The organism is Rhodopseudomonas palustris (genome assembly GCF_007005445.1).
GTDB lineage: Bacteria > Pseudomonadota > Alphaproteobacteria > Rhizobiales > Xanthobacteraceae > Rhodopseudomonas > Rhodopseudomonas palustris_G.
This window is the reverse complement of sequence record NZ_CP041387.1, coordinates 2,815,001-2,929,417: the sequence shown is the minus strand read 5'-3', so window position 1 is coordinate 2,929,417 and position 114,417 is coordinate 2,815,001. Positions and strand designations below refer to the sequence as shown.

Below are 114,417 nucleotides of genomic sequence, written 5' to 3'. Positions count from 1 at the left end.
AGAAGCGGCGGCTTCGAGGTCGGGTTCGTGCGGCTCGATCGCGTTCGCCTTCTCGACGACGGCGCGGCAGTCCTTGGTGTCGTAGATCGTGTAGGTGCCGTAGACGATCCGTTCCTTGCCGGTCGGTCCGGTCTTGGCGGCCCAGGAAAAATAGCGTGAGCGGGAATCGAACGCGCGCGCCGACAGCCGATTGAGGCAGCCGATATAGGCATTGAGCTTTTCGGTGAGAAGGTCGGACGAGTTCGGAGTTTCGGCCGCGAGCGAGGGTGCCACGACGACAAGACACATCAGACCGCCGACGAGCAGTCTGACGCCGGATCGGCGGGTGGCAGCCATTCGATTCTCCCTTTGGTCGTATTCGTGCAGCGTCGCGGTTCGTTGTCGCCGCGAGTGATGCGCCGGTTCAGTACAAGATGCAGGTCCGATGTCGCGGTCGTGGTGGTTTCACCGTCTTGGCGCCCGAATCGCGATGGCAGTGCTAGACGGGAAAGATGAAGCCCGTAAGGGGCGGGATGAAGGAGAGCGGGATGCGTGGATTGCTGGGGACGGTGGTTGCCGTGCTGATCGGCCTCTTTGCACTGGGCGCGTCGGCCCATGCCGACGAGGGACGGATCACGCTGACGATCTACAAGGGCGGCTGGGTGATCGGCGGTTCCGGCGGCTCGGGCACGCTGAGCTTCCGCGGTAAGCGCTATCCGCTGTCGATCGGCGGGCTGTCCTACGGTCTGGTGTTCGGCGGCTCGAAGGCGCAGCTCGCCGGCCGGGTCAGCAACATCCGCTCGCCGCGCGACGTCGCAGGTGTGTACGGCGCGGTCGGGGCCGGCGCGGCGGTCGGGATCGGCGCCCGCGCCATCGTGCTGCGCAACGAGAAGGGCGCAGTGCTCGAACTGAGCGGCTCGCAGGTCGGGCTGATCGCCGACCTCGATCTGTCCGGCCTCGCGATCGGGCTCAAATAGTCCGGCCACGGCGCGCTCCCGAACGACTGCGCCGCGACGGCAGCTTGCGGCGCTCGGTGCGCGGGCCGCAATGCCCGCACGGAGCCGGCGCGCCGAACAGCTCGGCCAGCCGCGCATCCTGCTGCGCGATCGCGTCGTACAACGCGAACACCTCCGCGGCGCGCGGTGTGCCGATGATGTCGTCGCGCGCATTGCGCTCGCCGCCAGCCGGTCGAGGCCGTCCGCGAGGCTGGCATCCTGCACCATCACCCACGGCCCTCGCGGCGATGAAGTGATGCAGCCGCACGACGACGCGGTCGGACACACTGGTGCCGTCGCCCCAGCGCTCGCAGATCAGGTAGATCTCCGCGCCGTGTTCGGCAATATGGCCGACCGTCCACCACACCATGTAAGCCGCGACCGCGGCGTCCGCCGTTGAAATCGTGCCCCAGACACGGCGGCTGATTTGGCCGCAGCAATCGCAGCGGCCCGTGACCTGATCGCCGTCCGGAATGACCAGCAGCGCGTCTGGTTTGGTGGTTATGCCTTCCTCCGGACTCATCACGACAGCTCATCCTGTCGGGGGCGGGGAGGGCGGCGCCCTGCTGCGCCGACGCTGCGCGAGAGCCTAGAACGACACCGCATCGACACCTCCCCTGCGCAGCCCGGCCCATCGTTACGCAATTCCTGGTTGCAGAATGTTCCTGATATGTTCGTGTTCGTCAAGCGCCTTCGTCGCGGCGAAAGCCGAATACCGGTGGCGCCGCGCCCGCACCCTGTGAGCCTGCCTTGCTTGCCTCGCCCGGCGTTGCTGGCTACAGCAAGTCGCAATCACAAGCGGGTAGGACGTCCTTCTCATGAGCGACAGAGTCATCATCGCCGGCGGCGGCATTGGCGGGCTTGCGGCGGCGTTGACGCTGCATCAGATCGGCGTGCCTTGCGTCGTCTATGAGGCGGCGCGCGAGATGCGGCCGCTCGGCGTCGGCATCAATCTGCAGCCGAACGCGGTGCGCGAACTGCTCGACCTCGGCATCACGGAAGCCGACCTCGATCGCGTCGGCCTGCCGGCGAAGGAATGGGCGCTGGTCGGGCTCAACGGCAACGACATCTATGCGGAGCCGCGCGGCGAGGCCGCCGGCTATCGCTGGCCGCAATATGCGGTGCATCGCGGCCGCTTCCACATGCTGCTGCACGCCCGCGTGGTCGAGCGGCTCGGCGCCGACGCCGTCCAGCTCGGCCGCCGCGTCACCTCCTATCGCAAGACCGCGGATGGCGTCGTGGCGACGCTGGAGCATGCCGATGGCGGCAGCTCGGAAGTGACCGGCGCGCTGCTGATCGGCGCCGACGGCATTCACTCCGCGGTGCGGGCGCAGATGCATCCGAACCAGCCGCCGATCCATTGGGGCGGCGCGGTGATGTGGCGCGGCACCACCTGGGGCAAGCCGACCCGCAGCGGCGCTTCGTTCATCGGCCTCGGCACCCATCGCCACCGTGTGGTGATCTATCCGATCTCGCACCCGGATCCCGCGACCGGGCTGTCGATGCTGAACTGGATCGCCGAAGTCACGCTCGACAATGCCGACGGCTGGAAGCAGCAGGGCTGGTTCCGGCAGGTGCCGACCTCCGAGTTCGCGCATCATTTCGACGGCTGGGTGTGGGATTGGCTCGACGTGCCGGCGATGATCCGCGAGGCCGACTCCGCCTACGAGAATCCGATGATCGACCGCGATCCGGTTAGCACCTGGCGCGACGGCCCGGTGCTGCTGATCGGCGATGCGGCGCACGCGATGTATCCGACCGGCTCCAACGGCGGCACCCAGGCGATCGTCGATGCGCGCGAACTCGGCGCTGCGATGGTCGCGCATGGAGCCACCGAAGCGGCGTTGGCGGCGTTCGACGCCAAGCTGTGCGGCCCGATCTCGCAGCTGATCCTGCGCAATCGCGGCGCCGGCCCGTTCGGCCTGCTCAACCTGGTCGACGAGCGCTGCGGCGGCACCTTCGACAACATCGACGACGTGATCCCGCCAGCCGAGCGCGCCGCCTTCATGGCCGGCTACAAGGCCGCCGCGGGCTTCGCGATCGATCACCTCAACGCCGCGCCGCCGACGATTGCGCCCGGTGCGCGGGTGAAGGTGCCGGCGGTGGCGTAAGCTGCCGCGCGAACGGACTCAGCCTTCGCGGGCGCGATCGTCCGGCGTGCGATCATCGTTTGCGGCCGGCGGCGCGGACGTCACTGCCGTCGGCTGCGCCATCTTGCGCCGGACGCGGCTGTTGATCCGAAACAGCGTGTGCACCTTGCCATCGGCGGTGGCGCAGCCGCCGCGCATGTTCGGAAGTATCAACGTCGCTTCGCTCATCGCATCTCTCCATTCGCTGTGATGCGATACTAATCGCGACGACAATTGTCTGGTTCGCGTCAGCGTCTGGTTATCGTTAACCGAACGTTATTGCCGCGAGTGGCCATCCAGACCGGCATTGGCCGGTGTGCCCGAGCCCAAGCGGCGCGCGTTCGCGAGCGAATCCGCAAGTGTTGCCGTGGCTCAGTCGCCCCAATTGATCACGCAGCCGTCGGTTTCCGGCGAGCAGCGCGTGATCGAGGCGACATGGAAATACTCCGGCCCCTGCGTGCCGGTCACCGTCACTTTGGTGGCGAGATAGGGTCGCAGCGTCGGTTCATCGTGAAACAACTTGCCGTCGACTGCGACGCGGTGGTCGCTGTCGTCGAATTGCTGCAGGTAGTAGATCGGCGTCTCGCTTCTCGAGCCGATCGCGGCGAGCTTGGCGAACAGAAAACCATGCAGGGTTTCGACCTCGGATGCGGTCATGACAAACGTCCTCCGCTGTGAGTTCGCGCGCGAGCTTAGTCCGCCGTCTTCGCGCAGCATTGATTGAGCACAATCATCAGGTGGCGGGTGCGCCTGTTGCACCTCCGCAATGTGATTGGAATCATGAATAGTGAAGTGTCTGTGATCCAGATCGGTGCGCGCTAATCCGCGGCTTCGGGCGCAGCCCATTTCAGGTCGTCCAGCTCGGCCGGAGGGCGATCGATCTTCAGGAGTCTGCCGCCGCAGATGGTCTCGGCCGCGGTGTCGCGCGCGAGGCGGGCCAGCGGCTGTTCCGCGACCTGATCGGTGACGACGAATGTCGTGCGGCCGCTGGCGTGCAGGGAGCGCCATCGTGCGTTGCTGATCCAGTCCCGGGGATGCAGCGCTCCGTCCACCTGAACGAGATTGTGGCGGCGGCCGGTGCCCTCGAACACGATCTTGGCCGGCCAATATTCGGCGACGATGGTCGAGCCAGGGCGATCGGCCGCGTCGATGCAGGCGATCTCGTCGCGGTAGGTCGATAGCGTCGCGGTCGGCTTCAGGCTGACTACCAGCACGGCAGCGCCGACACTCGCGGTCGCGGCCGCCAGCAGCGCCGCCTCGCGCCGCGGCGGCACCGCGCGCACGACCTCGAGAAACAGCACCAGCGAGACCGGTACCAGGATCGTCAGGTAGCGGAACCCGTATCGGTCCTTGATCAGGCCGCCGGCCGCCAGGGCCGCACTCGTCGCGACCAGCGCCACGTAGAGGATCAGGCTGCGCCGCGACAGCGTGCCGCGAAGTCGCAGGATCAGCACCAGGACGGTCGGCACCACCATCAGGCCGATCATCCGCGACACGACCTGCCCGGTGCCGAGCTCGGCCTTGATCGCGGCGTTCGCCTCGATATGCACGCCGAGCGAGGGGTTCAGCAGATACGAGGCGACGAACACCGCGCCGGACAGCGATCCGACCGCGGCGACCAGCGGCAGCAGCGCCAGCGATCGCGACAGCAGCAGGGACGCGCCCAGCATCGCACCGAAATAGAACGCGAAGTAGAAATCCGAGGCGGTCAGCAGCGCGACTGCCAGCAGCGTCGCCGTCAGGTGATTCCTGAGCATCCTGAAATCGTCGTCGCAGGCCACGACGGCCAGCACCGTGGCGCAGATCGCCGCGAGACCGTGATAGTTCAGGATGAACAGCGGCTGGACGGCGAAATATCCGAACGGATGGAGCGCAGCGCCACACAGCAGGACGATGAACGCGGCACCGATCGCGAACTGCAGCATCGTCCGGTCGAACCGCCGGCCTTGCGTCCGCGAAAGCCAGACCGACAGCGCGGCACCGAGCAGGACGATCTGGACCGGCGCGGCGACCAGATAATAGACGCGCGGGTTCTGCACCAACGCCGCGAACGGCAGCGCGATCAAAAGGTCGGGCACGGTGAACGGGATCGCCGAGAACGTCCAGCCGCGCAGCGAGCCGAGCTGGATCAGGTCCTTCGCCTGCGAATAGACGTACAACGCATCCGCATTGTAGCCGGTCGCAAGCGTCACCGCGAACGACAGACCCACGAGCACCAGCAGCGCAGCGACAAGGCGGGTGCCGGGCGTGAGCGCCGGTCTCTCGACGAGGGACGGTCTCGGAGCGAGGGCAGGCACGCGGCGTCTCCCGGCAGTGTCGATCGGCGGTGGACCGGTGTGCCACGATGCGCGGCGGCGCGCCAGCGGGCGCAGACACGGCACGCCGGACGCCGCGCGCGCCGGCCTCACCGGGCGACCGGCCGCGATTTGACCGCGCTCCGCGGTCCACTATAGTCCGCCCGCTTCAAATCTGCGGAGATCTGGCAGCCTCCGCGCGACCCCCGGGACCAGTTCGATGACCTTTGCACCGCCGCGCGACGTGACGCTGAACGACTGCTACTTCTACCACACCGTCGAGCTGCCGGAGCTCGGGCTGATTCCGGGCGAATGGGACATCCGCGGCCGCGAGGCGGACTATGTCGGCGGCATCGATCTCAGCGGCAAGCGCGTGCTGGAGATCGGCTCGGCGAGCGGCCATCTGTGCTTCTGGATGGAGAAACAGGGCGCCGAGGTGGTGGCCTACGATCTCGACGACAAGCACGAATGGGACATCGTGCCCTACAAGAAGGCGGAGGTCGCCGCTGTGATCGAGCAGCGCAAGCAGCATCTGCGGCGCATCAACAATTCCTGGTGGCTGTCGCACCAGAAGTACCAGTCGCGTGCCAAGATGGCCTACGGCTCGGTCTACAATGTCGACGACAGCCTCGGCGATTTCGACATCGTGACGGTCAAGAACATGCTGCTGCACCTGCGCGATCCGTTCCTGGCGCTGCACCGCGCCGCCGAGCGCTGCCGCGACCGCATCGTCGTCACCGAACTGACCAAGCCGTTCTTTTTCTGGAACCAGGAGCCGATCGAGCCGCCGTCCGGCCAGCTCTATCTGCAATTCCTGCCGCGGGCCGACCGGCTCGAGCCGATCGAGTCCTGGTGGTTCCTGCCGACTGCGACGATCATCGAGATTCTGAAGATCCTCGGCTTCGAGACCATCACCACCAACCTGCACCATCAAACCTTCCGCGACGGCCAGTCGGTGGAGTTCTGCACCATCGTCGGCCAGCGCTGAGCCGGCCGCGCGGAACGCAGGCCAAGCTGCCGCGGCGCCTCCGCCGGGCACGGCGAACGCCGTGGTCCGGCATGGCGTCGTGTCGACGGGCGCGCGTCCGATCCGGCGCGCCCGGGTCAGCACGGCGACGGCCTGCGACCTTCGGCGATCGTGCGCTCAGATCAATGCTGGGGCCTGCGGCCTTGCTAGGCTGCCGCCGCTGTCTTGAACTGGAGGTTGTCATGATCGCGCGTCGTCGTCTTGCTGGTTTGGCTGTCGCAATGCCCGCGCTTGCCGCGGCGGTGCTGGCGCCGCCGTCCGCGGCGCGCGCCGGCGACGGCCTCGATCCGTATGCGCCGCTCTTGGTCGAACTGCCGGGCTGGAAAGCCGGCAAGCTCGGCGGCATGGCGATGCAGGACGGCGGCAGCCGGATCGTGGTGGTGCAGCGCGGCTACGCGCGCGGCGAGATCCATGTCAGCGTCCAGCTCCTCGCCGGCGCGCCGGCACAAAGCCGGCTGGCGGCCGGCGGCACCGGGATGAAGACCGAAGCCAGCCACGGCCCGGCCAGCACCACCACCATCGACGGCTTCAAGGTGACGCGGACGTTCCAGGCCAGCGACAAGTCCGGCACCATCCTGATCGCGCTCGGCCCCGCCGCTGCGCTATCGCTGTCGTTCAAGGGGCTCGGCGAAGACGAAGCGCTGGCGACCGCGAAAGGCTTCGACTGGAAAGCGATGCGGGCGGCGGTGAAGTAGCGGAGAGGCGATCGTAGGGCGGAATAGCGAAGCGCAATCCGCCATCTGCGCCCGAGGTGGCCGATGCCGAACTATCGTCGTGCCTTCGTTCCGGGCGGATGCTGGTTCTTCACCGTCACTCTGCTCGAACGCCGCAACACGCTGCTGGTCGATCACATCGCGATTCTGCGCGACGCGGTCGCACGCACGCGGGAGCGCTTTCCGTTCGAGATCGACGCCGTCGTGGTGCTTCCGGATCATCTTCACGCGGTGTGGACTCTGCCGCACGGCGATGCCGATTTTTCGACCCGCTGGCGACTGATCAAGACGCGTTTCGCAAAGGAATTGCCCAAAGCGGAGCGGCTGAGCGCGGTCCGCGCCAGGCGGGGCGAACGCGGCATCTGGCAGCGCCGGTTCTGGGAGCACTTGATCCGCGACGAGGCGGACTACGTCCGGCACGTCGAGTACTGCATGATCAGCCCGGTGAAGCATGGGCTGGTTAGCCGTGTGCAGGATTGGCCGTATTCGTCGTTCCATCGCGACGTCCGACGCGGGGTGTTTCCGCTCGACTGGGCGGGTGATGCCAGTGTCGAAGGTGAGTTCGGCGAAGCCTAGCGTCGCTTGACCGTAGCGCGGGTCAGCCAAAGGCGTAACCCGCCGGTGGCAACGGTGTTCTCATTGAGGGAGTGACAGATTACGCTTCGCTCATCCGCCAACCGGCCGGGAGATCGAGGATGGAATTCGACACCGACAAGATCGACGACGCGACTCTGGCGCTGCTGTATCTGACGCTGCATGACCGAACCCGCGCCTGGAAAGGCCACGACTGGGACACCCTCGACCGGCTGCACGACAAGGGTCTGATCGGAAACCCGGCCGGTAAGGTGAAGTCGGTCGTCTTCACCGACCAAGGCCTCACGCGCGCCAAACAGCTATTCGAGACGATGTTTGCGAAGAAGAAAACGTAACGCCGACGTGTGACCGTAGGGCGGGGTAGCCGAAGGCGTAGCCCGCCGAGCGGCGGCTGGGCTTGCGTCCAAGTGGCGGCGGATTACGCTTCGCTAATCCGCCCTACGGGCTGAACTGCTGGTCGCCCGATCACGTCGGGCGATGCCGAGCAGCGCGGCGCGAGCGCACCGCCTCATCCCATTCTCCGATCCACACTGTCAAACAGCCACGGCCAATCGCTCTCGCGGCTCGATGAGCCCGAGTTTTGCGCCCGTCGCTATCGCGGCGAGGGGCGGGGGCGCGCCGTGCGGCGCTAAGGGTGGATCTTGTCGCGAGGGCTTGCGATCCCTCGCGCAACGCCTCACGGCGCGCCCACCGCGGCGATCTTTGGGCCGAAGGACCGTTCTTCCGGGACACAGCGAGCTTGCGGGCTTTCCCCGGCCTCCACTGTACCCGTCCAGCCTCTGAAGCGGCGGCCGCTCGTAGTAGCGGCGGACGGTGACCCTCGGCCTCCCGGGCCACGTGGCTGCGAACCACGCGACGCAGGACGCCGCCCCTCTCCCCGCCTCAAGACGCCTCCGGAGGCGCCCCTCGATGGGAGAGGTGATGTGTATTTATTCCTATTAAGCCTGCTTGTCAACGTTGATTTTTGCCGCTTGGCGGCGGGCGCATTTCCACTGCGCGTTTCGAGCCCGGTCGCCGCCCACGCCCTGCGTGAGTTGGTATCAATCCTGCGGCAAACGCTAGAAGTCCCCATGGACGTGGCAATCATACCATCACGGGAGCAGATCGATAGGATCGAACAAGCAAAGGCGCAGTTGCAGGCGCTTGGGTTCAAGGACCACCAGATGCAGCGAGTAGCCCGCGTGAGCGCAGCGATACGCGGGGTTGAACGAACGCAGGAGTCCCGGGTATCGCTTCGCTCACCCGGGCGACGCTTGCTGCATGATCAACCCGGTGAAGCATGGGCTGGTTAGCCGTGTGCAGGATTGGCCGCATTCCTCGTTTCATCGTGTGGTACGACGCGGGGTGTTTCCGCTCGACTGGTCGGGTGATGCCAGTGTCGAAGGTGAGTTCGGCGAAGCCTAGCGTCGCTTGACCTTAGGGCGAGGTTGGCCGAATGCGCAACCCGCCGAGCGGTGCGGGAGTTTGCATCGACGGAATTGCGGATTGCGCGACGCAAGTCCGCCATAGGGGCTAAAGGGTTTACAGAGCAGAGGGGCGGGGTATGCCTGATCAAGATCTGAAGTATTTGTTTTCGGTTGAGCTAAGCGAACGAGAATGTGGGCTAATCGGTCTTGTCGTGACCCAATGGGGAGCGATGGAATACGAGATCTTTCATCAGACACTGCGCTCCTTTGATGAAGAGGACAATTCTGAACTTCCTAAAGCGATGAACAATGTGAAATTCTCTCAAGTGCTAGACCTGTGGAAGGAGAAAGTCGTTGAAGTCTCAGCTCCCGAACGGCGGGATGTCCTTCGAAAGCAGTTATCTCAAATCAAACACCTATTGGATTATCGAAATGCGCTGGTCCACGGGATGCTGAAGTGGAATGCCGACGATTTGGATCGAATCACTGCAATTAGAGTGCGAAAGAAGGAAATTCTCAGCGTTCATTTTACCGCAGAAGATCTGTTCGACTTCCAGCAGCAGCTCGCGTCAATCAATTATTTCATTCGCTATCCTTTGGGATTGATTGATCGAGCTGCTGAACTTGAAAAAGTCGGCGGCTATGTTAGCCGGGCGGGGGCCGCTATGTTGGCCGGGCACGCTTTACTAGATCAGCTTCAACCGGGACTTCGGGCCGCGAGGAAAGGGGGGCGAGGACTAATCCCGGGACTGCTGGGCAGGGCTCGAAACTGGATGTCGAGAATCTCGCCACGTCGAAAGGGTCTCTGACCAGCGGTGGCTCGGCTTGCGTTCGTGTGCGGCGGATTGCGCTCCACTAACCCGCCTACGGGCTAAATTATTGACTTGCAAACAAATGATGCAATTCACCGACGACTAGAAAATGGGCTACTGGGTAGGCGATGAGGTATCCAATTACATATGGAGCAAGTATCGATCGATCAAGGGGATATCCAAGGCTCTTTGCATGAATCAGGTTGTAGGCAAGCTACGCGTTAATCTGCGTTACGGGTGGGGGGCGAGAGGTCGGCAACCAGTACTTCGAGAATTTCCAATGTTCCCTTGTCCGATGGACCTTTGAAGTTCTTGACCTTAGCAAGTGCACGCTGTGCCGTCTCGCGTAGCCGCTCCTTCTTCTCGGGAGTGTCGCAGACGCTGGCAGCGTTCTCTAACGCCAGAGCTGCATGGTAGAAGACAAACGGTTGTTCTGAGAAGAAGCGCTCGCGCAACCAGTCAATGTCCGCGACCCTGGGCGTCATTTGCATCATTGTAACGGCTGCCAGCCGACTTCCGGCGGAAGCGGAGCCCTTGTAGGCATCCATATATTCCACAAGGCTGGGGGCTAGAGCTCGCATTTTCACAACGACGCGGGTCATTGCTCTTGTGCGCTCTGAGCCGGATGGCAAAGTCCGTCTGATAGAATCGTATTCCAAGCAAAGCCGATCCAATTCAGCTAAGAGCGTCTGCGGGTCGATTTCTTGGGTTTGAATCGCGATCCTTTCAGCCGCTTCAATCTGTCGAGCTGTTACCTTGCCCATTTGGTCGGCGCCGATTTCAATTTCAGCTTTTGCGACGCGGTCGAGTTCAATAGCTACGCCCGCCGCCGATGCTTTCTTCACTCGGTCGATGAAGGTAGGAACTCTGCCAAAGGTCTGCTTGAGTTCCTTCCGGAAAATGAGTGCCACGATGAGAAAAGCCATCGGCCATGCCATTGCGGCAACCAATGAAGCAACTGCTGTAATGAGCTTCGCGAGACTATCCATGGCGTGCCCGTGGAGATAGTTTGACAGGGGATGGTTCAGGCAAGACGTTGGATTGTATATAATACCTAGGATGAACTAGTGTGGCCGGGCTAATCGAGACTATGTTGCGCGGGCGAGCTGCAGCCTGTACCCGGGCGGATTAGCGCAGCGTAATCCGCCGGCTGCTTGTGCATAGGAGGCGGGTTACGCCTTCGGTTAACCCGCCCTACAGGTATTATGAACAAGCCGGGCTTTCGCCCGGCCGTTTCGTTTCGATGGTTGCCCGGGTCGAGCCCGGGCATGACGTTATCCTTGAGGAACGCCCGCTGCCTTACGACAGCGCCTTGTTGCTCTCTTTCACCTTGTCGGCGTCGAGATACACGCTGCTTCCCATTTCTTTGAACTTGGCGCTCATCTGGGCCATGCCGTCTTCGATGGTGCCGGAGATGGTCATGCCGGCGTGGCCGACCGGGTAGAGGGCGGCTTTCTCGTTGTCCCCGAGGCCGGCGGCGTAGTCGCGGACGTCCTGGGTGATCTTCATCGAGCAGAACTTCGGGCCGCACATCGAGCAGAAATGCGCGACCTTGTGGGCGTCCTTGGGCAGGGTCTCGTCGTGGAAGGCCTGCGCCGTGTCCGGATCGAGGCCGAGGTTGAACTGATCCTGCCAGCGGAATTCGAAACGGGCGCGGGACAGCGCGTCGTCGCGCAGTTGCGCGGCGGGGTGGCCCTTGGCGAGGTCGGCGGCGTGGGCGGCGATCTTGTAGGTGATCACGCCGGTCTTGACGTCGTTGCGGTCGGGCAGGCCGAGATGTTCCTTCGGCGTGACGTAGCACAGCATCGCGCAGCCGAACCAGCCGATCATCGCGGCGCCGATGCCGCTGGTGATGTGGTCGTAGCCCGGCGCGATGTCGGTGGTCAGCGGGCCGAGGGTATAGAACGGTGCCTCGCCGCACTCCTTGAGTTGCTTGTCCATGTTGATCTTGATCTTGTGCATCGGCACGTGGCCGGGGCCTTCGATCATCACCTGGCAGCCCTTGTCCCAGGCGATCTTGGTGAGCTCGCCGAGCGTCTCCAGTTCGGCGAACTGGGCGCGGTCGTTGGCGTCGGCGATCGAGCCCGGCCGCAGGCCGTCGCCGAGTGAGAACGACACGTCGTATTTGCGCATCAGGTCGCAGATCTCGTCGAAATGCGTGTAGAGGAAGCTCTCCTTGTGATGCGCCAGGCACCACTTCGCCATGATCGAGCCGCCGCGCGACACGATGCCGGTGACTCGGCTGGCGGTGAGGTGGATGTATTGCAGCCGCACGCCGGCGTGGATGGTGAAGTAATCGACGCCCTGTTCGGCCTGCTCGATCAGCGTGTCCTTGTACAGCTCCCAGGTGAGCTTGACCGGATCGCCTTCGCACTTCTCCAGCGCCTGATAGATCGGCACGGTGCCGATCGGCACCGGCGAGTTGCGCAAAATCCATTCCCGGGTGGTGTGGATGTTGCGCCCCGTGGAGAGGTCCATCACGGTGTCGGCGCCCCAGCGGATCGCCCACACCATCTTGTCGACTTCCTCCTCGACCGACGAGGTCACCGCCGAGTTGCCGATATTGGCATTGATCTTGGTGAGGAAGTTGCGGCCGATGATCATCGGCTCGAGTTCGCCGTGGTTGATGTTGGCCGGGATGATCGCGCGTCCACGCGCAATTTCATCGCGGACGAATTCCGGGGTGATGAACGCCGGCACCGCGGCGCCGAACGATTCACCGTCGGCGAGCGCCGCCTCGGCGCGTTCGAGCTGCTGCTTGCGCCCCAAATTCTCGCGCTCGGCGACGTAGATCATCTCCTTGGTGATGATCCCAGCGCGGGCGAATTCGTACTGGGTGATCGGCGCATCGCCGACGCCACGCAGCGGCTGGTGATGCGCGGTGAAGGCTTTCGCCGCATGGGCGGCGCCGACATTGCCGTTGTCTTCCGGCTTGATGTCGCGGCCTTCGTATTGCTCGACGCCGCCGCGCTCCTTGACCCATTCGGTGCGCGGGCGCGGCAGGCCCTTGTTGACGTCGATGATCACGTTCGGATCGGTATAGGGGCCGGAGGTGTCGTACACCGGCAGGTTTGGCTCGCCAGCGCCTTCGCTCAGGATGATCTCGCGCAGCGGCACGCGCAGATCCGGCGCGCTTACCGGCGTGGCGTAGATCTTCTTGGAGGAGGGCAGGGCGCCGGTGGTGACGGCCGCGCGGGTGGTCTCGGGATTGGAGCGGATATTCATGCCATCCTCCTGTTATCGGTTGTTATTCGGGCCGCTTGATTGGTCCGTCATTGCGAGGAGCGTAGCGACGAAGCAATCCAGGAGCTCAGTGCGCCGGACTCTGGATTGCTTCGCTTCGCTCGCAATGACGGAGAGAGTCCGTCATCAAAGTCACGCCTTCTCGGCGACGAAATCGAGCCAGGCGCGGACGCGGGCGTCTGGATCGGGGTTTTGCGTCACGTCGCTGACCACCGCGATCGAGTCGGCGCCGGCGGCGAAGATTTCTTCGGCCTGCTCCAGCTTGATGCCGCCGATCGCGACCAGCGGGATGTTGCCGACGCGCTTCTTCCATTCGGTGATCTTCGGAATGCCCTGCGGGGCAAACCGCATCGATTTCAGCGTGGTCGGGAAGATCGGGCCGAGCGCGATGTAGTCCGGCTCGGCGGCGAGCGCGGTTTCGAGTTCGGCGTCGTCGTGGGTGGAGAGGCCGAGCGTCAGCCCGGCGCTGCGGATCTCGGCGAGGTCCGCTTCGGCGAGGTCTTCCTGGCCGAGATGCAGATGCTGGGCGCCGGCGACGATCGCGGCGCGCCAGTAGTCGTTGATGATCAGCTTGACGCTGGTGTCCTTCACCGCCGCGAGCGCGTCGGTGACGAGCTGCAGCGCAGCGCCGTCGTCGAGGTCCTTGGCGCGGAGCTGCACGGTGCCGACGCCGAGCGCGGCGAGGCGTTTGACCCACGCGATGCTGTCGACGACGGGATAGAAACGGTCAGGATACGGCATGCCAGAACGGTGTCCCGATCACAGGGGTGGAGGGCGAAGCGAAATCGCGGGCGCCCATCAGCCCCGCTTCGTAACCAGTGCGGCCGGCTTCGACCGCGAGCTTGAAGCCGCGCGCCATCGCCACCGGGTCTTCGGCCTTGGCGATCGCGGTATTGAGCAGCACGGCGTCGTAGCCGAGTTCCATCGCCTCGGCGGCGTGGCTCGGCGCGCCGAGGCCGGCGTCGACCACCAGCGTGATATCCGGCAGGCGGTCGCGCAGCAGCTTCAACGCGTCGCGACTGACGATGCCGCGCGCGCTGCCGATCGGCGCCGCCCACGGCATGATCACCCGGCAGCCGGCATCGACCAGCCGCATCGCCACCGACAGATCCTCGGTGCAATAGGGAAACACCTCGAAGCCGTCCTTGATCAGGATTTGCGCGGCTTCGACCAGGCCGACCACGTCCGGCTGCAGCGTGTCGTTGTCGGCGATCACTTCGAGCTTGATCCAGCTCGTGCCGAACAATTCGCGCGCCAGCTTGGCGGTGGTCACCGCATCGCGCACGCCGCGGCAGCCGGCGGTGTTCGGCAGCACGGTGACGCCGAGTTCGCGGATTAGCGACCAGAACTGATCGCCGGCCTTGCCGCCCGCCGTCTCGCGCCGCAGCGACACCGTGACGATCTCGGCGCCCGACTCGCGGATCGAGTCCTGCATGATCGCCGGCGACGGATACAGCGCGCTGCCGATCAGCAGCCGGGAGCCGAATTCGCGGTCGTAGAATTTCACCATGACGCATCTCCAGTGCCGCGGCGCGCTCCCTCTCCCCGCGTGCGGGGAGAGGGCTGGGGTGAGGGGGCGGTTCGGCGAGTTCGAGCCTCTCGGCCGCGCGGAGGCGCCCCCTCACCCGAACGCTTCGCTGCGCTCAGCATTCGACCTCTCCCCGCGCGCGGGGAGAGGTGAGTAGCAGCGCTGCGACTCGCCGACCCCCACCCCCACCCCCGACCCCTCCCCGCAAGGGGGAGGGGAGTGGAGGCGCTGCGGCGCGTAGCGTGTATCACCGCCATCCTCATCCCCACCACAGTCGTCATCCCCGCGAAGGCGGGGATCCAGTATCGCAGAGTGTTCGCGGCTGAACGCCGGCGCTCTGGGATACTGGGTCGCCCGGTCGAGCCGGGCGATGACGTCGATATCCGGGGCGAGGCCATCCTCATCCCCCCTGCCGCGGCGTCAGGATCTCGATTTCGTCGCCGGCGGTGACGGGGGTTTCGTCCCATTTGCCGCGGGGGACGACGTCGTAATTGAGCGCGACGGCGAAGTGGCCGCCGGTGCAGTCGAGCTCGGCCATCAGCGCGGCGACGCTGGCGGACTGGATCTCGCGCTGTTCGCCGTTGATGGTCACAAGCATCGCATCACCTGATTGTCGATCTCGCCGCGCTCGACATAGGCCACCACCTTCTCGGCCAGCGACGGCGCCATCAGGAAACCGTGGCGATACAGGCCGTTGGTGGCGACGCGGCGGTTGCCGATGGCGATCCGCGGCAGGTTGTCGGGGAAGGCGGGACGCAGCCCGGCACCGAGTTCGACGATATGGGCTTCGCCGAACGCCGGATGCACCGCGTAAGCCGCGCTGAGCAGTTCCAGCGCCGAGCGCACCATCACCAGCTCGTCTTCGCTTTCGACGGTGGTGGCGCCGAGCATGAAGTGATTGTTCTGGCGCGGGATGACGTAGAGCGGCCAGCGCGGGTGCATCAGCCGCACCGGGCGCGACAACTGTACCTCGGCGGTCTTGATCACCACCATCTCGCCCTTGACGCCGCGCAGCTCCGGCGCCTTGTCGCGGGCCGCGAGGCCGCGGCAGTCGATCACCAGACCGTCGAGATCTTCCGGCGTCATTTCAGACTCGAAATGGATGGCGCCGCCGGCCTCGATCAGCCGCTCGTGCAGCCGCGCCAGCACCAGCCGCGGCTCGACATGGCCTTCGTCGGGGAAGAACAGGCCTTCGCGGAACCGGCCGGCCAGCGCCGGCTCCAGCTCGGCGATGCCGTCGGCGTCGACGCGCTGATGGCCGGTGGTCATCTTGGCGAAACGCTCGAAATCGGCGCGGTCGCGCGGATGCGCCACCACCAGCGAACCGTTGAACACCGCGTCCGGGAATTCCTTGCGCCACATCTCGAGCGAGCGCATGCCGATCTGGCTGACCATCGGCTCGGCGCCCTCGGCCTCGCAATACGGCGCCAGCATGCCGCCCGCCCAATGGCTGGTGGCCTGTGTCATCTCGTTGTCGCCGCGCTCGTACAGACTGACCTTGCGGCCGGCGCGCGCCAGCAGCAGCGCCTGCCAGGCCCCGGCAATGCCGGCCCCGATCACCGACACCGGCGCGTCCTTGCGCAGGTCCGGCTTCTCGCTGCGCAGCGCTGCGGCGGTCAACGCCGAAGATACTGAAGCCGAAGCTACCGAAGCCAAAGCGGAAAGATTGGCGGATTCGGCCCCGCCACGGCCTTCGACTGTCTGATGCATCCCTGTCCCTTCGCCGGCATGACCCGGATCAGGTTCAAAGGGTCACCGCGGTCTCTGTGCCTCGCGAATCGAAGCGGCGAGCGTGCGGTATCTCAGCTCCTCGTCGGAGCCCCCCTCGGAACGGGCTCAATGTAGGCGGATGAATCCCGCTGTCAACGTGCCTTTGGTGCAGGGCTGCGCGCCGCCCGTCCGCCCGCGGAATTGGAACGATTCGCCGTGCAGCCGCCGTCACGCGGCGCTGCGGTCCGGCTTCTGGCGAGGCAGGGTGATACGGGCGGTCAGGCCGTTCGGCGTGCGGTTGTGCAGCGACAGCTCGCCGCGATGACCGCGGGCGATCGCACGGGCGATCGACAGGCCGAGCCCGAACGAGGAATTGTCGTCCATGTTGCGGGCGTCGTCGCCGCGCACGAACGGCTGCAGCGCGCTGTCCTTGTCGGCGTCGGCGATACCCGGCCCGTCGTCCTCGACTTCGATGGTGATCGTATCCTGCGTCAGCGCCAGCCGGATCGTCACCTCGGTGCCGAACCGCACCGCGTTCTCGACCAGGTTCGTCACCGCGCGATGCAGATCGCCGGGCCGCGCCATCGCCATCGCGTGCTCGGGGCCCTGATACGCGACCTTGGCGCCGATGTCGGTAAACTGGTCGGCGATCAGTTGCATCGCGCTGGCGAGATCGATCAGGGTCGGCGCGTCGCGGGTGGCGCCGTCGCGCAGGAAGGTCAGCACGGCCGTCAGCATCGTGCCCATCTGGTCGAGGTCGTGCAGCGTCTGGGTGCGCTGGTGTTCGTCCTCGATGAATTCGGCGCGCAGCCGCATCCGGGTGATCGGGGTGCGCAGATCGTGGCTGATCGCCGCCAGCATCCGGGTGCGATCCTCGATCAACGTGGTGATGCGCCCGCGCATCCGGTTCAGCGCCCGCGCCAGCGAGCGGATCTCGGCGGGGCCGCGCTCCGGCAGCGGCGCGTCCGAACTGTCCAGGCTGAAATTCTCCGCCGCCGCGGCGAAGCTCGACAGCGGCGCCGCCAGGGTGCGGGCCGCCCACAGCCCGAGCAGCGCCAGGCTGACCACGCCGATCAGCAGCGAGGCCATCCACGGGTTGCCCCATGGCGGCCGGCGCCGCTCCGGCGGCATCCGGGCGCCGATTGCGGCGCCGTCGGGCAGGGTGATCACCACCTTGCCGTCCCCGAGCGAGGCGACCCGGTAGTTCGGGCCGAGCCGCCAGCCCAGTTCGGCGATGTCGTGCGGCGGCCATTGCCGCTCGTCGGCATCGGCGGGCGGCGACGCTGCGGCGGTGAGCTCGAGCCGGGGAAAGGCGGCGGCGATGGTGGCGATCAGATGCGGCCGGTCCGCCGCGGCGCTGCGCCCGATCAGTTGCGCCAGCGCGTGCAGTTGCTGCGGCTCGGCCGGTGAGGGCATCGGCCGGTCCGGCCGGTTGACGAAGAACACCACCGCGATGATCAGGTGGCTGGCGATGATCGACGCCAGCACCAGAATGGCGATCTGGCCGCGAACGCCCTCGAGCCCGAGACCGAATTTGAGTGCCGCCAGCCGCCTGGGCGCGCTCATGTCGATTCGACCATCGGAGTGAACACGTAGCCGCCGGCCCGCACCGTTTTGATCAGCGTCGCCTCGCGCGGATCGGGCTCGATTTTGCGCCGGATCCGGCTGATCAGCACGTCGATCGAGCGCTCGAAGGCGCCGACGTTGCGGCCGTGGGTGAGATCGAGCAGGGCCTCGCGCGACAGCACCCGGCCGGCGCGTTCGCACAGCGCCTGCAGCAGATCGAATTCGGCGCTGGTCATCGCCACCAGCGCGCCGTCGGGATTGCGCAACTCGCGACGCCGGCAGTCCATCCGCCAACCGAGAAAGCCGAGCGTGGTGGCGCCGGGCGCCGCGCTGGCGGTGACCGCGCTGGCCTGACGGCGCAGCACCGAGCGGATCCGCGCCAGCAGTTCGCGCGGATTGAACGGCTTCGGCAGGTAGTCGTCGGCGCCCATCTCCAGGCCGAGGATGCGGTCGACATCGTCGCCGCGCGCCGTCAGCATGATGATCGGCAATTGCGAATTCGCGCGGATCTTGCGGCACAGGCTGAGGCCGTCTTCGCCCGGCAGCATCACGTCGAGCACGACGAGATCGACCCGATGGTCGGCGATCCAGCGCTCCATCTCGCGGCCGTCGGCGGCGGTGGCGACGTTGCAGTTGTTGCTGCGCAGATACTTCGCGATCAGCGCGCGGGTCTCGCGATCGTCCTCGACCACGAGAATGGATGGCGGTGTGCTGCTCATGCCGGGGTTTTGCGATGTTTCGGGGCGGCTTGCCGAAGAATCTTGTTTCAGTTTGTTTCTGAACGCCAGTCCGCAAAATCCCGCAACCAACCGGGCGGAGCGCCGGAATATCTCGTTAATTGATTAACCATAGCGTCGGTCGTGATCAAAGCCTGGAGTTTCTCATGACCTCCATCTCCTCCGCTGCCTCCGGCAGCTATCTGTCCCCGCTTCAGATGCTCCAGAAGGAGCTCGCCTCCGAAGTCTCCGCCGGCACCGTCAATTCGACCGATGCGGACGCATTGTCGACGGCGCTGCAGGACATCGATACGGCGTTACAGAGCAACCGCGCCAGCGGCAGTGCCGGCTCTCCGCCGAGCGACATGAAGTCCAAGATCGACGACCTGATCGCGGCCGAAGTCTCCAACGGCACGCTGACCTCCGATCAGGCCGCCGAATTGCAGAGCCTGTTCCAGAACACCTTCGCCGGCGGTGCGACCGGCGGCGCTGGCGGACCGCCGCCGCCGCCGCCGCCCGACGATTCCTCCGGTTCGGTGTCCTCGGTCTCGTCGAGCGGCTCGTCGTCATCGAGCTCCGACGTCAGCGAGGTGCTGAAGGAGTTCCTCAAGCTGCTGCAGGAGCAGCAATCGTCGTCGACCGCCAGCAGCTACGGCGCCAGCGGCAATGCGACCAGTTCCTCCTCGTTCTCGGCGCTGCTGATCAACTACCAGGTCTGACCTGCGACCAATTGGATCTACCCGACTGTGTGACGCCGTCGGTTCAAGCGCATCTCTTCCGTCCGCGGAGGAGGTGCGCTTTCTCTTTGAGGCGGACGCTTGGCGACGCGCGTCGTTGCGACGCATCGGTCTACGCAGGATTGTCCGGGAACCCGGCCATGAGGGAACCCGGCGCCCGCCGCGAACTAATCGATTGGTACGCAGCGGTGCGCGAAAAAACAGTTCGATTGCGGGAACGCAGTGTGGTGTCCGCGGTTCTGTAGGCACCATTCACAACCAAGAGGGCACAATCCGATGAAAGCCAAGACGATGATCGCCGGCCTGCTGGGCACCACCCTGCTCGCGACCGCCGCTTACGCGCAGAATCCGGCGCCGGCTGACAACACCAACACCATGGCCAAGCCGTCGGCCGCGGCCACCGGCGCCTCGCAGCAGCACATGGGGCAGTGGCGCGCGTCGAAGCTGATGGGCGTCAACGTGTACAACCAGGGCAACGAGAAGCTCGGCGACATCAGCGAACTGCTGATCGATAACCAGGGGCGCATCCAGGGCGTGGTGATCGGCGTCGGCGGCTTCCTCGGCGTCGGCCAGCGCGACGTCGCCGTGGCGTTCGACAAGTTGCAGTGGGTGAACACCCCGGTCTCGTCCAACACTGCGGCCAATACCCAGACCGCGCCGGCCGGTTCGGCCACCTCGACCGCGTCTCCGGCCGGCACCACCACCGGTGCGGCGGGCTCGACGTCGGCCACGGCGAGCAACGCGGATCGCTGGTATCCGGACCACGCCGTGCTGAACGCCACCAAGGATCAGCTCACCGCGATGCCCGAGTTCAAGTATTCGAGGTAAGCGACGCAGGCTGAAAGCCTCGTCACGCGAACGCCGCCGGTTTTCCCGGCGGCGTTCGTGCGCGTGGGTGAGTGCGCGTCATCGTCCGATTGCAGCGAACTGAACCGCTTCACGACACAAGCTTCACGACACTGGATCAGCGCGGTGCCGGCTGCGGCAGCTCCGGTGGTTTGAGCCGGGTCACCTTGACTTCGAGGATGCCGTTAGCCTCGGCGGTGATCCGCAGCATGTTTGAATCGAACACCAGGTCCGACAGCCGCAGGCTGGAGATCTCCGAGGAAATTCTCATGCCGTCCTCGTTGCGCTGATAGCTGGCGATCATGTTGCCGATCCGGCGCTGCACGTTGGACGATTCCGGCTTCAGGTCGATCACCGCCTTGTCGGCGATCGCTCTTTCCAGATACGGTACCGCGGCGCGGGCGGTGTCGCCGAGCAGCCCGAACGCGGCTTCGGATTCGACGGCGAGCTGGATGTCCGACAGCCGCAAGGTCTGCTCTTCCTGGTCGAGTGTCGGACGGCCCCAGATGTGCAGCGTCGCCTCGGTGCCGAAGCCGAAGAAGCTGCGGTTCTCCTTCGCGTCGACCAGCAGGGAGATCAGCAGCCGGTCGCCGCTGGCGGCGAGCTTGGCACGCTTCACCGTGATTGCGGCGCGGCTGTCGCCTTCCGGGAAGGTCTTGCCGACGAATTGCGCTTCGAGAATGCGGTCGAGCTCCTGGAACGGGATGTCGATCGGCACCGCGACTTTGACGCCCGCGGTGTCCGGCGCGACCATCTGCAGCGCTGGCGGGAACGGGCATTGCGGCTTGGTGGGGCCGGCGGTGATGCGGGTATCGGCGACGATGCCCAGCGTCAGCGTCGCCGCCGAGGCGTCGACCTGCGGTTGCGCCGCCAGCGCCCGGGTCGGGCGGATCTCCAGGAAGAAGCCGTTCGGCACGCCGGCGCCTTGCAGCGCCACCGAGCGGCACAGCCGGTCCCATTCGCGGCGCGCGCTGCGCTCCAGCGCGCTGTCGTCGCGGATCTGCCGCTCCAGCCGGCCGAGCTGGTCGGCGATCGCCTTGTCGATCACCGGCTTGACCTGCTGCGGCACGTCGATGCGGACGCCGCCGACCGACACGCCGGAATCCGACAGCACCACTTCGGCGTCGAGATGCGGATCGACGTGCCAGTTCGGCAGCACCTCCGGCCTGGCGCTGATCGCGATCGTACCCTTGATGTCGCCATTGGCATTGAACGACTTGATGTTGACCCCGATCTGCTTGGCGACCTTCGTGCCGAGCAGCCGGCCGAGCGTGTCGTCGACTTTGGATTGGGTGCTGGCGGACAGCGAGCCCTTGGCATTCACTGTGCCGTTGAGTGGCGAGGTGATCGTGAGCTGATCCCTGGCGCCGCGCACCGTCACCGCGCCGCGCGTCGCGGTCCAGTGGATATCTGCGTTCTGCACATACTGGGACAGCGGGTTGTCGGCTTTGCCGGAGAAGCTGCGCGGTGCGACCGCATCGACCAGATCGCGGATGGTGCCGAGCGGCACCGATACCGGCACCACCACGGTCGACTGCCGGATCGGCGGCAGTGGCGGCAGCGCCTGCAGGCTCGGCGGCGAGATGGCGCGCGGCGCCAGCCAGTCGAACGCCTTCAGCGTGACAGTGAAAGAGATCGCGACGATCGCGAGTGCTACCAATCCAAACTTGACGAAACGCATCGATACCCCGGGTCGGAACGGCCGGGACAATACAGGCCGGGGGCGGGGGGCGCCAGCGGCGCCAGATGCGTTGGCCGCCAGGCCGTGGAAAGGCCTGCGAACCGCCGCGATATCGCCGGTAACGGCGCCCCGGATGCGGCGGAGTGTTGCCGAACATTACAGCCGAATGGGCCCGTCGGGCTCGCAGCCCAGTGCACCGCCGCGTTGTGCCCAAAGACTGCACACCGACTCCGCGCTGACCGGCCCTTCGACCACCAGGCACTGGTCCGGCGCCCGATAGAACCGGCAGGAGCCGCAGCGCCGTCCGGAGGTCGCGGTCGCGACGAAGCGAGCGTCCTGCTGCGATGATTTTCGCGGGATCATCTCCGAACACCCGGCTGACGGCTGCGCCCGGCCGGTCGTGGTGGCAGTGCAGGTCGCTGCCAGCGTCAGGCCGGCGATTGCGAGCAGGCGCCGGCGCGTCAATAGGGCCGCGGAGTCGATCGGCTTGTCCATCACAGTCCTCCTTCGTCGCGGCGCACAGAGAGGATGAGCCGCGGTCAGGCAAACTGATAGTTCCGCCGTGCTGACGGTTAGCTGACAACCTCCGCGGTAAGCGGCGATAGACGCCTGACGCAGATACGCGCGGCCTCCGACGAGACCGCGCGTCTTGAATGAACGAATCGCTTACCGCAGTGACGACTCAGCCGCGGCGTCCGGTGCCGGCATCGGCGGCGCGGCGGTTGTCGGGCAGCACGATCACCTTGGCACCGACGCCGACCCGCGCATACAGATCCTTGACGTCCTCATTGGTCAGCCGGATGCAGCCGGACGAGACGTGGGTGCCGATCGTCGACGGCGCGTTGGTGCCGTGGATGCGATAGATGGAGCCGCCGAGATACATCGCGCGGGCGCCGAGCGGATTGCCCGGGCCGCCGGCCATGTGGCGCGGCAGATAGGGCTGGCGGGCGATCATTTCCGGCGGCGGCGTCCAATCCGGCCACTCCGCCTTTCTGGTGACCGACTTGACGCCCGACCAGGTGAAGCCATCGCGGCCGACCCCAATACCGTAGCGGATCGCGCGACCGCCACCGAGCACGTAATACAGATAGGTGTTCGGGGTATCGACGATGATGGTGCCCGGCGCCTCACGGCTCGGATAGGTGACGATCTGGCGCTTCAGCCGCGCTGGAAGCTCGGCGGCAGCCTCCCCGTCGTCCTGAGGCGCGGCCTGGGGCTGCGGTGCGGTCTGTTCGACCGGCGCGTAGGCCAGCGGCTGCATCGTCGCCGGCTGCGGCAGGAAGGGCAGGAACGGGAACGGCAGCGGCTGCGCCGCATTGGCGGGCGCGGCGATGGCAATGGTGCTGATCGCGACGATTGCGGCCGCGGCGGCACGGCTGGTTCGCGGAAAACGGATCATGGTCGGTCCCCCTGTGGGTGCTCTGGTCGTTCGCCTCGGCGCCTTTGCGGCGGCTTGTTGGCGCTATCAGTACCCCAGCATCCGTTTCCGGACGTTTTCGCCGGGCTGTGGATTTGGTTTCGTCGCAGTAGGGATTTGTTTCGCCTGTCGGCCCCGGCGGGGCTCCGCGGGGCGGCGTCCGTTTGATCAAGCGCAATTGAGAAAGTCCGCCTGCCCGATAAGCCAAGGCCCCCGCGCGGTGCGGGAGAACGGTCGGGGGAGTTTGCGACATGGCGACAGTGAAGTTTTTCGGCAACGAGGCGGTGCCGCTCGAGATGCACAAGGTGCGGATCGTGCAGAAGCTCAGCCTGCCGCCGGTCGAGCGCCGGCTGGAGAAGATTACCGAGGCCGGCAACAACACTTTCCTGCTCAAGAACGACGACGTCTTCCTCGACATGCTGACGGATTCCGGTGTCAACGCGATGAGCGACCGCCAGCAGGCCGCGATGCTGACCGCCGACGACAGCTACGCCGGCAGCGCCACCTACACCCGGCTCGAAGACAAGCTGCGCGAGATCTTCGGCATGCACTACTTCCTGCCGACCCATCAGGGCCGCGCCTGCGAGCATATCCTCGCCAAGGTGTTCGTCACGCCCGGCAAGGTCGTGCCGATGAACTATCACTTCACCACCACCAAGGCGCATATCGTGCTGCAGGGCGGCACGGTGGAGGAGCTGGTGACCGATGCCGGGCTCGAAGTGACCAGCGCCAATCCGTTCAAAGGCAACATGGACATCGCCAAGCTGCGGGCGGTGATCGAGAAGGTCGGCGCCGCCAATGTCGGCTTCGTCCGGATGGAGAGCGGTACCAACCTGATCGGCGGCCAGCCGGTGTCGCTGCAGAATCTCGCCGACGTCAGCAACGTCTGCAAGGAGCACGGCATTCCGCTGGTGCTCGACGCCAGCCTGCTCGCCGACAATCTGTACTTCAACAAGACCCGCGAGGATCACTGCAAGGCGCTGTCGATCCGCGAGATCACCCGCCGCACCGCCGACCTGTGCGACATCATCTACTTCTCGGCGCGCAAGCTCGGCTGCGCCCGCGGCGGCGGGATCTGCATCCGCGACCGCGCGCTGTACGAAAAGATGCGGCCGCTGGTGCCGCTGTACGAGGGCTTCCTCACCTATGGCGGCATGTCGGTGCGCGAGATGGAAGCGCTCACCGTCGGCCTTGACGAGACCATGGACGAGGAGATGATCAACCAGGGGCCGCAGTTCATCGCCTATATGGTGGACCAGCTCGTCGAGCGCGGCGTTCCGGTGATCACGCCGGCCGGCGGCCTCGGTTGTCATATCGACGCCAAGCGCTTCGTCGACCACATCCCGCAGTCGCAATATCCGGCCGGCGCGCTGGCGGCGGCGCTGTACGTCGCCTCCGGCATCCGCGGCATGGAGCGCGGCACGCTGTCCGAGCAGCGCGAGCCCGACGGCAGCGAGATCTACGCCAACATGGAGTTGGTGCGCCTTGCCATGCCGCGCCGCGTGTTCACGCTGTCGCAGGTCAAATACGCGGTCGACCGCATCGCCTGGCTGTACGCCAACCGCAAGCTGATCGAGGGCCTGACCTTCATCGAGGAGCCGGAAGTGCTGCGGTTCTTCTACGGCCTGCTCAAGCCGGTGACCGACTGGCAGAACAAGCTGGTGGCGAAATTCCGCGAGGATTTCGGCGACAGCCTGTAATCGTCGCTGTTACTCGCGTCTTGCAGCACAAACGTCGTCATGCCCGCGCTTGTCGCGGGCATCCACGTCTTGGAGACCTGTCGGCGAGCAAGGCATGGATGGCCGGGACGATGCCCGGCCATGACGAGGGCGGCAAACCACGCTCGATTCAATTCGGTACGACGCCGCGTCTTCGGAACCAGCGATTCCTGAATGCGTTGCTCACGGGGGCAACATCAGGAGGCCAGCATGGCTGCGAAGAAAGCCACCAAGAAGACCACGACGCGCGGACGCAAGCAGGACCGGGCGCGCGTCGCCTCCGGCCAGGACTACGAAGTGCGCTACGAGGCCAACAAGACCGGCCGCTCCGCGCCCGCAGTGAAGAAGGCCGTCAAGAAGGTCGGCAACGCGCGCAAGAAGGTGGAGAAGCGGCTGGCAAAGAAGGGGTGATGCGCCGGCGTGCGGGTCGATCCCGGTGCTCCTCGCAATGAGTTAGCCAGGACGCCGCGTCAGATGCAGCATCCTGCGGACGAGTTTCCATCGGGCTTGGTGGCCCGGACGAATCCGCTGAAGAACTTGCCCTGCATCTTTGGGGCGAGGGCGTCGACGTCGATGCCCTTGCCGGCCAGGAATTCGCGGGCGTCCTCGATGTCGTACACGCGCGTCGGCTCGATCGAGATCTGCGCGAAGCCGGCGGCTTCCAGCCTGGCGACGTAGTCGGCCTCGTCGAGCGCGCCGGCGAGGCAGCCGACCCACAGCAGCACGTCGCGGCGCAGCGCGTCCGGAATCTCGCCGCGCGTCACCACGTCCGACACCGCGAACCGGCCGCCCGGCTTCAGCACCCGGAACGCCTCGCGCAGCACGCGGTCCTTGTCGCCCGACAGGTTGATGACGCAGTTCGAGATGATCACGTCGACCGAAGCGTCGGGCAGGGGGATCGCCTCGATCTCGCCCTTGAGGAATTCGACGTTGTCGAGCCCGGCCTTGCGCTGATTGTCGCGCGCCAGCGCCAGCATCTCGTCGGTCATGTCGAGGCCGTAGGCCTTGCCGGTCGGGCCGACCCGGCGCGCCGACAGCAGCACGTCGATGCCGCCGCCGGAGCCGAGATCGAGCACGATCTCGCCCGGCGACAACTGCGCCAGCGCGGTCGGGTTGCCGCAGCCGAGCGAAGCCAGCATCGCCTCGGCCGGCAGGCCCTGTTCCTGCGCGGCGTCGTAGAGATTGCTGGTGATCGGGCTGGCGCCGGGAAGCACCGACGACCCGCAGCACGACGCGCCGCCGCCGGTGGCGACCTTCAGCGCGGCGCCGGCGTATTTCTCGCGAACGATGTCCTTCACGTCTTGCACGTCAGTGGGCATTGCGGTTCTCCGTTGGGCAGCAGACGACGTCTTCGGCCCGCACCGCGCGGGAGCGGGTGCAGCATTCGGCATAGAGGAAGGCCAGCAGCTCGCGCAGCGCATCGGCGATGGCGGTGTAGCGCAGGAAGGTGCCTTCTCGGCGGGACTGCACCAGGCCTTCGTTCTTCAGCTTGTCGAGATGATGCGACAGCGTCGACGGAGCGATGCCGAGTTCGTCGCCGATCTCGCCGACCACCAGCCCGTCCGGATGCGCCGACAGCAGCGTGCGCATGATGCGGAGCCTGGGCTCGGTGCCCATCGCGGCGAGCATGTCGGCGAAGCGGGCGATATCGACGGTGTCGGTCATGGCATCGATCTCATTTTCGATAATTCTATAATCATCGAATTATTGGTCAAGCTGTTTGTGCTTGACCGCTTATGCGCATAAGCGCATTTGTTTGCGATGGACACCGAAGCTCTCTGCTATCTCAACGCGCTCTCCGATCCGACCCGGCTCGCAGCGGTGCGGCTGCTGTGGGACGGCGAGGAGCACTGCGTCTGCGAACTGATGCGCGTGCTCGGCGCGACGCAGTCGCGGATGTCTCGGCATATGGCGGTGCTACGCAGCGCCGGTCTGGTCATCGATCGGCGCGACGCGCAGTGGGTGCGCTACCGGCGCTCTCCGAATCTGTCGCCCGAAGCGGTGGCGCTGGTCGAGGCCGCGCTCGCCTTCAGGCGCAAACGGCGCGCGAGGGCCGCATGACCACCACCGCACTGTCCGGCAAGTCTCGCTTGATGACGACCAAACTGATCGTCACCGTCCTGCTCGTGGTACTATGGGGCGCGGTGTACGCGGTGCTGTCGCCGGCCTCGGAATGGATCGTACGCCAGCTTCCGCTCGATCCGGCCGGCGGTTCGGCGCGGGCGCTGGCGTTCTTCATCTATGACACTCCCAAGGTGCTGATGCTGCTGACGCTGATCGTGTTCGCGATGGGCGTGGTGCGCAGCTTCTTCTCGCCTGAACGCACCCGCGCGCTGCTCGCCGGGCGGCGCGAAGGCGTCGGCAATGTCGCCGCTGCCGGGCTGGGCGTGCTGACGCCGTTCTGCTCGTGTTCTGCGGTGCCGCTGTTCATCGGCTTCGTCAGCGCCGGCGTGCCGCTCGGGGTGACGTTCTCGTTCCTGATCTCCGCGCCGCTGGTCAACGAGGTCGCGCTCGGGCTGCTGCTGGCGCTGCTCGGCTGGAAAGTGGCGCTGCTGTATCTGCTGTTCGGCCTCGCGGTTGCGATCGTCGCCGGCATGGTGATCGGTCGGCTGCATCTCGAAGGCTGGCTGGAGGACTGGGTGCGGGCGCTGCGCACCGAGGCGGCGCCGCTCGAAGCCGAGCGCCTCAGCGTGTCGGACCGGATCGACGCCGGGGTCGAGGCGGTGCGCGACATCGTCGGTCGGGTATGGCGGTGGATCATCGCCGGCATCGCGATCGGCGCCGGCATTCACGGCTGGGTGCCGGAGGGGCTGCTCGCCGGGATCATGGGACGCGAGGCGTGGTGGTCGGTGCCGGCCGCGGTGGCGATCGGCATTCCGATGTATTCCAACGCCGCCGGGATCGTCCCGGTCGTCGAGGCGTTGCTCGGCAAGGGGGCAGCGCTCGGCACCACCCTGGCGTTCATGATGAGCGTTACCGCGCTGTCGGCGCCGGAGCTGATCATCCTGCGCAAGGTGCTCAACGTCCGGCTGATCGCCGTGTTCGTCGCCGTGGTCGGCCTCGGCATCCTGGCGGTCGGCTATCTGTTCAATTTCCTGTTCGGCTGAAGGAGAAGGTCATGAAGGACGTCAAGGTGCTTGGTTCGGGCTGCAAGCGCTGCATCGAAACCGCCGCTCTGGTGCAGGGCGAGGCGGACCGCCTCGGCGTGCCGATCCGGCTGGAGAAGGTCACCGACTACGCCGAGATCGCCAAATTCGGCATCGCCTCGACGCCGGGCGTGGTGGTGGACGGCAAGGTAGTGCATGCCGGCGGGTTGCCGAAGGCCGAGAGCATCGCGGCGTGGCTGTCGAGCTGAGCGGCGGCGGAGACAGGACTTGACTGGTGCTGATATTTCCATTATTCATGAATTATGGAAGCAAATGCAGCCCTCGATGCTCTGTCGGCCCTGTCGCAGGAAACCCGCCTCGCGGTGTTCCGGCTGCTGGTCCGGTGCGAGCCGGATGGCGTCGCCGCCGGCGATCTCGCCAAGGCGGTGGGGGTGCCGGCCAACACCATGTCGGTGCATCTCGGCGTGTTGAGCCGCGCCGGCCTGGTGACCTCGGAGCGGCACAGCCGCTCGATCGTGTACCGCGCCGATCTGGCGCGGTTCCGAGCCCTGATGCTGTTCATGCTGATGGATTGCTGCGACGGCCGCAGCGACATCTGTGCCCCGCTGATCGCCGACCTGACCCCCTGTTGTCCTTCGAAAGAGACCGTCGATGTCTGATCGCATCTTCAACGTGCTGTTTCTCTGCACCGGCAACACCGCCCGCTCGATCATGGCCGAGAGCATTCTGCGTAAGGACGGCGGCGGCCGGTTCAACGCCTTCTCCGCCGGCAGCCAGCCGAAAGGCGTGGTCAATCCGTTCGCGCTGAAAGTGCTGGCGGACGGCAACTACCCGACCGAGGGGCTGCGCTCCAAGAGCTGGCAGGAGTTCGCCGCCGCCGACGCCCCGGTGATGGATTTCGTGTTCACCGTCTGCGACAACGCCGCCGGCGAGGCCTGTCCGGTGTGGCCCGGCCAGCCGATGACCGCGCATTGGGGGATCGATGATCCCGCCGCGGTCGAAGGCATCGATCTCGAAAAAGAGCGCGCGTTCGTGCAGGCGTTCCGCTTCCTGAAGAACCGGATCGGCGCCTTCACCGCGCTGCCGATCAAGCGGCTCGACGGCGTCGCGCTCGGCGCCAAGCTGCGCGAGATCGGCCAGTCCGCTGGCGCCAGTCACGGCCGTCCGGAGGTGGCGTGATGGACGTCGTCATCTATCACAACCCCGACTGCGGCACCTCGCGCAACACCCTCGGCCTGATCCGCAACGCCGGGATCGAGCCGCACGTCATCGAGTATCTGAAGTGCCCGCCGAGCCGGGCGATGCTCGAACAGTTGATTGTCCGCGCCGGGCTGACGCTGCGGCAGTTGCTGCGCGAGAAGGGCACGCCGTATCACGAACTGAAGCTGGACGATCCGGCACTGAGCTACGAGGATCTGATGGCGGCGGTGATCGCGCATCCGATCCTGATCAACCGGCCGCTGGTGGTGACGCCGAAGGGCGTGCGGCTGTGCCGGCCGTCCGAACAGGTCATCGACCTGCTGCCGCCGCAGCGCGGCCAGTTCACCAAGGAAGACGGCGAACTGGTGACCGACGCGAGCGGGCGCAGGGTCGAGACGGCGTAGTTGTGCTTTGGGGTGGAGATGAAGCCAAGCGTTACCACCCGCACCGCCGTCATCGCCCGGCTCGACCGGGCGACCTAGTATTCCAGAGCGCCGTTGCGTTCGCGCGGCGACGTAAGCGCTGGATAGCTGGCGTTCTGGGATACTGGATCCCTGCCTACGCGGGGATGAGGTTTGTTAGTTTGGTGGGCGGAGCGGCCAACAGATCATTCGACAAAAGAGTCCAGAGAACGGGTTAGAGATCATCCATGTCCACCTTCGAACGCTATCTCACCCTGTGGGTCGCGCTGTGTATCGTCGTCGGCATCGCGCTCGGGCATCTGATGCCGGGGGCGTTTCAGGTGATCGGGGCGGCGGAGATCGCCAAGGTCAATCTGCCGGTAGCGGCGCTGATCTGGCTGATGATCATTCCGATGCTGGTGCGGATCGACTTCGCCGCCTTGGGCCAGGTGCGCGAGCACTGGCGCGGCATCGGCGTGACGCTGTTCATCAACTGGGCGGTGAAGCCGTTCTCGATGGCGGCGCTGGCGTGGCTGTTCGTCGGCTGGCTGTTCAGGGCGTATCTGCCGGCGGACCAGATCAACTCCTACATCGCCGGCCTGATCATCCTGGCGGCGGCGCCGTGCACCGCGATGGTGTTCGTGTGGTCGAACCTGACCAAGGGCGAGCCGCATTTCACCCTGAGCCAGGTGGCGCTCAACGACACCATCATGGTGTTCGCGTTCGCGCCGATCGTCGGCCTCCTGCTCGGCCTGTCGGCTATCACCGTGCCGTGGGACACGCTGGTGCTGTCGGTGGTGCTGTACATCGTGGTGCCGGTGATCATCGCGCAGGGCCTGCGCCGCTGGGCGCTGGCGTCGGGCGGCGAGGCGAGCTTGCAGCGGCTGCTCGGCGTGTTCCAGCCGCTGTCGCTGGTGGCGCTGCTGGCGACGCTGGTGCTGCTGTTCGGCTTCCAGGGCGAACAGATCATCCGGCAGCCGCTGGTGATCGCGTTGCTCGCGGTGCCGATCCTGATCCAGGTGTATTTCAACGCCGGGCTGGCGTACCTGCTCAACCGGCTCAGCGGCGAGCAGCATTGCGTCGCCGGGCCGTCGGCGCTGATCGGCGCCAGCAACTTCTTCGAACTCGCGGTGGCCGCGGCGATCAGCCTGTTTGGCTTCGAATCCGGAGCCGCGCTCGCCACCGTGGTCGGCGTGCTGATCGAGGTGCCGGTGATGCTGACGGTGGTGGCGATCGTCAACCGCTCCAAGCGCTGGTACGAGGCCGACGCCGAGGCGCCGGTGGCGCGGACACCGAGCTGAGATGGCCCTGATTAAACGGCTCCGATCGCCGCGCGCACCGCGCTGCGGGCGACGCCGAACGGCTCGCCCAGCGACAGCCCGCCGTCGATCACCAGCGTCTGGCCGGTGACGTAGCCGGCAGCCGGCGAGCACAGGAACGCCACCACCTCGGCGATCTCGGCGGCGGTGGCGGCGCGGCCGAGCGGCACCGCGGCTTCGATCACCGCGCGATTGACTGGATCGTCGCTCAGCCGCGGGCCGTCGTCGCGATCGACCACGCCGGGCGCCACCGCATTGACTCGCACGCCGCTGCGGCCGAGGTGCCAGCCGAGATAGCGGGTGAGCTGTTCGACGCCGGCCTTGGCGACGTGATAGGCGGCGGTCTCGTGCGCGACGCTGCGCGCCAGCACCGAAGATAGGTTCACGATCGCGCCGCGCGCTTGCGCCAGATGCGGCAGCGCCGCCTGCGCGGTGAGCATGTAGCCGCGCAGCATCACCGCTTCGGTCGCGTCCCACAGCGCGGCGCTCTGCTCGCCGAACGGCGGCCGCGCCCGCTGCGACGGCGCGGCGTTGTTGACCAGGATGTCGAGCCCGCCGATCGCGGCGGCGCTCGCCGCCACAGTCGCGGCGATCGCCGCTTCGTCGCTCATGTCCCCGACGATGAAGTGCGCATCGCCGCCCGCGTCGTTGATCGCGCGCGCCGCGGCTTCGCCGGCATCGTGCCTGAGGTTGACCAAGACGACCTGAGCGCCCTGCATCGCCAGCGTGCGCGCGATCGCCAGGCCGATGCCCTGCGCCGCGCCGGTGACCATCGCGCGGCGGCCGTGCAGGGGCAGGGCGGCGTTATCGCTCATCGCGGCGCCGGCGATGGCGGCCGCGCCGGCCGCAGCTCGATCCGGCTCGCCAGCGCCCGCGGCGCGAACGACAGCACGTCGATCACCGCCTGCGCGACGTCGTCGGCGGACAGGTGCCAGTCCTGCGGCGGTTCGTCGGCGAAGTCGGTGGCGACTCGGCCGGGCATCACGCAACTGACGCGGATGCCGTAAGGATGCAGCTCCTGCAGCAGCGATTCCGATAGCCCGAGCAGGCCGAATTTCGAGGCGCAATACGCCGCGCCGCCGCCATAGGCGTTGACGCTGGAGCGGCTGCCGATGTTGACGATGGCGCCGCCGCCGCGCGCCTTCAGCGCCGGGATCGCGTAGTGGCAGCAATAGAACGCGCCGGTGAGATTGGTGTCGATCGTCGCGCGCCAATCCGAGGGGGCGAAGCTCTCGACCGGGCCGAGCAGGCCGATGCCGGCGTTGTTGACCAGAATGTCGAGGCCGTCGAACGCCGTGACGGCGTGGTCGATCAGCCGGCGCACCTCCGACTCGTCGCGAACGTCGCACGCCACGCCGTGAACCCGGCCGGCGACGCCGTCGCGCAGCGCCGGCAGCGCCTGGGCGATCTCGGCCTCGTCGCGGGCGCAGATCATCACGTCGCAGCCGGCCTGCGCCAGCGCCCGCGCGATCGCAAAGCCGATGCCCTTGCTGCCGCCGGTGACCAGCGCGGCCTTGCCGGCGAACGTCACGCCGGCACCTGTCCGGGCCGGGCGAACGCCAGCGGCCTGGTCAGAGCCAGCGGGGGCGAACCGGCGAACCAGGCCGGCGCGTCGTCGACATGCGCCAGCGACAGCAGTTCGGGGAATTGCGCCACGCGGGTCTGCCAATACGGCGAAGTCTCGGTCAGCCGCAGGAAGTCGGCGCGGTGGTGAGCGTGGCGCACCTGATCGCCGAGCAGCCAGTAAGCGTGCGCCAGCGCCGCCGCCATCGAGGCGTCGTAGGGATAACCATCGTGGATCGCCTCGATCCAGCGCGCCAGCTTGGCGACGTTGCCGCCGGGACGGAAGTTCGGATTGTCGAGGAAGTTCGCGACCAGGTTGAAGCTGAACCAGATCTCCTTCTGCTGCTCGAGATCGGGCACGGCCTGATGCGGGATGTCGAACACCTCCCAGCCGGTGCGCAGCCGTTCGCGGTCGGCGGCGAAGCGATAGCCGAATTCGCCGCGCTCGGCGGAGCGGCCGGGATTGATGGTCTTGTCGTAGCGCTCTTCTTTGGTGCGCGCGTCGCCGAGCGACTGGAACGCCGAGAACATCTCGGTGCCCTTCAGCGGCTGGCAGATGTAGAAGCTCGCCCAGTCGCTGGCGAGTTCGACCGCGAGATCGTAGCTGTCCATCATCTGGCCGAAGGTCTCGTCGGGAAAGCCGATGATGAAATTGGTCGAGACGAACACCTCGGGGTATTTCGCGAACAGCCTGGCGCGCTCGCGCAATTTCGGTTTGGTGGTCGGCTTCTTGATCGTCTTCAGCATCGCGTCGTTGCCGGACTCGACCCCGATCTTGAAGGCGCGCAGCCCGGACGCGACCATTGCCTGCATGATCTCGTCGTCGATCGCCACTGCGATCACGCCGTTGCTGGCGGTCCATTCCAATCGGGGCACCTGTTCGGCGAGGCCCTTGAACAGCGCCAGCGTCCGCTCCCGGTCCCACAGCAGATCGTCATCGAGCCAGTCGATGTAGCGGATGCCGTGATGCGTCACGAGGTGCTTCACCTCGTCGATCACGTCCTGCACCGTGCGCTGCCGCAGCCCGAAGCCGTTGAAGTTGCGCACTGTGCAGAAGGTGCAGCGCGCCCGGCAGCCACGGGTGGCGAGCACGGTGGCGTAGGGCTTGTCGGCGCCGACATAGCGCGAGAACGCGCCGAGCCCGCCATAGCGGTGATACTCCTCGACGTTGATCGCGTCGTAGAACGGCAGGATGTCCCAATTCACCGGATTGTCGCCGGAGGGCCTGCCGAGTTCGACGATCCGGCCGCCATCGGCGAACGCCATGCCCTCCGGCACGGCGTCGGCGTCGCCCGCCAGCGCCGCCAGATAGTTCATCAACTGCCGCTCGCCCTCGTGGCGCGAGACGATGTCGCACAGCCCGCTTTGAAGGATTTCCTGATAGTCGAACGTCGCCTGCACCCCGCCCGACAGGATCGGCACCTGCGGAAATTCGCTGCGGATCAGCTCGATCACCTCGACGAAGCACGGCTTGGTGGTGCCGAACATGTACGATACGGCGACATGCGGATGGGCGCAGGCTCCGATCGCCTCGCGCACCAGATCACGCCACAGGCCGTAATCGAAGCCGTCACTGTGCGCGGCCTTGAGCAACTGATGATTGATGTCGATCAGGCGGATGCCGATCTCCGGATCGGCGGCGCGCGCCGCCGCGGCGAGATACAGCAGCCCGGCCGGCGGGAAGTTGTAGTAGCCGCCGTTGCGTGCGGTGGTGACGTCGAAGAATTTCTCCGGCACCAGCGCCGGCTGGATCAGGATCAGGTCGCTCGGCCGCTGCAGCGACCGCGCAGCGGCAAAGCGCGCGAAGTCGGCGCGGATGAGCGCGTGGTCGACGGGGGAGGGCGGGGTGGCAAGCTTGGTCATCGGGTGCGGGGCTCGGCTTACGTGACGGTCGGACGCAAGGCGACTCGAGCCGCCGGCAACTCACCACAAACGGCGCACTCGACGAATCATTAGCGTCTTTCGCCGCGCAATCAAAGCTGCGCGGCGTCCGGGGCGAAGTAATAAAGTGCGACCGCGAGCCCGGGCGCCGAACAGGTATTAAGAAATCGGTAACCAGTCGTGCTGGAGGCGCGGCGATTCGGGGCGTGTCGCCGTCGCAAGGTCGTCATGCCCGGGACGAGCCCGGCCATGACGGGTGCCGAGGCGTGGCACGAAACAAGAGTCAGCCGTTGCGGAGGTTCAGCCCGGTCGCGTCTTCGAGCTCGGCGATCGCCTGCTCGCCGCTCGTCACCTTGATGGTCGCCATGCCCATCTCGCGCGCCGGCTTGAGGTTGACGCCGAGATCGTCGAGATACACGCAGGCCTTCGGGTCGACGCCGAGCGCGTCGGTCATCATCCGGTAGATCTTCGGGTCCGGCTTGCGCAGGCCGATCTTGGCGGATTCGATCACATGGTCGAACAGCGCCATCACCTCGGCGACGTACAGCGTCCGTCCCGACGCCGAGCCGATCGCGTTGGCCGGCAGATTGTTGGTGATGCAGCCGGTCTTGTGGTTCTGCTTGATGATCTTCAGGGCGGCGACCATCTCGGGCCGCAGCGTGCCGGACAACAGCGGCAGCACGTCCCGGCCGCGCACTTCGGCGCCGAGCGCGCGGGATTCCTCGGCGAACAGCGCGTCGAAGGTGTCGAGATCGATCTCGGCGCGCTCGAACTTGGCCCAGGCGTTCTCGAAATGATTGGCGGCGTTGGTGCGGCGGATGATGTCGATCGGCAGCCCGCGCTCGGTCTCGAACCGTGCAAACGCTTCGAATGGCGAACTCGTGAGCACCCCGCCGAAATCCCAGATCACCGCCTCGATCATCGCGTTCCGTCTCCCCGCTGTTGTTTGCCGGAGCGCTAGCATGCGTCGGCGGCGGGGACCAGCCCGATCGCCGATGCGGGTTCCAATAATGGTTCCTATTTGCATCTCGATCTTGAACCTTTAGGCTGTTTCCTGAATCAGGTCGCCAATGACCTGAGAGGTGGCAGGACAGTTGCGTGCAGGTTGGTGAAATCGGTGAGGAGCTGAGGCCCGGGGCAACGGATCGGGCGGGCGCTGCGCGAAGGCGGACACTGCTGTTGGCGCTCCTGGCTTCGACAGCGCTCGTCGCAGTCACAGTGCCTGCATCTGCGCAGCAGGTCTGGGTCGGCGCCGGTCAGGATTTCAACAATCCATCAAACTGGAGCAGTCCGGCAGCCGTACCCGACACCGGTTCGACGGCAGTGTTCACCAACAACGGCGCGTCGACATTGCTGATGGTGACGGTCACGCGCAGCCCGGAAGGCTTCACGTTCGACGCCGGTGCCCCGACCTATACCATCGGAGTCGCATCCGGCGGGCAGCTCAACATGAGCGGCGCCGGCATCGTCAACAACTCCGGCAATGCGCAGAACTTCCTCATCGGTGCCGGCGGCCAGATCGATTTCATCGGCAGCAGCACCGCTGCCAATGCGACCATCACGACCCAGAGCGGCGGCACGTTGCTGTTCAGCCAATCCTCGTCGGGAGGGACGGCCGAAATCGTGAACAACGGCACGATGGCCCTGCGCTCCGACTCGGGCGGGGTCTCGATCGGATCGCTGTCGGGCAGCGGGACGGTTGCGGCAACGGTGGTGCCCGGCGCGCCGGTGCAGACCCTGACGGTCGGCAGCCTGAACACGTCGACGTTATTCTCGGGCGCGCTGATCGACAACGGCGCACAATTTGCGCTGGGCAAGACCGGCACCGGAACGCTGACGCTGACGGGAGACAATTTCTACACCGGTGGCACCACGATCTCGGGCGGAACGCTGCAACTCGGCAATGGCGGCATCAGCGGCTCGATCACCGGCGACATCACCAACAATGCGACGCTGGCCGTCAACCGCAGCAACGGCACCAGCCTCGGCGGCGCGATCTCCGGGACCGGCAACCTGATCAAGTATGGCAGCGACATCCTGGCGCTGCTCGGCAACAACACCTACACCGGCGGCACCACGATCTCGGCCGGCACGCTTCGGGTCGGCAACGGCGCCACCAGCGGCTCGATCGTGGGCGATGTCGTCAGCAACGGTGTGCTGCAGTTCAATCGACACGATTCGATCGGCTTCGGCGGTGTGATCTCGGGGAGTGGATCGCTCGAGAAGATCGCGGCGGGTACGCTGACCTTGACCGGCGCCAACACCTACACCGGCGGCACCACGATCTCGGCCGGCACACTGCAGATCGGCAACGGCGGCACCACCGGCTCGATCACCGGCAACGTCGTCAACAATGCGTCGCTGGTGTTCAACCGCTCGGATGCCGCGGGCTTCGGCGGCGTGATTTCCGGCACCGGCAGCGTCACCAAGCTCGGCAACGACGCGCTGATCCTGTTCGGCGACAACACCTACACCGGCGGCACGACCATCAGCAGCGGCTTCTTGCAGGTCGGCAATGGCGGCACCACGGGGTGGATCGTCGGCAATGTCGTCAACAACGGAACGCTGCAGCTCGCCCGCTCCGATGCCAACACGTTTGGTGGTTCGATTTCGGGCACAGGCAATCTGATCAGCTTCGGCGGTAGCGGCGGCAGTGGCGTTTTCACGTTGACCGGGAGCAATACGTACACCGGGGGCACCACCGTCTCCAGCGGCACACTGCAGATCGGTGACGGCGGCACGTCGGGGTCGATCGTCGGCGATGTCAGCAACAGCGCGACGCTGGCGTTCAACCGCTCGGACGCGACCAGTTTCGGCGGTGCGATCTCCGGCGGCGGCCAACTGATCAAGCGCGGCGCCGGCAATCTGTCGCTGAGCGGCATCAGCAGCTACACTGGCGCCACCACGGTCGAGGCCGGCACGCTCAGCGTCAACGGCTCGATCGCGTCGTCGTCGCTCACGACGGTGAATGCCGGCGCGGCGCTCGGCGGCAACGGCACCGTCGGTGCCACGCTGATCAATGGCGGCGCGCTGGCGCCGGGCAATTCGATCGGCACGCTGAATGTCAGCGGCAACCTCGTCTTCACCGCGGCGTCGAGCTACATGGTCGAGGTGTCGCCGACCAGCGCCGATCGCGTCAACGTAACCGGCATTGCGACGCTCGGCGGTGCGACGGTGAATGCGTCGTTCGCCGCCGGCGGCTATGTCGAGCGGCAATACACCATCGTCAACGCGACCGGCGGCATCGCCGGGACGTTCGGGACGCTGGTCAACACCAACCTGCCGTCCGGCTTCAAATCGAGCCTCGGCTACGACGCCAACAACGCCTATCTCAATCTGGTGCTCGACTACACGCCGCCGGCGCCGCCCGGACCGACGCCTCCGGTTGTCAACAGCGGCCTCAACGCCAACCAGACCGCGGTCGCCAATGCGCTGACGAACTACTTCACGCGGACCGGCAGAATTCCGATCGTGTTCGGCGCACTGAACGCGAGCGGGCTAAGCGCCGTGTCGGGCGAGACCGCCACCGGCGCGCAGCAGTCGACCTTCAACGCCATGACGCAGTTCATGGGTCTGCTGACCGATCCGCTCGGCAACGGCCGCGAGCCGCCGGGTGCGACCAGCCGGCCGCTGCCGTTCGCCGCGACGAGTGCCGGCGCAGTGCGCGACGCGAATGCGATGATGGCCAACGCTCCGGTGCCGGCGGCGTTCGAGCCGCGCTGGAACATGTGGGCCGCCGGCTTCGGCGGCGCGCAGACCACCGACGGCAATGGCTCGCTCGGCTCCGCGACCGCGACCAGCCGGCTCGCCGGCATCGCCGCCGGCGCCGATTACTGGCTGTCGTCGCAGACCGTCGCCGGCTTCGCGATGGCGGGCGGCGCCACCCAGTTCGGTCTGGCGAACGGACTCGGCTCGGGGCGTTCCGATCTGGTGCAGGTCGGCGGCTTCCTCCGCCACAGCTTCGGCGCCAGCTATCTCACCGCCGCCGCCGCCTATGGCTGGCAGGACATCACCACGGAACGGACGGTCGTCGTCGGCGGCTTCAATCAGCTCCGTGCCGACTTCAACGCCCACGCCTATTCGGCCCGTGTCGAAGCCGGCCATCGCTGGGTTGCACCGGCGTTCGGCGGCGTTGGCCTCGCGCCCTACGCCGCCGCGCAGGTCACCGCCTTCGATCTGCCGGCCTATACCGAGCGGGCGGTGGGCGGCAGCAGCGTGTTCGCGCTCGGCTACGACGCCAGGACCGTCACCTCGACGCGCAGCGAGCTCGGCCTGCGCAGCGACAAATCGTTCGCGCTGGACGGCGCGCTGCTGACGCTGCGCGGCCGTGCGGCGTGGGCGCACGAATTCGACGTCGATCGTTCGATCGCGGCGACATTCCAGGCGCTGCCCGGCGCCAGCTTCGTCGTGAGCGGCGCTCGCCCAGCACGGGACGCGGCGCTGACCACGGTGTCGGCGGAAGTGAGTTGGCTGAACGGCTTCTCGGTCGCGGCGGCGTTCGAGGGCGAATTCTCGGATGTCACCCGCAGCTATGCCGGCAAGGGCGTGCTGCGCTATTCTTGGTGAGTGCGTCAGCGCACCGTCGGAGCCCGGGCTTGCGCCCTCAGTGCATCGTTTTGCTGCTCTTGAGAAACGGCCGACGCGCGGACTCGTGTTTTTCGTATAGTTCGAGCCAGCGACAGTCTTCCGGCCTGTACCATTCGTCGCGCGTCATCTGCGGCAGCGGCATGCTCTTGCTGATGATTTCCTCGAGGCGGAAATATTCGGCGGTTTCCTCCGCCGTCAGCCCGATCAGCACGCGGTTGCCGAAGCGGTCGAGTTCGTAGTCGTCGTCCTTGATCATACGGCTAGTTGACAAAGCCGATCGGCGTGGTCAACGCGATTTCGGTTTTAACCTAACCGATCAACCTTACCGAGGCGGAGCTCATCTCACTCTTCGTAGTTCTACGAGGTAATTGTTAACCGCTTCTTGTGGCCTTCCACGTAGTTGTGAACCGCGCCGGAACTCCGGCGACGGCACCAGAAAAGGACCGCGGAATGCTCAAATCGATTTCGGCCCGGATGATCGTGGCCATCACGCTGGTGGCGATCGGCTCGTGCGTGGTTCTGGCCGGCTTCAGCGTCTGGCGGCAGCAGGCGACGATCGAGGTTGCGTTGGAACGCGAATTGCGCGCCGATTACGCCAACATCACCGCGGCGACTGAGGCGGAGACGCGCACGACACTGGCGCTGAGCGACGTGCTGGCGGCATTGCCGCCTTTACGCGAACTCACCAAGGCGAGCGACCGCGACGGGCTGATGAAGTTGCTCAAGGACGGCCGCGACCTGACCACGCTGCGCGGGCTGTCGCTGTACACGATCCAGGTGCCGCCGGCGACGACGCTGATGCGCATTCACAATCCCAAGACGTTCGGTGACGACGTGTCGTCGCGGCGCGCCATGGTGGTGCAGGCGATGACCACCGGCAAAGCGGTCGGCGGCATCGAGCCCGGCCTCGACAATCTCACGGTGTTCGGCACCACGCCGATGATCGAGGACGGCAAGGTGATCGGCACCGTCGATATCGGCGCACCGTTCGGCAAGGCTTTCGTCGAGCGGATGAAGGCGCGGTTCGGCGTCGATGTCGCGATCCTTCAGCTCAACGGCGACAAGGTCAACGTGATCGCGTCGAGCCTCGCCAACCCTGTCACGGATCCGGCGACGCTACGCCGTGCGTTCGGCGGCGAACTGGTGATCGAAAAGGGCGAGGCCGAGGGCAAGGCGATCGCCACCACCTTCGGTCAGCTCAAACGGTTTTCCGGCGATCCGGTCGCGGTGCTGATGATCGTACGCGACGCCAGCGCCTATGCGGCGCTGGAGCGGCAATCGATGCAGTGGCTGGCGCTCGCGGCGATCGCCGCCGTGCTGGTCGCCGCCGCGATCGCGGTGTGGCTCGGCCGCGGTATGGCCAAGCCGATCCAGGCGCTAGAGAGTGCGATGCGCGACATCAGCAGCGGCCGCCACGACGTCGAAGTTCCGGGGCGAGGCCGCAGCGACGAGATCGGCTCGATGGCGCAGGCGGTCGAAGTGTTCAAGGAGGGGCTGATCGAGACCGGCCGGCTGCGCGCAGCGCAGGACGAGCAGCGGATCGCCCACGAAACCGAGCGACGCAAGGCGATGCACGAATTGGCGGCGCGGTTCGAGACCGGCGTCGGCAGCGTGGTCGAACTGGTCGGCTCGGCGGCGACCGAACTCCGCGGCACCGCGGACTCGATGGTCGGCACCGCGCGCGAATCCGAGCGCCGGCTGGTGGCGGCGACCGCGGCGTCGTCGCAGGCGACCTCCAACGCGCAGGCGGTGGCCGCCGCGGTGGAAGAACTCGATGCCTCGATCACCGAGATCGGCAACCGGGTCGATCAGTCGGCGCGGGTTGCCGGCGAGGCGGCCAACCAGGCCGGTCGCACCAACGAAGAGGTCCGCAGTCTCGCCGAAGCCGCGCAGAAGATCGGCGAAGTGGTGACGCTGATCAGCGACATCGCCTCGCAGACCAACTTGCTGGCGCTCAACGCCACCATCGAGGCCGCACGAGCCGGCGATGCCGGCCGCGGCTTCGCGGTGGTGGCCGCCGAGGTCAAGGCGCTGGCCGAGCAGACTTCGAAGGCGACCGAGGAGATCACCACCCAGATCAACTCGATCCAGCAGGCGACGCAATCTTCGGTGCAGGCGATCGAGGGCATCACCGGCACGGTGGCGCAGATCAACGAGATCGCGACCGCGATCGCCAGCGCGGTGCGCGAGCAGAGCGCGGCGACGCGCGAGATCGCCCACAACGTCGCGGAAGCCGCGCGCTCCACCACCGAAGTTTCGGGCAATATTTCCGGCGTCAACGAGGCCGCGCGCGAAACCGGTGTGGCGGCGACCCAGGTGGTCGACTCCGCTTCCGAGCTGTCGCGCAGCGGCGAGGCGCTGAAGACCCAGGTCGAAGCCTTCCTGAGCGAAGTCCGGGCCGCCTGATCGGGGTGAGACCGGCGACATCGAGGCGCTGCGGAACGCTGTGCTCCGCGCCCCCGCATGGTTAAGAAATCGTCGCCCGATACCGTTCAATTCTCTTTAATCAGATTGGTGGACTGTGCGCGGATGACGCGCGGAGTTCGTTTGTATCTCGTCGGCTCCTTCGTCCTCGTGTCGCTCGCGGGTTGCGGTCGCGGTCTGTTTCAGATCGCCGAGCGCGAACCGTGGCGGGCCGAGGCCGAGATCGCGTGCCTGAAATCGGGCGCGGTGAGGGAAGGGCCGGATCTCGTCCGGATTGATCCGATCTCCGGGCCGGGGGTCTGCGGCGCCGAGTTTCCGCTGAAGGTGGCGGCGCTCGGCGAAACCGGCGCGATCGGCTTCGCCGACGATCTTCGCCCGCCGGGATCGATCGGCGGCGCCAGCCAGGGCCAGCCGCGCTGGCCGGGCGGCCGGTCGCAACCGAACTACGCGACACCTCAACGAGGCTATGCCGAACCGCCGACGCGCGCGCCGAACTACGGCACTCAGCCGCAGGCCGGGTACGGCGCGCCGCAAGGCGGCTACGGCAAGGCGCCGGTGTCGCTGAACGCGCCGGGCGTGGTGCCGGCTCAGGACGATATCGAACTGCCGCCGGAAGGCGAGCCGTCCGCCGAACGTCCGCCGGCCGAGAACGTCACCGGCTATCCGCGCGGCGCGGCGCCGCAGGGCGGCTATCCCGGCGAAGCGGAGCGGCCGCTGCCGCGGCTCGGCCCTGGCCAGCAGGGCGGCATCACCGGCTCGGTCGGGCCGGTGGCGATCAAACCAACGGCGACGCTGGCCTGTCCGATCGTGTCGGCGCTGGATCGCTGGCTGGCGGAAGCGGTGCAGCCTTCGGCGATGCGCTGGTTCGGCCAGCGCGTTGTCGAGATAAAGCAGATCTCGGCGTATTCCTGCCGCGGCATGAACGGCAATCCGAACGCACACATCTCCGAACACGCCTTCGGCAACGCACTCGACATCTCGGCCTTCGTGCTGGCCGACGGCCGCCGCATCACCGTCAAGGGCGGCTGGCGCGGATTGCCGGAGGAGCAGGCGTTCCTGCACGACGTCCAGGATTCGGCGTGCCGCGTGTTCAGCACGGTGCTGGCGCCGGGGTCGAACGTGTATCACTACGATCACATTCACGTCGATCTGATGCGCCGGCGCAATCTGCGTTCGATCTGCAAGCCGGCCGCGGTGTCCGGCGAAGTGATCGCGCAGCGGCTGCAGCAGCGCAACCCCTACGCCGGCGCCCAGAACTGGAACGGCGTCACCGGGTCGATCGGCCGCAACGCCTCGCGCCACAAGGTCGATCGCGACGAGGCCGAGGACGATTAGTCAGGATCCGGCGCCCGGCTCGGCCCGGTACGCCGCGAGAAACATCCGCGTTGCGCTGTCGACGACGCCGGCGATCCGCTCCGGGCAGGGCGGTTCGGCGGTCTGAAAAATGAACGGCAGGAACAGCGTCGCCTGACAGGCTTGCATGAACTGCGCGGCGGCGAGTTCGCAGTCGTCGATCGTGAGCGCGCCCGCCGCGACCTGGCCTTCGAGGTAGCGCGCGAAACGGCCGATGGTGTTGGCGATCACCCGCTGGTAGTAGCGCCGGCCGATCTCCGGCATCCGCTCGGCGATCGCCATAACGGTGCGGATCGCCGAAGCGCCGCGCGGATTGCAGATCAGCGCGATATAGGCGCTGCCGAACGCCCGCAGCGTCGCCTCGATGTCGCGCTCGGGGACGAACTCGAAGGAGAGCATGCCCTGCGCCATGCTCTCCTGCTCGACGATCTCGCAGAACAGCGAATTCTTGTCGGCGAAATACACGTACAGCGTGCCCTTCGACACGCCGGCGGCGCGGGCGATCTCGCCCATGCTGGCGCCGTCGAAACCGAACTCCAGAAACACCGCGCGGGCGCCGTCGAGGATCTGGCGTCGCTTGGCGCTGTCGTCGTCGCTGTGAATCGGCGCCGCCGATGCCGTTGAAACCATTGGTTCAGCCTGTCTGGTAAAATCACGGGGATAGGGGCGAGAGCAGAAACGCACACCTGCTACCCTGACTGCATCATGGTATGTTGACCGAACCGTTCGGTCAATGATAGATGAGAATTCCTGCTAGGATACCGTTCCCGGCAGCGTTCCGTCGTGCGAGCTGAGTTCAGGAGAATCCGATGTCCGGACGCGACCAAGCTGCCCGCGCGCTGCGTCCCGAGCCGGGAAGCAGCGAGGCTGCGCCGAACCCCGGCGTGCCGCATCCGGGCCAGCCCGCCGCGCCTTCGCAAGCCGAGACGCTGCGCTCGCTGCTGGAAGATCCGTCGACGCTGAAGCTCGCCGATCCGCCGGAGCCTGAAACCGAATCCGAGCCGATCGCGCCGCCGGCGCGTCCCGCCGCCGCCAAGCCGCCGAACAAGAAGAAGTTCGTGCTGATCGGCGTCGGCATCGCGGCACTGGCTGCGCTCGGTTATTTCGGCACGCAATACATGCTGGTCGGCCGCTTCATGGTCGGCACCGACGACGCTTACGTCCGCGCCAACAACACCACGCTCGGCGCCCGCGTCTCCGGCCATCTCGCCGCGATCCTGCCGCGCGACAATTCGGAGGTGAAGGCCGGCGACGTGGTGTTCCGGATCGACGACGGCGACTACAAGATCGCGGTCGCGTCCGCCCGCGCCAAGATCGCCACCCAGGAAGCCACCATCGCCCGGATCGGCCGCCAGATCGCCGCGCAGCAGAGCGCGGTGGAGCAGGCCCAGGCGCAGCTCGAATCCGCCGAAGCCGCAGCCAGGCGCGCCGCGCTGGATTTCGATCGCCAGCAGGCGCTGTCGACCAAGGGCTTCGCCTCGCGCGCGGTATTCGAAACCTCGCAGGCCGGCCGCGACCAGACCGTCGCATCGGTCGCCGCCGCCAAGGCCGCCTATGATGCCGCGCGCGACGGCGTCGAAGTCACCAGGGCGCAGCAGGCCGAAGCCCGCGCCCAGCTCGTCGAGCTGCAGAGCACGCTGGCCAAGGCCGAGCGCGACCTCGATTTCACCCAGGTCCGCGCCCCGGTCAGCGGCGTGTTCTCCAACCGGCTGGTCAATCTCGGCGATTTCATCAACGCCGGCCAGCGGATGGCCAACATCGTGCCGCTCCACGGCGTCTACATCGACGCCAACTTCAAGGAAACCCAGCTCCGCCGGCTGAAGCCGGGGCAGAAGGTGAATATCTCGGTCGACGCCTATTCCAGCCGCAAGATCGAAGGCGTCGTCGACAGCCTGTCGCCGGCGGCCGGTCAGGTGTTCACGCTGCTGCCGCCCGACAACGCCACCGGCAATTTCACCAAGATCGTGCAGCGTGTCCCGGTCCGTATCCGCGTCCCTGCCGAGGTGGCGGGCGAGAACCTGCTGCGCGCCGGCATGTCGGTCTATGTCGACGTCGACACCCGGACGGGCGAGTAGGCGGCCGATCAGCCGGGGCGCCTCCCATTCGTCATGCCCGGCCTTGTGCCGGGCATCCACGCCCGACTGAGATCGCTGCAACAAAGACGTGGATGGCCGGGACGAGCCCGGCCATGACGATGAGGACGAGCGAACTCCTCCGAGGACTTGCCGATGTCGGCATCGACCACCGCTGACGCAGCACCAGCCCAAGCGCCCGCCGAGCCGTCGGAGCACGTTCCGGCGAGCCGGCTGATCGCGTTCCTGATCATGGTGTTCGGGATGTTCATGGCGATCCTGGACATCCAGATCGTCTCGGCGTCGCTGTCGGAAATCCAGGCCGGCCTGTCGGCGTCGTCGTCCGAAGTCTCGTGGGTGCAGACCGCCTATCTGATCGCCGAAGTGATCGCGATCCCGCTGTCCGGCTTCCTGTCGCGCGCGCTCGGCACCCGCAACCTGTTCGCGATCTCGGCAGCCGGCTTCACCTTCGCCAGCCTGATGTGCGGGTTCACCTCGTCGATCGCCGAGATGATCGTGTGGCGGGCGATCCAGGGCTTTCTCGGCGCCGGCATGATCCCGACCGTGTTCGCCTCGGCCTACACGGTGTTCCCGCGCAGCAAGTTCAACATGGTCGGTCCGATCATCGGCCTGGTCGCGACGCTGGCGCCGACCATCGGCCCGACGGTCGGCGGCTACATCACCGACCTGATGTCGTGGCACTGGCTGTTCTTCATCAATGTCGTGCCGGGCATCCTGATCACCGTCGGCGTGCTGGCGCTGGTCGATTTCGACGAGCCGCATTACGAGCTGCTCGATCATTTCGACTGGTGGGGTCTCGGCTTCATGGCCGGCTTCCTCGGCTCGCTCGAATATGTGCTGGAAGAGGGGCCGCGCAACGACTGGTTTAACGACGAGTCGATCTTCATTTTCGCGATCCTCTGCGTGGTGTCGGCGGTGGCGTTCTTCTGGCGGGTGCTGACCGCGCGCGAGCCGATCGTCGACATCCGCGCCTTCACCGACCGCAATTTTGCGATCGGCTGCATGTTCCAGTTCTGCGTCGGCATCGGGCTGTACGGCCTGACCTACATCTATCCGCGCTATCTCGCCGAAGTGCGCGGCTACAGCGCGCTGATGATCGGCGAGACGATGTTCGTCTCCGGCATCGCGATGTTCCTGTCGGCGCCGCTGGTCGGCCGGCTGATGGCGCTGGTCGACATGCGCATCCTGATCGCCGTCGGCCTGTTGCTGTTCGCCGGCGGCACCTGGCAGATGACCTGGATCACCCGCGACTTCGATTTCTACGAGCTGTTGTGGCCGCAGATCTTCCGCGGCGTCGGCATGATGATGGCGATGGTGCCGGTCAACAACATCGCGCTCGGCACGCTGCCGCCGCACCGGGTCAAGAACGCCTCCGGCCTGTTCAACCTCACCCGCAACCTCGGCGGCGCGCTCGGCCTCGCATTGATCAACACCGCGCTCGACGGCCGCACCGACTTCCACATCTCCCGGTTGCACGACAAGGTGACCTGGGGCAACGCCCAGGCGGTCGAACTGCTCAACACCTTCACCCAGCGCTTCCAGGGCATGGGCGACGCCTCGATGATGGCGCTGAAACAGCTCACCGCGATCGTGCACCGCCAGGCGGTGGTGATGAGCTACGGCGACGCCTTCTTCCTGCTGACGGTGTTCTACCTCGGACTCAGCACGCTGGTGTTCCTGCTCGCCAAGCCGGCCAACCCGATGGCTGCGGCGGCAGGGGACGGGCATTGAGGCGATGCTACAGTAAAAATTGCTGGGTCAAGGCAATAACTATTAGCAGAAATGGAAATACAGCCATTCCAAGAATTGTGAAGGGCTTATTCTCGAAATCTAAATATTGCGACTTAGAGAGTTTGGACGCGCTTCGGAGTATGACGATGCCAAGGAAACTCATCAAGATAGCGCCGTAGTACAAAGCGCACGCCGTGAATGATGTCATGAAGAATGGCGTAATCGGGAAAATTGCGTCTGAAGATGCGGTGCGCATCAGCGTGAAGAGATGTCCTTCAATTGTATTGTCCAGAACCACCCCTGAAGATTCGCACGGCACCTCAAAGTTTTTGGTTCGGTGTTCAATCTCCTTCCATGTGCCGTCAATGCATCGGGCCGAAACCATTACTCCGTCGACAATCTGCTTCAGTGCTTGATTTGTGATTGAGTCTGCGGAGAGGCTTGTTGGTTCTAGAGATACTATATCTAGAAATCCATCTCGCGTGATGTTCGAACGTCGATAGCTTTCGTAATAGAGAGCTTTGAAGAGTCCGATAGTTAGTCTCGGAGTTGGGGCTTCTGCTTCAATTTCAATTCTGGACGGTGTTTCGTTCAGTATTCTTGCGGATTTGTTGATGCGAACTATTTGCTGAGAGGCAACCGAAATGGCGGCTTCAGGATCCTTTGCGTAAACGTAGATCTGTCCTTTCGCCTCGATGTCGTCATCTTTGGTTCCCTCGCCCTTGAGCGGCTTGAACGATACAGCATGCAAGTTTAAGTCGGCGCTAAAGGTCCCGTGGATGGGCTTCGGGACGATGCTCTCAATAAGTTGAGTGAATTTTGGTGAAGTTTCTACCAGTGCAAACTTTACCTTAGTATTGGAAGCTAGAAGTATTTCTGCGCACAACAGAATTGCTGCAGGGAACAAGAAGGTGAATATCGCCAAGGTTACCAGGGCGTCGGAGTAGAATGCCACGATGCTTTCGATAGGGCGTCCTTTGTAGGAGGCCATTCTCAGGAAGACAATCGTCTGCACATTGGAGATGTAGTCGATAACAAAATTCGTTGCGAGGAGGACTGTAAACGCTAAGCAGCTTAAATATAGGCTAGGGCCGAGGTTTGAGAATTGCTTCAATGGTTCGCGTTGGAAAGCGAACTGAAGTGCGACGATAACGAGGAAGAATAGGCAAGATAGTGCGCTGGATCGCACAAAGAATCGGATGCTGAAAAGCTCCTTCCCCAATATCCGAAATAGAAAGCCAGAAAGAAAATTGGATAGAATTTCTTGAAGAGGAATGGATAGGGTCCCTTTCTTGAGCCAGTCAACAGCTTGCCTCTTGAGCGTGGGCGTACTGACATAATCCAAGATTAAGCCGAGCACGATTGTGAGGCCGGCGAGGCTTAAATGTTCAATGATAAATAATGCAAGATCGATCATGATTCTTAAATCAATCGTCTAGTGTTCGCGTGAGTTCGGCTTTTGGCGTGGCGAAGGGCCCGGCGTTTCCGCCGAGCCCTTCATGATAAGTATCAGCCGGCCTGTAAGCCGGGTTCTGGAGGGCACCGCTTCCTTGCGGATGCGATACGCGACGGCCATTCCTCTGGGACGCTGTTTGCACAGCGCCTCGAGCAACCTACCCGGACGGCGAGCCTGACATCGCCCTGCGGAGTTATCGCTGCGAGCAGCGAACTATCCGCGATGCCGTCCCTATTCGGTTTTGCTCCCGGTGGGGTTTACCATGCCGTCTCCGTTGCCGGCGACGCGGTGCGCTCTTACCGCACCTTTTCACCCTTACTGCCCCCACCCCGACCCTCCCCCGCAAGCGGGGGAGGGAGAAGAAAGAGGAAGCGGTTCGTTCTCTGTGGCACTTTCCCTGGGGTCGCCCCCGCCGGACGTTATCCGGCACCGTATGTCGATGGAGCCCGGACTTTCCTCCCCCGCAGCCTTTCGGCCCTAGCGGGAGCGGCCGTCCGGCCGACTGACGCGGCAAGCCATGCGGGCTCGGGCCGCGATCGTCAAGCCGCAAGTGCGTGGAGCAAACGATCAGCCGAGCGCGGCGACGGCGCGGGCTTCGACCGGGAGGCGTGCGAGCAGCGCGTGCAGCGTCGCCAGCGTCGAGGCGTCGGCGATGCCGTCGACCTTCTCGGGGCGGAAGTGACGCTGAAAGGCGGTGACGACGTCGGCGGTGGCGTGGTCGTAGCTGCCGCTGACCGGGACGCGGTAGCCGTAGTCGGCCAGTGCCTGCTGCATCAGCCGCACCTCCTCGCCCTCGGTGCCTTGCTTCAATGCCGGCCCGGGCACAATCCGCGCCGGCTCGACCCACAGCCCGACGCCGGAGGCGGCGAGCGACCGCCACGGGAATTTCTCGCCCGGATCTTTCTTGCGCGCCGGGGCGACGTCGGAATGGCCGACGATGCGATGCGCCGGCACGTCGCGGCGCAGGATGATGCCGCGGCACAGCGCGATCACCGCCGCGATCTGGCGCAGCGGATAATCCGGATAGCCCCAATCGTGGCCGCGGTTGATGATCTCGATGCCGATCGAGCAGGAGTTGATGTCTTCCTCGCCGGCCCAGGACGCGACGCCGGCGTGCCAGGCCCGCTTGGATTCCGGCACGCATTGCAGGATGCGGCCGTCTTCGAGCACGACGTAATGCGCCGAGACTTCGGTGCCGGCCTTGCACAGCCGGGTCAGCGCGCCTTCGACGTCCGGCATGCCGGTGTAGTGCAGCACGATCATGTCCGGCCGGCGGGCTTTGTTCCGCTCGCCGTAGTTCGGCGACGGCAGCACGTCGGACACCATCGACGAGTCGGGTGTGAAGGTCTGCATGGACACGATGCCCTTGGGCAAAGGGAGGGCACGTCGACGTTTCGACTCGGCACCGGCTGACGCTAACGAACCTGACAACATCGGATGACTCAATACCGGCAGGAGAACGGCGTCGCTGCGCCGACTGCAACATCCCGGTAACTATCCTGGTCCACGGCGCTCCCCGCAACGCGCAGTCTTCACGATTTTGCCATTTTCTGTGGACGAGACCCGGTTCCTCATCCTGCAGCGCAGCAGAACGCGCGCGCCGGGTGCGGCGTTCCCCCCCGCTTTTCGACCGCCAGCCGTCAACGGTTTCTTAAGCGTAAGCGCCGTTACTGAGAGGTGAACAGCCGGTGTCAAATTGCCGGCAATATTTCCAGTGACGCCCCATAAGCCGATGGTAATCCATCAGATTCCACGCGGAGCGCCGGGTTCGTCGGTCGTCTTGACCGGCTGGCGCGGCGCTCGGCCGGCGCAATGGGACGAGGCGAGGCACGATGGGCCGATTGCCCTGCAGCAAGCCGACGAGCAGCCCGACCGAGCTCCGCGCGACGCGGGACGGACGCGGCCTCAGTGCGGACGGGGCGCGCGCATGAGCCATTCCGACTCGCGCCATGTTCCAGTGCTCGGGCCCGAGGCGGTCGGCCTGCTCGCGCCGCGCGACGGTGGAGTCTATGTCGACGGCACGTTCGGAGCCGGCGGCTACACGCGGCTGATTCTGCAGACCGCCGGCAGCAGAGTGATCGCGATCGACCGCGATCCGACCGCGATCGTCGGCGGCGCCGGGCTGGTCGCTGAAGCGGGCGGCCGGCTGACGCTGGTGCAGGACCGGTTCTCCAATCTGGCCGACGTTTGCGCCGCGCAGGGCGCCGCGATGGTCGACGGCGTGGTGATCGACATCGGCGTGTCGTCGATGCAGCTCGACCAGGCCGAGCGCGGCTTCTCGTTCCGGTTCGACGGCCCGCTCGACATGCGGATGGGGCGCGACGGACCGAGCGCGGCCGATGTGGTCGCCCGCGCCTCGGAAACCGATCTCGCCAACATCATCTACATTTTCGGCGAGGAGCGGTATTCGCGCCACGTCGCCCGCGCCATCGTGGCGGCGCGCAGCGAAACGCCGATCACCACCACCAAGGCGCTCGCCGATATCGTCGCCAAGGTGGTGCGTGCCAAGCCCGGCGAGATCCATCCGGCGACCCGCACGTTCCAGGGCTTGCGGATCTTCGTCAACGAAGAGCTCGACGAACTGCATCAGGCGCTCGACGCCGCCGAGCGCGTCCTGAAGCCGGGCGGCCGGCTCGCGGTGGTGTCGTTTCATTCGCTGGAAGATCGCATCGTCAAGACCTTCCTGGCCGAGCGCAGCAAGACCGGCGGCGGCTCGCGCCATCTGCCGGAGGTCGCGCAGGCGGCGCCGAGCTTCACGTTGCTCGCCAAGCGGCCGATCGTCGCCGGCGATGCCGAAGTCGCCGCCAATCCGCGGGCGCGCTCCGCCAAGCTGCGCGGGGCCGAGCGCACCGAAGCGCCGGCGCATGCTGCCGGCGATCTGCCGGGATGGCCGACCCTCGCCAGCGTGCTGAGGGCCGGCCGATGATGCGGCTCGTGCACGTGCTGGTGATCGGCATGCTGGTGTTCGCCGCGGCCTATGTCTACCGGATCAAGATGGAATCGACGGTGCGCACCGAGAAGGTGCTGCAGATCCAGGCCGAGCTGCGCAAGGAGCGCGAGGCGATCGCCCGGCTGCGCGCCGAATGGGCTCAGCTCGATGCGCCCGGCCGGCTGCAGGGGATCGCCGCACGCCATCTCAAGCTGAAGCCGATCACCGCGCGGCAATTCGATCAACTCAAGAACCTTCCTGCGCGGCCGCCGGCGATCGCCGACCCCAACGCTCCCGATCCGATCGCCTCGATGATCGAGAAAATCGATCCCGACATCGTCACCGGCTCTCTGCCGGCTCCGGAGCCCGCCCAGTGACCGAGCCCTCGCTGCCGCTCGTCGGCCACCACGTCAATTGGCATCAACGGCTGATCCGCAGCCTGATCTACGGGCGCGACGTCGACCGCGACGCCAAGGCGCGTGCCCGGGTGGGGCTGGCGATGATCGCCTTCGCCGTGGTGTATGGCGTGATCGCGTTCAAGTTGACGACGATCGCTGTGTTCGGCGACAGTCATGGTGCACGCCGCGGCGTGTCGCAGGACGCCGTCGCCACCGCGCGGCCGGACATCGTTGACCGCAACGGCCAGATCCTGGCCACCGACGTCAAGACGCCGTCGCTGTTCGGCGAGCCGCGCCGGCTGATCGATCAGGACGAGGCGGTGGAACTGCTCACCGCGACGCTGCCCGACCTCGAAACCCAGGAAGTACGCGAGCGGCTGGCGTCGAAGAAGGGCTTCGTCTGGCTGAAGCGCGAAATCACGCCGCGTCAGCAGGCCGAGATCAAGAAGCTCGGCATCCCCGGCATCGGCTTCCTGCGCGAGAACAAGCGCGTCTATCCCAACGCCGCCGAGGTGTCGCATCTGATCGGTCTGGTCAATATCGACAACCAGGGCATCGCCGGCATCGAGAAGTGGCTCGACAACAACGGTCTCGCCGACCTGCACCGCGCCGGCTTCGCCTCCGACCGGATGCAGCGGCCGGTCGAGCTTGCGCTCGACGTCCGCGTCACGCATGCGCTGCGCGACGAGCTGCTGAAGGCCAAGGAGAAGTACAGCGCCAAGGCGGCGTCGGGCCTGGTCTCCAACGTCAACACCGGCGAGATCGTCGCGATGGTGTCGCTGCCGGATTTCGACCCGAACAATCCGCGCGAAGCCAACGACCCCGATCGCATCAACCGGCTCACCACCGGCGTGTTCGAAATGGGCTCGACCTTCAAGACGCTGACGCTGGCGATGGCGCTCGACGCCGGCAAGGCGTCGCTGAGCACGATGTACGACGCGCGCGGCCCGCTGCACTACGGCAAGTTCAAGATCCACGACTCCCACAACATGGGCCGCGCGATTTCGCTGTCGGAAGTGTTCACCTATTCGTCGAACGTCGGGGCCGCGCGGGTGGCGTTGTCGATGGGCGTCGACGCGCACAAGGCGTTCCTGAAGAAGGTTGGCCAGCTCGACCGGTTGCGCACCGAACTGCCGGAGAGCGCGTCGCCGCTGGTGCCCAAGCGCTGGAGTGAACTCAACACCATCACCATCTCGTTCGGCCACGGCGTGGCGGTGGCGCCGCTGCAGGCGGTGATGGGGATCAACGCGATGGTGAACGGCGGCTATCTGATCCCGCCGACCTTCCTCAAGCGCACCGAGGAAGACGCGCAAAAATTCGCCAAGCGGGTGGTCAAGAAGGAGACCAGCGACAAGATCCGCTATCTGATGCGGCTCAACGCCGAGATCGGCACCGCCAAGACTGCCGACCAGATCGCCAAGGGCTACTACATCGGCGGCAAGACCGGCACCTCGGAAAAGGTGGTGAACGGCCGCTACGCCAAGAAGCAGGTGCTCAACTCGTTCACCGCGATCCTGCCGGCCGACAATCCGCAATACCAGGTGCTGGTGATGCTCGACGAGCCGAAGGCGTTGCCCGAGACCCATGGCTTCATCACCTCGGGGTGGAACGCGGTGCCGACCGGCGGCAAGGTGATCGAACGAATCGCGCCGCTGCTCGGCATCGAGCCGCGGTTCGACCTGCCGCCGCCGGACCGCCTCATTCTTGCGGCATCGCGGGCCGGCCACTAGCGGCGCGGCGTGCCGCGCCGGCCGCCATCCCTGCCGTTTTGCGCCGCGCGCTGCTTGCGCTAAAAGCCTCGTAGGCGTGAGAACATCTGTCTCGAATCGGACGCCCGAGGACCATGAAGCTCCGCGACCTGTTCAGCGCCGAAACCGAGATCGCCGCGTCGGCGGCCGACCGCCCCATCGGCGGACTCGCCGTCGACAGCCGCGCGGTGCGGCCGGGTGATCTGTTCTTCGCGCTCGCCGGTGCGAAGACCGACGGCGCGCGGTTCGTCGCCGCGGCTGTCGCCGCGGGGGCCGTGGCGGTCGCAGGCGAGCATCCGCCGGCCGGCGATCTCGCAGTACCGTTCGTACAGCTCTCGAACCCGCGACTGGCGCTGGCGCAGGCCGCGGCGCGATTCTATCCGCGGCAGCCGGAGGTGATCGCCGCGGTCACCGGCACCAGCGGCAAGACCTCGGTTGCGGCCTTCACCCGGCAGATCTGGCAGCGGCTCGGCCATGCCTCCGCCAGCATCGGCACCATCGGGCTGGTGACGCCGACGCGCAGCGTTTACGGCTCGCTGACCACGCCGGACCCGATCGCGCTGCATCGCTCGCTGGACGAGATCGCGGGCGAGGGCATCACCCATCTGGCGCTGGAGGCGTCGTCGCACGGGCTCGATCAGTTCCGGCTCGACGGCGTCCGCGTCGCCGCCGGCGGCTTCACCAACCTGTCGCGCGACCATATGGATTATCACCCCACGGTCGCGCACTATCTGAATGCCAAGCTGCGGCTGTTCCGCCACCTGGTGCAGGACGGCGGCGCCGCGGTGATCGCCGCCGATCACGACTGCTCGGCAGAGGTGATCGAGGCGGCCGGGGCGCGCGGCCTGCGGCTGATCACCATCGGTCGCAACGGCGATCCGGGCGAGGGGATCGCGCTGATCGATGCGGCCATCGATGGCTTCGCCCAAATCCTAACGGTCGCGCATGCCGGCCGTCGCTACAGCATCAAGCTGCCGCTGGTCGGCGAGTTCCAGATCGAGAACGCGCTGGTCGCAGCCGGTCTGGTAATCGGCACCGGCGGCGATTCGGCGGCGAGCTTCGCGGCGCTCGAACATCTCGAAGGCGCTCCTGGGCGGCTCGATCTGGTCGGCGCCCATCGCGGCGCGCCGGTGTTCGTCGACTATGCGCACAAGCCCGACGCGCTTGCCAAGTCGCTGCAGGCGCTGCGGCCCTACGCAAAGCGCAAGCTGGTGGTGGTGTTCGGCGCCGGCGGCGACCGCGATGCCGGCAAGCGGCCGCTGATGGGCGCGATCGCCGCCGAGCATGCCGACACGGTGATCGTCACCGACGACAATCCGCGCAGCGAAGATCCCGCCGCGATCCGCGCTGCGATCCTCGCTGCCGCGCCCGGCGCGCGCGCGATCGGCGACCGTGCCGAGGCGATCCGCACCGCGATCGGCGAATTGCAGCCGGGCGACGCGCTGGTGATCGCCGGCAAGGGCCACGAAACCGGGCAGATCGTGGGTGACCGCGTGCTGCCGTTCAGCGATCACGACGCCGCGAAAGCGGCGCTATCAGCGAGCGCCGCATGAGCAAAGAACCGCTATGGACGTCGGACGCGATGGCGGAGGCGATGGCCGCGACTCGCAGCGGCACGCTGCCGCGCGACGTGTTCGGAATCTCGATCGACAGCCGCACGCTGGCGCCGGGTGACGCGTATTTCGCGATTCGCGGCGACGTCCACGATGGCCACGATTTCGTCGCTGCGGCACTGAATGCCGGCGCCGCGCTGGCAGTGGTGGAGAAGGCGCAGCGCGACAAGTTTGCTGCCGACGCGCCGCTGCTCGTCGTCGACGATGTACTCGAAGGGCTGCGCCGACTCGGCATCGCGGCGCGCTCGCGCCTGTCGGCCAAGGTGATTGCCGTGACCGGCTCGGTCGGCAAGACCTCGACCAAGGAAGGCCTGCGCAGTGTGCTCGGCGCCCAAGGCCCGACCCACGCCTCGGTGGCGTCGTTCAACAATCACTGGGGCGTGCCGCTGACGCTGGCGCGATGCCCGGCGGGCGTGCGCTACGCGGTGTTCGAGATCGGCATGAATCACGCCGGCGAAATCGAACCTCTGGTCAAGATGGTGCGACCTCATGTGGCGATCATCACCACGGTGGAGCCGGTGCATCTGGAATTCTTCTCGGGCGTCGAAGGCATTGCCGACGCCAAGTCGGAGATTTTCAGCGGGCTCGAGCCGGGCGGCATCGCGCTGCTGAACCGCGACACGCCGATGTTCGACCGGCTCAGTGCCAATGCGCTGCGTGCCAATGTCGGCCGCATCGTCACCTTCGGAACCGATCCCGCCGCCGATGCGCGGTTGCTCGACGTCGCCTTGCATGCCGACTGCTCGGCGGTGCACGCCAGCATTCTCGGCCACGACGTCACTTACAAGATCGGCATGCCGGGTCGGCACATGGCGCTGAACTCGCTGGCGGTGCTGGCCGCGGCGGAGCTGGTCGGCGCCGACCTCGCGCTCGCCGCGCTGGCGATGTCGCAGGTGCAACCCGCCGTGGGGCGTGGGGCGCGCAAGGCGCTGCCGATCGGGTCCGGCGAGGCGACGCTGATCGACGAGAGCTACAACGCCAATCCGGCCTCGATGGCGGCGGCGCTGGGCGTGCTCGGCCGCGCCGAGATCGGGGCGCAGGGCCGGCGGATCGCGGTGCTCGGCGACATGCTCGAGCTCGGCCCGACCGCCGGGGAACTGCACCGCGGTCTGGAAGCGGCGGTCCGGGCCAACGGTATCGACCTGGTGTTCTGCTGTGGTCCGTTGATGCGCAATTTGTGGGACGCCCTTTCCTCCGGCAAACGGGGGGGCTATGCAGGCGACGCGACCGCGCTCGAATCCCAGGTCGTCGCTGCGATCCGCGCCGGCGACGCCGTGATGGTGAAGGGTTCGCTCGGTTCACGCATGAAAACGATTATCAATGCGATCGAAAAGCGCTTCCCCGGCAAGGCCGCGCGCGACGACGCTGCGGTATAAGGCGGCTTGAATGCTCTATTGGCTGATCGACCTGTCCAGCTCGTTTCCGGCGTTCAACGTCTTCCGCTACATCACCTTCCGCACCGGCGGCGCGATGGTGACCGGAGCGCTGTTCGTGTTCATGTTCGGCCCCTGGATCATCGACAATCTCAGGCTGCGGCAGGGCAAGGGGCAGCCGATCCGCACCGACGGCCCGCAATCGCACCTCGTTTCCAAGAAGGGCACGCCGACCATGGGCGGCCTGATGATCCTGTCCGGGCTGACGGTCGGCACCGTGCTGTGGGCCAATCCGCTCAATCCCTATGTCTGGATCGTGCTGGCGGTGACGCTCGGCTTCGGCTTCGTCGGTTTCTACGACGACTACATGAAGGTCACCAAGCAGACCCATGCCGGCATCTCCGGCCGCACCCGGCTGCTGATCGAGTTCACCATCGCCGGCGCGGCTTGCTTCGCCCTAGTGTGGCTCGGCCGCGCGCCGCTGTCGAGCTCGCTGGTGATTCCGTTCTTCAAGGAAGTGATGCTCAATCTCGGTTGGGCGTTCGTCGCGTTCGGTGCCTTCGTGGTGGTCGGCGCCGGCAATGCGGTGAATCTGACCGACGGCCTCGACGGCCTCGCGATCGTGCCGGTGATGATCGCCGCGGCGAGCTTCGGGCTGATCTCGTATCTGGCCGGCAACGCGGTTTTCGCCGAATATCTGCAGATCAACTACGTCGCCGGCACCGGCGAACTCGCGGTGCTGTGCGGGGCGTTGCTCGGCGCCGGGCTTGGCTTTCTGTGGTTCAACGCGCCGCCGGCCTCGATCTTCATGGGCGACACCGGCTCGCTGGCGCTCGGCGGCATGCTCGGCTCGATCGCGGTCGCGGTGAAGCACGAGATCGTGCTGGCGGTGATCGGCGGGCTGTTCGTACTGGAAGCGGTGTCGGTGATCGTGCAGGTCGCCTCGTTCAAGCTCACCGGCAAGCGCGTGTTCAAGATGGCGCCGATCCACCACCACTTCGAACAGAAGGGCTGGACCGAGCCGCAGATCGTGATCCGGTTCTGGATCATCGCCGTGATGCTGGCGCTCGCCGGCCTGTCGACGCTGAAGCTGCGGTGACGTTGTTAATGCGATCGAGTAGGCACAGCCTCATCCTGAGGAGCGGTCCGCAGGGCCGCGTCTCGAAGGATGTGCCAAATAATCATCCTTCGAGACGCGCGCTGGCGCGCGCTCCTCAGGATGAGGTCGTCCTTGTAGTCGGAGCGTCAGCATGATCCCCGTCACCTCCTTCGCCGGCGCGTCGGTCGCGGTGTTCGGGCTCGGCGGATCGGGGCTGGCGAGCTGCCATGCGCTGAAAGCCGGCGGCGCCGAGGTGATCGCGTGCGACGACAATCTCGACCGCATGGTCGAAGCGGCGCAGGCCGGCTTCATCACTGCGGATCTGCGCAATCTGCCGTGGACCAATTTCGCCGCCCTTGTGCTGACGCCCGGCGTGCCGCTGACGCATCCGGCGCCGCATTGGACCGTGCTGAAGGCGCAGGAGGCCGGCGTCGAAGTGATCGGCGACGTCGAACTGTTCTGCCGCGAGCGCAGGGCGCACGCGCCGCGCGCGCCGTTCGTCGCCATTACCGGCACCAACGGCAAGTCGACCACGACCGCGCTGATCGCGCATCTGCTGCGCGAGGCCGGCTGGGACACCCAGCTCGGCGGCAATATCGGCACCGCGATCCTGTCGCTGGAGCCGCCAAAGGACGGCCGCGTCCACGTCATCGAGATGTCGTCGTATCAGATCGACCTGACGCCATCGCTCGATCCGACCGTCGGCATCCTGCTCAACGTCACCGAGGATCACATCGACCGCCACGGCACCATCGAGCACTACGCCGCAGTGAAGGAGCGGCTGGTGGCCGGCGTGCAGGACGGCGGCACCGCGATCATCGGCGTCGACGATGAATTCGGCCGCGCCGCCGCCGACCGGATCGAACGCGCCGGCAACCGCGTGGTGCGGATGTCGGTGCAGGGGCCGGTGACGTCCGGCATCACCGCCGATCTCGACGCAATTCGCCGCGTGGAAGAAGGCGCATCCGCCGAAGTCGCGAAGCTCGGCGGCATCGGCTCGCTGCGCGGGCTGCACAACGCGCAGAATGCTGCCGCCGCCGCGGCTGCGGTGCTGGCGCTCGGGGTATCGTCGGAGCAGTTGCAGCAGGGACTGCGCAGCTTCCCCGGTCTCGCCCATCGGATGGAGCAGGTCGGCCGCCAAGTCAGCGAGAACGGGACGACGCTGTTCGTCAACGACTCCAAGGCCACCAATGCCGATGCAGCCGCCAAGGCGCTGGCGTCGTTCGGCGAGATCTTCTGGATCGCCGGCGGCAAGCCGAAGACCGGCGGCATCGAGAGCCTGGCCGAGTATTTCCCGCGCATCCGCAAAGCCTACCTGATCGGCCAGGCCGCGCAGGAATTCGCCGCCACGCTGAAGGGCCGGGTGCCGTACGAGATCAGCGAGACGCTGGAAGCCGCGGTGCCGGCCGCCGCGCGCGATGCCGCGGCGTCGGGGCTGACCGAGCCGGTTGTGCTGCTGTCGCCGGCCTGTGCGTCGTTCGACCAGTTCCGCAATTTCGAGATCCGTGGCACCAGGTTTCGCGAGCTGGTGACGGCGCTGGATGGTGTTGCGGCGGTGTGAGGCCGGCACTGCGCCGCCAAACACACCCCCCGTCATCGCCCGCGCAGGCGGGCGTCCCAGTATTCCAGGGCGTTTCGATTTCCAACGATAGGCTCTGGTCTACTGGATCCCCGCCTTCGCGGGGACGACGGACTGCTGAGCGGCAAAGGCCTCCCGTTCACATCCTCGATTACGCGCCATCGCATTAACCCCGTGGCAACCACGTGGGCGCACCAATGGGCGATCTCTTTGCCCAGGATCGCCGATGATCTCCCGTGACCAACGCACCCCGTTCAGCGAATGGTGGTGGACCGTCGACCGCGTGCTGCTGGTGGCGCTGATCGCGCTGTTGCTGGCCGGCGTGATCCTGTCGCTGGCGGCGTCGCCGCCGGTCGCGACCCGGATCGGGCTCGATCCGTTCCACTTCTTCAACCGCCACGTCCTGTTTCTGGCGCCGTCGCTGATCGTATTGATCGGCGTGTCGTTCCTGTCGCCGCGGCAGATCCGGCGGACCGCCCTGGTGGTGTTCGCGCTGGCGATCGTGCTGATCGTGGTGACGTTGCTGTTCGGGCCGGAGGTGAAGGGGTCGCGACGCTGGATAACGCTGCTCGGCGTCAACATTCAGGCCTCCGAGATTGCCAAACCGTCGTTCGTGGTGCTCGCCGCCTGGCTGTTCTCGGAAGCGGCGCGGCGCCCGGAAATGCCGGCGACCTCGATGGCGATCGTGCTGCTGCTGACGCTGGTGTCGCTGTTGGTGCTGATGCCGGATTTCGGCCAGACCATGCTGGTGCTGATGGTGTGGGGCGCGCTGTTCTTCATCGCAGGGATGCGGGTGATCTGGGTGTTCGGGCTCGCCGGCGTCGCGGCGGGCGGGTTGTTCGCCGCCTATCTGTTCGTCCCGCACGTCGCCGGCCGCATCAAGCGGTTCATGAATCCCGCCTCCGGCGACACCTTCCAGGTCGACATGGCGAGCGAGGCCTTCAGCAACGGCGGCTGGTTCGGCCTCGGGCCCGGCGAAGGCATCGCCAAGCGCAACCTGCCGGACAGCCACACCGATTTCGTGTTCGCGGTGGCCGGCGAGGAATTCGGCATCGTGCTGTGTCTGGCGCTGCTGGCGCTGTTCGCCTTCATCGTGCTGCGGACGCTGTCGCGGGCCTATCGCAGCGAAGACCTGTTCTCGCGCTTCGCTGCGTCGGGACTGGCGATCCTGTTCGGCGTTCAGGCGTCGATCAATATGTCGGTGAACCTGCAACTGATCCCCGCCAAGGGCATGACGCTGCCTTTCATCTCGTATGGCGGCTCGTCGATGGTGTCGCTCGCCTACGGCGTCGGCATGATGCTGGCGTTGACAAGGCAGCGCCCCAAGACCGAGGTCAATGCGATCGAGGCGGCGGGAAGCTACGCGTGAGGCCATGACCGACGCCCCACTGATCCTGCTCGCCGCCGGCGGCACCGGCGGCCACCTGTTTCCGGCCGAAGCGCTCGGCGCGGTGCTGATCCGGCGCGGCTACCGCGTCCGGCTGGTCACCGATCATCGCGCCACCCGCTACAGCGGGCTGTTCACCGCCGAGACCACCGATGTGGTGCCGAGCGAAACGGTGCGCGGCAGGACACCGTGGGCGCTGGTGAAGACCGCGCTGAAGCTCGGCTCCGGCGCGCTGCTGGCCTTCAATCTGATCGGGCGGCTGAAGCCGGCCGCGGTGGTCGGGTTCGGCGGCTATCCGACGCTGCCGCCGCTGCTCGCTGCGACCTGGCGCAAGGTGCCGACCCTGATCCACGAGCAGAACGCGGTGATGGGCCGAGCCAACCGCTTCCTGGCGCCGCGGGTCGACGCCATCGCCACCGGCTTTCCCGGCCACGAGACCGTCTGGCCGGCGCTGGCGTCCAAGATCAGTAATACCGGCAATCCAATCCGTCCTGCCGTCGCCGATGCCGCGACCGTCGCCTATGATCCGCCTGCCGCTGGCGGACCGCTGCGGGTGCTGGTGTTCGGCGGCAGCCAGGGCGCCCGGGTGATGGCCGACATCGTGCCGCCGGCGCTGGAGAAACTCGATCCGGCGCTGCTGGGCCGGCTGGTGCTGACCCAGCAGGTCCGCGACGAGGATATGGCCCGGGTCCGTGCGGTGTACGACCGATTGCAATTGAACTGCGAGCTGGCGCCGTTTTTCACCGATCTGCCGCAGCGGCTCGCCACGAGCCAGCTCGTGGTGTCGCGCTCCGGCGCCGGCACCGTCGCCGAACTCGCCGCGATCGGCCGGCCCGGCATCCTGGTGCCACTGCCCGGCGCGCTCGATCAAGACCAGTTCGCCAATGCCGGCGTGCTGACCGCAGCCGGCGGCGCGCTCCGCATCGTTCAACCGGATTTTACCCCGGACCGGCTTGCCGCCGAGATCACGGCGCTGGCGGCCGATCCGGCCAAATTGGCCAAAATGGCCGCCGCAGCGCGCCAAATTGGCCGTCTGGACGCCGCCGAACGCCTCGCCGACGTCGTCGGCCGTGTCGCGAAGGTCTAAGGCCGGGCGGACGAAAACCTCGCAACGGCGCATTTGCCGGACTTGTCCCGGCCATCCCCGTCTTGCATGAAGTGACCTGAATCGCGAACGCCCGGGACCATCCGGGCGCGGCGAGCAACGATAGAGACCTCCCCATGAGACTGCCGCGCGAGATCGGACCCATCCACTTCGTCGGGATCGGCGGTATCGGCATGAGCGGCATCGCCGAGGTGCTGTGCAATCTCGGCTACACCGTGCAGGGCTCCGACGCCTCCGAGAGCGCCAACGTCAACCGGCTGCGCGACAAGGGCATCCAGATCCACGTCGGCCACCAGGCCGACAACATCAAGGGCGCCGACGTGCTGGTGGTGTCGACTGCGATCAAGCGCGACAACCCGGAACTGCTGGCGGCGCGCGCCCAGCGCATCCCGGTGGTGCGGCGCGCCGAAATGCTGGCCGAATTGATGCGGCTGAAGAGCTGCGTCGCGATCGCCGGAACCCACGGCAAGACCACCACCACCTCGATGGTGGCGGCGCTGCTCGACGCCGGCGACCTCGATCCGACCGTGATCAATGGCGGCATCATCAACGCCTACGGCACCAATGCGCGGCTCGGGGCCGGCGACTGGATGGTGGTCGAGGCCGACGAGAGCGACGGCACCTTCCTGAAGCTGCCGGCGGATGTGGCGATCGTCACCAATGTCGATCCCGAGCATCTCGATCACTTCAAGACCTTCGATGCGGTGCAGGACGCATTCCGCAACTTCGTCGAGAACGTGCCGTTCTACGGCTTCGCGGTGATGTGCATCGATCATCCGGTGGTGCAGACTCTGGTCGGCAAGATCGAAGATCGCCGGATTATTACTTACGGTGAGAACCCGCAGGCCGACGCGCGGCTGCTCGATCTGACGCCGAGCGGCGGCGGGTCCACCTTCAAGGTCGCGTTCCGCGACCGCAAGGCCGGCACCGCGCACGAGATCGCCGATCTGATGCTGCCGATGCCGGGCCGCCACAACGCGCTCAATGCCACCGCGGCAATCGCGGTGGCGCACGAGCTCGGCCTGTCCGACGACACTATCCGCAAGGCGCTTGCGGCGTTCGGGGGCGTGCGCCGCCGCTTCACCAAGACCGGCGAGTGGAACGGCGTCACCATCATCGACGATTACGGCCACCACCCGGTCGAGATCGCCGCGGTGCTGAAGGCGGCGCGGCAGTCGACCGCCGGCAAGGTGATCGCGGTGGTGCAGCCGCATCGCTTCACCCGGCTGCAGTCGCTGTTCGAAGAGTTCTGCACCTGCTTCAATGATGCCGACGCGGTGATCGTCGCCGACGTCTATCCGGCCGGCGAAGCGCCGATCGCAGGGATCGACCGCGATCACTTCGTGCTCGGCCTGCGCGCTCACGGCCACCGCGACGTCGTCCCGTTGCAGGATTCCGCCTCGCTCGCCGGCGTCGTCGCCGGCTTGGCGCGCAGCGGCGACTACGTGGTCTGCTTAGGAGCCGGCAACATCACCCAATGGGCCTACGCGCTGCCCGGCGAATTGAAGGCGTTGGGCGGCTGACGGACACGAGGCGCCGATGGCGGTCCTGAGCGACGACACCTGGAAGCGGCACGCCAATCCGTGGAGCGTGTGGACTCGCTACGCCGCGTTTCCGGTGCTGGTCCTCGCGATCTGGAGCCGGGACTGGATCGGCTGGTGGGCTCTCGTGCCGGTCGCTCTGACGATCGCCTGGCTGGCGTGGAATCCGCGCGCGTTTCCGCCGCCGGCTTCGACCGATAGCTGGGCCTCGAAAGCTGTGCTCGGCGAGCGAATCTGGGTCGGACTGAAGCGCGACGAGATTCCGGAGCGACATCGCATCGTTCCCGGCGTCGCCGCAGGGATATCGATGTGCGGCCTGCCGGTGCTGACCTGGGGCCTGATCGTGCTCGATCTCGCCGTGACCTTGCTGGGGATGATGGTGGTGATCCTCGCCAAGACCTGGTTCGTCGATCGCATGGTGTGGCTGTTCGAAGACATGAAGGATCAGAACCCGGAGTATCGTTCTTGGCTGTACTGAACTTCCCCGACATCACCCCCGAGCTGAAGGCCGCGATGCCGGAGTTGCGCGGGCGGTTGCTCGGCAACGAGCCGCTGGCGCCGCTCACCTGGTTTCGCGTCGGCGGGCCGGCGCAGGTGCTGTTCACCCCGGCCGACGAGGACGACCTCGGTTACTTCCTGTCACGGCTGCCGCCGGAGATTCCGGTGATGTGTCTCGGGCTCGGCTCCAATCTGATCGTGCGCGACGGCGGGCTGCCGGGTGTCGCGATCCGGCTGTCGCCGCGCGGCTTCGGTGAGCATCGGGTCGAGGGCGAGGTGGTTCATGCCGGTGCCGCCGCACTCGACAAGCGCGTGGCCGAGACCGCGGCCGCTGCGCAGCTCGGCGGCCTCGAATTCTACTACGGCATTCCCGGATCGATCGGCGGTGCGCTGCGGATGAATGCCGGCGCCAACGGCCGCGAGACCAAGGACGTGCTGATCGACGCCACCGCGTATGATCGCAGCGGCACCCGCAGACTGTTCGACAACACCGCGATGCAATTCTCGTATCGCCACAGCGGCGCGGATCCTGCGCTGATCTTCACTTCGGCGCGGTTGCGCGGCACCCCGGCGACGCCGGATCACATCCGCGCCAAGATGAACGAGGTGCAGGCGCACCGCGAACTGGCGCAGCCGATCCGCGAGAAGACCGGCGGCTCGACTTTCAAAAACCCGGCTGGCCACAGCGCGTGGCGACTGATCGATGCCGCCGGCTGCCGCGGCCTTCGAATCGGCGGCGCCCAGGTCTCGGAGATGCATTGCAACTTCCTGATCAACACCGGCGAGGCGACCGCCTCCGATATCGAGACGCTGGGCGAGACCGTGCGTGCCCGCGTCAAGGCGCAGTCCGGCGTCGAGCTGCAATGGGAGATCAAGCGGATCGGCATCGCGCCCGACCACCGTTGAGCCCGCCGTCGGGGCGCTATCGACCGGTGCGCTTGATCGATTGATTGAATCGGCTCCGGCCGTTGTCGAGGCCACTGAGTTCTCTTCCCGAGAGCCCGGCGAAGCCGGGCGTCTCGAAGCGAGCATTCGGAAGTGCCGGCTCAGGGCTTTGGTGGCGAAGGCAGCGCCGGACTGACTGGTAGTTCAGGCGTATCCGGCAGCGACAGAACGTGTTCGAGCGGCACCGCGGATACCCGGAAGATGCCGCTGAACGGATCCTCCTGCAGCGCGATCAGGCCGAGCGCGACGATCGCTCCGGTCGCGAAAACGGTCAGTGCCGCCGTCATTGTCGTCCGTGGCTTGTCGAGATGCACCAGCGCAAGTGCAGCCTGGGTGATGATCCCGAGGAGCAGCACCGAAATCCACTTCAGGTCGCTGGTGCGGTCGGTCGACAGGCTGATCCGGGTGTTGCGGGCGGTGCCGACCCGCACCGCTGAACTCAGCAGCGCGACGTGCACCGCCGCTCCGGAGTCGCGGGTGATCGCCGGCGCGCTGATCTCGGTGAGCATTCTGTCGTAGGCGATGCTGGTCGGCGGCGCGGCAAAACCGTTCACGGTCGGCCATTCGTTCTTCAGCACCGAACGGGTATAATCCTTCAGGGCGACCCGAATGTCGCGCATGTCCGACGCCGCCGCGATGCTGAGGGTGTAGACGTTCTGGAGCTCGCCGGCCTCGGCCTGCACCGCGCGCGTCGCCTGGCGATTGCGTTCGGCGACATCGTAGCCGAGGAATCCGGTCAGCAGACCGAACAGCACCGCCACTGACGAGAAGAACGGCGCGACCACGCCTTGAAACCTCGCGATCGGACCGCGCAGCGGCGATGCGAAGACCACTGCGATCAGCAGTGCTGTCACGCCGTAGTACAGCATGGCCAAGGTGACGAAGGTACCGAAGGGAGGAAGGTCGAGCCAGGCTTGAATCATCTGTTTCTCATTGTTTCCCGCTGCCGCAGGAAACAGCGTCGCAGCGGCGGGTATTGGCATTTCGGGCGCAAAAGACGCCGGATCGGCACGAACCATGGCCGTTTTCACGCCGATCGTCCACGGAAAGCGGCGCGAGGGGTTTGGCAGCTCTGCGCGTATCGTGGGGTGGAGCGCCACGGTTCCGCCCGACCGGGCTGCGAAGTACACCGCTGGCCGAGATGGAGCATCCCGCCTTGCATTCGCAATTTGCAGCCCGCTGGCGGGCTCTGCGCTGGTACGAAATCCTCCTGATCGCCGCGGTCGCGCTGGCCTTGTGCATCTACCTTCCCGTCGTGGTGCGGCGCTCTGCGGTGCAGGGCTTCGGCGACGTGCAGGTGTTCTTCCGCGCCGCTTGGGCGGTGTGGACAGGCTATCCGCTGTACCAGGTCGCCGATCACCACGGTTGGACCTATCACTATCCGCCGACCTTCGCGCTGCTGATGGGGCCGTTCGCCTATCCGCTCGACGGCTTCCCCAAGCCGGATTGGGCGTTGCCGCTCCCGGTGTCGGTTGCGGCCTGGTACGTCGTCGGCGCGATCGCGATGCTGGCGGCGGTCGATCTGTGGGCGCGTGAGCTGCAACGCGTCGCACCGCAGCCGCTCGATCAGACCGGCTGGAACGCGTGGTGGCTGCTGCGGCTCGGGCCGCTGGCCGCATTGCTGCCGTTCTTCGGCGACGGCCTCGGGCGAGGGCAGCCGAGCGCGGTGGTGCTGCTCACCATGGTGGCGTTCCTGGTGCTGTATGTGCGCGGCCGGACCAACCTGGCCGCCTGCGCGCTGGCGCTCGGCTTCACCATCAAGCTGTTCCCGCTGGCGCTGCTGATCTTCCCGGTGCTCCGCGGCGATCTCAGGACCGTGCTCGCCACCGCCGGCTTCAGCTTGGTGTTTCTGTTCGTCGTGCCGATGCTGTGCCTGGGGCCGTCGGAAGTCGTAACGCTGTACCAAGCGATGTGGACCGAGCATCTCAGCGGCATCTTCACCGGCGTGCCCAATCCGAAGATCGCAGGCGAGATCACCTTCACGTCCTACGACATGCTCAGCATCGGCGCGATGCTGGCTCGCATCGCCGCCGGCGGCCTGCCGACGACCGACACGCTGCCGCTGTTCGCCACCGCCGGGCAACTCGCCTTCGATGCGGTCTTTCTGGTTGCCCTGGTATGGGCCGGTCACGGCCGGTTCTGGCGCTTGAACGGGGCGCAACCGCAGGCGGGCGAAACGCTGCTGATCGGTGGCGCGGTGCTGGCCGCGGCGCTGCCGGTGATGCTGTCCGTGTCGCAGCCGAACTACGTCGCGTTCGCCGCGCCGCTGGTCGCGGTGGTGCAGATCGAGGCGTGGCGGCGAACGGGGCGGGTCAGCCTGGTGCCGGCGTTGATCGCATGGGCGGGCTTGATGTGGTTTGGCATGGTGGCGACCGAAGGCGGCGTGTGGCAGCCGCTGCGGGTGATCGGGCTGGTGACACCGGCGCTGGTCGTGCTGCTGATCTGGGGCTTCGTCTGTCTGCGGCGCACCTCTGCGTCGTCGTAACCGCCGCTTCTCCGAATCGGCCAAATCGGCAAGATTGCGCCGCGCCGGCCCCGCGGGACGCAGCGGCGATTTTCGACACCAGCAGGGACCGCGCGGCGGATCGATGATGCGACACACCATTCTGTTCGGCGGCACCAGCAAAGAGCGACTGGTCTCGGTCGCTTCGGCGCAGGCGCTACAGCGCGCGCTGCCGGATGCGGATTTGTGGTTCTGGAACGACGACGATCGCGTTCATTGCGTCACCGCGCAAACGTTGCTGGCGCACGCAAGGCCGTTCGAAGAGCCCTTCGCCCCCGATGGCGAGATGGTCGGTCCGCTCGATATCGCGCTCGACCGCGCCGCGGCCGAGCACAGGCTCTTGGTGCTCGGCCTCCACGGTGGCGTCGCCGAGAACGGCGAGTTGCAGGCGATGTGCGAGCTGCGTCGCGTACCATTCACCGGTTCGGGCGCCGCAGCCTCGCATCTGGCCTTCGACAAGGCCGCCGCCAAGCGCTTCGCCGCGATCGCCGGGGTCCGCACCTCGGTGGGCATCGCGCTAGCCGACGCCGAGGCCGCGCTTGAGACCCATGGCCGGCTGATCGCCAAGCCGACCCGTGACGGTTCGAGCTACGGGCTGTTCTTCATCAACGCCAGGCAGGATCTGGTCGCGGTGCGCGAGGCGGCCAAGACCGAGGACTATCTGATCGAGCCGTTCGTCGCCGGCGTCGAGGCGACCTGCGGCGTGCTCGAAGCCGAGGACGGCTCGCTGCTGGCGCTGCCGCCGATCGAGATCGTGCCGGCCGATGGCGGTTTCGACTACACGGCGAAATATCTCGCCAAATCCACCCAGGAGATCTGCCCCGGACGGTTTGCACCGGAGGTCGCGACGATGATCATGGACTATGCCGTCAGGGCCCATCGGGTGATGTCGTGCCGCGGCTACTCGCGCTCCGACTTTATCGTCGGCAAGGATGGTCCGATCTTCCTCGAGACCAACACGCTGCCCGGCCTGACCGGCGCCTCGCTCTATCCCAAGGCCTTGAAGGCGCAGGGGATCGACTTCGTGGACTTCCTGAAGGGACAGATCGCGCTGGCCGGGCGCAGCGTCCGGAGCTGACCGGACAGCCTGCAGGTTCCATCCGAAGGCCGGGCAGAACTGCCGCGCTTTCGCTGCAAATCCTTCTCCGGACGCAACAAATTCGGGCCTGCACGGGCCTGATTTACGTTTTGTTTACCAGGAGGGCCGAAGGTTAACGCTGGCGGCGCATCCTGGCGCTCGGCTGTCGTGGCGTAAGCCGGGCGGAGCTTGTTTTCCGTTTCGGTCTTGCATTGGGGCAGGCGGTCCGGCCCGCGGGCGGGTCCGGAACCACCGAGAGGTCACCTGCGCCATTGCCCGGAAATAGGTGCGGGCGCAACGTGTAACGAGCTCTGGCAATGGATGGTGGAGGGCGCCTCGCCCGGTCGTCGCGACTGTCGAGGCTTCAGTCTGACCTGATGGCGGTCGCCCTGGCGGTGGCTGCGCTGCTGCGCGAGCGTCGTTCGCGCAAGAAGCAGGCGCAGCCGCAACGTCTGGTGCGGCCCGAGCCGCAACGCGGGCTGATCGCGGCGCTGGAGCGCTGGCTGCCGCGGCGGGTCGGCGTCGCTTTCACCGCGCTGATCCTGCTGTCCAGCGCCGGTATGGGAATCGTCAAGGGCGGTCACGTCGACGAGTTCGTTCAGGCGCTGGACGATGCCCGCAATGCCGCCGCCAACCTCGCCGGCTTCCGCATCAAGCAGGTCGCGATCGCCGGCCGCAAACAGCTCACCCAGGACGAAATCCTGTCGATCGGCGGCATCACCGGCCGCTCCTCGCTGCTGTTTCTCGACGCCGCTGCGATCCGCGACAAGCTGAAGGCGAACCCGTGGATCGCCGATGCGACCGTGCTGAAATTCTATCCCGGCGAGCTGCAGATCGACATCGTCGAGCGCACCGCGTTCGCGCGCTGGCAGCTCGACGGCCACATGTCGGTGATTGCCGACGACGGCGAGGTGCTCGAGCCTTACGTGGCGCGGCGCTTCCTGTCGCTGCCGCTGGTGGTCGGGAAGGGGGCCGGCGAGCGCGCAAAGGATTTCCTGGCGCTGCTTCAGCGCTATCCGCAGGTGTGGTCGCAGACCCGCGCCGTCGCCCTGGTCGGCGAGCGGCGCTGGAACGTCTGGCTCACCTCCGGTCTCGTGATCCGGATGCCCGAACACGATGTCGGCAATGCGCTGGCGCTGCTCAGCCAGCTCGACAACGACGACAAGCTGTTCTCGCGCGACATCACCGCGATCGACATGCGGCTGCCGGACCGGTTGACGGTCCGGCTGTCTGACGCCGCCTTCAAGGCACGCGAAGAGCTGTTCAGCAAGGACAAGAAAACCAAGAAAAAGGCTGGTGACGCGTGACCGGCTTTGATCGCACCCAGACCCCGAAGACCCGGCCGATGCCGCCGCATCGCACCGCGATGGTGGCCTCGCTGGACATCGGCACCAGCAAGATCGCCTGCATGATCGCGCGGCTGAAGCCGTGCCCGCCGCAGGATGCGCTGCGCGGCCGCACCCACGCCATCGAGCTGGTCGGCTTCAGCCAGATCCAGTCGCGCGGCGTCAAGGCCGGCGCGGTGGTCGATATGGGCGAGTGCGAAAAGGCGATCCGTCACGCCGTCGCGCTGGCCGAGCGGATGGCCAAGGTGCGGGTGGAGTCGGTGCTGCTGTCGGTCTCGGCCGGCCGGCTGCAAGGCCAGTTGATCGAAGCGGCCTCCGACATCAAGGGCGGGGCCGTGACCGCCGAGGACATCAGCCGCGTCACCTCGACCGGCATGCACCACGCCACCGGCATCGGCCGCGCCGTGCTGCACGCGCTGCCGGTCGGCTACACGCTCGACGGCGTCAAGGGTATCCGCGATCCACGCGGCATGGTGGCGCGGCAGTTCGGCGTCGACATGAACGTGGTCACCACCGACGCCACCGTCGCCAAGAACCTGATGCTCGCGGTCGAGCGCTGCCATCTCAACGTCGAGGCTATGGCGGCGAGTCCTTACGTAGCCGGCCTGTCGATGCTGACCGACGACGAAGTCGATCTCGGCGCCGCGCTGGTCGAGATGGGAGCTGGTACCACGACGATCGCGGTCTATTCGGGCGGCCGCTTCGTGCATGCGTCCGGATTTGCGGTCGGCGGGCATCACATCACGATGGATCTCGCGCGCGGCCTGGGCGCGTGCATTGCGGATGCCGAGCGAATCAAGACGTTATATGGCACGGTGCTAACTGGCGGTTCCGATGCGCGCGAGTTGATGTCGATCCCGGCCGCCGGGGACGAGCGGGACGGCCCGCAAGTGATCTCCCGCGCCACGATCGCGAACATCATCCGGCATCGGGCCGAGGAGATTTTTGAAATGGTCAGGGACCGGCTGGCGGATTCGCCGTTCGCTGCAGAACCCCGGGCGCGGGTGGTGCTGAGCGGCGGCGCGTCGCAGCTCACCGGCGTGCCCGAACTGGCCACTCGGATTCTCGGCCGCTCGGTGCGGGTCGGTCGTCCGCTCGGAGTCGGCCGGCTGCCCAACGAAGCCAAGAGCGGCTCGTTCGCCGTGCCGGCCGGGCTTCTGGTGTATCCGCAATTCGCTCATCTCGAACACATCGAGCCTCGTCATACCCGCCACGTTCGTGCCGACGCCCATCCCGGTTACTTCGGCAAGGTCGGCCGCTGGCTGCGCGAGGGCTTCTGATGACTCTTTTCCGCCCCCTTCCGCTTTCACAGATTGCCCAGGCCCTCTGCCGGGGACTTCACGAACCAACGCGCGCGTAATCGAGAGGCAACCATGACCATCAATCTCAATGTCCCGGATATTCGCGAGCTGCGGCCCCGGATCACCGTGTTCGGCGTCGGTGGCGCCGGCGGCAACGCGGTCAACAACATGATCACCGCCGGGCTCGACGGCGTGGACTTCGTGGTCGCCAACACCGACGCGCAGGCGTTGACGATGTCGAAGGCCCAGCGGCTGATCCAGATGGGCACCGAGGTCACCCAGGGACTCGGCGCCGGCTCGCAGCCCGACGTCGGCTCGGCCGCCGCGCAGGAAGTGATCGACGAGATCCGCGACCACCTGTCGGGCGCCAACATGGTGTTCGTCACCGCCGGCATGGGCGGCGGCACCGGCACCGGCGCCGCGCCGGTGATCGCCAAGGCCGCGCGCGAGATGGGCATCCTCACCGTCGGCGTCGTCACCAAGCCGTTCCACTTCGAAGGCGCGCGCCGGATGCGCACCGCCGAGACCGGCATCACCGAGCTGCACAAGGTCGTCGACACCCTGCTGATTATCCCGAACCAGAATCTGTTCCGGGTGGCCAACGAGAAGACCACCTTCGCCGACGCGTTCGCGATGGCCGACCAGGTGCTGTATTCGGGCGTCGCCTGCATCACCGACCTGATGGTCAAGGAAGGGCTGATCAACCTCGACTTCGCCGACGTCCGCGCCGTGATGCGCGAGATGGGCAAGGCGATGATGGGCACCGGCGAAGCCTCCGGCGAAAAGCGCGCGCTGACCGCCGCCGAAGCCGCGATCGCCAATCCGCTGATCGACGATTCGTCGATGAAGGGCGCCCGTGGCCTGTTGATCTCGATCACCGGCGGCAAGGATCTGACGCTGTTCGAGGTCGACGAAGCCGCCACCCGCATCCGCGAGGAGGTCGATCAGGACGCCAACATCATTGTCGGCGCCACCTTCGACGAGAGCCTGGACGGCATCATCCGCGTGTCGGTGGTCGCCACCGGCATCGAGCAGGCGCAGTTGTCGCGCAACGCCGGCACCCCGGCCGCTGCGGCGAGTGCGGTGGGAAACGACGGCCGCCTGGCTGAGCTGACAGCCAAGCTGCGCGCCGACAATCAGCGGATCGCCGAAGCCGCCGCGCAGCGCGCCGCCCAGGCCGCCGCGCCGGTCGCCGCCATGGCTGCCGAGCCGGCCGCCCAGCGGCAGGCCAGCAATGTCGAGCGCGCCGCGCTCGCCGCGATCGCCGCTGCGGTCGGCAACGAGCCGATGCCGCAGGCCGAGACCCCGGTCCAGCCAGCGTCGTACGGCGACGTCACCGTCCGCCCGATCCCGCAGAAGCCGTCGCTGTTCCCGGATCCGGAACAGTCGCGCGCCGTCGCCGAGGAGCCGGTCGCTCCGGAAGCCTTTATCCCGCAGCAGGCCGACCGCGCCGCGATGCGTCCGCCGCGGATGCCGCGGTTCGACGAACTGCCGGTGCCGGCTCAGAACGAAATCCGCCAGGCCCGCGGCGATGCCGAGGACGATCACCCGCAGAAGAATCGGCTGTCGCTGCTGCAGCGACTCGCCAACGGCCTCGGCCGCCGCGACGACGAGTCGGTCGAAGCGCCGCAGGTCGCCCGCAACGGCGGTCCGCAGATGCCGCCGCTGCCGGATCGCCGGCCGCAGCGCAGCGTCGCCGAGCAGATGGGGAAAGACCCGGTATCCGAATACGCTAGGCGCCCGGCGCCCCAGGGGCTCGACATGCACGGCCGCCCATCACCTGTTGCCCCCGCGCCACAGGGCGACGACCATCTCGATATCCCCGCCTTCCTGCGGCGGCAGGCGACCTGAAACAATGTCTGAAATCTGACCAGACCCAGGGCCTCGGCGATGCGCCGGGGCCCTTTTTTGTGGCGAGGCTTCGGTCCATGGGCTGGCGGCTTAAATGACTGAAATATCGTCAGATTACGACTTTAGGTGAAGTTGAGGCGGGATTGTCTCGATCACGATTGATGTCGAATTCGATCGCGGGGCGGCGGTAATGCGGCGGAGTTGGGGTAACAATCCGTAAAAAAGCGTGAGTTGGCGCGATTTGGGGCAGTGCTATGGTCAATACGGACTTGGGGACGCTCGGAGCGAGTCGCCCGGCCGACAGGACCGGAACGATTTCCGCACTGCGTCAGTGGGACACTTTACTTATGAAGTTCAGCCGGCAAACCACGCTGCGTTCGCAAGCCACGGTGACGGGCGTAGGTGTTCATTCGGGCCGTCCGGTGACTCTGACATTGGGACCCGCAGATGTCGATGCGGGTTTACTTTTTGTCCGGACCGGCCTCGACGGCGCCGACCGCGAGATCAAGGCGACCTCGAAATCGGTGGTCGCCACCGAGCTTGCCACCGTCCTCGGTGACTGCGACGGTCCGCTGGTCTCCACCGCCGAACACGTTCTCTCCGCCCTGCGCGGCATGGGTATCGACAACGCCACCATCGAGGTCGACGGTCCCGAGGTTCCGATCATGGACGGCAGCGCCGCGCCGTTCGTCGCCGCGATCGACCAGGCCGGTATCCGCGAGCAGGCCGCTCCCCGCCGTTATATCCAGGTTCTGAAGCCGGTTTCCGCCGCGATCGGCGAATCCTTCGGCGAGTTTCGGCCCCATGCCGGCGGCTTCCGCGTCGAAGTCGAGATCGACTTTTCCAATCCCCAGATCGGCAAACAGAAATACGCCCTCGGCGTCGAGCCCGAGATGTTCCGCCGCGAAGTCGCCCGCGCTCGCACCTTCGGCCGGATGAACGACGTCGCCCGGCTGTGGAAGATGGGCTACGCGCTCGGCGCCTCGTTCGAGAACTCGGTGGTGTTCGACGACGACCGGCTGCTCAACCCGGAAGGCCTGCGCTATTCCGACGAGTGCGCCCGCCACAAGGCGCTCGATGCGATCGGCGACCTCGCGCTCGCCGGCCTGCCGATCCTTGGCGCATATCGCTCGGTGCGCGGCGGCCACAAGCTCAACCACACCGTGCTGACCACTCTGCTGGCGGATCGCAGCGCCTGGCGGGTGATCGAAGCCGAGCCGGCCCGCCGCGCGGTGCGTGGCCATGCCGAAGCCGTCACCGGTTTGGTCGGCGGCATGGTGGCCCCGGCCTACGGTCCGGACGTGTCCTGACCGCAACACTGCGGCGGCTGATTTTCCGTATCCCGGACCGCGTTAACCGATTGGACCGGCCGCCTTATTCCCGGCGAATTGGCTGCGTACCCGGTTGGTGAAGTCGCCTTTTTCGGCTAAACAGCCGGCGGTCGCCTCCCCACGTCCGGCGAAGGTCGATGGCTGAAGGCCACAGCGGCCTCGGTCGAACGTCGGGGCACACCGTTCTCCATTGGTCGGGTTGGAATTGATGTCGGCACAGCGGATCGCGCTCGGACTGCGGAACGGGGACAAGTCTCGCAGGGGCGATCGCCTGCGGCGGGGGCTGCCGATGATCTTCAGTCTGCTCGCGCTGTCGCTCCCGCTCGGCGGCTGCGGCACCGGGGCGTTGTGGGACAAGTTCCTGGCCAAAGACGACAAGATGGTCGATGAGCCGGCGGACAAGCTCTACAACGAGGGCTTGTACCTGATGAATCAGGACAAGGACACCAAGGGCGCCGCCAAGAAGTTCGAGGAAGTCGACCGCCAGCACCCGTATTCGGATTGGGCGCGCAAATCGCTGCTGATGTCGGCCTACGCCTATTATCAGGCCGGCGACTACGATAGCTGCATCGGCGCCGCCACCCGCTACGTCACGCTGCATCCCGGCAGCCCGGACGCCGCCTATGCGCAATACCTGATCGCCGCCTCGCATTACGATCAGATCCCGGACATCTCGCGCGACCAGGGGCGCACCGAGAAGGCGATCGCCTCGCTCGAAGAGGTGATCCGCAAATATCCGACCTCCGAATACGCCAACAGCGCCAAGCAGAAGCTGGAAGGCGCCCGCGACCAGCTCGCCGGCAAGGAGATGGACGTCGGCCGCTATTACATGAGCAAGCGCGACTACGCTGCGGCGATCAACCGATTCAAGACCGTGGTGACGCGCTATCAGACCACCCGCCACGTCGAAGAGGCGCTGGCGCGGCTGACCGAGGCCTATATGGCGATCGGCATCGTCGGTGAGGCGCAGACCGCCGCCGCCGTGCTTGGCCACAACTTTCCTGACAGCAAGTGGTACAAAGACGCCTACACTCTTGTAAAGTCGGGTGGACTCGAACCGACCGAGAACAAGGGGTCCTGGATCTCTAGGTCGTTCAAGAAACTCGGCCTCGGATAGGACCTGTCTCTCATGCTGGCGCGCCTTTCGATCCGCGATATCGTGTTGATCGAGCGGCTCGACATCGAATTTTCCCGTGGCCTTGCGGTGCTGACCGGCGAAACCGGCGCCGGCAAATCGATTCTGCTCGATGCGTTCGCGCTGGCGCTTGGCGGTAGGGGCGATGCCGCGCTGGTCCGGCACGGCGCCGAGCACGGGCAGGTCACCGCCAGTTTCGATGTCGCCAGGACCCACCCGGCGTTCGCGATTCTCAAGGCCAACGGGCTGGATGATCGCGAGGTCGACGAATCCGGCGAACTGATCCTGCGCCGCGTTCAGCTCGCCGACGGCCGCACCCGTGCCTTCATCAACGACCAGTCGGTCAGCGTGCAGACCCTCAAAGCGGTCGGCGCGACGCTGGTCGAGATCCACGGCCAGCACGACGAGCGGGCGCTGGTCGATGCGGCGACGCATCGCCGGTTGCTCGACGCCTTCGCCGGCCTCGACAAGGACGTCGCCGCGCTGGAGACGCTGTGGGAGGGCCGCCGCACCGCGCGGGCCGCGCTCGACGCCCACCGCGCCGGGATGGAGCGCGCCGCGCGCGAGGCCGACTATCTGCGCCACGCCGCCGACGAGCTGAGGCAGCTCGCGCCGCAGGACGGCGAGGAGACCACGCTGGCCGAGCGCCGCACCACCATGATGCAGGGCGAGAAGATCGCTGCCGATTTGCGCGAGGCGCAGGAGGTCGTCGGCGGCCATCATTCGCCGGTCGCCGCGCTGGCATCCGCGGTGCGCCGGCTGGAGCGCCGCGCCGGCACGGCGCCGCACCTGATCGAGCCGGCGGTGAAAGCGATCGACGCCGCCATCAACGCGCTGGAAGAGGCCGACCAGCATCTCAACGCCGCGCTGGCCGCAGCCGATTTCGATCCCTTGGAGCTGGAGCGGATCGAGGAGCGGCTGTTCGCGCTGCGCGCCGCCGCCCGCAAGTATTCGACCCCGGTGGATTCGCTCGCCGCGCTGGCGGCGCAATATGTCGCCGACGTCGCGCTGATCGATGCCGGTGCCGATCAGCTCGTCGTGCTGGAGAAGGACGCCGCCGAGGCCGATGCCCGCTACGATGCCGCGGCGGCCAAGCTGTCGGCCGCGCGCACCAAGGCCGCCGACAAGCTCAACAAGGCGGTCGGCGCCGAGCTCGCGCCGCTCAAGCTCGAACGCGCCAAGTTCATGACCCAGGTCGAGGCCGATGCGGCGGCTCCGGGGCCGCAGGGCATCGACCGCGTCGAATTTTGGGTGCAGACCAATCCCGGCACGCGGCCGGGCCCCCTGATGAAGGTGGCATCCGGCGGCGAGCTGTCGCGCTTCCTGCTGGCGCTGAAGGTGGTGCTGTCCGACAAGGGCTCGGCACCGACCCTGGTGTTCGACGAGATCGATACCGGCGTCGGCGGCGCGGTTGCGGACGCAATCGGCGGCCGCTTGGCCCGGCTGGCCTCGAAGGTCCAGGTGATGGCCGTCACCCACGCCCCCCAGGTCGCCGCCCGCGCCGACCAGCATCTGCTGATCTCGAAAGCCGCCCTCGACAAAGGCAAACGCGTCGCCACCCGCGTCGCCGCCCTGGAACAAGACCACCGCCGCGAAGAAATCGCCCGCATGCTGGCCGGCGCCGAGATCACCGCCGAGGCGCGAGCCGCGGCCGACCGGCTGATCAAGGCGGCGGGGTAGGGACCTCTTCCCAGTTGTCGAGATTCCGGGTTCGCGAGCTCACGCTCGCGCCCCGGAATGACTCGCTGAGGGGCAGTATTTCAACACGCCGTCATTCCGGGGCGCGCCGGAGGCGCGAACCCGGAATCCCGAGGTTCAGGGCACCCGGCCCCAGCCTATCGCGCGATCGTGTCGAACAGATCGTCCCAGCCCGAATTCTCCCGCTCGATCAACGCCACCTTCCACGCCCGCCGCCACTTCTTGATCTCCTTTTCCCGGGTGATGGCGGAGATCGGGTCGTCGTGGATTTCGAACCAGACCAGCTTGGCGATGTTGTATTTCGACGTGAAACCCGGCACGGCTTTGGTGCGATGCTCGTAGACCCGGCGGACGAGGTCGTTGGTGACGCCGACATACAGCGCTCCGTCTTTCCGGCTGGCGAGCAGATAGACATAATAGGGCACCGGCGCCTCGCGCGCGGCGAGATTCCGGGTTCGCTTGCTGTCGCAAGCGCCCCGGAATGACTCGCGGTGAACTCAGTAAGTTAGCCCCAAGGTCATTCCGGGGCGCGAGCGTGAGCTCGCGAACCCGGAATCTCAAGTGCGAAAAATGACTGTGAAGAAAAATCCCGCCCCCGACATCGCCACTCTCACCAAAGCCAAGGCCAAGGTGGAGCTGATGCGGCTTCGCCTCGTGATCGAGGGCCACGACAAGGCGTACTATCAGGACGACGCGCCCAAGATTTCGGATGCCGACTACGACGCGTTGCGGCGGCGGCTGGAGGCGATCGAGCAGAAATTTCCCGAACTGGTCAGCGCGTCGTCGCCGACCCAGACCGTCGGCGCCGCGCCGGCGCGGGGCTTTGCCAAGGTGCAGCACGCGGTGCCGATGCTGTCGCTCGGCAACGCCTTCACCGACGAAGAGGTCGCCGAGTTCGTCGAGCGGGTGCAGCGTTTCCTGCGGCTCGACGATGTGCCGGCGATCGTCGCCGAGCCGAAGATCGACGGCCTGTCATTGTCGCTACGCTATGAGAATGGCGAACTGGTGCGCGCGGCCACCCGCGGTGATGGTTTCACCGGCGAGGACGTCACCGCCAACGTCCGCACCATCAAGGACGTGCCGAACACGCTGAAGGGCAACACCATCCCCGCGGCCTGCGAATTGCGCGGTGAAGTCTACATGCTGAAGCACGACTTCCTCGCGCTGAACAAGCGTCAGGAGGAGGCGGGCGAGACCGTGTTCGCCAATCCGCGCAATTCGGCCGCCGGCTCGCTGCGGCAGAAGGATGTCGCCGTCACCGCGTCGCGGCCGCTGAAGTTCTTCGCCTATGCGTGGGGTGAGATGAGCGACTATCCGATGGAGGAGCCGACCCAGCACAAGATGCTGCAATGGCTCGACCACGCCGGCTTCGTCGTCAATCCCGAGATCACGCTGTGTCACAGCGTCGAAGACGCGCTCGCGTTCTATCGCCGGATCGGCGAGAAACGCGCGTCGCTGCCGTATGACATCGACGGCGTGGTCTACAAGGTCGACCGGCTCGACTATCAGGAGCGGCTCGGCTTCGTGTCGCGCAGTCCGCGCTGGGCGATCGCGCACAAATTTGCCGCCGAGCAGGCGACGACCGTGCTGGAGAAGATCGATATCCAGGTCGGCCGCACCGGCGCGATGACGCCGGTGGCGCGGCTGCAGCCGGTGACGGTCGGCGGCGTGGTGGTGCAGAACGCGACGCTGCACAACGAGGACTACATCAAGGGCATCGGTAACGACGGCTCTCCCTTGCGTGACGGCGTCGACATCCGCGAAGGCGACACCGTGGTGGTGCAGCGCGCTGGCGACGTGATTCCGCAGATCGTCAGCGTCGTGCTCGACAAGCGGCCCGCCGGTGCCGAGCCGTATCACTTCCCACATAAATGTCCCGTCTGCGGCAGCCACGCGGTGCGCGAAGAGGGCGAGGCGGTGTGGCGCTGCACTGGTGCGCTGATCTGCCCGGCGCAGGCGGTGGAGCGGCTGAAGCACTTCGTGTCGCGGCTCGCGTTCGATATCGACGGGCTCGGCGAGAAGCAGATCGAACTGTTCCACGAGCGCGGCTGGGTGCAGGAGCCTGCCGACATCTTTACGCTGAAGGCCCGCAATGCCGAATTGAAGCTCGAACAGCTCGAAGGCTATGGCGAAACCTCGGTGCGCAATCTGTTCGCGGCGATCGACGCGCGCCGCACCATCGAGCTGCACCGGCTGATCTTCGCGCTCGGCATCCGCCATGTCGGCGAGGGCAACGCCAAGCTGCTGGCGCGGCACTACGGCACGCTGGATGCGTTCCTGACCGCGATGCGCGCCGCCGCCGACGCGCAGACCGAGGAGGGCAACACCTCGGAGGCCTATCAGGATCTCGACAACATCGCCGGCATCGGCGATGTCGTCGCCGAAGCGGTGGTCGAGTTCTTCGCCGAGGAACGCAACGTCAAGGCGCTCGATGCGCTGCTCGCCGAACTCACCGAGGTGCTACCGGCCGAGCAGGCGCGGCGTGACACGGCTGTCGCGGGCAAGACCGTGGTGTTCACCGGTTCGCTGTCGAAATTCACCCGCGACGAAGCCAAGGCCGCGGCCGAGCGGCTGGGTGCCAAGGTCGCCGGCTCGGTGTCGAAGAAGACCGACTACGTGGTCGCCGGCGAAGACGCCGGTTCGAAGCTGACCAAGGCGAAAGACCTCGGCGTCACCGTGCTGACCGAAGACGAGTGGCTGGCGCTGATCGGAAACTAACCCCGTCATTCCGGGGCGCGCGGAACGCGCGAACCCGGAATCCCGAGCTGTTCTGCCGATCGAGATTCCGGGTTCGCTCACTTGCGTGAGCGCCCCGGAATGACTCGCTGCAAGGGAGACGAAGCTCCGCCTACACCAGCGTCTCTTCTTCCGCCTTCTCGATCATTTCCTCGGTCGCGATCAGATTGCGGCGCGGCACCAGGAAGATCATCGCCGAGGCGCAGGCGAGCGCGGTTCCGAAGATCGCGATGTTGAGCGGCAGCGGCGTCGCGAAATGGCCGCCGAGCCAGGCGCCGGCCTGCGAACACAGCGAGCCGAACCCGAATTGGGTGAAGCCCATCAGACCGGAGGCGGTACCGGCGGCCTGCGGGCGGATGCTGATCGCGCCGGCGGCGGCGTTGGCCATCACTGCGGCGTTGCCGAACATGATGATCATGTGGGTGCCGAACAGCCAGCTCGGCACCTGATTCCAGCCGAGCACGCCCCACGCCAGATTGAGCGCCGCGCCGGCGATCTGCAAGCCGAGGCCGAACCAGATCAGCCGGTCGAGCGAATGCCGCGGCGAGAACTTCACGCAGAACAAATTGCCCATCAGATAGGCGAAGCCGGAGCTGGCGAACCAGGCGCCGTATTCGGCGCTGCTGCGGCCCATCTGCGTCACCACCACGTAGGGGCCGCCGCCGGCGAAGATGAAGATGATCGCCGAGGCCAGCACCTGGCACAGCACGTAGCCGATGAAGGCGTGGCTGCCGAACAGGCTGCGCAGGTCGGTGCGGAAGCCGCCGCGCTGCGCGGCCGGCGCGCCGCTGCGGCGGCTCGTTTCCGGCAGCGCCAGCGTGATCGCGGCGGCGACGACGATCGCTCCGGCGGTGACGGCGTAGAAGATCGCGCGCCAGCCGAACGCGGTTTCGATCACGCCGCCGGCGAGCGGGCTCAGCATCTGCGCGATCATCATCACGGCGATCACGAGGCTGAGCATGCCGCCGACGCGGTCGCGGCTGTAGAGGTCGCGGATGATGGCGCGGCTGATCACCATGCCCGAGGCGCCGCCGAGCGCCTGCAGGAAGCGCAAGCCGATCAGTTGCGGCAGCGTCTGTGCGAAGATGCAGCCGATGCTGGCCGCGACCATCAGCGCCAGCCCGCCGAGCAGCACCGGGCGGCGGCCGAACCGGTCGGACAACGGCCCCATGATCAACTGCGAGCAGGCCAGCCCGACCATGTAGAGCGACACGGTCATCTGCGCGACCGAGATGTCGCTGGAAAAATCGCTCGCCAGCACCGGCAGCGCCGGCACGAAGATGTACAGCGCGATCGGCGCCGCACCGTTCATCAGCACAAGCAGCAGGAGCAGCAGCTTCGACGGCGGCAGGTCGCGCCGGCTGGCGTCGATCATTGCGTATCTGCCGACGATTCCGTGCATGCGAGATCGGTTCCCGACGGGCCTGCCGTGGCGAAGGATGTGAGCTGGTGAAACGACTGTAGCCTGCCAGGGCAATGCTAACAGGCGGTTTTTCGGCATAAGGCTATGCGGAGGGCGGGCGGGGGCGCCCAAACCTCAGCCACGCGCCATTCCGGACAGCGCGCAGAAACTCTCGATTGTCATTCCGGGGCGCCGCGCAGCGGCGAACCCGGAATCTCGAGGTTAGCGTGCGCGGCGCAGCTCCAGGCCGTACGCGCTTCAGATTCCGGGTCCGCGAGCTGGCGCTCGCGCCCCGGAATGAATCGGGGAGAGGCCCACGCTCACCGCTTCAGACGCTCAGGGTGACTCGGGGAGAGGCTGTGCTCACTGCTCCTAAGCTTAGGATTGCAGCGGCGCGGTCGCCCCGTCGAGCCAAAGCCGGGTTGGGCCGTCGAGGTGGGGACGGACGGTTTCGCGGACGCGGGCGTGGTAGGCGTCGAGCCACGCCAGTTCCTCGGCGCTGAGCATCGCGACCTCGATCAGACGGCGGTCGATCGGCGCCAGCGTCAGGGCCTCGAAGCCGTTCATCGGCTTCTCGGCGCCGACGATCTGTTTCTCGACCACCAGTTCGAGATTCTCGATGCGGATGCCGTAACCGTCCGTCTTGTAGTAGCCGGGCTCGTTGGACAGGATCATGCCGCGCTTCAGCGGCGTGGTGCCGAGCTTGGAGATCCGCGCCGGGCCTTCGTGCACCGACAAATAGCTTCCGACGCCGTGGCCGGTGCCGTGCTCGAAATCGATTCCGGCCTGCCACAGGAACTGCCGCGCCAGCGTATCGAGCTGCGCGCCGGTGGTGCCGTCGGGAAACACCGCGCGGGCGATCGCCAGATGGCCGCGCAGCACGCGGGTGAAGCGGTCGCGCATCTCCGCCGAAGGCGTCCCGACCGCAATGGTGCGGGTGACGTCGGTGGTGCCGTCCTGATACTGCGCGCCGCTATCGATCAGCAGCAGGTCGCCGGGTTGGATGCGGCGGTTGCTTTTGCGGGTGACGCGATAATGCACGATCGCGCCGTTCGGCCCGGTGCCGGAGATGGTCGGGAACGACACGTCCTTGAGCGCGCCGGTGTCGCGGCGGAACGTCTCCAGCGCCTCCACCGCGTCGATCTCGGTCAGCGTGCCCTTCGGCGCCTCGGCATCGATGAAAGCGAGGAAGCGCGCCAGCGCCACCGCGTCGCGGCGATGCGCGGCGCGGGTGCCGTCGATCTCGGCTTGGTTCTTCACCGCCTTGAGCAGCGCCACTGGATCGGCGCCGCGCAGCGGCTTGCCGCCGGCCTCCTTGATCAGCCGGGTCAGCGCATCGGCCGCGGTGGCGCTGTCGAGCGCGATCGTCGCGCCGGTGTTGGCGAGCTCGCGCAACATCGGCGCCAGCTCGGCCGGCTCGGCGACCTCCGCGGTCTGTTCGAGATGGTCGCGCACGCTGTTCGACAGCTTGCGGCCGTCGATGAAGATGGTGGGGCGGCCATCCTTCGGCAGCAGCGCGTAGGACAGCGGCAGCGGCGTGTGCGAGACGTCGGCGCCGCGGATGTTGAAGGTCCAGGCGACCGCGTGGGAATCCGACAGCACCAGCGCATCGGCCTTCAGCCGCGCCAGCTCCTCGTTGATGCGGGCGAGCTTGCTGGCTTCGCTCTCGCCGGCAAATTCCACGCCGTGGACGCTGACCGGCCCGAGCGGCGGGGCGGGGCGCTCGCTCCACACTGCATCGACCGGATTGCCGTCGACTGCGACCAGCTCGGCGCCGGCCTTGGCGCAGGCGGCCTGCATCCGTTCGACTGCCGAAGAAGTGTGCAGCCACGGATCAAATCCGAGGCGATCACCGGCTTTCAGATGCGTCTCCAGCCAGCGCTCCGGCGGCGGTTCGACCAGCGACTCGATGCGCCACGCATTGCCGTCGACCTGTTTGGCGGCCTGCAAGGTGTAGCGGCCGTCGACGAACAAAGCGGCCTGATCGATCAGCACATACGCCAGACCGGCCGATCCGGTGAAGCCGGTGAGCCACGCCAGCCGCTCGTCGGACGGCGGCACATATTCGTTTTGTTGCTGATCGGCGCGGGGAATCGCAAATCCGGTGAGCTTGCGCCGCAGCAGCTCTTCGCGAAACGCCGACAGCCGCGCGGTGAGTGCGACGCCGCTCTCGGGCTCCTCGAAGCTCTGGAAATGCGACTCGAACATAGCGGTCTGCTCCCTCGACACGTTGCGCACGGCTCACGCGATATGCATAAAGTCCAGCTTATGGCACGAGTTATGCTTGATTTATCGAGCCCGCAAGAGACGGGCGCGAGCTCCGCAGTGCCCGCTGCACCACGCTCTGACAACGCGTCCGGGACAATCCCGGGAGTGTCTCAACTCAACGACGAGGTGATACACCATGCCTGCTTTTACGTTTGAGAAGATTTCCCCGCCGGTCCGCCCGGGTGGTACGCCTCCGAACGTCGAGCCCGAGCAGAAGCAGCCGCGTGGTGTCATCGTCCGCATCCTGGACCGCTTCGTCCAGTCGGCGGTCAGGCGCACCGACCCGAACGCCGACGCCCACAGCCGCTTCCCCGACAAGCCCGCGCACTGAGCGTTCGCTCAGCAGCGCTTCCCGTCAGAACGTCTTCACCAGCAGCAGGCTGCTCCAGCCTTCGATCACGAGCTGCCGCAGCAGCACGCAGCCGCGCGCCCGATAGGCCGCGATCACGCTCTGCGCCTGCGGCTGCAGCAGCCCGGACAGGATCACCAGCGCGCCAGGCGCCAAGTGCTCGCTCATCGGCTGGGCGAGGGTGCGCAGCGGATTGGCGAGGATGTTGGCCAGCACCAGATCGAACGGCGCGTGAGCGGCGAACACCGGCGAGGCGAAGCCGGTCGCCCATTCGGCCTGCACCAGATTGCCGACGCCGTTGAGCCGCGCGTTCTCGCGCGCGACCGCGACCGACTGCCTGTCGATGTCGGTGGCCAGCACGGTGTGGCGCAGCGCCTTGGCGGCGGCGATCGCCAGCACGCCGGTGCCGGTGCCGAGGTCGAGCACGCGCTGCGGCGGGCCGGCGCGCAGCACCAGGTCGAGCAGCGTCAGGCAGCCGCGGGTGGTGCCGTGATGGCCGGTGCCGAAGGCGAGCGCCGCTTCGATTTCGATGCCGAGCTTGTTGGCCGGGACGCGGTCGCGGTCGTGGCTGCCGTGGACGACGAAGCGGCCGGCCGGAACCGGCACCAGCCCTTCCAGGCTCGCCGCGACCCAGTCCTTGGCGGCGACGGTTTCGAGGCTGATCGCCTGCGCGGCCTCGGGGCCGGCGGCCTGCGCCACCAGTTCGCGGATGTGGTCGAGGTTCGGCTGCTCGCCGAAATGCAGCGCCACCTCCCAGCTCCGGTCCGGCCGCTCGAACGCCGCGATCGCCATCTCGGCCTCGTCGAAGCACTCGCCGAGCAGGTCGGTGACGCGGCGGGCGGTGGCCTCGTCGCCGAGCACGAAGCTGGCGCGGACGGTGGGGGCGGGATCAGTCATGGCAGGTCCGATGGTTGGCAGCGAAGGAGCGCGGCTGAAGTGATCTCTCAACAGATCGTCCACCGCTTCTGCGCCGGAAATGCACAGCTTGTCCATGACTTATGCACAGGGTTGAATCTGCCAGATTCACGGTTGTCCACAGCCTTCGCGCAACTTGTCGACAGATTCGTGCACAGCGTGACGAACGGCAGCGAAGCCTATGCGCGTGGGACAGAAAACGACTCGGAAGTTCTGTTACGCACACGCTTCCCAGAGTGGTCCGCGCCCGCGGATATCGGTTGCGAATAGATGCGCGGAACCAGTTCCGTGTCGGCTGCGTTTCAAGTTTTGGTTGTGAGAGTCCTATTGTCGCCTTGTTCTTTGGCCAATGGGTTCGCGCGCTTGGCCGCAGCTCCAATGACGGCGCCGCCAGCGACGATCCCGACAACGACATGAGGTTTGATGAGCAAGGCCAACGAAGTTCCGTGCGCGACCGCCACCCGGCGCCGAAAACTGTCTACGATGGTGGTCGTTTCAGCCTTGCTCGCGACCGTCGGCACGCCTGCGGCTTTCGCCGAGGGGCAGGGCGGCGTGACGCCGGTCGCTTTCCCGGCCGGGCAGACCGCCATTCCGGCAGGCGTCGACTGCGTCACGGTGCGCTACTACGTCAGCGAACACGGCCGGGCCAAGTCGATCGCCTGGGCGCTCAAGAACGGCTACAGCTTGGCTCAAATCGCCGAAGCCAAGCGCTGCCTGCGGGGGTGAAAGACGCTCCGCAGCGTACCCGTCGTCAACAAGTTTTCCACAACTTATCCACAGGCTTATCCCCCGACTTACCCACGGCTTGTGAACAAGCTGTGGTGGTCGTTGAGAATGGCGGCTGCGGCATTGTGGCCGGGGGCGCCGGTGACGCCGCCGCCGGGGTGGGCACCGCTGCCGCAGTGGTACAGGCCCTTCAGCGGGCCGCGATAGTCGGCATGGCCAAGCAGCGGGCGCGCCGAGAACAACTGGTTCAGGCTGAGCGCGCCGTGGAAGATGTCGCCGCCGACGAGACCGAACTCGCGTTCGAGGTCGAGCGGCGACAGGATCTGGCGGCCGAGCACGCTGGCGGCAAAGCCCGGCGCGTAGCGGTCGACGGTGGCGATCATCAGATCGGCGACTTCGTCGCGATGGTCGTCCCAGGAGGCGCCGTCCGGCAACTCGGGAGCGACGTGCTGGCAGAACAGGCTGGCGACGTGCTGTCCCTTCGGCGCCAGGCCGTCGTCGAGTGTCGACGGGATCAGCATCTCGACCACCGGCTCGCGGCTCCAGCCGTGGGCGCGCGCGTCCTGATAGGCACGGTCCATGTATCCGAGGCCCGGGGCGATGATGATGCCGGCGGTGAGGTGATCGCCGTCGCCGGGCAGCGCGGTGAACGATGGCAGATGCGACAGAGCGACATTCATCCGGAATGTGCCTGAGCCGGTCTTCCAGTGCTGCATCCGGCGGCGGACGTCGTCGGGCACGGCATCCTGCGGCAGCAGGCGGGTGTACAGCAGCTTCGGATTGACGTTGGATGCCACGAACCGCGCCCGCACGATGCGGCCGTCGTCGAGGGTGACGCCGACCACGCGATCCTTCTCGACCAGCACCTCGCGCACGCCAGCGGAGGTCTCGATCTCCGCGCCAGCGGCCCGCGCAGCCGCGGCCATTGCCTGGGTGATCGCGCCCATGCCGCCGAGTGCGTGGCCCCAGACGCCCTTCTTGCCGTTCACCTCGCCGAAGGCGTGATGCAGCATCACATAGGCCGAGCCGGCCGCGTACGGGCTGGCGTAGTTGCCGACGATGGCGTCGAAGCCGAACAGCGCCTTGACCAGATCGTGCTCGAACCTTGCATCGAGCATCTCGCCGGCCGAGCAGGTGAACAGGTCGAGCAGCAGTCGCTGCTGCTCGATGGTAAGAGCCCGCAGCCGGTTGGCGGTTCCGAGCGCGTTCAGGCTCTCGCGGATCGCCGGCAAGCCGAACTGCGCCACCAGATTGGGCGGCGCGCGCAGCACGAAGTGACGCAGCACGTCGGCGATGGTTTCGAGCTCGGCGGTGAACCCGCCGAACGCCGCGGCATCATGCGCGCTGAGCCGCGCCAGCGACGCCGCGGTATGGTTCGCGCCGGTGAGAAGATACTGGTCGTCCGGTGCGGGCAGGAAGTTCTGCGCCTTGCGCTCGACGATCCTGAGCCCGTGCTCGTGCAGCTTGAGGTCGGCGATCACTTTCGGATTGAGCAGGCTGACCGTGTAGGCCGCGACCGAATTGCGGAAGCCGGGGTGAAACTCCTGCGTCACCGCGGCGCCGCCGACCACGCTGCGGCGCTCCACCACCTTCACCTTCAATCCCGCGCGCGCCAGATAGGCCGCGCAGGTGAGGCCGTTGTGGCCGGCACCGATGATCAGGACGTCGGGATCGGACATCGGAAGGTTCCCGGGCCGGTGTGACAAGGGTGTTCGCGGCTGGTTTTGCCATCGTTCACGGAGCGACGCTAGGATGCGGCGCGTCACGGGCCTGCCGGAATTCATCGCCATGGCCGACAATGTCGAGCGTCCGCCGCGGCGGACCGCAGCAGGAGCCGCCATGACCGAATCGACCTTGGCCGCGGGCCCCAACAGCCCGGTGCGCAACCGGCAGATCCTGATCGTCTATACCATCGCGATCTTCGTCAGCGCGCTGCTGCTGTTCTCGGTGCAGCCATTGTTCACCAAGATGGTGCTGCCGCGGCTCGGCGGCTCGCCGGCGGTGTGGTCGGTGGCGATGGTATTCTTCCAATCGCTGCTGCTCGCCGGCTACGCCTATGCGCACGGGCTGAGCCGGTTTGCCGACCGCCGGGTGCCGGTCGTCGTCCATCTTCTGCTGCTTGTCGCGGCGCTGCTGACGCTGCCGCTGGCGATTGCGGACGGTTGGGGGACACCGCCGGCCAGCGGCTCCGCGTTCTGGCTGCTCGGCCTGTTCGCAGTGTCGATCGGCCTGCCGTTCTTCGCACTCGCCGCCAACAATCCGCTGCTGCAGGCGTGGTTCGTCCGCACCGGCCATCCCGACGGCCGTGATCCGTACTTCCTCTACGCCGCGTCCAACATCGGCAGCTTCCTGGCGCTATTGTCCTATCCGGTGCTGCTCGAGCCGATGCTGACGCTGCGGCTGCAGAACCTGGCGTGGACCGCCGGCTACGGCGTGCTGATCCTGCTGATCGCCGGCTGCGGCGTGCTGCTGCTGCGCGCGCCGGCAACGGCCGCGGCCGACGTCGCCGGTGAGGACAGCGACGCGCCGGCGCCGTCATGGCTGACGGTGGCGCGCTGGGTGTTCCTCGCCGCGGTACCGTCCGGGCTGCTGATCGCCGTCACCGCGCACATCTCAACCGACGTCGCCGCGGCGCCGCTGCTGTGGGTGCTGCCGCTGTCGCTGTACCTGCTGACGTGGGTGCTGGTGTTCCAGTCGCGGCCGCTGCTGCCCCACGGCGCGATGCTGGCGCTGCAGCCGGTCGCGATCGCGGTGATCATCGTGCTGCTGGCGTCGTCGGCCTCCGAGCACAATCTGCCGCTGACGCTCGGCGGGCACCTGATCTGCTTCTTCGTCATCGCGATGGCCAGCCATGGCGAGCTGGCGCGAACCCGGCCGCCGGCGCGGCATCTCACTGGCTTCTATGTGGCGCTGTCGTTCGGCGGCATGGTCGGCGGATTGTTCGCCGGGCTGGTGGCGCCGTACACGTTCTCCTGGATCGCCGAATATCCGATCCTGCTGGCGCTGGCAGTGCTGTGCCGACCGAAATTGCCGGAGCGCAGGCCGCAATGGTCGCTGGCGATCTGGCTGCTGATCGGGGCCGTTGCGGCGGTGCTGATCACCTCGGCGTTCACCGACGGCAAGCTGCACGACTGGCTCATGACCAACCGCGTGCTGATGATCGGCGACGTCGCCGCGTTCGCCGCCGTAATCGCGCTGGTACTTAACGGCGGCCGCGCCAAGCTGCTCGCGACCGTCGCGCTGGCGCTGCTGCTGATCCGGCTGTATCCGGCCGACGAGGGTCGGGTCGAGACGGTGCGCAGCTTCTTCGGTGTGCACAAGATCCAGGTGACGGCGGACGGCCGCTTTCATGTGCTGCTGCACGGCACCACGATCCACGGCGCCGAGCGGGTGCGCAACGACGACGGCACGCCGGTCACCGGGCGGCCGGAGCCGATCTCCTATTATTACAAGGACGGCGGCATCGGACAGGCGATCGCGGCGATCCGCGAACGCAAGGGCGGTCCGATCCGGGTCGCGGTGATCGGGCTCGGTTCCGGCACCCTGACCTGCGCGGCGGCGCCGGGCGAGCCGTGGCGGTTCTTCGAGATCGACCAGTCGATGATCGATACCGCGCGCGATCCGAAATATTTCAGCTTCGTCAGCAAATGCGCGCCGGACCTGCAGCCGGTGGTCGGAGATGCGCGGCTGACCTTCGCGCACGAACCGGACGGCGCTTACGACCTGATCATCGTCGACGCCTATTCGTCGGATGCGATTCCGATCCATCTTGCCACCCGCGAGGCGATGGCGATCTATGAATCCAAGCTGGCGCCGCAGGGCGCGGTGCTGATGCACGTCTCCAACCGCCATCTCGAACTGGCGAGCGTCGCGGTCGGCATCGCCGACGCCAACGGGCTGAAGAGCTGGGTGGCGTCGCACGATGCCGGGCGCGATGCCGACTACGTTTTCGCGACAACGGTGGTGATTTCGGCGATGGACCAAGCCGACATCGGCAACCTCGCCGGCAACGCAGACTGGCGCCTGACCGCGCCCCGCGCCGGCGAGCGGGCGTGGACCGACGATTATTCCAATATCCTCGGCGCGGTGTGGCGCCGGCTGCGCGACGGTGAGGACTAAGGGCCGCGCGCGTCGATCGAGTCGGTTTTTGTGCGGGTCAGTACGATGAGTAACCGCCCTCGTACCAGCCGCGCGGCTGGTAATAGCGCCGCGGCGCGTAGATCTGCTCGGCGTAGGAGTCGTTGCCCACGTAATAGCCGTATTGCGGCGGCGCCACGCGGCGATAGCCGGGAGGTGCCGGGTAACGGCGATCGTCGTCGCCACCTTCGGCCGGATAGATGTAGCCGTCGTCGGCGACCCGCGGGCGGACCGCGCGCGGCCGGCTCGGCAGCAGTTCTCCGGCGGCATCATAGCTCGGCGCCGCAGGAGCCGGTTCGGCGCGGGCGACCGCGTTGCCGTTCTTGGTCTTCAGCCGGGCCAGCGCCACCTGCGACGAGCCGCTCAGCGTCACCGTGGTATTGAGCACGCCTTCCTTCTGCACCAGCGCGAACAGCGTCGCGGCGTTGTCGCGTGACAGCCGGACGCAGCCGTGAGACACCGGCACGCCGAGCTTGCCGGCCGCATCGGTGCCGTGGATGGCGTGGCCGCGTTTGGTGAAGAAGATCGAATGCGGCATCGGCGCGTCGTCGAACTCCTTGGAATAATGGTCGGCTTCCATCCGGAAGGCCTGGAAATTGCCGTTCGGCGTTTCGTGCGATGGATTGCCGGTCGACACAGGCCAGCGATAGCGCTCGACGCCGTCGACGGCGACCGTCAGTTGCTGGCTGTCCTTGTCGACCGTGATGGCGACTTTCGCCTCTGCGGTGGTCGACACTGCCAGCAGGATCAGGCCGGTGAGAGAAACGAGATACGAACGCATGGTGCCGGCCTCCTGGCCCGATCCTGTCACTTCCTTGCCCGCCCGCCGGTAATATGCACAGCGGCCGCCCGAGTTTCCAGTTGCCGCCGCGCCGCAGCGGCAAAACCGTCGGCATCGTTAAGACGGCTTCGGCGACTCCGGCGGCAGCATCAAGACACCTGCGCGGCGAAATCTCGGCAGCACGGGAACCCGATCCGGGCCCGCGTGTTAATATGCCGCAGAGTCCGCGCCCGCCGTTCTGTCGGGCGTTTCAATCCGGAGGGACATCGATGAAGACCACTGCCAAAGCGCGTGCCGTTCGCGCCGAGCAAACCCCGTTCAAAGCGCTGTTCGCGGCTGCCGCTCTGGCGCTCGCGGTGCTGGCGATTCCGACCGCGGGTCATTCGCAGGGCATCGTGCGCGGCGCGGAGCAGGGCGCGCGCGAAGGCAATCGCGCCGCGGGGCCGGTCGGCGGCGTCGTCGGCGGCGCGATCGGTGCCGGCGTCGGCGGTGCGGTCGGTGCGGTGAACGGCGTGCTTGGCCTGCCGAACCAGGGCCCGCGCTATCGATATCACCGCGGCCATCGCTGCAAGGGCTACTACACCCGCAGCGGCAAGTTTCGCTGCTATCGCCGCTGAGGCGAGCGGTTCACAACCTGACGAGGCGCGGCCGGGCTGGCCGCGCCTTTTTCATGAAACGACATCTTTCATGAAACGACGTCGCAAGCAGTGAGAGTGTTCAGGACTTCAGGCGATAGCCGGTCTTGAAGATCCACCACACCACCGCCATGCACGCGAGCAGAAAGCCGAAGGTGGCGGCGACGCTGACCCCGATATCGACATCGGAGATCTCGTAGAAGCTCCAGCGGAAGCCGGAGACCAGATAGACCACCGGATTGAACAGCGCGATGGTCTGCCAGACCGGGGGCAGCATGGAGATCGAGTAGAAGCTGCCGCCGAGGAAGGTCAGCGGCGTGATGATCAACAGCGGCACCACCTGCAGTTTTTCGAAGCCGTCCGCCCAGATGCCGATAATGAAGCCGAGCAGGCTGAACGCCACAGCGGTCAGCACCAGGAAGCCGAACATCCACACCGGATGGGCGATGTGCAGCGGCACGAACAGGCCGGCGGTGGCGAGGATGATCAGGCCGAGAATGATCGACTTGGTTGCCGCGGCCCCGACATAGCCGAGCGCGATCTCCAGGAACGAGGCCGGGGCGGACAGGATCTCGTAGATCGTGCCGGTGAATTTCGGGAAGTAGATGCCGAACGAGGCGTTGGCGACGCTCTGCGTCAGCACGCTGAGCATGATCAGGCCGGGAACGATGAAGCTACCGTAGCTGACGCCTTCGACTTGATCGATCCGCGAGCCGATCGCGGCGCCGAACACGATGAAATACAGCGAGGTCGACAGCACCGGCGAGACGATGCTCTGCATCAGCGTCCGCCAGGTTCGCGCCATTTCGAACAGATAGATCGCGCGGATCGCCCGCCAGTTCATGCTCACGCCCTCACCAGGCTGACGAAGATCTCCTCCAGCGAGCTTTGGCTGGTGTCGAGATCGTGGAAACGGATGCCGGCGGCGCGGACGTCGCCGAGCAGGGCGGTGATGCCGGTGTGCTCGGCGCGGGTGTCGTAGGTGTAGATCAGCTTGCTGCGGTCGTCCGACAGCGTCAGGCCGTAGGCGGCGAGCTGCGGCGGCACCGCCTCGATCGGATCGTCGAGATACAGCTTGAGCTGCTTCTTGCCGAGCTTCTGCATCAGCGCCGATTTCTCGTCGACCAGGATCAGTTCGCCGTTGTTGATGACGCCGACCCGGTCGGCCATCTCCTCGGCTTCCTCGATGTAGTGCGTGGTCAGGATGATGGTGACGCCGGCTTTCTGCAGCTCGCGCACCACCTCCCACATCCCCTTGCGCAGCTCGACGTCGACGCCGGCGGTCGGCTCGTCGAGAAACAGGATCCGCGGCTCGTGGCTCAGCGCCTTGGCGATCATCACCCGGCGCTTCATGCCGCCGGACAGCGTCATGATCCGGCTGTCCTTGCGGTCCCACAGCGACAGGTCGCGCAGCACCTTTTCGATATGCGCCGGGTTCTTCGGCTTGCCGAACAGCCCGCGGGAGAAGCTGACCGTATCCCACACCGATTCGAACGCGTCGGTGTGCAGCTCCTGCGGCACCAGCCCGATCATCTCGCGCGCTGCGCGGTATTGTTCGACGATGTTGTGACCGCCGACGGTGATGCTGCCGGAGCTGGCCTGCACCAGCCCGCAGATCGTGCCGATCAGCGTGGTCTTGCCGGCGCCGTTCGGTCCGAGCAGAGCGAAAATCTCGCCGCCCATGATGTCGAGGCTGACGCCGTTCAGCGCCTTGCGCCCGGTGCCGTAGGTCTTGCTCAGATTCTTGACGGAAATGATCGGGGCCATGCGGGCTCGCGAAGCTTCGGGCGCGGGGAAGGGCGGAACGCAGCCGGGGGGCGCGGGCGGCTTACATAAGGACGGCCGAGCGCGGGCGCAACCGACAGGGGGACGGGACGAATCCGGAGGAAACGCCCAAATCTGTTGCGAGAATTCGAATCGCATTTTGGCACCGTCATGCCCGGCCTTGTGCCGGGCATCCACGTCTTTCAAACGCTGCAGCCTGGAGAACGTGGATGGCCGGGACGAGCCCGGCCATGACGGAAATCTGCTATTCGGCAGCGCCCGCGCCGGCGGAATACTCGATCAGCGCGACGATCGCGTCCTTGCTCGCCTCGACGAACGCCGGGTCTCTGTTCAACTCGTCGATCGTGCGCGGCGGATTGAACACGATCGCGCCGTCCGGATCCTCCGCCGCGAAGGAGAGAAGCTCGGCGGCTTCTTCTTCGGCTTCGTCGATCGTCTCGCCGGCGGTGACGACACCCGGAATGTCGGGAAACGACACGCTGTAGCTGCCGTCGGCGTCCTGATGGATCAAGGCGACGTAGTGCACCATCAGACCCGCTCCACGAAACTGTCGACCACCTTCTTCTCGCCGGCCTTGTCGAACGCGATGGTGAGTTTGTTGCCGTCGATCTTGGTGACGTGGCCGTAGCCGAACTTCTGGTGGAAGACGCGATCTTTCAGCGAGAACGCGGACTCGGTGCCGGTGGATTTGGCGACCAGCTCGCCCTCGATGGTGAAGGGCGCGCGGCGGGTGGTGCCGGACGAGTAGGACGCCCCGCTTTCGCCGAAGCCGCCGCTGCGGCCGCCGGTGCTGCCGCCACTGCTGCGGCCGCGATTGGCCTGGGCGCGCTGCCAACCCGGCGTCGAATAGCTCGAGCCGAACGACTCGACATTGTCGAACCGCGACGGGCCATAGCCGCTCATGCCGCCCCAGCCGGAGCCGCCTTTCGACTCGGTTATCTCGACATTGGCGGCCGGCAGTTCGTCGAGGAAGCGCGACGGGATCGTCGTGTTCCAGGTGCCGTGGATGCGGCGGTTGGTGGCGAAGTACAACTTTGCCCGCTTGCGGGCGCGGGTGATGCCGACATGGGCGAGGCGGCGCTCTTCCTCGAGGCCGGCCCGGCCCTGTTCGTCGAGCGCGCGCTGATGCGGAAACAGACCTTCCTCCCAGCCGGGCAGGAACACGGTCTCGAATTCCAGGCCCTTGGCGGAGTGCAGCGTCATCACGCTGACGGCGTCTTCATCCGCGCCGCCGTCGCGGTCCATCACCAGCGAGATGTGCTCCAGGAAACCCTGAAGATTCTCGAACTCGTCCATCGAGCGGACGAGTTCTTTCAGGTTCTCCAGCCGGCCGGCGGCGTCGGCGGAGCGGTCCTTCTGCCACATCTCGGTGTAGCCGCTCTCGTCGAGCACGATCTCGGCGAGTTCAGTGTGGGGCAGGGCGTCGCGCTGCACCTGCCAGCGTTCGAAATTCTCGATCAGGCCGCGCAGGCTGCCGCGCGCCTTCGGCTTCAGCTCGTCGGTGTCGATCACCATCCGGGCCGCCTCGAACAGCGGCATGCGGCGCTTGCGGGCATGGTCGTGCAACATCTGCACGGTGGCGTCGCCGAGGCCGCGCTTCGGCACGTTGACGATGCGTTCGAACGCGAGGTCGTCGGCCGGTGAGTTGATCACCCGCAAATACGCCAGTGCATCGCGGATTTCGGCGCGCTCATAAAAGCGCGGGCCGCCGATCACGCGGTAGGGCAGGCCGAGCGTGACGAAGCGATCTTCGAATTCGCGCATCTGGAACGAGGCGCGCACCAGAATGGCGATCTCGTTCAGCGCATGGCCCTGGCGTTGCAGTTGCTCGATTTCCTCGCCGATCGCGCGGGCTTCTTCTTCCGAATCCCACGCGCCGGTGACGGTGACCATCTCGCCGTCGACATCCTCGGTGCGCAGCGTCTTGCCGAGCCGGCCTTCATTGTGCGCGATCAGGTGTGAGGCGGCAGCGAGGATGTGGCCGGTCGAGCGATAATTGCGCTCCAGGCGAATGACCTTGGCGCCAGGGAAGTCGTGGTCGAAGCGCAGGATGTTGTCGACCTCGGCGCCGCGCCAGCCGTAGATCGACTGATCGTCATCGCCGACGCAGCAGATGTTCTTGGGGGGCGTGTCGTGCGTTGCCACGACTGCAGCCTGCTCCCTCTCCCCACCGGGGAGAGGGGTGGGGTGAGGGGGCACCGCGCTCTCGGACGACCGTTGCCCCTCACCCGGCGAGCTGCGCTCGCCGACCTCTCCCCGATGGGGAGAGGTGAGCAGGGTCTCGACGTCGCGTGTGGGTCTAGGCGTGGCGGGCGTCTGCGACAGCAGCCGCAGCCACAGATATTGCGCGACGTTCGTGTCCTGATACTCGTCGACCAGGATGAACTTGAAGCGGTTCTGATACTGCCGCAGCACGTCGGGGTGTTCGCGGAACAGTCGGATGTTCTCCAGCAAGAGGTCGCCGAAATCGGCGGCGTTGAGGATCTTCAGCCGCTCCTGATACTGCGCGTAGAGCTTGCCGCCGCGGCCGTTGCCGAACATCGCGGCTTCGCCGGCCGGGACCTGCGACGGCGTCAGGCCGCGGTTCTTCCAGCCGTCGATCAGCCCGGCCAGCATCCGTGCCGGCCAGCGCTTGTCGTCGATATTGTCGGCGGCGAGGAGTTGCTTCAGCAGCCGGATCTGGTCGTCGGTGTCGAGCACCGTGAAGTTCGAAGTGAGCTGCACCAGCTCGGCGTGATAGCGCAGGATGCGGCCGCCGATCGAATGGAAGGTGCCGAGCCACGGCATGCCTTCGACCGCCTGGCCGAGCATCTGGCCGAGCCGCAGCTTCATCTCGCGCGCGGCCTTGTTGGTGAAGGTCACCGACAGGATCTCGGCGGGCCGGGCGCGGCCGGTGGAGAGGATGTGGGCGATCCGCGTGGTCAGCACACGGGTCTTGCCGGTGCCGGCGCCGGCCAGCACCAGTACCGGGCCGTCCAGTGTCTCAACGGCGTCGCGCTGCTCCGGGTTGAGGCCGGACAAATAAGCCGGGCCGGCCGCGGCGCGGGCACGCGCGGCGATGCCGCCGGCGGCGGGCTGATAGCTGGAGAGGTCGAGAGGCTGGCGCTTGGTCGGATCGGTCATGCGAATCGTTTTACCACCCACAGCCGCGCTGCGGGGCCCGAAGAGGAGCCTTTAGAGCAGGATTATCCGCCGATATAGGCGCAGCGGGCCGCTATCGACAGGTTCGCCACGCCTCGCAGGCCGGCGCGTCGGCCTTTCAAACCGATTCCGTTCCGCTATCTCGCGTGAAAATGACGTTTTGACACACAAAAACCGGCCGGAACTTTCGATTTTGGCCTGGATTGTTTCGCCAAGCGGCGCAGCCGAAACCGGCGGCGCTTCAGTCCAAAAGGCGGCCCCCAGCGGGTGCCTGAAGCGAAACGGAGGTCATCATGTTGGGTTGGGTCGTGACGTTTCTCGTGGTTGCGCTGATTGCGGGTCTGCTTGGGTTCGGCGGTATCGCCGGTGCGTCGATCGAAATCGCCAAGATCATCTTCTTCATCGCGATCGTGCTGTTCCTGATCTCGGCGGTGGTCAGCATCTTCCGCGGCCGCTCCCGGGTCTAGCGCGCCGTCGCCGCACGCTTCGAGGGCATCGCGATGCTTCGTCCGATGCCCTCGGGCTGCGGAGCGTCGCGATGCGCCGCGGCGACCCGCGTGATCGTGGCGCGAAGGTCGTCCGGAAACGGCGCCACTTTTCGGCTCGCCATATCGACATGCACCGACATATTTTCCGACGTGGCCGATAGCCAGCCTTCCTCGGCGTGGCGCAACTCTTCGAAGGTGTGGATCCGCTTTTCGTCGGCGGCGATGATGTAGACAGTGACCTGCACCGGATCGCCGAGATGAATCTCGCGCAAGTAGCGCACGTGGCATTCGGCGGTGAAGGTCGAGCCGCCGCGTGTGTTGAGATAGTCCAGCCCGATCCCGAGTTCGCTCCAGATCTGATCGATCGCGCGGTCGAACAGCACGTTGTAATAGGCCATGTTGAGGTGGCCGTTATAATCGATCCAGCCCGGCTCGATCTGCATCACCGACGACCGGAACGGCGCGGTCGCGCGGGCAATCTCGACATTGCGATCTACTTCCAAAGTCAATCCTACCTCCCTTGACCCCTCCGGTATCCTTTGCCACGGTCGCCCCGTTCCGAAGGAGTTTTTGTCGTGGGCCTGACCATCACCAACACGCCGAAGCGCGCCGAGCCGCAGGCCGTGGCGAGCGCCATTGAAGCGCTCGCGGCGCGGTTCGGCAACCGCCTCGTCACCTCGCTCGCGGTGCGCGAGCAGCACGGCCACACCACGACCTGGCTGCCGAACCAGCCGCCGGACGCGGTGGTGATGGCGCAGGAGACGGCGGATATTCAGGACACGGTGCGGATCTGCGCGCAGCACAGCGTCCCGGTGATCGCGTTCGGCACCGGAACTTCGCTGGAAGGCCACGTCAACGCCCCGGCGGGCGGCATCTGCATCGACCTTCGCGACATGAACAAGATCCTCGAAGTTCATGCCGAAGATCTCGATTGCGTGATTCAGCCCGGCGTCACCCGCAAGGCGCTGAACGAGAATCTGCGCGACCAGGGGCTGTTTTTCCCGATCGATCCCGGTGCCGACGCCTCGATCGGCGGCATGGCGGCGACCCGCGCCTCCGGCACCAACGCGGTGCGCTATGGCACGATGCGCGACAACATCCTGGCGCTGAAGGTGGTGCGCGGCGACGGCGAGATCATCACCACCGGCACCCGCGCCAAGAAATCGGCGGCCGGCTACGACCTGACTCACCTGTTCGTCGGCTCGGAAGGCACGCTCGGCATCATTTCCGAGCTGACCATCAGGCTGCGCGGCATTCCGGAGACGATCGCGGCGGCGTCCTGCTCGTTCCCGTCGGTCAGCGACGCCTGTCAGGCGGTGATCCTGGCGATCCAGACCGGCATTCCGCTGGCCCGGATCGAGCTGATGAGCCAGTCCCAGGTCAGGGCGGTGAATGCCTATTCCAAGCTGACGCTGCCGGAGACGCCGCTGCTGCTGCTCGAATTCCACGGCAGCGAGGTCGAGGTCGCCGAGCAGTCGAAGAATTTCGGCGCGATCGCCAAGGATTGCGGCGGCGGCGACTTCACCTGGACCACCCGCCCGGAGGACCGCAACAGGCTGTGGCAGGCCCGGCACGACGCCTACTGGTCGGTGCGGGCGCTGCGCCAGGGCGACGGCGTCGGCGTCGTCGCCACCGACGTCTGCGTGCCGATCTCGCGGCTGGCCGATTGCGTCGGCGAGACCGAGGCGGACCTCATTCGGCTCGGGCTGCTGGCGCCGATCGTCGGTCATGTCGGCGACGGCAACTTCCACTGCTCGCTGCTGTGCGACGTCAACGACGCCGAGGAGTTGGCCCGGGCCGACGAGTTCATGCACCGGCTGGTCGAGCGGGCGCAGGCGATGGACGGCACCTGCACCGGCGAGCACGGCATCGGTCAGGGTAAGCAGAAATATCTGCAGGCCGAGCTCGGGCTCGAAGCGCTGCAGGCGATGGCCGCGATCAAACAGGCGCTTGATCCGCAGAACATCTTCAATCCCGGCAAGATCCTGCCGCAAGGGATTTGAACCACAGGATATTCCGGCGGCGTGAATCCGCCGCTTGAAGTCGCTGTGAGTTCGCCACAGTCTGTCGCTAGGCGTTGAAATCACAAGGGAACGACGCCGGCGAGGGCGTCGCAACGCCCCTGAGGGGAAACCGCGTGCAGACGACGCTGCTCGGCCTGGCTATCGCGCTGATCCTGGCGCTGCTCGCCGCGCTGGTCGGGCCGTTTCTGATCGACTGGAACCAGTTTCGCGGTCCGTTCGAAGCCGAGGCGACGCGGGTGCTGGGCGCACAGGTTCGGGTCGCTGGCCCGCTCGATGCGCGGCTGTTGCCGACGCCGTCGCTGCGGCTGCAGCGTGTGACCGTCGGCGGCGCCAACGATGCCGGCCGGGTCGGCGCCGCAAAGCTCGATGTCGAATTCAGCCTCGGCTCGCTGATGCGCGGCGAACTGCGTGCCGACGAACTGTCGATCAATGGGCTGTCGCTCGATCTCGGCCTCGATCCGCAGGGGCGGCTCGACTGGCCGGCGGCTGGGCTGTCGAACCTCGCCGCGCTCACCGTCGACCGGCTCAATCTCACTGGCCGGATCGCGCTGCACGATGCGGCGAGCCGCAGCAATCTCGAACTCAGCGATATCGCTTTCTCCGGCGAGCTGCGCGCGCAAGCCGCGGCGCTGCGCGGCGATGGCAATTTCCTGCTCGGCGGCCAGCGCTATCCGTTCCGGCTGTCGACCGGCCGCGCGGCGGATGGCGCCGCGATCCGGCTGCGCGCCGGGATCAACCAGGGCGCCGGTGGGATCGCGGCCGATCTCGACGGTCTCGTCAGATTCGATCAAGGCCGGCCGCGTTTCGACGGCACCGCCTTGCTGGCGGCGCTTGCGGCGGTGGCGGGCGAGACGCCGCGGACGCCGTGGCGGATCGCCGCCAAGATCGAGGCCGATCCGGTCCGCGCTCAGCTCGACGAGGTCGAAGTCTCGTGGGGCGCGGAGGACCGCGCGCTGAAGCTCGCCGGCAGCGGCGAGGCGAGGTTCGGCGCGGTGCCGCGGCTCGATGCCAAGCTGTCGGCGCGGCAGCTCGATGCCGACCGGCTGCTGGCGCAGCCCGGCGATGCCGCCCCGCCGCTGCCTTGGCTGACGCGCCTGCGCGATCTGGCGGCGTCGTTGCCGCTGCCGCCGTCGCCGGCGCGGGTGTCGCTCGACGCCGACCAGATCATGATCGGCAACCGGCCGGTCACTGATCTCGTCGCCGAACTGCGTGGCGACCCACAGGCTTGGCAACTCGAACGGCTCGAGCTGCGCGCCCCCGGCGGCACGCGTTTGGCGCTACGCGGCGGCACCGGTGTCGCCGACGCGGCGATCACCGGGACGCTCGATCTGTCCGCCACCGATCCGGAACTGCTCGCCGCCTGGCTGCAGGGCCGCACGCCGACCGCGGGTGGCCTGACCAAGGCGCTGCGGATCGCGGGCGGAGTCCGCGCCGGCTCGGATGCTTTGGTGCTGGATCCGCTGACGATGCAAAGCGGCGGCGACACGCTGCGCGGCCGTTTCGCCTACCGGGCGCGGCGTGACGATCAGGGCGCGCAGATCGACGCCGAGCTGAAGGGCAACAGCGCCGATCTCGACGCGGCGCTGCAATGGGCCCGCACGCTGGCCGGCCCCGATGGCGGCTGGCCGGAGCGGGCGAGCCTGACACTCGACCTCGGCAAGCTCAGCGTTGGCGATCAGGTCTGGCAGCCGGCGGCGGTGCGGCTCACCTACGATCCGCACCGGATCGCACTCGACAAGCTGAAGCTCGGTACTGCGGGCGGGCTGCTGCTCGAAGGCGACGGCGCGCTCGATCGCGACAGCGCCGCCGGACGATTGAGTCTCACAGCGCGTGCGCCGTCGCCGGGTCCGATCGCGGCTGCGATCGATCCATTTGTGCCAGCCATTGCGGCCCGGGTGAAAGCACTGCCTAACGAGGCCGGTGAGGCGCGCGCCAAGCTTAGTCTGTCGACCGAGAAAACCGGCACTGCGCCGGACCATGTCGAGGCCAGCGGCTCGCTTGAACTGACCGCGTCCGGGCTCAGCGGTCGTTTGACCGCAAAGGCGAGCCCGGCTGCTGCCGATCTGCGCAAACTCGATGTGGAGGCGCTGACGCGAATCGCGCTCGCGTTCGATGGCGAGCTGTCGGCGCCGCGCGGGGAGACACTGCTGGGTTTGCTCGGGCTCGACCGCGTGATCGACGCCGGCGACGGCGCGGCGATGCTGCAAGCCTCCGGCACCGGCAAATGGCGCGGGGCGCTGCAAGGCAAAGCGAAGCTGACCGCGGCACGGCTTGACGCCGAGGCAAATGGCGAGATCGAGCCGTTCGCGGCCGAGCCCAAGGCGGCGCTGTCGCTGAAGGCGCGCAAGCTCGACCTGGCGCCGCTGTTCGATCTGCCGGCTTCCGGCACGAGCGATGCCCCGCTGTCGCTGGCGACCCAGCTTACGGTCGCCGGCAGCAAATGGACCTTCAAGGATATCGACGCCGGCATCGCCGGCTCGCGGCTGCGGGGCCGGTTGGCGTTGACCCGCGGCGAGACCGCCGAACTCGATGGCGAAGCGGGCATCGACACGCTGCCGCTCGGACCGGCTCTGCAACTCGCGCTCGGCGCGACCGGTCGTCCGGCCGACGAGCCGCTCGGGCAAGGCTGGCTGCGCGGCTGGCGCGGCAAAATCGCGTTTCAGGCGGTACGTGCCGAACTACCCGGCGGCAGCGAGCTGCTGCCGCTGCGCGGGGTGATCCGCAGCGACGGGCGATCGCTGACGCTCGACAGCAATGGCAAGCTCGGCGGCGGCGACGCCAAAGTTGTGCTGACCGCCAAGCCGACCGACGCTGGGGTGGCGCTCGACACGCGGCTCAGTCTGAAGGATGCCGACGCCGCGGCGCTGCGCTATGGCGCGCTCGCCTTGCCGCCGGGGAAGCTGTCGCTGCAAGGCACGATGGCGAGCAGCGGCCGCAGCGCGTCGGCGCTCGCCGGCGCGTTGTCCGGTGGCGGCACCATGTCGTTGGCGCAGGCGTCGATCTCGGGGCTCGATCCGGGCGCTTTCGCGGTCGCGATCCGCGCAACCGATCAGGGCCAGCCGATCGACGCCGATCATCTCGCCAGGCTGGTCGAGCCGGCGCTGAAGGCCGGGCCGCTGAAGGTCGACAGCGCGCAGTTTCCGCTCAGCGTCAGCGACGGCCGCCTCAAGCTGGCGCCGACCACGCTGCAGGCCAGGGACGCCCGCGCAGTGGTGTCGGGCGGCTACGACATCGCCGCCGGCCAGGCCGACCTGCGGGTGACGCTGGCGCTGGCCGAAGCGGGACCGGAGCAGCCGCCGGAGATTCGGATGTTCGCCGCCGGGCCGCCGGACCGGATGGAGTGGAGCCGCGATCTGTCCGGACTGTCGTCATGGCTGTCGATCCGCCGAATCGATCGCGAGACCCGTAAGCTGCAGGTGCTCGAACAGGGGGCGCGACCGCCGGTCGGTCCTGACCCGGCCGCCGCGACGCAGTCGCCGAGCAAGGCCGACAAGTCGTCGGCCCAGACCTCAAGCCTGCCGCCCGCCGCGCCGGCGAAATCTGATTCCGCGCCCGCAGCGCCTCGCACGCCATCGGGCGATCCCCAGGCTGCACAGCGGAGTGCTCCAGCGGCGGCCGAGCCGGAAACAGCGTCGCAAACCGGGCAGGGAACCGCGCCCGCGCTACTGCCGCAGACGCCGCCGTTGCCGGAGGCCGATCCGCGGCGCGCCACGCCGAAGCCGGCCGCTCAGCAGCAACGACCTTCACAGCCTCGGCCGCAAACGTCGCCTCAGCCACAAACGTCGCCTAAGCCACAAGCACCGACCGCCGCGCCTTCGACATCGCGCGAAATGCTCGCGCCACTGCCGCCGCCTTTGGAGATCAAACCCGCACCAGGAGATGTGCGCCCGTCACGGCCGCGTCCACCTCTGGTGTTGTCGCCCCCGAATGCGAGGGCGACCGACTGATCAGCGCACCGATCTGATCGATCAGTGCGCTGTCAGCGAGCTTTCAGCCTTGGTATCAGCCACCGCCTGCTGCTGCGCCTGCAAGGCGCGGCTGCGGAAGTAGTCGAGCACGAACAGCCGGATCGCCGAGGACAGGTTGCCCTGCTGACGATTGCTGTCGATCTCTCCAACGAGCTCGGACAAAGTCATGTCCCGCACGCCGGAGATTTCCTTCATGCCATTCCAGAACGCTTCTTCGAGGCTGACACTGGTCTTGTGGCCCGCGACCACGATCGACCGTTTCACCACCGGCGATTTCATGACGCGTCCTCGCCACCGATTTTGTGTTGATCGAGCAGTTGATTGGCGCGGCTGACATGATGCTGGTCGAGCCCACGCTGCGATTTGGTTCTGCCAAACCGCGCGCGATTGGCATTGGCGAGCTCAGCGGCTGCTTCCCGCTTCGCTCGCTTCTTGAAGCGATTCAAATTGACCACATCGGCCATATCGTCACCCATCATCGATTAAATCGGCAACGGGCGTCGCCTACCAGGCGGGCACGAATGCACGAAGCCATTAGCGGCTCGATCACCATCAAGAACAAACCATATCGTTGCTTGGATGTCGCCGACAATTATTCGGTAAAACGAATAAGACTGCCGAACGACAACGCCGCAAGGACAAGTTGACCAATCTGGACGAGCAAGGGATATGATTTACATCAATTTCCGAAACGGCATTTTTACGACGCGCGGAGCGCCGCAACCGGTTATCTCGGATGCGTCATTTTGTCCGGCCGCACCAGCCGGTCGAATTCAGACTCGCTGATCAAACCAGACCGCACCGCTTCTTCCTTCAGGGTCGTACCACGCTGATGCGCGGCCTTGGCGATCTTGGCGGCGTTGTCATAGCCGATGCTCGGCGCCAGTGCGGTCACCAGCATCAGCGAGCGCTGCATCAGTTCGCCGATCCGCTGCTCGTCGGCGCGGATGCCGTCGACGCAGTTGGTGGTGAACGAACGCGCGGCGTCGGCGAGCAGTCCGATCGACTGCAGCATCGCCTGCGCCATCACCGGCTTGTAGACGTTGAGTTCGAAATGGCCCTGGCTGCCGGCGATCGTGATCGTGGTCTGATTGCCGAACACCTGGCAGCACACCATGGTCATCGCCTCGCACTGTGTCGGATTGACCTTGCCGGGCATGATCGACGAGCCCGGCTCGTTCTCGGGCAGGATCAGTTCGCCGAGGCCGGAGCGCGGGCCGGAGCCGAGCAGGCGGATGTCGTTGGCGATCTTGAACAGCGCAGTGGCGGCGGCGTTCAGCGCGCCGTGCACGAAAACGTAGGCGTCATTGCCGGCAAGCGCCTCGAATTTATTCGGCGCGGTGACGAACGGCAGCTTGGTGAGCGCGGCCGCGCGCTTGGCGAACGCCTTGGCGAATTTCGGATGGGTGTTCAGCCCGGTGCCGACCGCGGTGCCGCCCTGGGCGAGCGGATACAGCTCCTTCAACGCCGCCTTGATCCGCGCGATGCCGCCGGCGAGCTGCGCGGCATAGCCGGAGAACTCCTGGCCGAGCGTCAGCGGGGTGGCGTCCTGGGTGTGCGTGCGGCCGATCTTGACGATCCTGGCGAACGCCTTCTCCTTCTTGCGCAGTGCGTCGTGCAGCAGCGACAGTGCCGGGATCAGGTCGATAGTAATCGCCTGCGCCGCCGCGATATGCATCGCGGTCGGAAACGAGTCGTTCGACGACTGGCTCATGTTGACGTGATCGTTGGGATGCACGGGCTTTTTCGAGCCACGCTCGCCGCCCAGCAGCTCGTTGGCGCGATTGGCGATCACCTCGTTGAGGTTCATGTTGGTCTGGGTGCCGGAGCCGGTCTGCCACACCACCAGCGGGAAGTGATCGTCATGGCTGCCGTCGATCACTTCGCGCGCGGCGCGGACGATCGCGCCGGCACGCCGGCTGTCGAGCAGGCCGAGCTCCTTGTTGGTCTCGGCGGCCGCCAGCTTGACGATCGCCAGCGCCCGGACGATGCCGATCGGCATCCGCTCGGTGCCGATGCGGAAGTTCTGCCGCGAACGCTCGGTCTGCGCGCCCCAGTAGCGGTCGGCGTCGACCTCGATCGGGCCGAAACTGTCGGTCTCGCTTCGCGTGGCGGCAGAGCGCGCAGGGCGGGGAGAGCGGGGGGTACGGGCCATGATCATCGTCCTGGAAGCTGAGGGTCGAGGTCGCGAGACGGCGTCGACCGGCAACGCAAAGCGCGCCGGAACGGTCCGGCGCAGCGGTGACCGGATGACCGGCGGAGCCGTTACTTCTTGCGGAAGCGGTCGAGCCGAACCACTTCGGCGCCTTCGCCGGAACGGGCCGGTTCGTCGTCGGACGGCGCGCTGCTCTCGGGCGTCGCGGACGCTGGCGGCAGCGCCACGGCAGGCGGCGCCGCGGTCACCAGTTCGGTAGCGTCGTCGGACTCGCCAGTCTCGTCGATCTCATCGGCCGCTTCGAACTGCAACCCGAACTTCACCGACGGATCAAAGAAGCTCTTGATCGCGGCGAACGGCACCACCAGCCGCTCCGGGATGCCTCCGAACGACAGGCCGACTTCGAAGCGGTCCTCGGTGACCACAAGGTCCCAGAACTGATGTTGAAGTACCACGGTCATTTCTTCCGGGTACTGCGCCAATAGCCGCGGCGACAGCTTCACGCCGTCCGCCCTGGACTGGAAGGTGATGAAGAAATGATGCTCGCCGGGCAGGCCGTGCTGAGCGACGTCGGTGAGGACGTGCCGCAGAACGCCGCGCAAGGCATCGCGCGCGAGCACGTCGTATCGGATGTGGTCGGTGGCCATGTCGTCGTCCCGTCTCGTCGCTCGGATACCTGAAAGGCTGGTTCGGCACTCGGGGTGCCCGACTCGTGCCGAACATCATGCTACCCCGGCCGCTGCCGATGGTCAGCATCTATCGCGGCTGAATTGTGCGGCGCTCCGCCGGAGAAGCAGGCAGTAAGCCATCCTCCAGCCTGCAAAATTCTCAACCGTCAGGATGTGATTAGAATGAGTGGAGGCTTCTGTTGCCAGGTGCCTCCGAACCCCGCCTAACGGAGCTTAACCCGTTAGGGCTTTAAAGTGGTCTTTCAAACTGCCTTACGCAGCCTGAGCAACCGGAGCATAGTTGTCGTTGGCAACTATTGCAGTAGCCCGATAACGGCGGAACAATACCGGGAAAAAGCGAGCCCTTTACGCCCTCGTCGATCCTATTTCGCCCCCGCCGAAACCCGCCTTCCGAAAAAGGGAGGAACGGGCTTGGGTGGAGGCGCCGGGTACCGCCCCCGGGTCCGAATGGTTTATTGCGGCGGCCATTTATTTCCATAGTCGGGTGACCCCGACCTCACCAATATAGGGGGCAATGCGGGCCGGCGAAAGGGCCTTGCCGCCAGGGACTTGTGGGGGCTCGGGAAGCCCGCGGATCATGGTCCATTATCCGGGCAGCGCGGCTTTGCGCGAACGGGGGGACGGCGGAAAAGCCGGTGGTTGCGCCTCGTCCAGCAGTCTAAAGCTTGCAAATGGCTCTTATCGACGCACCCGAGCGCGAGGCAGAAGATGCCGCGGCAGCGCCGGCAGCACCCGGTCTGGGCGAGCTGTTCGTCGCCTTCGCCAAGATGTCGCTGGCCGGATTCGGCGGCGTGCTGGTGTGGGCGCGGCGGGTGATCGTCGATCAGCGCCGCTGGATGACTGCGGATGAGTTCAACGAAACCTTCGCGCTGTGTCATTTCCTGCCCGGGCCCAACATCGTCAACCTGTCGGTGGTGTTCGGATCGCGGTTCCGGGGCATCCCCGGGGCGATCGCCGCGTTTGCCGGGCTGCTCGGTCCGCCGCTGCTGATCGTGACGCTGCTGGCCGTGCTGTACGCCCATTACGGTGAACTGGAGACCTTGCGGCGCATTCTGGCCGGGGTGTCCTACGCGGCGATCGGGCTGCTGTTCGCCGTGGTTTTCAGGATGCTGATGCCGCTGCTGCGCAAGCGTGATCCGGTTGCGATCGGTCTGCTGGTCGCGGTGTTCGTCGCGGTCGGTGTATTGCGGCTGCCGATGCCGTGGGTGCTCGCGGTCGCGGTGCCGTTCAGCATCGCCGCAACCTACCTGCTGCGGAGACGCACCGCATGACCGGGGCGCCGTCGCTCGGCGGGCTCGTCGCGACTTTCAGCACGATGTCGCTGTTCGCGATCGGCGGCGCCAATGCGGCGCTGCCGGAGATCCACCGCGTCGCCGTCACGCTCAATCACTGGCTGACCGAACAGCAATTCGCCGACGCCTTCGCGATCGCCCAGCTCTCGCCGGGGCCCAACGTGCTGATCGTCACGTTGATCGGCTATCAGGCCGCCGGCCTCGCCGGCGCGCTGGTGGCGACCGTTGGGATGTGCGGGCCGAGCGCGACGCTGGCCTATCTGGTCGGCCGGCTGCTGGGCCGCGCCGGCCAATCGCCATGGCCGGGGATCATCCAGGCGGCGCTGGTGCCGCTGTCGATCGGGCTGATGGCGGCGAGCGGCCTGATCCTGGCGCTGGGCTCCGACCGGTCCGTTGCGGCGATGGCGTTGACCGCGACGGTTGCGGTGCTGGCGGCGGTGACCCGGGTCAGTCCGCTGTGGCTGTTGCTCGCTGGCGGCGTGTTGGGATTTGCCGGCGTTGTTTGATCCAAGCCGATAGGCCAAAGACACAAGATGCCGTTCGCGAGGCGGGCGGTGCGCAGTGCGGGGAGGGACCGATGGACGAAGCGCCGAGCGGGTTGCGTGAGCGATCGGTATTTCCGAGCTGGATCCGCGGACCGCAGGACTTCGTCGGCGGGCTGGCGCTGATGGCGGTGGCGGCCTTCGCGCTGTGGGCGGCGAGCGACCTCGGCGGCATGCAGGGCTTTCGGTTCGGGGCCGGCACGGTTCCGCGGTTGCTGGCGGTGCTCCTGCTGGGGCTGGGCGCGATCGTCGCCGCGACCGGAATCTTCGCTCCCGGCGAACGACTGGCGAAGTTTCATTGGCGCGGGCCGTTGTTCGTCGGCCTCTCCATTCTGTGCTTCGCGGTGACGATCCGGCCGCTCGGCCTGGTCATTGCGGCGTTCTCGAGTTTCCTGATCGCGGCGCTCGGAACGCCGGAGACGCGCTGGGGCGAGACCTTCGTGGTCGGTCTGGTGCTGACCGCGGCCTGCTGCGGGCTGTTCGTGTACGGGCTGGCGCTGCCGTTCGCGCTGTGGCCCGCCTTCCTGACGCAGTGAGGCCGCGACGATGGACCTGTTTTCCAATCTCGCGCTCGGCTTTCAGGTCGCCGCGTCGCCGACCAACCTGCTGCTGTGCCTGACCGGCGCGCTGGTCGGCACCCTGATCGGCGTGCTGCCGGGCATCGGCACCATCGCCACAGTGGCGATGCTGCTGCCGATCACCTTCGGCCTGCCGCCGGTCGGCGCCCTGATCATGCTGGCCGGCATCTATTACGGTGCCCAATATGGCGGCTCGACCACCTCGATCCTGGTCAACATTCCGGGCGAGGCGACCTCGGTGGTGACGACGCTCGACGGCTTCCAGATGGCCAAGCAGGGCCGCGCCGGCCCGGCGCTGGCGATCGCCGCGATCGGCTCGTTCGCCGCCGGTTGTTTCGCCACCGTGCTGATCGCGCTGCTCGGCGAGCCGCTGACCCGGCTGGCGCTGGAGTTCGGCCCGGCCGAGTACTTCTCCCTGATGGTGCTGGGTCTGGTATTCGCCGTGGTGCTGGCGCGCGGCTCGGTGCTGAAGGCCGTGGCGATGATTGTGTTCGGCCTGTTGCTATCCACCGTCGGCTCCGACATCGAGACCGGCGTGTCGCGGATGACCTTCGACGTTCCGGAATTGGCGGACGGCCTCGGCTTCGCCACTGTGGCGATGGGGGTGTTCGGTTTCGCCGAGATCATCCGCAACCTCGACTTCGGCGCCGCGACCGACCGCGAGCTGGTGCAGCAGAAGATCACCGGCTTGATGCCGACCCGGAAGGATCTGCGCGACGCGGCGCCGGCGATCGGCCGCGGCACCATCCTCGGCTCGATCCTCGGCATCCTGCCCGGCGGCGGGGCGGTGATCGCCTCGTTCGCCGCCTACACGCTGGAGAAGAAGATCGCGCGTGACCCGAAACGGTTCGGGCGGGGTGCGATCGAAGGCGTCGCGGCGCCGGAAAGCGCCAACAACGCCGCCGCCCAGACCTCGTTCATTCCGCTGCTAACGCTCGGGATTCCGCCGAATGCGGTGATGGCGCTGATGGTCGGCGCGATGACGATCCACAACATCGTGCCGGGCCCGCAGGTGATGCAGAACCAGCCGGAGCTGGTGTGGGGCATGATCGCCTCGATGTGGATCGGCAACCTGATGTTGCTGGTGATCAATCTGCCTCTGGTGGGTATTTGGGTAAGACTGTTGCGCGTCCCTTACCGGCTGTTGTTTCCGGCGATCGTGATCTTCTGCTGTATCGGGATCTACTCGGTCAATAATTCCCCGGTCGACGTTGTTCTGGCCGGAGCGTTCGGGCTGATCGGCTACTGGTTAGTGAAGCACGATTTCGAGCCGGCACCGCTGTTGCTGGGCATGGTGCTGGGCCCGCTGATGGAGGACAATTTACGACGTGCCTTGCTGATCTCGCGCGGCGACGCGACCGTGTTCGTCACCCGGCCGCTGTCGGCATCGCTGTTGCTGCTCGCCGCCGGCTTGCTGATCCTGGCGGTATTACCGATGCTACGCCGGAAGCGTGACGAGGTATTCGTCGAGTCCGAAGGGTGAACCGTCTTCCGGCCTGCATTCTCGCATCGCCGCAACGCCGTTTTCGCTGGTTGATCTGATAGCGAGTGATTCGCTATCACCACATCTTTCCGGCGGAGACGCACAATGAATTTGTTTGTCGGCGCGAGCGCAGCGGGGCGCGCTGCGATCGCCCTGCTGGCACTATGGTTGTCTCCGGCCTCGGCCTCCGAGCGGGATCGGCTGGATCAGATCGATTTTCCGATCCGTACAGTCACCGTCATTGTTCCGTTCGCCAAAGGCGGCCCGACCGATACCGTCGCTCGGATCATTACCGCGGAGATGGCGAAGACGCTCGGCCAGCCGATCGAGATCGAGAACATGCTCGGAGCCGGCGGGACGCTGGCGGCGACCCGCGCCGCCCATGCGACCCCCGACGGTCACACGCTGATCGTCGGACATATGGGGACACACGGCTCGGCGGTCGCGCTGTTCCCCAAGCTCGGCTATCGGCCGGACAAGGATTTCGAGCCGGTCGCGCTGCTCACCGAAATGCCGGTGCTGCTGCTGGCCCGCAAGCACTTCCCACCGAAGACCGTCCAGGAGTTCGCTGCCTTCGTGAAGTCGCACACCGACAACATCAACGTGGCGCATGCCGGGTTCGGGTCGGTGTCCTATGCGTCGTGCCTGCTGCTCAATCGCTTGCTCAACGTCGATCCGACCGGCGTGCCGTTCAGCGGCACCGGGCCGGCGCTTCAGGCGCTGATCGAAGGGCAGGTCGACTACATGTGCGATCAGATCGTCAACGCAGTGCCGGCGCTGCGTGCGGGCAAGGTCAAAGCCTATGTGATCGCCTCCTCCGAGCGCGATCCTGCCGTTCCCGATGTGCCGACCGCGCGCGAGGCCGGCCTGCCGGGGTTTCAGGTCGGGGCCTGGACCGGACTGTTCGCGCCGCGCGGAACGCCTGGACCGATCATCGCCAAGCTGAATGCTGCGGTGTCGCGCGCGCTCGATCAGTCCGAACTGCGCGCACGGCTCACCGACCTCGGCGGCATCGTTCCGCGGCCGGAACAGCGCTCGCCTGTGGTGCTGGCGCAGCTCGTGCAGGACGAGATCTCGCGCTGGGGCGATGTCGCCAAGGGCGTCACGCCGTAGCGCCCGTGACCGTCGCGGCCGGCGAGGGGGCAGCAGCGTTGTGTGGATCGGGGGTACCGCGGGGTTGCCGGGGAGGCGCGCCCCGGGCCATTTTGTGATGGCCGTTCAGGGCTTCGTGCATCCCATTTTGGGCGAGGAGATCCGGGCGGGCGATGCCGGCCGGGATCGTCGCGGCCGCGCCGTTGCGGCGAATTCGGCAGGCGAAAACTGGCTGCTCGAGCCACGAGGCGGACGCGCATGACCTTGCGACACCCTGAACACCAATATCTCGATCTTCTGGCCCAGGTCCTTGCCCGGGGCGACGAGCGCATCGATCGCACCGGGGTCGGCACCAGAGCACTGTTCGGCGCGATGGTCCGGTTCGATCTGTCGGACGGCACCGTGCCGATCCTGACGACCAAGCGGGTGTACTGGAAGACCGCCGTCAAGGAGATGCTGTGGTTCCTCACCGGGCAGACCAACATCCAGGCGCTGTTGAAGGAAAACGTCCGAATCTGGTCGGACTGGCCGCTCGCCCGCTACCGGAAGGAGACGGGCGACCCCATCAGCCAGGACGAGTTCGAAAAACGCATCGTCGCGGACGATGCCTTCGCGGCGCGCTGGGGCGATCTCGGTCCGGTGTACGGCAAGCAATGGCGGCGCTGGCTGGGCGCGGACGGCCGCGAGCACGACCAGATCGCTGATCTCGTCCAAACCCTGCGGAACAATCCCGCCAGCCGGCGGATGCTGTTCCATGCCTGGAATCCGCCCGAGCTCGGCGCCATGGCGCTGCCGCCGTGTCATATGGTGTATCAATACCATGTGACGCAGGGCGGGAGGCTGGATTGCCTGCTGTATCAGCGGTCCTGCGACCTGCTGCTCGGCGCGCCGTTCAATTTCGTCGGCGCCACGGCCCTGCAACTGATGCTGGCCCAGCAGGCGAATCTGACGCCCGGGGAGCTGATCTGGGTCGGGGGCGACGTCCACCTGTATCTGAATCATCTCGATCAGGCGCGTGAGCAGATCGCGCGCGCCCCGCGCCCGCTTCCGGCGATGCGGCTGATGCGGCGGCCCGACAGCATCGACGGCTACAAAATTACGGATTTCGAGGTCGAAGGCTACGATCCGCACGCGGCGATCAAGGCGGACGTGGCCGTCTGAAGCCGCGGTTGAAGCGCTTCGAGCCAGCCGATGGCCCCGCGGCTCGACCGCCGCAAAGGCCAGACTCGGACGATTGTCCACAGGCCGGCGAGGCGCCTCGAGCCCCGCCACAAGCGGGTTTCCAGCCCCTTTCATGGCGAAACCGGGGAATTTCGCGAAACCTTCATTTTTCCGCTTGCAGCCCCGGAAGGCCCGTCCTATAAGACGGCCACTGAGCGCGGCGCCGCTGAGCCCCACGGGCTCCAGCGAGTTTTCGCGCCTCTGGAACTTCATCGAATTCGATGAGTGCATCAGCAGCCGATTGTTGTCGGTTGCCAATCGCCCTCGGTTCGAGGGTTTCTTGCTCCTCTTAAGTGTGGGAGTTGAAGTCCTGCAGGCTTTCGCGGCCTCGGGCTTCGTTGAGATCTTCGGGTCTCGGGCTGTTTGACAAGTGAAGATGAAGAAAGAGAAACGTGGACGGCGAAGTCCTTGCGGGTCTCGATTTTGAGGGGGCTTCGGCTTTCTTGGGGTTGGGGCCGGACGAAAGACTTCGGCGGTACACGTTTTAAAGGAACACCATGTTCGTCAGCGCTGTGAAGCGCGGCGACGAGTTCTTGATTTTCGGATCGAGGACGATGGTGGGACCTCGTCAAACGTTGTGATCAGCCGGTTCAAAGTTCAAGTCCAACTTGAGAGTTTGATCCTGGCTCAGAGCGAACGCTGGCGGCAGGCTTAACACATGCAAGTCGAACGGGCGTAGCAATACGTCAGTGGCAGACGGGTGAGTAACGCGTGGGAACGTACCTTTTGGTTCGGAACAACACAGGGAAACTTGTGCTAATACCGGATAAGCCCTTACGGGGAAAGATTTATCGCCGAAAGATCGGCCCGCGTCTGATTAGCTAGTTGGTGAGGTAATGGCTCACCAAGGCGACGATCAGTAGCTGGTCTGAGAGGATGATCAGCCACATTGGGACTGAGACACGGCCCAAACTCCTACGGGAGGCAGCAGTGGGGAATATTGGACAATGGGGGCAACCCTGATCCAGCCATGCCGCGTGAGTGATGAAGGCCCTAGGGTTGTAAAGCTCTTTTGTGCGGGAAGATAATGACGGTACCGCAAGAATAAGCCCCGGCTAACTTCGTGCCAGCAGCCGCGGTAATACGAAGGGGGCTAGCGTTGCTCGGAATCACTGGGCGTAAAGGGTGCGTAGGCGGGTTTCTAAGTCAGAGGTGAAAGCCTGGAGCTCAACTCCAGAACTGCCTTTGATACTGGAAGTCTTGAGTTCGGGAGAGGTGAGTGGAACTGCGAGTGTAGAGGTGAAATTCGTAGATATTCGCAAGAACACCAGTGGCGAAGGCGGCTCACTGGCCCGATACTGACGCTGAGGCACGAAAGCGTGGGGAGCAAACAGGATTAGATACCCTGGTAGTCCACGCCGTAAACGATGAATGCCAGCCGTTAGTGGGTTTACTCACTAGTGGCGCAGCTAACGCTTTAAGCATTCCGCCTGGGGAGTACGGTCGCAAGATTAAAACTCAAAGGAATTGACGGGGGCCCGCACAAGCGGTGGAGCATGTGGTTTAATTCGACGCAACGCGCAGAACCTTACCAGCCCTTGACATGTCCAGGACCGGTCGCAGAGACGTGACCTTCTCTTCGGAGCCTGGAGCACAGGTGCTGCATGGCTGTCGTCAGCTCGTGTCGTGAGATGTTGGGTTAAGTCCCGCAACGAGCGCAACCCCCGTCCTTAGTTGCTACCATTTAGTTGAGCACTCTAAGGAGACTGCCGGTGATAAGCCGCGAGGAAGGTGGGGATGACGTCAAGTCCTCATGGCCCTTACGGGCTGGGCTACACACGTGCTACAATGGCGGTGACAATGGGAAGCTAAGGGGCGACCCTTCGCAAATCTCAAAAAGCCGTCTCAGTTCGGATTGGGCTCTGCAACTCGAGCCCATGAAGTTGGAATCGCTAGTAATCGTGGATCAGCATGCCACGGTGAATACGTTCCCGGGCCTTGTACACACCGCCCGTCACACCATGGGAGTTGGCTTTACCTGAAGACGGTGCGCTAACCAGCAATGGAGGCAGCCGGCCACGGTAGGGTCAGCGACTGGGGTGAAGTCGTAACAAGGTAGCCGTAGGGGAACCTGCGGCTGGATCACCTCCTTTCTAAGGATGGGTCTTCAGTTTGCTTCGGCAACTATCGACCTGTTTTAGAAACATCAGAGGCTCTAAGTCATACGAGCCTCATTGGCGGGATTTCGCCGTCTTCGTTTCTCTTTCTTCGCGGACGAACACGCGCCTGGGGTGCGCGCAATTCGATCGGTCGGCGTGGCGCCAGCCGATGATTTGCTGCGGCCTCTCGTGCTGAGGGCTTGTAGCTCAGTTGGTTAGAGCGCGCGCTTGATAAGCGTGAGGTCGGAAGTTCAAGTCTTCCCAGGCCCACCATTTTGTCGAGCGCTGCATTCGTCTTCTGGTTACGGGGCCATAGCTCAGCTGGGAGAGCGCGTGCTTTGCAAGCATGAGGTCGTCGGTTCGATCCCGTCTGGCTCCACCAGATGGATGATCATCGTGATCTTGGCTCACACCTCGTTGTTGTCATGGGGACAGCGACGGTGGTTCTTCGTCCGCAACTTGTATTCGCCGGCTTTGCGCAATGCGCAGCCTGGCGGGTTTTCTGACATCGTGAAGAGGAGATCGATCCGGGTTCGGGTCTTGCGGAGCAATCTGCGGGGCTTGATCGCGTATCTCCGGAGCGTTTCGGCGCCTGGTTGTTGCAAGACGACCGGGTTGTAAACGCTTCTTGTTGACGACGCTTGACCGCATCGTCATCGGGTCGATCTTACGAAGCAATAACTGGTCTTTCTAATCAGTGTCCGTTTGCGAAACGCGTCCTTCGGGATGGTTCGCGAGTACATTCTGCCGAGTGTGTGGACATTGATAATGAGAGCAATCAAGTGCCTTAAGGGTGTTCGACGGATGCCTTGGCGCTGAGAGGCGATGAAGGACGTGCTACGCTGCGATAAGCCATGGGGAGCTGCGAAGAAGCTTTGATCCGTGGATTTCCGAATGGGGAAACCCACCTTCGATAGCCGGAACTCCAAGGCCTTGTGTCTTGGTGAGAACCAAGCCGCGAGGTTTTGGATTTCCGGTTATCAAGAGAAGGTATGAGATCTCTGAATACATAGGAGGTTTCAAGCGAACCCAGGGAACTGAAACATCTAAGTACCTGGAGGAAAGGACATCAACCGAGACTCCGCTAGTAGTGGCGAGCGAACGCGGACCAGGCCAGTCATCATTGGAAGACAATTGGAATCTGTCAGGAAAGCAGAGCCTTAGAGGGTGATAGCCCCGTACAAGTAATGCGACCATTGATGCTCGAGTAAGGCGGGACACGTGAAA

General features: G+C 66.3%; 99 protein-coding genes, 2 tRNA genes, 2 rRNA genes, 2 other RNA genes, 1 pseudogene and 1 riboswitch (2 of these 107 only partly in view). Of the genes and pseudogenes, 62 read left to right on the top strand and 44 right to left on the bottom strand.

Going from position 1 to position 114,417, the window contains the following annotated elements:
* Positions 1–336, bottom strand: the beginning of a protein-coding gene (locus FLL57_RS13430; protein ID WP_185966142.1) for a YiiG family protein. The gene continues 615 nt to the left of window position 1, outside the view; 336 of the gene's 951 nt are visible here — the first part of the coding sequence; the start codon lies at positions 334–336; the stop codon falls past the left edge of the window.
* 191 nt (positions 337–527) lie between these two features.
* On the opposite strand from FLL57_RS13430, the gene FLL57_RS13425 reads away from it, so the two are divergent.
* The gene (locus FLL57_RS13425) at positions 528–956 is read left to right on the top strand and encodes a hypothetical protein (protein WP_080964239.1); all 429 of its coding nucleotides are present in this window, start codon (positions 528–530) and stop codon (positions 954–956) included.
* On the opposite strand, the gene FLL57_RS13420 is transcribed toward FLL57_RS13425, so the two are convergent.
* Positions 949–1,497: a hypothetical protein gene (locus FLL57_RS13420; protein WP_235677138.1), complete on the bottom strand. Its 549-nt coding sequence runs from the start codon at positions 1,495–1,497 to the stop codon at positions 949–951. The two genes, FLL57_RS13425 and FLL57_RS13420, sit on opposite strands and share 8 nt — an antisense overlap.
* 295 nt (positions 1,498–1,792) lie before the next feature.
* On the opposite strand from FLL57_RS13420, the gene FLL57_RS13415 reads away from it, so the two are divergent.
* Complete coding sequence (locus FLL57_RS13415; protein WP_142883140.1) at positions 1,793–3,085, top strand: flavin-dependent oxidoreductase; 1,293 nt, start codon at positions 1,793–1,795, stop codon at positions 3,083–3,085.
* Positions 3,086–3,103: 18 nt separating this feature from the next.
* Here the strand turns inward: FLL57_RS13415 and FLL57_RS13410 are convergent, their stop codons facing one another.
* The 3 genes from FLL57_RS13410 to FLL57_RS13400 all read right to left on the bottom strand — a co-directional run bounded on the left by FLL57_RS13410 (position 3,104) and on the right by FLL57_RS13400 (position 5,400).
* Complete coding sequence (locus tag FLL57_RS13410; protein ID WP_047309809.1) at positions 3,104–3,292, bottom strand: hypothetical protein; 189 nt, start codon at positions 3,290–3,292, stop codon at positions 3,104–3,106.
* A 183-nt stretch (positions 3,293–3,475) separates the two neighbouring features.
* On the bottom strand, positions 3,476–3,760 hold the full coding sequence (locus FLL57_RS13405; protein WP_142883139.1) for a hypothetical protein: 285 nt from the start codon (positions 3,758–3,760) through the stop codon (positions 3,476–3,478).
* 161 nt (positions 3,761–3,921) lie between these two features.
* Positions 3,922–5,400: a hypothetical protein gene (locus FLL57_RS13400; RefSeq protein WP_142883138.1), complete on the bottom strand. Its 1,479-nt coding sequence runs from the start codon at positions 5,398–5,400 to the stop codon at positions 3,922–3,924.
* Between the two features lie 217 nt (positions 5,401–5,617).
* Here FLL57_RS13400 and FLL57_RS13395 point away from each other — a divergent pair, with 217 nt between their 5' ends.
* The 6 genes and pseudogenes from FLL57_RS13395 to FLL57_RS13370 all read left to right on the top strand — a co-directional run bounded on the left by FLL57_RS13395 (position 5,618) and on the right by FLL57_RS13370 (position 9,946).
* Entirely contained in the window at positions 5,618–6,385 is a 768-nt protein-coding gene (locus tag FLL57_RS13395) for a class I SAM-dependent methyltransferase (protein ID WP_013501529.1), read from the top strand.
* Between the two features lie 260 nt (positions 6,386–6,645).
* Positions 6,646–7,119 carry a hypothetical protein gene (locus FLL57_RS13390; RefSeq protein WP_235677137.1) on the top strand — a complete coding sequence of 158 codons (474 nt, stop codon included), beginning with the start codon at positions 6,646–6,648 and terminating at the stop codon, positions 7,117–7,119.
* A gap of 63 nt (positions 7,120–7,182) precedes the next feature.
* Positions 7,183–7,713 carry an REP-associated tyrosine transposase gene (locus tag FLL57_RS13385; RefSeq protein ID WP_142883136.1) on the top strand — a complete coding sequence of 177 codons (531 nt, stop codon included), beginning with the start codon at positions 7,183–7,185 and terminating at the stop codon, positions 7,711–7,713.
* A gap of 119 nt (positions 7,714–7,832) precedes the next feature.
* Positions 7,833–8,066, top strand: coding sequence for a DUF6429 family protein (locus FLL57_RS13380; RefSeq protein WP_013501532.1), 234 nt, complete (start codon positions 7,833–7,835; stop codon positions 8,064–8,066).
* A 922-nt stretch (positions 8,067–8,988) separates the two neighbouring features.
* Positions 8,989–9,135, top strand: a pseudogene (locus FLL57_RS23555) (REP-associated tyrosine transposase); the annotation flags it as partial.
* Between the two features lie 139 nt (positions 9,136–9,274).
* Positions 9,275–9,946 (top strand): hypothetical protein, encoded by a 672-nt coding sequence (locus FLL57_RS13370; RefSeq protein WP_185966141.1) that lies wholly within the window; start codon positions 9,275–9,277, stop codon positions 9,944–9,946.
* Positions 9,947–10,170: 224 nt separating this feature from the next.
* Here FLL57_RS13370 and FLL57_RS13365 read toward each other — a convergent pair whose 3' ends face one another.
* From FLL57_RS13365 to FLL57_RS13330, 8 genes are all read right to left on the bottom strand, one after another.
* Complete coding sequence (locus tag FLL57_RS13365) at positions 10,171–10,938, bottom strand: hypothetical protein (protein ID WP_142883135.1); 768 nt, start codon at positions 10,936–10,938, stop codon at positions 10,171–10,173.
* Between the two features lie 310 nt (positions 10,939–11,248).
* Positions 11,249–13,174, bottom strand: a complete 1,926-nt coding sequence (thiC, locus tag FLL57_RS13360; RefSeq protein WP_142883134.1) for a phosphomethylpyrimidine synthase ThiC — start codon at positions 13,172–13,174, stop codon at positions 11,249–11,251.
* A 150-nt stretch (positions 13,175–13,324) separates the two neighbouring features.
* Positions 13,325–13,933: a thiamine phosphate synthase gene (locus tag FLL57_RS13355; RefSeq protein ID WP_107345341.1), complete on the bottom strand. Its 609-nt coding sequence runs from the start codon at positions 13,931–13,933 to the stop codon at positions 13,325–13,327.
* Entirely contained in the window at positions 13,920–14,702 is a 783-nt protein-coding gene (locus FLL57_RS13350; protein WP_142883133.1) for a thiazole synthase, read from the bottom strand. Before FLL57_RS13350 ends, FLL57_RS13355 begins: the two co-directional genes overlap by 14 nt.
* Before the next feature lie 418 nt (positions 14,703–15,120).
* Entirely contained in the window at positions 15,121–15,318 is a 198-nt protein-coding gene (gene thiS, locus FLL57_RS13345) for a sulfur carrier protein ThiS (RefSeq protein WP_047308032.1), read from the bottom strand.
* On the bottom strand, positions 15,309–16,430 hold the full coding sequence (locus FLL57_RS13340; RefSeq protein ID WP_047308033.1) for an FAD-dependent oxidoreductase: 1,122 nt from the start codon (positions 16,428–16,430) through the stop codon (positions 15,309–15,311). The genes thiS and FLL57_RS13340 overlap by 10 nt, the downstream gene beginning before the upstream one ends.
* A riboswitch (TPP riboswitch) is annotated at positions 16,419–16,556 on the bottom strand. (Overlaps the previous gene by 12 nt.)
* A 102-nt stretch (positions 16,557–16,658) precedes the next feature.
* A complete protein-coding gene (locus tag FLL57_RS13335; protein WP_142883132.1) occupies positions 16,659–17,996 on the bottom strand; it encodes an ATP-binding protein in 1,338 nt (445 codons plus the stop codon).
* Positions 17,993–18,715 (bottom strand): response regulator, encoded by a 723-nt coding sequence (locus FLL57_RS13330; RefSeq protein ID WP_047308035.1) that lies wholly within the window; start codon positions 18,713–18,715, stop codon positions 17,993–17,995. Before FLL57_RS13330 ends, FLL57_RS13335 begins: the two co-directional genes overlap by 4 nt.
* Before the next feature lie 164 nt (positions 18,716–18,879).
* Between FLL57_RS13330 and FLL57_RS13325 the strand changes: the two genes are divergently transcribed.
* Together FLL57_RS13325 and FLL57_RS13320 are read left to right on the top strand one after the other, a co-directional pair.
* Entirely contained in the window at positions 18,880–19,431 is a 552-nt protein-coding gene (locus FLL57_RS13325; protein ID WP_047308036.1) for a hypothetical protein, read from the top strand.
* A gap of 294 nt (positions 19,432–19,725) precedes the next feature.
* Positions 19,726–20,277: a PRC-barrel domain-containing protein gene (locus FLL57_RS13320; RefSeq protein ID WP_013501546.1), complete on the top strand. Its 552-nt coding sequence runs from the start codon at positions 19,726–19,728 to the stop codon at positions 20,275–20,277.
* Positions 20,278–20,413: 136 nt separating this feature from the next.
* Here FLL57_RS13320 and FLL57_RS13315 read toward each other — a convergent pair whose 3' ends face one another.
* The 3 genes from FLL57_RS13315 to FLL57_RS13305 form a co-directional block, all read right to left on the bottom strand.
* Positions 20,414–21,976, bottom strand: coding sequence for a DUF4403 family protein (locus tag FLL57_RS13315; protein WP_047308037.1), 1,563 nt, complete (start codon positions 21,974–21,976; stop codon positions 20,414–20,416).
* Positions 21,977–22,132: 156 nt separating this feature from the next.
* Complete coding sequence (locus FLL57_RS13310; RefSeq protein ID WP_013501548.1) at positions 22,133–22,471, bottom strand: hypothetical protein; 339 nt, start codon at positions 22,469–22,471, stop codon at positions 22,133–22,135.
* 187 nt (positions 22,472–22,658) lie between these two features.
* Positions 22,659–23,375, bottom strand: coding sequence for a L,D-transpeptidase (locus FLL57_RS13305; RefSeq protein WP_047308038.1), 717 nt, complete (start codon positions 23,373–23,375; stop codon positions 22,659–22,661).
* Between the two features lie 269 nt (positions 23,376–23,644).
* Here FLL57_RS13305 and FLL57_RS13300 point away from each other — a divergent pair, with 269 nt between their 5' ends.
* Together FLL57_RS13300 and FLL57_RS13295 are read left to right on the top strand one after the other, a co-directional pair.
* A complete protein-coding gene (locus FLL57_RS13300) occupies positions 23,645–25,093 on the top strand; it encodes a tryptophanase (protein WP_047308039.1) in 1,449 nt (482 codons plus the stop codon).
* 228 nt (positions 25,094–25,321) lie between these two features.
* Positions 25,322–25,522, top strand: a complete 201-nt coding sequence (locus FLL57_RS13295) for a DUF3606 domain-containing protein (RefSeq protein WP_013501551.1) — start codon at positions 25,322–25,324, stop codon at positions 25,520–25,522.
* Between the two features lie 59 nt (positions 25,523–25,581).
* Here the strand turns inward: FLL57_RS13295 and FLL57_RS13290 are convergent, their stop codons facing one another.
* Positions 25,582–26,430, bottom strand: coding sequence for an arsenite methyltransferase (locus FLL57_RS13290; protein ID WP_047308040.1), 849 nt, complete (start codon positions 26,428–26,430; stop codon positions 25,582–25,584).
* Positions 26,420–26,776, bottom strand: a complete 357-nt coding sequence (locus FLL57_RS13285) for an ArsR/SmtB family transcription factor (protein WP_142883131.1) — start codon at positions 26,774–26,776, stop codon at positions 26,420–26,422. The genes FLL57_RS13290 and FLL57_RS13285 overlap by 11 nt, the downstream gene beginning before the upstream one ends.
* 96 nt (positions 26,777–26,872) lie before the next feature.
* Between FLL57_RS13285 and FLL57_RS13280 the strand changes: the two genes are divergently transcribed.
* The 7 genes from FLL57_RS13280 (at position 26,873) to arsB (ending at position 31,120) form a co-directional block, all read left to right on the top strand.
* A complete protein-coding gene (locus tag FLL57_RS13280) occupies positions 26,873–27,172 on the top strand; it encodes an ArsR/SmtB family transcription factor (RefSeq protein WP_142883130.1) in 300 nt (99 codons plus the stop codon).
* 32 nt (positions 27,173–27,204) lie between these two features.
* Positions 27,205–28,218: a permease gene (locus FLL57_RS13275; RefSeq protein WP_433962621.1), complete on the top strand. Its 1,014-nt coding sequence runs from the start codon at positions 27,205–27,207 to the stop codon at positions 28,216–28,218.
* Between the two features lie 11 nt (positions 28,219–28,229).
* Complete coding sequence (locus FLL57_RS13270) at positions 28,230–28,466, top strand: thioredoxin family protein (RefSeq protein ID WP_011159097.1); 237 nt, start codon at positions 28,230–28,232, stop codon at positions 28,464–28,466.
* Between the two features lie 54 nt (positions 28,467–28,520).
* The gene (locus FLL57_RS13265; RefSeq protein ID WP_013501556.1) at positions 28,521–28,877 is read left to right on the top strand and encodes an ArsR/SmtB family transcription factor; all 357 of its coding nucleotides are present in this window, start codon (positions 28,521–28,523) and stop codon (positions 28,875–28,877) included.
* The gene (locus FLL57_RS13260) at positions 28,870–29,397 is read left to right on the top strand and encodes an arsenate reductase ArsC (RefSeq protein ID WP_013501557.1); all 528 of its coding nucleotides are present in this window, start codon (positions 28,870–28,872) and stop codon (positions 29,395–29,397) included. The genes FLL57_RS13265 and FLL57_RS13260 overlap by 8 nt, the downstream gene beginning before the upstream one ends.
* Positions 29,397–29,822: an arsenate reductase (glutaredoxin) gene (gene arsC, locus FLL57_RS13255; RefSeq protein WP_142883128.1), complete on the top strand. Its 426-nt coding sequence runs from the start codon at positions 29,397–29,399 to the stop codon at positions 29,820–29,822. The genes FLL57_RS13260 and arsC overlap by 1 nt, the downstream gene beginning before the upstream one ends.
* Before the next feature lie 245 nt (positions 29,823–30,067).
* The gene (gene arsB, locus FLL57_RS13250) at positions 30,068–31,120 is read left to right on the top strand and encodes an ACR3 family arsenite efflux transporter (protein WP_142883127.1); all 1,053 of its coding nucleotides are present in this window, start codon (positions 30,068–30,070) and stop codon (positions 31,118–31,120) included.
* 11 nt (positions 31,121–31,131) lie between these two features.
* On the opposite strand, the gene FLL57_RS13245 is transcribed toward arsB, so the two are convergent.
* The 4 genes from FLL57_RS13245 to FLL57_RS13230 form a co-directional block, all read right to left on the bottom strand.
* Positions 31,132–31,953, bottom strand: a complete 822-nt coding sequence (locus FLL57_RS13245) for an SDR family NAD(P)-dependent oxidoreductase (RefSeq protein WP_142883126.1) — start codon at positions 31,951–31,953, stop codon at positions 31,132–31,134.
* Complete coding sequence (locus FLL57_RS13240; protein WP_142883125.1) at positions 31,950–32,669, bottom strand: SDR family oxidoreductase; 720 nt, start codon at positions 32,667–32,669, stop codon at positions 31,950–31,952. The genes FLL57_RS13245 and FLL57_RS13240 overlap by 4 nt, the downstream gene beginning before the upstream one ends.
* Positions 32,666–34,564: a B12-binding domain-containing radical SAM protein gene (locus FLL57_RS13235; protein ID WP_142883124.1), complete on the bottom strand. Its 1,899-nt coding sequence runs from the start codon at positions 34,562–34,564 to the stop codon at positions 32,666–32,668. Before FLL57_RS13235 ends, FLL57_RS13240 begins: the two co-directional genes overlap by 4 nt.
* A 301-nt stretch (positions 34,565–34,865) precedes the next feature.
* Positions 34,866–35,504, bottom strand: a complete 639-nt coding sequence (locus FLL57_RS13230; RefSeq protein WP_047307072.1) for an HAD-IA family hydrolase — start codon at positions 35,502–35,504, stop codon at positions 34,866–34,868.
* A gap of 176 nt (positions 35,505–35,680) precedes the next feature.
* Between FLL57_RS13230 and FLL57_RS13225 the strand changes: the two genes are divergently transcribed.
* Entirely contained in the window at positions 35,681–39,148 is a 3,468-nt protein-coding gene (locus FLL57_RS13225) for an autotransporter outer membrane beta-barrel domain-containing protein (protein ID WP_142883123.1), read from the top strand.
* Positions 39,149–39,185: 37 nt separating this feature from the next.
* On the opposite strand, the gene FLL57_RS13220 is transcribed toward FLL57_RS13225, so the two are convergent.
* Complete coding sequence (locus FLL57_RS13220) at positions 39,186–39,425, bottom strand: hypothetical protein (protein ID WP_013501565.1); 240 nt, start codon at positions 39,423–39,425, stop codon at positions 39,186–39,188.
* A gap of 194 nt (positions 39,426–39,619) precedes the next feature.
* On the opposite strand from FLL57_RS13220, the gene FLL57_RS13215 reads away from it, so the two are divergent.
* Both FLL57_RS13215 and FLL57_RS13210 read left to right on the top strand, forming a co-directional pair.
* Positions 39,620–41,575, top strand: coding sequence for a methyl-accepting chemotaxis protein (locus tag FLL57_RS13215; RefSeq protein WP_142883122.1), 1,956 nt, complete (start codon positions 39,620–39,622; stop codon positions 41,573–41,575).
* Positions 41,576–41,698: 123 nt separating this feature from the next.
* Positions 41,699–42,928: an extensin-like domain-containing protein gene (locus tag FLL57_RS13210; RefSeq protein WP_013501567.1), complete on the top strand. Its 1,230-nt coding sequence runs from the start codon at positions 41,699–41,701 to the stop codon at positions 42,926–42,928.
* On the opposite strand, the gene FLL57_RS13205 is transcribed toward FLL57_RS13210, so the two are convergent.
* Positions 42,929–43,576: a TetR/AcrR family transcriptional regulator gene (locus FLL57_RS13205; protein WP_142883121.1), complete on the bottom strand. Its 648-nt coding sequence runs from the start codon at positions 43,574–43,576 to the stop codon at positions 42,929–42,931.
* 179 nt (positions 43,577–43,755) lie between these two features.
* Here FLL57_RS13205 and FLL57_RS13200 point away from each other — a divergent pair, with 179 nt between their 5' ends.
* Together FLL57_RS13200 and FLL57_RS13195 are read left to right on the top strand one after the other, a co-directional pair.
* Positions 43,756–45,021 (top strand): HlyD family secretion protein, encoded by a 1,266-nt coding sequence (locus FLL57_RS13200; RefSeq protein WP_047307068.1) that lies wholly within the window; start codon positions 43,756–43,758, stop codon positions 45,019–45,021.
* Between the two features lie 153 nt (positions 45,022–45,174).
* Positions 45,175–46,770, top strand: a complete 1,596-nt coding sequence (locus FLL57_RS13195) for a DHA2 family efflux MFS transporter permease subunit (RefSeq protein WP_013501570.1) — start codon at positions 45,175–45,177, stop codon at positions 46,768–46,770.
* 7 nt (positions 46,771–46,777) lie between these two features.
* Here FLL57_RS13195 and FLL57_RS13190 read toward each other — a convergent pair whose 3' ends face one another.
* The 3 genes from FLL57_RS13190 to FLL57_RS13180 all read right to left on the bottom strand — a co-directional run bounded on the left by FLL57_RS13190 (position 46,778) and on the right by FLL57_RS13180 (position 49,660).
* On the bottom strand, positions 46,778–48,187 hold the full coding sequence (locus FLL57_RS13190) for a hypothetical protein (RefSeq protein ID WP_013501571.1): 1,410 nt from the start codon (positions 48,185–48,187) through the stop codon (positions 46,778–46,780).
* Positions 48,188–48,275: 88 nt separating this feature from the next.
* An RNA gene (rnpB, locus tag FLL57_RS13185) (RNase P RNA component class A) lies at positions 48,276–48,732 on the bottom strand.
* Positions 48,733–48,793: 61 nt separating this feature from the next.
* On the bottom strand, positions 48,794–49,660 hold the full coding sequence (locus tag FLL57_RS13180; protein ID WP_013501572.1) for an N-acetylmuramoyl-L-alanine amidase: 867 nt from the start codon (positions 49,658–49,660) through the stop codon (positions 48,794–48,796).
* 493 nt (positions 49,661–50,153) lie between these two features.
* Between FLL57_RS13180 and rsmH the strand changes: the two genes are divergently transcribed.
* From rsmH to murB, 12 genes are all read left to right on the top strand, one after another.
* Positions 50,154–51,152, top strand: coding sequence for a 16S rRNA (cytosine(1402)-N(4))-methyltransferase RsmH (gene rsmH, locus FLL57_RS13175; RefSeq protein WP_142883120.1), 999 nt, complete (start codon positions 50,154–50,156; stop codon positions 51,150–51,152).
* Complete coding sequence (ftsL, locus tag FLL57_RS13170) at positions 51,149–51,532, top strand: cell division protein FtsL (RefSeq protein WP_013501574.1); 384 nt, start codon at positions 51,149–51,151, stop codon at positions 51,530–51,532. The genes rsmH and ftsL overlap by 4 nt, the downstream gene beginning before the upstream one ends.
* The gene (locus FLL57_RS13165) at positions 51,529–53,283 is read left to right on the top strand and encodes a peptidoglycan D,D-transpeptidase FtsI family protein (RefSeq protein ID WP_013501575.1); all 1,755 of its coding nucleotides are present in this window, start codon (positions 51,529–51,531) and stop codon (positions 53,281–53,283) included. Before ftsL ends, FLL57_RS13165 begins: the two co-directional genes overlap by 4 nt.
* A gap of 113 nt (positions 53,284–53,396) precedes the next feature.
* Complete coding sequence (locus FLL57_RS13160) at positions 53,397–54,854, top strand: UDP-N-acetylmuramoyl-L-alanyl-D-glutamate--2,6-diaminopimelate ligase (protein ID WP_142883119.1); 1,458 nt, start codon at positions 53,397–53,399, stop codon at positions 54,852–54,854.
* Entirely contained in the window at positions 54,851–56,290 is a 1,440-nt protein-coding gene (locus FLL57_RS13155) for a UDP-N-acetylmuramoylalanyl-D-glutamyl-2,6-diaminopimelate--D-alanyl-D-alanine ligase (RefSeq protein WP_013501577.1), read from the top strand. Before FLL57_RS13160 ends, FLL57_RS13155 begins: the two co-directional genes overlap by 4 nt.
* A gap of 10 nt (positions 56,291–56,300) precedes the next feature.
* On the top strand, positions 56,301–57,386 hold the full coding sequence (gene mraY / locus FLL57_RS13150; RefSeq protein ID WP_013501578.1) for a phospho-N-acetylmuramoyl-pentapeptide-transferase: 1,086 nt from the start codon (positions 56,301–56,303) through the stop codon (positions 57,384–57,386).
* 151 nt (positions 57,387–57,537) lie between these two features.
* Positions 57,538–58,947, top strand: coding sequence for a UDP-N-acetylmuramoyl-L-alanine--D-glutamate ligase (murD, locus tag FLL57_RS13145; RefSeq protein WP_142883118.1), 1,410 nt, complete (start codon positions 57,538–57,540; stop codon positions 58,945–58,947).
* Positions 58,948–59,191: 244 nt separating this feature from the next.
* Complete coding sequence (gene ftsW, locus FLL57_RS13140) at positions 59,192–60,334, top strand: putative lipid II flippase FtsW (protein ID WP_013501580.1); 1,143 nt, start codon at positions 59,192–59,194, stop codon at positions 60,332–60,334.
* 4 nt (positions 60,335–60,338) lie between these two features.
* Positions 60,339–61,439 (top strand): undecaprenyldiphospho-muramoylpentapeptide beta-N-acetylglucosaminyltransferase, encoded by a 1,101-nt coding sequence (gene murG, locus FLL57_RS13135; protein WP_142883117.1) that lies wholly within the window; start codon positions 60,339–60,341, stop codon positions 61,437–61,439.
* A gap of 134 nt (positions 61,440–61,573) precedes the next feature.
* Positions 61,574–62,980, top strand: a complete 1,407-nt coding sequence (gene murC, locus FLL57_RS13130) for a UDP-N-acetylmuramate--L-alanine ligase (RefSeq protein ID WP_013501582.1) — start codon at positions 61,574–61,576, stop codon at positions 62,978–62,980.
* A 16-nt stretch (positions 62,981–62,996) separates the two neighbouring features.
* Positions 62,997–63,476, top strand: a complete 480-nt coding sequence (locus FLL57_RS13125; protein ID WP_013501583.1) for a DUF6653 family protein — start codon at positions 62,997–62,999, stop codon at positions 63,474–63,476.
* Entirely contained in the window at positions 63,473–64,402 is a 930-nt protein-coding gene (gene murB / locus FLL57_RS13120) for a UDP-N-acetylmuramate dehydrogenase (protein WP_142884211.1), read from the top strand. The genes FLL57_RS13125 and murB overlap by 4 nt, the downstream gene beginning before the upstream one ends.
* Before the next feature lie 140 nt (positions 64,403–64,542).
* Here murB and FLL57_RS13115 read toward each other — a convergent pair whose 3' ends face one another.
* Positions 64,543–65,364 (bottom strand): DUF4239 domain-containing protein, encoded by an 822-nt coding sequence (locus FLL57_RS13115; RefSeq protein ID WP_013501585.1) that lies wholly within the window; start codon positions 65,362–65,364, stop codon positions 64,543–64,545.
* A gap of 233 nt (positions 65,365–65,597) precedes the next feature.
* Here FLL57_RS13115 and FLL57_RS13110 point away from each other — a divergent pair, with 233 nt between their 5' ends.
* The 8 genes from FLL57_RS13110 (at position 65,598) to recN (ending at position 76,666) form a co-directional block, all read left to right on the top strand.
* Entirely contained in the window at positions 65,598–66,926 is a 1,329-nt protein-coding gene (locus FLL57_RS13110) for a glycosyltransferase family 87 protein (RefSeq protein ID WP_142883116.1), read from the top strand.
* A gap of 106 nt (positions 66,927–67,032) precedes the next feature.
* Positions 67,033–68,022, top strand: a complete 990-nt coding sequence (locus FLL57_RS13105; RefSeq protein WP_142883115.1) for a D-alanine--D-alanine ligase family protein — start codon at positions 67,033–67,035, stop codon at positions 68,020–68,022.
* A gap of 317 nt (positions 68,023–68,339) precedes the next feature.
* Positions 68,340–69,329: a cell division protein FtsQ/DivIB gene (locus tag FLL57_RS13100; protein ID WP_142883114.1), complete on the top strand. Its 990-nt coding sequence runs from the start codon at positions 68,340–68,342 to the stop codon at positions 69,327–69,329.
* The gene (gene ftsA, locus FLL57_RS13095; RefSeq protein ID WP_013501589.1) at positions 69,326–70,648 is read left to right on the top strand and encodes a cell division protein FtsA; all 1,323 of its coding nucleotides are present in this window, start codon (positions 69,326–69,328) and stop codon (positions 70,646–70,648) included. Before FLL57_RS13100 ends, ftsA begins: the two co-directional genes overlap by 4 nt.
* Before the next feature lie 93 nt (positions 70,649–70,741).
* The gene (gene ftsZ / locus FLL57_RS13090) at positions 70,742–72,520 is read left to right on the top strand and encodes a cell division protein FtsZ (protein WP_142883113.1); all 1,779 of its coding nucleotides are present in this window, start codon (positions 70,742–70,744) and stop codon (positions 72,518–72,520) included.
* Between the two features lie 347 nt (positions 72,521–72,867).
* Complete coding sequence (lpxC, locus tag FLL57_RS13085) at positions 72,868–73,830, top strand: UDP-3-O-acyl-N-acetylglucosamine deacetylase (protein ID WP_142883112.1); 963 nt, start codon at positions 72,868–72,870, stop codon at positions 73,828–73,830.
* A 229-nt stretch (positions 73,831–74,059) separates the two neighbouring features.
* Positions 74,060–74,968, top strand: a complete 909-nt coding sequence (locus tag FLL57_RS13080; RefSeq protein ID WP_142883111.1) for an outer membrane protein assembly factor BamD — start codon at positions 74,060–74,062, stop codon at positions 74,966–74,968.
* Between the two features lie 12 nt (positions 74,969–74,980).
* Positions 74,981–76,666, top strand: coding sequence for a DNA repair protein RecN (gene recN, locus FLL57_RS13075; protein ID WP_142883110.1), 1,686 nt, complete (start codon positions 74,981–74,983; stop codon positions 76,664–76,666).
* Positions 76,667–76,821: 155 nt separating this feature from the next.
* On the opposite strand, the gene FLL57_RS13070 is transcribed toward recN, so the two are convergent.
* Complete coding sequence (locus FLL57_RS13070) at positions 76,822–77,109, bottom strand: GIY-YIG nuclease family protein (RefSeq protein WP_142883109.1); 288 nt, start codon at positions 77,107–77,109, stop codon at positions 76,822–76,824.
* Between the two features lie 145 nt (positions 77,110–77,254).
* Between FLL57_RS13070 and ligA the strand changes: the two genes are divergently transcribed.
* Entirely contained in the window at positions 77,255–79,402 is a 2,148-nt protein-coding gene (gene ligA / locus FLL57_RS13065) for an NAD-dependent DNA ligase LigA (protein WP_142883108.1), read from the top strand.
* Between the two features lie 130 nt (positions 79,403–79,532).
* Here the strand turns inward: ligA and FLL57_RS13060 are convergent, their stop codons facing one another.
* Together FLL57_RS13060 and FLL57_RS13055 are read right to left on the bottom strand one after the other, a co-directional pair.
* Positions 79,533–80,822, bottom strand: a complete 1,290-nt coding sequence (locus FLL57_RS13060; RefSeq protein WP_142883107.1) for a multidrug effflux MFS transporter — start codon at positions 80,820–80,822, stop codon at positions 79,533–79,535.
* 378 nt (positions 80,823–81,200) lie between these two features.
* Positions 81,201–83,030 carry an aminopeptidase P family protein gene (locus tag FLL57_RS13055; protein WP_142883106.1) on the bottom strand — a complete coding sequence of 610 codons (1,830 nt, stop codon included), beginning with the start codon at positions 83,028–83,030 and terminating at the stop codon, positions 81,201–81,203.
* A 196-nt stretch (positions 83,031–83,226) separates the two neighbouring features.
* Here FLL57_RS13055 and FLL57_RS13050 point away from each other — a divergent pair, with 196 nt between their 5' ends.
* A complete protein-coding gene (locus tag FLL57_RS13050) occupies positions 83,227–83,421 on the top strand; it encodes a hypothetical protein (protein WP_013501598.1) in 195 nt (64 codons plus the stop codon).
* Between the two features lie 24 nt (positions 83,422–83,445).
* Here FLL57_RS13050 and FLL57_RS13045 read toward each other — a convergent pair whose 3' ends face one another.
* Entirely contained in the window at positions 83,446–84,336 is an 891-nt protein-coding gene (locus tag FLL57_RS13045) for a 50S ribosomal protein L11 methyltransferase (protein ID WP_142883105.1), read from the bottom strand.
* A 441-nt stretch (positions 84,337–84,777) separates the two neighbouring features.
* Here FLL57_RS13045 and FLL57_RS13040 point away from each other — a divergent pair, with 441 nt between their 5' ends.
* Positions 84,778–85,080, top strand: a complete 303-nt coding sequence (locus tag FLL57_RS13040) for a hypothetical protein (protein WP_142883104.1) — start codon at positions 84,778–84,780, stop codon at positions 85,078–85,080.
* A gap of 68 nt (positions 85,081–85,148) precedes the next feature.
* On the opposite strand, the gene FLL57_RS13035 is transcribed toward FLL57_RS13040, so the two are convergent.
* The gene (locus tag FLL57_RS13035) at positions 85,149–86,759 is read right to left on the bottom strand and encodes a phytoene desaturase family protein (protein ID WP_142883103.1); all 1,611 of its coding nucleotides are present in this window, start codon (positions 86,757–86,759) and stop codon (positions 85,149–85,151) included.
* Positions 86,760–86,919: 160 nt separating this feature from the next.
* On the opposite strand from FLL57_RS13035, the gene FLL57_RS13030 reads away from it, so the two are divergent.
* Positions 86,920–89,199 carry a spermidine synthase gene (locus FLL57_RS13030; RefSeq protein WP_142884210.1) on the top strand — a complete coding sequence of 760 codons (2,280 nt, stop codon included), beginning with the start codon at positions 86,920–86,922 and terminating at the stop codon, positions 89,197–89,199.
* 37 nt (positions 89,200–89,236) lie between these two features.
* On the opposite strand, the gene FLL57_RS13025 is transcribed toward FLL57_RS13030, so the two are convergent.
* Positions 89,237–89,998, bottom strand: a complete 762-nt coding sequence (locus FLL57_RS13025; RefSeq protein WP_142883102.1) for a L,D-transpeptidase — start codon at positions 89,996–89,998, stop codon at positions 89,237–89,239.
* Between the two features lie 269 nt (positions 89,999–90,267).
* Between FLL57_RS13025 and FLL57_RS13020 the strand changes: the two genes are divergently transcribed.
* Positions 90,268–90,615 carry a hypothetical protein gene (locus tag FLL57_RS13020; protein WP_013501604.1) on the top strand — a complete coding sequence of 116 codons (348 nt, stop codon included), beginning with the start codon at positions 90,268–90,270 and terminating at the stop codon, positions 90,613–90,615.
* 100 nt (positions 90,616–90,715) lie between these two features.
* Here the strand turns inward: FLL57_RS13020 and FLL57_RS13015 are convergent, their stop codons facing one another.
* The 4 genes from FLL57_RS13015 to FLL57_RS13000 form a co-directional block, all read right to left on the bottom strand.
* Complete coding sequence (locus FLL57_RS13015; protein ID WP_013501605.1) at positions 90,716–91,477, bottom strand: ABC transporter permease; 762 nt, start codon at positions 91,475–91,477, stop codon at positions 90,716–90,718.
* Positions 91,478–91,479: 2 nt separating this feature from the next.
* Positions 91,480–92,400 (bottom strand): ABC transporter ATP-binding protein, encoded by a 921-nt coding sequence (locus tag FLL57_RS13010; RefSeq protein WP_142883101.1) that lies wholly within the window; start codon positions 92,398–92,400, stop codon positions 91,480–91,482.
* Between the two features lie 262 nt (positions 92,401–92,662).
* Entirely contained in the window at positions 92,663–92,947 is a 285-nt protein-coding gene (locus FLL57_RS13005; protein WP_142883100.1) for a type II toxin-antitoxin system HicB family antitoxin, read from the bottom strand.
* Positions 92,947–95,541, bottom strand: a complete 2,595-nt coding sequence (locus FLL57_RS13000) for an ATP-dependent helicase (RefSeq protein ID WP_142883099.1) — start codon at positions 95,539–95,541, stop codon at positions 92,947–92,949. Before FLL57_RS13000 ends, FLL57_RS13005 begins: the two co-directional genes overlap by 1 nt.
* Positions 95,542–95,852: 311 nt before the next feature.
* On the opposite strand from FLL57_RS13000, the gene FLL57_RS12995 reads away from it, so the two are divergent.
* On the top strand, positions 95,853–96,026 hold the full coding sequence (locus FLL57_RS12995; protein ID WP_013501609.1) for a DUF1328 domain-containing protein: 174 nt from the start codon (positions 95,853–95,855) through the stop codon (positions 96,024–96,026).
* On the opposite strand, the gene FLL57_RS12990 is transcribed toward FLL57_RS12995, so the two are convergent.
* Positions 96,023–96,556 carry a thioesterase family protein gene (locus FLL57_RS12990; protein WP_142883098.1) on the bottom strand — a complete coding sequence of 178 codons (534 nt, stop codon included), beginning with the start codon at positions 96,554–96,556 and terminating at the stop codon, positions 96,023–96,025. The genes FLL57_RS12995 and FLL57_RS12990 overlap by 4 nt on opposite strands.
* Positions 96,557–96,622: 66 nt before the next feature.
* On the opposite strand from FLL57_RS12990, the gene FLL57_RS12985 reads away from it, so the two are divergent.
* Positions 96,623–98,050, top strand: coding sequence for an FAD-binding oxidoreductase (locus tag FLL57_RS12985; protein ID WP_013501611.1), 1,428 nt, complete (start codon positions 96,623–96,625; stop codon positions 98,048–98,050).
* 134 nt (positions 98,051–98,184) lie between these two features.
* Positions 98,185–102,018 (top strand): AsmA family protein, encoded by a 3,834-nt coding sequence (locus tag FLL57_RS12980; protein ID WP_142883097.1) that lies wholly within the window; start codon positions 98,185–98,187, stop codon positions 102,016–102,018.
* 21 nt (positions 102,019–102,039) lie between these two features.
* Here FLL57_RS12980 and FLL57_RS12975 read toward each other — a convergent pair whose 3' ends face one another.
* The 5 genes from FLL57_RS12975 to ssrA form a co-directional block, all read right to left on the bottom strand.
* On the bottom strand, positions 102,040–102,318 hold the full coding sequence (locus tag FLL57_RS12975; RefSeq protein ID WP_013501613.1) for a ribbon-helix-helix domain-containing protein: 279 nt from the start codon (positions 102,316–102,318) through the stop codon (positions 102,040–102,042).
* Positions 102,315–102,503 carry a DUF4169 family protein gene (locus FLL57_RS12970; protein WP_013501614.1) on the bottom strand — a complete coding sequence of 63 codons (189 nt, stop codon included), beginning with the start codon at positions 102,501–102,503 and terminating at the stop codon, positions 102,315–102,317. Before FLL57_RS12970 ends, FLL57_RS12975 begins: the two co-directional genes overlap by 4 nt.
* A 263-nt stretch (positions 102,504–102,766) precedes the next feature.
* Complete coding sequence (gene fumC, locus FLL57_RS12965; RefSeq protein WP_142883096.1) at positions 102,767–104,194, bottom strand: class II fumarate hydratase; 1,428 nt, start codon at positions 104,192–104,194, stop codon at positions 102,767–102,769.
* A gap of 110 nt (positions 104,195–104,304) precedes the next feature.
* Positions 104,305–104,841, bottom strand: coding sequence for an SspB family protein (locus tag FLL57_RS12960; RefSeq protein ID WP_142883095.1), 537 nt, complete (start codon positions 104,839–104,841; stop codon positions 104,305–104,307).
* A 207-nt stretch (positions 104,842–105,048) separates the two neighbouring features.
* Positions 105,049–105,417, bottom strand: a transfer-messenger RNA (tmRNA) gene (gene ssrA / locus FLL57_RS12955).
* Between the two features lie 137 nt (positions 105,418–105,554).
* Between ssrA and FLL57_RS12950 the strand changes: the two genes are divergently transcribed.
* The 10 genes from FLL57_RS12950 to FLL57_RS12905 all read left to right on the top strand — a co-directional run.
* Positions 105,555–106,154, top strand: a complete 600-nt coding sequence (locus FLL57_RS12950) for a chromate transporter (RefSeq protein ID WP_142883094.1) — start codon at positions 105,555–105,557, stop codon at positions 106,152–106,154.
* Entirely contained in the window at positions 106,151–106,681 is a 531-nt protein-coding gene (locus FLL57_RS12945; RefSeq protein ID WP_142883093.1) for a chromate transporter, read from the top strand. The genes FLL57_RS12950 and FLL57_RS12945 overlap by 4 nt, the downstream gene beginning before the upstream one ends.
* A 71-nt stretch (positions 106,682–106,752) precedes the next feature.
* Positions 106,753–107,253, top strand: a complete 501-nt coding sequence (locus FLL57_RS12940; RefSeq protein ID WP_142883092.1) for a tripartite tricarboxylate transporter TctB family protein — start codon at positions 106,753–106,755, stop codon at positions 107,251–107,253.
* Positions 107,254–107,263: 10 nt separating this feature from the next.
* A complete protein-coding gene (locus tag FLL57_RS12935; RefSeq protein ID WP_013501620.1) occupies positions 107,264–108,778 on the top strand; it encodes a tripartite tricarboxylate transporter permease in 1,515 nt (504 codons plus the stop codon).
* 105 nt (positions 108,779–108,883) lie between these two features.
* Positions 108,884–109,891, top strand: coding sequence for a tripartite tricarboxylate transporter substrate-binding protein (locus FLL57_RS12930; RefSeq protein ID WP_142883091.1), 1,008 nt, complete (start codon positions 108,884–108,886; stop codon positions 109,889–109,891).
* 237 nt (positions 109,892–110,128) lie between these two features.
* Entirely contained in the window at positions 110,129–111,031 is a 903-nt protein-coding gene (gene thyA / locus FLL57_RS12925; protein WP_013501622.1) for a thymidylate synthase, read from the top strand.
* A 664-nt stretch (positions 111,032–111,695) separates the two neighbouring features.
* Positions 111,696–113,184, top strand: a 16S ribosomal RNA gene (locus FLL57_RS12920).
* A gap of 202 nt (positions 113,185–113,386) precedes the next feature.
* Positions 113,387–113,463, top strand: a tRNA-Ile gene (locus tag FLL57_RS12915).
* Positions 113,464–113,496: 33 nt separating this feature from the next.
* Positions 113,497–113,572 (top strand) — tRNA-Ala (locus FLL57_RS12910).
* 394 nt (positions 113,573–113,966) lie between these two features.
* Positions 113,967–114,417, top strand: a 23S ribosomal RNA gene (locus FLL57_RS12905) (it continues 2,372 nt past the right edge of the window).
* The 16S and 23S rRNA genes sit together here with 2 tRNA genes alongside, the layout of an rRNA operon.

Coding starts and splice junctions, on each gene's coding strand:
- FLL57_RS13425 (WP_080964239.1), top strand. CDS start 528: ATGCGTGGATTGCTGGGGACGGTGGTTGCCGTGCTGATCGGCCTCTTT.
- FLL57_RS13420 (WP_235677138.1), bottom strand. CDS start 1,497: ATGAGTCCGGAGGAAGGCATAACCACCAAACCAGACGCGCTGCTGGTC.
- FLL57_RS13415 (WP_142883140.1), top strand. CDS start 1,793: ATGAGCGACAGAGTCATCATCGCCGGCGGCGGCATTGGCGGGCTTGCG.
- FLL57_RS13410 (WP_047309809.1), bottom strand. CDS start 3,292: ATGAGCGAAGCGACGTTGATACTTCCGAACATGCGCGGCGGCTGCGCC.
- FLL57_RS13405 (WP_142883139.1), bottom strand. CDS start 3,760: ATGACCGCATCCGAGGTCGAAACCCTGCATGGTTTTCTGTTCGCCAAG.
- FLL57_RS13395 (WP_013501529.1), top strand. CDS start 5,618: ATGACCTTTGCACCGCCGCGCGACGTGACGCTGAACGACTGCTACTTC.
- FLL57_RS13390 (WP_235677137.1), top strand. CDS start 6,646: ATGCCCGCGCTTGCCGCGGCGGTGCTGGCGCCGCCGTCCGCGGCGCGC.
- FLL57_RS13385 (WP_142883136.1), top strand. CDS start 7,183: ATGCCGAACTATCGTCGTGCCTTCGTTCCGGGCGGATGCTGGTTCTTC.
- FLL57_RS13380 (WP_013501532.1), top strand. CDS start 7,833: ATGGAATTCGACACCGACAAGATCGACGACGCGACTCTGGCGCTGCTG.
- FLL57_RS13370 (WP_185966141.1), top strand. CDS start 9,275: ATGCCTGATCAAGATCTGAAGTATTTGTTTTCGGTTGAGCTAAGCGAA.
- FLL57_RS13365 (WP_142883135.1), bottom strand. CDS start 10,938: ATGGATAGTCTCGCGAAGCTCATTACAGCAGTTGCTTCATTGGTTGCC.
- thiC (WP_142883134.1), bottom strand. CDS start 13,174: ATGAATATCCGCTCCAATCCCGAGACCACCCGCGCGGCCGTCACCACC.
- FLL57_RS13355 (WP_107345341.1), bottom strand. CDS start 13,933: ATGCCGTATCCTGACCGTTTCTATCCCGTCGTCGACAGCATCGCGTGG.
- FLL57_RS13350 (WP_142883133.1), bottom strand. CDS start 14,702: ATGGTGAAATTCTACGACCGCGAATTCGGCTCCCGGCTGCTGATCGGC.
- thiS (WP_047308032.1), bottom strand. CDS start 15,318: ATGCTTGTGACCATCAACGGCGAACAGCGCGAGATCCAGTCCGCCAGC.
- FLL57_RS13340 (WP_047308033.1), bottom strand. CDS start 16,430: ATGCATCAGACAGTCGAAGGCCGTGGCGGGGCCGAATCCGCCAATCTT.
- FLL57_RS13335 (WP_142883132.1), bottom strand. CDS start 17,996: ATGAGCGCGCCCAGGCGGCTGGCGGCACTCAAATTCGGTCTCGGGCTC.
- FLL57_RS13330 (WP_047308035.1), bottom strand. CDS start 18,715: ATGAGCAGCACACCGCCATCCATTCTCGTGGTCGAGGACGATCGCGAG.
- FLL57_RS13325 (WP_047308036.1), top strand. CDS start 18,880: ATGACCTCCATCTCCTCCGCTGCCTCCGGCAGCTATCTGTCCCCGCTT.
- FLL57_RS13320 (WP_013501546.1), top strand. CDS start 19,726: ATGAAAGCCAAGACGATGATCGCCGGCCTGCTGGGCACCACCCTGCTC.
- FLL57_RS13315 (WP_047308037.1), bottom strand. CDS start 21,976: ATGCGTTTCGTCAAGTTTGGATTGGTAGCACTCGCGATCGTCGCGATC.
- FLL57_RS13310 (WP_013501548.1), bottom strand. CDS start 22,471: ATGGACAAGCCGATCGACTCCGCGGCCCTATTGACGCGCCGGCGCCTG.
- FLL57_RS13305 (WP_047308038.1), bottom strand. CDS start 23,375: ATGATCCGTTTTCCGCGAACCAGCCGTGCCGCCGCGGCCGCAATCGTC.
- FLL57_RS13300 (WP_047308039.1), top strand. CDS start 23,645: ATGGCGACAGTGAAGTTTTTCGGCAACGAGGCGGTGCCGCTCGAGATG.
- FLL57_RS13295 (WP_013501551.1), top strand. CDS start 25,322: ATGGCTGCGAAGAAAGCCACCAAGAAGACCACGACGCGCGGACGCAAG.
- FLL57_RS13290 (WP_047308040.1), bottom strand. CDS start 26,430: ATGCCCACTGACGTGCAAGACGTGAAGGACATCGTTCGCGAGAAATAC.
- FLL57_RS13285 (WP_142883131.1), bottom strand. CDS start 26,776: ATGACCGACACCGTCGATATCGCCCGCTTCGCCGACATGCTCGCCGCG.
- FLL57_RS13280 (WP_142883130.1), top strand. CDS start 26,873: ATGGACACCGAAGCTCTCTGCTATCTCAACGCGCTCTCCGATCCGACC.
- FLL57_RS13275 (WP_433962621.1), top strand. CDS start 27,205: ATGACGACCAAACTGATCGTCACCGTCCTGCTCGTGGTACTATGGGGC.
- FLL57_RS13270 (WP_011159097.1), top strand. CDS start 28,230: ATGAAGGACGTCAAGGTGCTTGGTTCGGGCTGCAAGCGCTGCATCGAA.
- FLL57_RS13265 (WP_013501556.1), top strand. CDS start 28,521: ATGGAAGCAAATGCAGCCCTCGATGCTCTGTCGGCCCTGTCGCAGGAA.
- FLL57_RS13260 (WP_013501557.1), top strand. CDS start 28,870: ATGTCTGATCGCATCTTCAACGTGCTGTTTCTCTGCACCGGCAACACC.
- arsC (WP_142883128.1), top strand. CDS start 29,397: ATGGACGTCGTCATCTATCACAACCCCGACTGCGGCACCTCGCGCAAC.
- arsB (WP_142883127.1), top strand. CDS start 30,068: ATGTCCACCTTCGAACGCTATCTCACCCTGTGGGTCGCGCTGTGTATC.
- FLL57_RS13245 (WP_142883126.1), bottom strand. CDS start 31,953: ATGAGCGATAACGCCGCCCTGCCCCTGCACGGCCGCCGCGCGATGGTC.
- FLL57_RS13235 (WP_142883124.1), bottom strand. CDS start 34,564: ATGACCAAGCTTGCCACCCCGCCCTCCCCCGTCGACCACGCGCTCATC.
- FLL57_RS13230 (WP_047307072.1), bottom strand. CDS start 35,504: ATGATCGAGGCGGTGATCTGGGATTTCGGCGGGGTGCTCACGAGTTCG.
- FLL57_RS13220 (WP_013501565.1), bottom strand. CDS start 39,425: ATGATCAAGGACGACGACTACGAACTCGACCGCTTCGGCAACCGCGTG.
- FLL57_RS13215 (WP_142883122.1), top strand. CDS start 39,620: ATGCTCAAATCGATTTCGGCCCGGATGATCGTGGCCATCACGCTGGTG.
- FLL57_RS13210 (WP_013501567.1), top strand. CDS start 41,699: ATGACGCGCGGAGTTCGTTTGTATCTCGTCGGCTCCTTCGTCCTCGTG.
- FLL57_RS13205 (WP_142883121.1), bottom strand. CDS start 43,576: ATGGTTTCAACGGCATCGGCGGCGCCGATTCACAGCGACGACGACAGC.
- FLL57_RS13200 (WP_047307068.1), top strand. CDS start 43,756: ATGTCCGGACGCGACCAAGCTGCCCGCGCGCTGCGTCCCGAGCCGGGA.
- FLL57_RS13195 (WP_013501570.1), top strand. CDS start 45,175: ATGTCGGCATCGACCACCGCTGACGCAGCACCAGCCCAAGCGCCCGCC.
- FLL57_RS13190 (WP_013501571.1), bottom strand. CDS start 48,187: ATGATCGATCTTGCATTATTTATCATTGAACATTTAAGCCTCGCCGGC.
- FLL57_RS13180 (WP_013501572.1), bottom strand. CDS start 49,660: ATGTTGTCAGGTTCGTTAGCGTCAGCCGGTGCCGAGTCGAAACGTCGA.
- rsmH (WP_142883120.1), top strand. CDS start 50,154: ATGAGCCATTCCGACTCGCGCCATGTTCCAGTGCTCGGGCCCGAGGCG.
- ftsL (WP_013501574.1), top strand. CDS start 51,149: ATGATGCGGCTCGTGCACGTGCTGGTGATCGGCATGCTGGTGTTCGCC.
- FLL57_RS13160 (WP_142883119.1), top strand. CDS start 53,397: ATGAAGCTCCGCGACCTGTTCAGCGCCGAAACCGAGATCGCCGCGTCG.
- FLL57_RS13155 (WP_013501577.1), top strand. CDS start 54,851: ATGAGCAAAGAACCGCTATGGACGTCGGACGCGATGGCGGAGGCGATG.
- mraY (WP_013501578.1), top strand. CDS start 56,301: ATGCTCTATTGGCTGATCGACCTGTCCAGCTCGTTTCCGGCGTTCAAC.
- murD (WP_142883118.1), top strand. CDS start 57,538: ATGATCCCCGTCACCTCCTTCGCCGGCGCGTCGGTCGCGGTGTTCGGG.
- ftsW (WP_013501580.1), top strand. CDS start 59,192: ATGATCTCCCGTGACCAACGCACCCCGTTCAGCGAATGGTGGTGGACC.
- murG (WP_142883117.1), top strand. CDS start 60,339: ATGACCGACGCCCCACTGATCCTGCTCGCCGCCGGCGGCACCGGCGGC.
- murC (WP_013501582.1), top strand. CDS start 61,574: ATGAGACTGCCGCGCGAGATCGGACCCATCCACTTCGTCGGGATCGGC.
- FLL57_RS13125 (WP_013501583.1), top strand. CDS start 62,997: ATGGCGGTCCTGAGCGACGACACCTGGAAGCGGCACGCCAATCCGTGG.
- FLL57_RS13115 (WP_013501585.1), bottom strand. CDS start 65,364: ATGATTCAAGCCTGGCTCGACCTTCCTCCCTTCGGTACCTTCGTCACC.
- FLL57_RS13105 (WP_142883115.1), top strand. CDS start 67,033: ATGCGACACACCATTCTGTTCGGCGGCACCAGCAAAGAGCGACTGGTC.
- FLL57_RS13100 (WP_142883114.1), top strand. CDS start 68,340: ATGGATGGTGGAGGGCGCCTCGCCCGGTCGTCGCGACTGTCGAGGCTT.
- ftsZ (WP_142883113.1), top strand. CDS start 70,742: ATGACCATCAATCTCAATGTCCCGGATATTCGCGAGCTGCGGCCCCGG.
- lpxC (WP_142883112.1), top strand. CDS start 72,868: ATGAAGTTCAGCCGGCAAACCACGCTGCGTTCGCAAGCCACGGTGACG.
- FLL57_RS13080 (WP_142883111.1), top strand. CDS start 74,060: ATGTCGGCACAGCGGATCGCGCTCGGACTGCGGAACGGGGACAAGTCT.
- recN (WP_142883110.1), top strand. CDS start 74,981: ATGCTGGCGCGCCTTTCGATCCGCGATATCGTGTTGATCGAGCGGCTC.
- ligA (WP_142883108.1), top strand. CDS start 77,255: ATGACTGTGAAGAAAAATCCCGCCCCCGACATCGCCACTCTCACCAAA.
- FLL57_RS13060 (WP_142883107.1), bottom strand. CDS start 80,822: ATGCACGGAATCGTCGGCAGATACGCAATGATCGACGCCAGCCGGCGC.
- FLL57_RS13055 (WP_142883106.1), bottom strand. CDS start 83,030: ATGTTCGAGTCGCATTTCCAGAGCTTCGAGGAGCCCGAGAGCGGCGTC.
- FLL57_RS13050 (WP_013501598.1), top strand. CDS start 83,227: ATGCCTGCTTTTACGTTTGAGAAGATTTCCCCGCCGGTCCGCCCGGGT.
- FLL57_RS13045 (WP_142883105.1), bottom strand. CDS start 84,336: ATGACTGATCCCGCCCCCACCGTCCGCGCCAGCTTCGTGCTCGGCGAC.
- FLL57_RS13040 (WP_142883104.1), top strand. CDS start 84,778: ATGAGCAAGGCCAACGAAGTTCCGTGCGCGACCGCCACCCGGCGCCGA.
- FLL57_RS13035 (WP_142883103.1), bottom strand. CDS start 86,759: ATGTCCGATCCCGACGTCCTGATCATCGGTGCCGGCCACAACGGCCTC.
- FLL57_RS13030 (WP_142884210.1), top strand. CDS start 86,920: ATGACCGAATCGACCTTGGCCGCGGGCCCCAACAGCCCGGTGCGCAAC.
- FLL57_RS13025 (WP_142883102.1), bottom strand. CDS start 89,998: ATGCGTTCGTATCTCGTTTCTCTCACCGGCCTGATCCTGCTGGCAGTG.
- FLL57_RS13020 (WP_013501604.1), top strand. CDS start 90,268: ATGAAGACCACTGCCAAAGCGCGTGCCGTTCGCGCCGAGCAAACCCCG.
- FLL57_RS13015 (WP_013501605.1), bottom strand. CDS start 91,477: ATGAACTGGCGGGCGATCCGCGCGATCTATCTGTTCGAAATGGCGCGA.
- FLL57_RS13010 (WP_142883101.1), bottom strand. CDS start 92,400: ATGGCCCCGATCATTTCCGTCAAGAATCTGAGCAAGACCTACGGCACC.
- FLL57_RS13005 (WP_142883100.1), bottom strand. CDS start 92,947: ATGGTGCACTACGTCGCCTTGATCCATCAGGACGCCGACGGCAGCTAC.
- FLL57_RS13000 (WP_142883099.1), bottom strand. CDS start 95,541: ATGACCGATCCGACCAAGCGCCAGCCTCTCGACCTCTCCAGCTATCAG.
- FLL57_RS12995 (WP_013501609.1), top strand. CDS start 95,853: ATGTTGGGTTGGGTCGTGACGTTTCTCGTGGTTGCGCTGATTGCGGGT.
- FLL57_RS12975 (WP_013501613.1), bottom strand. CDS start 102,318: ATGAAATCGCCGGTGGTGAAACGGTCGATCGTGGTCGCGGGCCACAAG.
- FLL57_RS12970 (WP_013501614.1), bottom strand. CDS start 102,503: ATGGCCGATGTGGTCAATTTGAATCGCTTCAAGAAGCGAGCGAAGCGG.
- fumC (WP_142883096.1), bottom strand. CDS start 104,194: ATGGCCCGTACCCCCCGCTCTCCCCGCCCTGCGCGCTCTGCCGCCACG.
- FLL57_RS12960 (WP_142883095.1), bottom strand. CDS start 104,841: ATGGCCACCGACCACATCCGATACGACGTGCTCGCGCGCGATGCCTTG.
- FLL57_RS12950 (WP_142883094.1), top strand. CDS start 105,555: ATGGCTCTTATCGACGCACCCGAGCGCGAGGCAGAAGATGCCGCGGCA.
- FLL57_RS12945 (WP_142883093.1), top strand. CDS start 106,151: ATGACCGGGGCGCCGTCGCTCGGCGGGCTCGTCGCGACTTTCAGCACG.
- FLL57_RS12940 (WP_142883092.1), top strand. CDS start 106,753: ATGGACGAAGCGCCGAGCGGGTTGCGTGAGCGATCGGTATTTCCGAGC.
- FLL57_RS12935 (WP_013501620.1), top strand. CDS start 107,264: ATGGACCTGTTTTCCAATCTCGCGCTCGGCTTTCAGGTCGCCGCGTCG.
- FLL57_RS12930 (WP_142883091.1), top strand. CDS start 108,884: ATGAATTTGTTTGTCGGCGCGAGCGCAGCGGGGCGCGCTGCGATCGCC.
- thyA (WP_013501622.1), top strand. CDS start 110,129: ATGACCTTGCGACACCCTGAACACCAATATCTCGATCTTCTGGCCCAG.